Genomic DNA, 112704 nt, shown 5'->3' with positions numbered 1-112704 from the left:
TCGCCGGGCGCGACGAGGCGGACTTCTACGGGCACTACGCGAAGGCGATCGAGGAGCGCTTCCCCGGCCGCTGGATCGGCAAGGTCGTCGCGCAGGCGCTGCCCAAGGACGACGTCCAGCGCTTCAAGGACTACGGGGTGCAGATCTACCACCCCAACTTCGAGGTGTGGGACCGGCGGCTCTTCGAGCTGTACTGCCCCGGCAAGGAGCGCTACGTCGGCCGCGACGAGTGGCACAAGCGCATCCTGGACTCGGCCGAGATCTTCGGCGCGCGCAACGTCATCCCGAACTTCGTCGCCGGTGTCGAGATGGCCGAGCCCTTCGGCTTCACGACCGTGGACGAGGCGATCGCGTCGACGACCGAGGGCCTGCGCTTCTTCATGTCGCACGGGATCACGCCGCGCTTCACGACGTGGTGCCCCGAGCCCACCACGCCGCTCGGCAGGACGAACCCGGGCGGGGCGCCGCTGGAGTACCACATCCGGCTGCTCCAGGCGTACCGGGCGACGATGGAGGAGTACGGGCTCTCCTCGCCCCCCGGCTACGGCCCGGCGGGCGCGGGCAACGCCGTCTTCTCGGTCAGCTCCTTCATGGACAGCCTCGACCCGAACAGCTCGGTGGCGCCCAGCGTCGTGTGACGCCGCCGCTTCCCGTGACGGCCCGCGCGGGCCCCCGTACCACAGCCGCCACCGCCGGTACGGGGGCCGCGGCGTACCCGGAGGCGGATGCCGCCCCACGGGTGCGGCACGCGCGCCGTCCGCCGCGGCCCCGTCCTGCTCGCCGCGCGCGGCGCCGCCGCCCTCGTCCCCGGGCGCTGCGCCCGGGTCCGCTTCGTCCAGCGGCAGGCCGAACACGCCACGGCCAACAGCACCGTGCGCCTCCCCGACCGCACCGCACCCACCCCGCCGGTGAGAAGCGCGGGTCACTGTGCCGCCAGGACGCACCCGGTCGGCCCGACTCCACGATCAGCGAACGACGGCGGCGGCACGGCGGGCCCGGAGAAGCGGGTGCCGGCGGGGGCGGCCAAGGCCCGGCCGGGCGGCGCCCCTCCCCACCCCGGACCTGCACCCCGCCCGGACCTGCGCCTCTCCCCCGCCCCGGACCTGCACCCCGCCCGGACCTGCGCCTCTCCCCCGCCCCGGACCTGCACCCCGCCCGGACCTGCGCCTCTCCCCCGCCCCGGACCCGCAGCCCTCCCCCGCCCCGGACCTGCGAGGACTCCCCCGGCTGCCTACGATCGGCGTATGGAGAGCCCCCACGATCCCTACGTCCGGGTGCGCGGCGCGCGCGAGAACAATCTGCGGGACGTCGACGTCGACGTGCCCCGCGACGTCCTCGCCGTCTTCACCGGCGTCTCGGGCTCGGGGAAGTCCTCGCTCGCCTTCGGGACGATCTACGCCGAGGCCCAGCGCCGTTACTTCGAGTCCGTCGCCCCGTACGCCAGACGGCTCATCCACCAGGTCGGCGCCCCGCACGTCGGCGAGATCACCGGGCTCCCGCCCGCCGTCTCGCTCCAGCAGCGCCGCTCGGCGGGTTCCTCGCGCTCCTCGGTCGGCACCGTCACGACGCTCTCCAACCTGCTGCGGATGCTCTACTCGCGGGCGGGGACCTACCCCGAGGGCGCCGAGCGGCTCGACTCCGACTCCTTCTCGCCGAACACGGCCGTCGGGGCGTGCCCCTCGTGCCACGGCCTCGGGCGCGTGCACCGCACGACGGAGGAACTGCTCGTCCCCGACCCTTCGCTCTCGATCCGCGAGGGCGCGATCGCCGCCTGGCCGGGTGCCTGGCAGGGCAAGAACCTGCGGGACGTGCTCGACGCGCTCGGCTACGACGTGGACAGGCCCTGGCGGGAACTCGATCCGGCGGACCGCGAGTGGATTCTCTTCACGGACGAGACGCCCACCGTCACGGTCGAGCCCGTCCGCGAGGCGGGCCGCGTGCAGCGCCCGTACCAGGGCACGTACCAGAGCGCGCGACGTTACGTCCTGAAGACCTTCGCCGACTCCAAGAGCGACACGCTGCGCGCGAAGGCGGCGCGGTTCCTCGCGAGTGAGCCGTGCCCCGTCTGCCACGGGACGCGCCTCAAGCCGGAGGCCCTGGCCGTGACCTTCGCCGGGCGGACGATCGCCGAGACGGTCGGGCTGCCGCTCACCGCGCTCGCCGCGATGCTGCGCGACGCGGGCGGCGGGAACACGGCGCGCGTCCTCGTCGACGACCTGCTGCCGCGCGTCGAGACGGTCATCGACCTGGGGCTCGGCTACCTCTCGCTCGACCGCGAGACCCCGACGCTCTCGGCGGGCGAACTGCAACGCCTGCGCCTCGCCAGTCAGCTCCGCTCGGGGCTCTTCGGCGTCGTGTACGTGCTCGACGAGCCCTCGGCAGGACTGCACCCCGCCGACACGGAGGCGCTGCTCGACGTCCTGCACGGGCTCAAGCAGGCGGGCAACTCGGTCTTCGTCGTCGAGCACCACCTCACGGTCATGCGGCACGCCGACTGGCTCGTGGACGTCGGCCCCGGCGCGGGCGAGCACGGTGGCAAGGTGCTCCACAGCGGGCTCGTGGGCGGGCTCCAGGAGGTCGCCGAGTCGGTGACCAGGACCTACCTCTTCGGCGGTCCGCGCCCGCGCCAGGCGCCGCCGCGCGAGCCCAGCGGGTGGGTGCGCCTTCGCGGGGTGCGCAAGCACAACATCGACGGCGTGGACGTACGCGTCCCGCTCGGTGTGCTCACCGCGGTGACCGGGGTCTCGGGCTCGGGCAAGTCGACGCTCGTCCCCGACGTCCTCGCCGGCGCGCTCGACGCGCGGGCGCGCGGCGAGGACCCGGGCCCCGCCGCGCCGTACGAGGCGCTCGAAGGGGCGGAGGGCGTCCGGCGTGTCGTACGGGTCGATCAGCGCCCCATCGGGCGTACGCCGCGCTCCAACCTGGCCACGTACACGGGCCTGTTCGACACCGTGCGGAAGGTCTTCGCCGCGACGGACGAGGCGAGGGCACGCGGTTACGGCGCGGGGCGGTTCTCCTTCAACAACAGCGGCGGGCGCTGCGAGACGTGCCAGGGCGAGGGCTTCGTCTCGGTCGAACTCCTCTTCCTGCCGAGCACTTACGCGCCCTGCCCCGACTGCCACGGCGCGCGCTACAACCCGGACACACTCGCCGTCCACTACCGCGGCAAGAACATCGCCGACGTGCTCGGCCTGACGGTGGAGTCCGCAGGGGACTTCTTCGCCGACGTCCCCGCCGTCGCGCGCAGCCTGCGCACGCTCCTCGACGTCGGCCTCGGCTACCTGCGCCTCGGGCAGCCGGCCACCGAGCTGTCCGGCGGCGAGGCCCAGCGCATCAAGCTCGCGACGGAGTTGCAGCGCGTCCACCGCGGCCACACCGCGTACGTCCTCGACGAGCCCACGACGGGCCTCCATCCCGCCGACGTCGACGTGCTGCTCCGCCAGCTCAACCGCCTCGTCGACGCGGGCGACACGGTCGTGGTCGTCGAGCACGACATGGCCGTCGTCGCCTCGGCGGACTGGGTCGTCGACCTCGGCCCCGGCGGCGGCGACCTCGGCGGCCACATCGTGGCGCAGGGCCGCCCCGAGGACGTCGCGCAGGCGGAGGGCAGCAGGACGGCGGCGTATCTGCGCGAGGCGCTCGGGTGAGGACGCCGGGATTTGCCGTTGCGGCAAGACGGCTTGGCCCGGCGGGGAGGCCCGGCGAATGCTCGGGGGTGTCCGGCACACGCCCCCTCCGAAGGGAAACCCGATGACCACGACACCCGCGATACCCCGCCCCCAGCACCGCCTTCTCGACCTGCCCGGTGGCCGGGTGCACGTCGTCGAACAGGGGGAAGGGCCGCTCGTCCTGCTGCTGCACGGCTTCCCCGAGTCCTGGTACGCGTGGCGGCACCAGCTGCCCGCACTCGCCGCCGCCGGGTACCGGGCGGTCGCCGTGGACGCGCGCGGGTACGGGCGCTCGGCGCACCCCGGGGACACCGAGGCGTACCGGGCGCTCGCGCTGGTCGGCGAACTCGTCGCGCTCGTACGGGCCCTGGGCGAGGAGCGGGCCGTGCTCGCGGGGCACGACTGGGGAGCCACGCTCGCCGGGCAGGCCGGGCTGCTGCGGCCCGGGGTGTTCCCCGCGATCGCGCTGCTCGGCGTCCCGTACACCCCGCCGGGCGGCCCGCGGCCCTCGGAGGTCTTCGCGTCGATGGGCGGGGACGAGGAGTTCTACGTGCCGTTCCTCCAGCGTCCGGGCCTCGCCGAGGCCGAGATGGAGCGGGACGTACGGGGCTGGCTCGCCGGGTTCTACACGACCCTCTCGGGGCGGAGCGGCGCCGTGCCGCCTGGACCGTTCTTCGTGCCGCGCGGGCACGCGATGCGCGAGCGCTTCGTGAACGGGCCGCTGCCCTCGTGGCTGAGCGAGGACGCACTCGACTTCTACGCGGCCGAGTTCGAGCGTACGGGCGTCACCGGTGCCCTCGCGCGCTACCGCGTCATGGACCGCGACTGGGAGGACCTGGCGGCCTGGGAGGGCGAACCGCTGCGACAGCCCTCGCTCTTCCTCGCGGGCCGCGAGGACGCCTCGCTGTCCTGGCTCTCCGCGGCCGTGGACGCCTTCCCCCACACCCTCCCGGGCCTCCGCGGCACCCACCTCCTGGACGACTGCGGGCACTGGGTCCAGCAGGAGCGGCCCGACGAGGTCAACACGCTGCTCCTGGAATGGCTGGCCGGGCTGCCCTCGTGAGGGGGCGCCCCGGCAGTTCATGACCGCGCGTCGGGTACGAGGACGAGGCGGCCGGCGAGGCGGCGGTTCTCCATCCGCTCGTGCGCGGCGGCCGCCCGCGAGAAGGGGAGCGACTCGATCTCGGTGTCTCCCGCCCCCGCCGCGATCGCCGAGCGCGCGGCCTCCAGGGCCGGGCGGAGGGTCTCGGGGTGGCCCGGCAGGTAGGCGCCCGCGTTGAAACCCGCGATCGAGACGCAGCGCAGCCACAACTCGTTGTCGTCCACCTTGTGCTCCCAGTCGTTGCTCGCGTTCCCGCAGGCCAGGAGGCGGCTGCCGGGTGCCATGAAGTCGAGGCTCGCGGAGCGCAGCGCGCCGCCCACCGGGTCGATCACGATGTCGAAGTGCTGCCCGGCGAGGGCGTCGGCGAGCTTGCCGGAGTCCACCACCTCGTCGTACGGGAGGCCCCCGCGCCGGGCCGCGTCGAGCCTCCCGGCACGCACGGTGCCGACAACGCGCCCGGCACCGAGCCGCTTGGCCATCCCGGGGAAGGCCGCGGCGAAGCCACCGAGCGCGCCGTGCACGAGGACGCTGTCCCCCTCGCCCAGGTGGGCGACCCGGGTGAGCGCGACGTGCGCCATCGCCATATTGGGGAGCATCGCGACGGCCCGCGCCGCGTCGATCTCCCCGTCCTCCAGCGAGACGGTGTGCGCCGCGTCGCTCACGTACACCTCCGCGTAGCCGCCGGTGCCGCCGGTCGCCGACAGGGTGACGACCCGCTCCCCCACGGCGAAGCCGCTCACCCCCTCGCCCACCGCGCGCACCGTCCCCGCGACCTCCAGGCCGGGGACGAACGGCGGCCGCGGCATCCCGGGCGTGTCCTGGTAACGGCCCTCGCGCAGGAAGGCGTCGATGAGCCCGACGGCCGCGTGGCTCACGTCGATGGTCAGCTGCCCGAAGCCGGGCTCGGGGTCGGGCAGCTCGGTGACCGCGAGTACGGAGGGGGCACCGAACGCGGTGGCCTGGACGACCTTCATGGTGAGGCTCCTCGGGGGGGCGGCCCGCGGGGAAGGGGGCCGGAGATTTAACGCACCTCGTGATGCGCTAATTGCGACGCTAACACGCGGAGCCCTCTAGCGCATCACGAGGTGCGTTAATGCGATCGGGCGGCCGCTCGGCGTTAAGCTCGCCCCATGCAGCAACGAGCCCGGTCGACCGAGGACAAGGCACGCCGCTCGGCGGACCTCCTGGCCGCGGCCGAGGAGGAGGCCCGCGCGCGCGGCGGCGTCCGCTTCGTGACCCTCGCGGCCGTCACCGAACGCGCCGGGCTGCACCGCACCGGCGTGCGGAGGTACTTCGCGAGCAAGGAGGAGTTGCTCCTCGCGCTCGCCGAGGACGGCTGGCGGCGCTGGAGCGAGGCGGTCATCGCGCGTACGGGCGGGGCGGGCACCGCGCGCACGGCCGGCCGCGAAGGGCTCTCGCCCGAGGACGTCGCCGTACTGCTCGCCGACACACTCGCCGAACTGCCCGTCTTTTGCGACCTGCTGACCCATGTGACGCTGAGCCTCGAAGGCGACGTCACCAAGGAGCGAGCCCGCCGCTACAAGACGCGCGCCTTCGCCGCGCACGACACGCTCGTGGCGGCCCTCGCCGCGGCGAGCACCCTGACGGCCGCCCAGCTCGAAGCCCTGCTCGCCGCCTGCGTCACCGTCGCGGGCGGCCTGTGGCAGACCGCGCACCCGACTCCGAGCCTCGCCGCGCTCTACGCGGAGGTCCCGGAGTGGGGGCACTCGGCCCTGGACTTCACGCCCCGGCTCAGGCTCCTGCTGCGCTCGACGGCGCTGGGCCTCGTCACGACGCTCCCGGCCGGCAAAGACTGAACGCGGCGTGAACGACGGCGCGAGCCAGGCGCGGGCGAGGCCCGGGCCAGGCGTGAACCACGTCTGAACGGGCCGTCCCCCGTCCCCTCCGAGGCGCACCGCCCCCCGATGGCAAGCGTTTTCTGCCTGTCCGGTCCTGGCCATTGACCTCGCGGGGCCCATCACCTTTCATGACAGGGCCGCCGCCTTCTTCGCGCGCGCCGCTCACCCGGCGTGCCGTCAGCCCCTGCCCGAGGAGTCCCCCGGCATGCCCGCAGCGCCCTCGCTCACCGACTGGTTCCCGCCCGGCCTCGTCGATGAGCTGCTCCCCGCGCTCGGGGAGTGGAGTCCCGTGCCGCGGCCCGGCGAGGAGTGGCCGTTCGAGGCGGCGACGCGCGCCCGGGTGCTCGCTCAGGCGCGGGCCGCGCTCGGCGAGCCGTGGCCCGCGCTGCCCGCCTCGCTCTTCGCGCGGTTCGCGCGCGACGGGGACCGCGCCGCGTACCAGGCGCCGTGGGACGCGCGCCGGGCGCGGCTCGGTCGCGCGCTGCTCGCGCTCGCCGCGTCCGGCTTCTCCGACGAGTTCGCCGACGAGGTCATGGACGGCGTGTGGGCGCTGTGCGAGGAGACCTCCTGGGTGTGGCCCGCGCACGACTTCCGCGTCCTCGACGCGCGGCAGGGGCTGCTCCCCGACCCGGAGGCGCCGACACTCGACCTCGGCGCAGCGACGACCGCCGTGCTCCTCGCGCTCGCCGACGCGATCGCGGGGGACGCGCTCGACGCGCGCGATCCGCTGCCGCGGCGCAGGCTGCGCCGCGAGGTGTGGACGCGGGTGCTCGGCCCGTACCTGGAGCGCTCCGAGTGGGGCTGGTACGACGGTTCGACGGCGAAGCTCAACAACTGGAACCCGTGGATTCACTCCGATCTCCTGCTCGCCACCGCGCTCACGGTCGAGGACCCGGCGGCACGCTCCGCGCTCGTCAGCAGGATCGTGCGCGGACTCGACCACTACCTCGCGGCGCAGCCCGAGGACGGCGGCTGCGACGAGGGCCCGCACTATTGGTGGCGCGCGGGCGGCTCGCTCTTCGAGTGCCTGGAGCTGCTGACCTCGCTGCTCGGCACGGGCGAGGCGCTGTTCGCCGAGCCGCTGATCCGGGACACGGCGCGGTACCCGCTGCTCATGTGGGTCGGTGACGGCTGGTCGGTGAGCTTCGCCGACGGCCCCGCCCGGCTGCGCGAGGCGGCTCCCTCGGTCCTGCACCGCTACGGCAGGCGTACGGGGCAGCCCGCCGTGGCCGCGCACGCGCGGGCCCTGCGGGGCTCGGCCGATCCGGTCCTGCCCGAGGACGCCACACCGTACGACCTGCGGCGCGTCCTCGGCGCGCTGCTCGACCCGGAGTGGCGCGCTGCGGGCGAGGCGGCGTTCCCGCTCCCCGCTCAGGGCTGGCTGCCCGGCACGCAGGTGCTCGTGGCACGCGAGACGCAGGGAACGACGCACGGGCTGCTGCTCGCGGCGAAGGGCGGGCACAACGACGAGAGCCACAACCACAACGACGTCGGCTCCTTCCTCGTCGCCGTGGACGCGCGCCCGCTCCTCATTGACGTCGGCGTCGGCACGTACCGGCGCGAGACGTTCGGGCGGGAGCGGTACGGGATCTGGTCGATGACGAGCGCGTACCACAACGTGCCCGAGGTGAACGGGCACGGACAGCCGCCGGGCCGGGAGTTCGCCGCGCGCGAGGTACGCGCCGCTCTGGGCCCTGGGCGCGCCGCGCTGACGCTCGACCTCGCGGGCGCCTATCCGGCGGCCGCCGGGCTGCGGGCCTGGGAGCGGACCGCCGCGCTCGTACGGGGGGAGCGGGCGCGCGTCGAGATCAGGGACGCGTGGCGGCTCGACGCGGCGCCCGAGCGGCTCGTCCTGCGTCTGCTGCTCGGCGGCGAGGTAACCGTGACGGGCGCCGGGCGGGCACTCGTACGGCCCGCCGGGGGCGGGCGGGGGCTCGCGCTCGCGTGGGACGAGGCCGCCTTCGCCGCCGATGCCGAGACCGTCGTCCTGGACGACCCCGCCTTCACGCGGGTGTGGGGCGCGGCAGTGCACCGGCTCGTCCTGACCGCGCGGGCCCCGGCGGCCGAAGGGACGCACGTACTCACCGCGCGCCCTTCGGGCTGACCGGCCCCCACCCTGGCTGCTCCACCGAACCACTCGCACGTCCCCCACGAAAGCGAAGGAGTTCACCGTGAGATCAGCACAAGAAGGTGCCGTGCGCCACGTCCGTCCCCTCTCGCGCCGCGGCTTCCTGCTCGTCGGCGCGGGCGCCGCGGCCGGGGTGGCGTTCGGCGCGCGTCCTGCCGCCGCCGACGTGCCCGGCGAGTCGAACGGCGGCGTGCGGGTCATGCCGCTCGGCGACTCGCTCACCGACGGCTTCACGCCCTGCCCGGGCGGCTACCGGATCGGCCTGTGGCGCAGGCTCGCCGAGGCCGGGTACACCGTCGACTTCGTCGGCTCGCTCGCCAACGGGCCCGCCGAGCTGGGCGACCACGACCACGAGGGCCACTCGGGCTGGCGCATCGACCAGCTCGACGCGCGGCTCGACGGCTGGCTCGCCGCGACGACCCCGCGCACGGTGCTGCTCCTCATCGGCACCAACGACCTCAACCAGGACCACGACGTCGCGCACGCGCCCGCGCGGCTCTCCGCGCTCGTCGACCGGATACGGGGCCTGCTCCCCGACGCGGAGATCTTCGTGGCATCGGTGCCCCCGCAGAGCGACCCGACGCAGCAGGCCCGCGTCGTGGCGTACAACGCGGCGCTGCCCGCCGCGCTCGCGGGCAAGGACGCGGGGGTGCATCTCGTGCCGCTGTACGAGGCGCTGACCACGGCGGACCTCGCGGACGGCGTCCACCTCACCCCGGCGGGCTACGACAAGGCGGCGGGCGTGTGGTTCGATGCGCTGCGGGCGGTGCCGGGTGCGCTGGAGCCGGTGGCGGGGGCGCGAAAGCCGGTGGCGCGGGCGTAGCGCTCATGCGGACGCCCCGGGCCCCCCGTCAGGAGGGGGCACCCGGGGCGTACGGGCGGCCGCGAACGGCCAGGGCGGCTCGCGGCCGCCGCGCGGGGCTCAGCGCTTGCCGGCCTTGCGCTGGGCGCGCAGCCACTCGCGATTCATGTTCGTGATGGACATGAGCGGGATGCCCTTGGGGCAGGCGGTGGCGCACTCGCCCGTGAGCGTGCAGCCGCCGAAGCCCTCGGTGTCCATCTGGGCGACCATGTCGAGCACGCGGGACTCGCGCTCGGGGGCGCCCTGCGGCAGGACGTTGAGGTGGTTGATCTTCGCCGAGGTGAAGAGCATCGCGGAGCCGTTGGGGCAGGCCGCGACGCAGGCGCCGCAGCCGATGCACTCGGCGTGCTCGAAGGCGTAGTCCGCGTCGGGCTTGGGGACCGGCGTGGAGTGGGCCTCGGGCGCGGTGCCCGTCGCCGCGGAGATGTAGCCGCCGGACTGGATGATCCGGTCGAAGGCCGAGCGGTTCACCGCGAGGTCCTTGATGACCGGGAAGGCGGCCGCGCGCCACGGCTCGATGTCGATCGTGTCGCCGTCCTTGAAGGACCGCATGTGGAGCTGACAGGTCGTGGTGCGCTCGGGGCCGTGCGCGTCACCGTTGATGACGAGCGAGCAGGCCCCGCAGATGCCCTCGCGGCAGTCGTGGTCGAAAGCGACGGGGTCCTCGCCCTTGAGGGTGAGTTCCTCGTTGAGGGTGTCGAGCATTTCGAGGAAGGACATGTCCTCGGAGATGCTGTCCACCTCGTAGGTGACCATGCCGCCCGGGGCGTCTGCGTTCTTCTGGCGCCAAACGCGCAGGGTGAGCTTCATGCGTAGCTCCGCTGAGTGGGGTGGACGTACTCGAAGACCAGGTCTTCCTTGTGCAGGACGGGGGCCTCTCCGCTGCCGGTGTACTCCCAGGCGGCGGCGTAGGAGAACTCCTCGTCCTTGCGGGCGGCCTCGCCGTCCGGGGTCTGCGACTCGACGCGGAAGTGGCCGCCGCAGGACTCGGCGCGGTGCAGCGCGTCGAGGCACATGAGTTCGGCGAGTTCGAGGTAGTCCACGACGCGGTTGGCGCGTTCCAGGGACTGGTTGAACTCGGCGCCCTCGCCGGGGACCTTGATCCGCTTCCAGAACTCCTCGCGGATCTGGGGGATACGGGCCAGGGCCTTGCGCAGGCCCTCCTCGGTGCGCGCCATTCCGCAGTACTCCCACATCAGCTCGCCGATCTCGCGGTGGAAGCTGTCGGGGGTGCGGTCGCCGTCCACGGCGAGGAGGCGCTCCAGGCGGTCCGTGGTCTCCTTGACGGCCTCGACGGCCGCCGGGTGCTCGGCGGTGACCTCGGCCGGCTTGGGGTTCTTCGCGATGTAGTCGTTGATGGTGGCCGGGAGGACGAAGTAGCCGTCCGCGAGGCCCTGCATCAGCGCCGAGGCGCCGAGGCGGTTGGCGCCGTGGTCGGAGAAGTTCGCCTCGCCGATCGCGAAGAGGCCCGGGATGCTGGTCTGGAGGTCGTAACCGACCCACAGGCCGCCCATCGTGTAGTGCACGGCGGGGTAGATCCGCATCGGGACCTTGTAGGGGTCCTCGTCGGTGATCCGCTGGTACATGTCGAAGAGGTTGCCGTACTTGGCCTCGACGGCCTTGCGGCCCATGCGCTGGATCGCCTCGGCGAAGTCGAGGTAGACGCCCTGGCCGCCCGGGCCGACGCCGCGGCCCTCGTCGCACACGTTCTTCGCGGCGCGCGAGGCGATGTCGCGGGGCACGAGGTTGCCGAACGACGGGTAGATGCGCTCCAGGTAGTAGTCGCGCTCGTCCTCGGGGATCTCGTTGGGCGGACGCTTGTCGCCCTTGGCCTTGGGCACCCAGATGCGGCCGTCGTTGCGCAGCGACTCGCTCATGAGCGTGAGCTTGGACTGGTGGTCCCCGGTGCGCGGGATGCAGGTCGGGTGGATCTGCGTGAAGCAGGGGTTCGCGAAGTACGCGCCCTTGCGGTGCGCCCGCCAGATGGCGGTCGCGTTGGAGTTCATCGCGTTGGTCGAGAGGTAGAAGACGTTGCCGTACCCGCCCGAGGCGAGGACGACGGCGTCCGCGAAGTGCGTCTCGATCTCGCCGGTGATCAGGTCACGCGCGACGATGCCGCGGGCGCGCCCGTCCACCATGATCAGTTCGAGCATCTCGGTCCGCGCGTGCAGCTCGATGTTGCCCGCGGCGACCTGCCGCGAGAGCGCCTGGTAGGCGCCGAGGAGGAGCTGCTGGCCCGTCTGGCCGCGGGCGTAGAAGGTACGGGAGACCTGGACACCGCCGAAGGAGCGGTTGTCGAGCAGGCCGCCGTACTCGCGGGCGAAGGGGACGCCCTGCGCGACGCACTGGTCGATGATCTCGACGGAGATCTCGGCGAGACGGTGCACGTTCGACTCGCGGGCGCGGAAGTCGCCGCCCTTGACCGTGTCGTAGAAGAGGCGGTGCACGGAGTCGCCGTCGTTGCGGTAGTTCTTCGCTGCGTTGATACCGCCCTGGGCCGCGACCGAGTGGGCGCGGCGCGGGGAGTCCTGGAAGCAGAACTGGATGACGTGGTAGCCCTGCTCGGCGAGCGTGGCGCCCGCGGAACCGCCGGCGAGCCCTGTGCCGACGACGATGACGCGGTGCTTGCGGCGGTTGGCCGGGTTCACGAGCTTGGCGTGGAAGCGGTAGTCGCTCCAGCGCTCGGCGACGGGGCCCGTGGGGGCCGAGGCGTCGACGAGGGGTTCCTCGGCGGTCTCGTACTGGACGAAGTCAGTCATGTCAGTCCACCAATCCGGTCATGACGCCGACCGGGACGGCGATGAAGCCGAGCGTGATCACGACGGCGAGCACGTTCGCGAGGGTCTTGAGCACCAGGTCGCGGCTGCGGCTGCCGACACCGAGGGTCTGGGCCGCGCCGTAGAAGCCGTGCTGGATGTGCAGGCCGAGGGCGAGCATCGCGACGATGTAGATCACGTTGCCGTACCAGGTGGAGAAGGTGTCCACCACGTTGGCGTAGGGGTGACCGTTCTGGAAGCCGCCGCTGTGCACGGTGCCGGTGGTGAGGTCCAGGATGTGCCACACGATGAAGAGGGCGAGGACGATCCCGCCGTAGCGCATGGTGTGGGTCGCGTACGAGGCGCGGCGGCGCGGGTGCGCGTACTTGACGGGGCGGGCCTTCTGGTCGCGCCGGCTCAGCTGGTACGCGGAGACGGCGTGCGCCACGACGGCGACCACCAGGACGAAGCGGACGACCCAGAGCGTCCACTCGTAGTGCATGAAGGGTTCGCCGAGGGTCCGCAGCCAGTGCGCGTACTCGTCGAAGGTTCCCGGTCCGAAGAAGATCTTCAGGTTGCCGTACATGTGGACGATCAAGTACAGCAGCATGAGAAGGCCGGAGACGGCCATCACAGTCTTCTTGCCGACGGAGGAATCCCAGATCATTCGTGTCCTGGACGGCCGTCGGTCCGTCCCTGGTGCCAGAGCCATGTCAAGCAAGGTAGGGCCGAACGACCCAAGAGGTCCAAGAGATCACTGGCCTCATTTCCATAGTCCTGGCCTATCGTTGCACCATGCAGTTCCAGCAGCTCCAGTATTTCGTGGCCGTGGCGGAGACCCGGCACTTCACCCGCGCCGCCGAGATCGTGCACGTCGCACAGCCCTCGCTCTCGCAGCAGATCAAGGCGCTGGAGCGCGAGCTGGGGGCCGAACTCTTCAGCCGTGCAAGGGGAAACATCACGCTCACCGACGCGGGCGAGGCGCTGCTTCCGCTGGCCAGGCGCATCCTTGAGGACGCCGAGACCGCACACCACGAAGTGGGCGAAATCGCCCAGCTGCGCAGAGGGCGGGTACGGCTCGGGGCGACCCCCAGTCTGTGCACGGGACTGCTCCCCGACGTCCTGCGGACGTATCACGATCGTTATCCGGGCATCCAGCTCCTCATCGAGGAGGGCGGCTCGCACGACCTCGTACGGGAGCTGGCGCGCGGGGCGCTCGACCTCGCCCTCGTCGTCCTGCCGCTGCCGACCGCCTCGCCCGCGCTGGAGACGGTGGAGCTGCTCCACGAGGACCTCGTGGTCGTCTCGTCCCTGCTGCGGACCGCTCCCGGCTCGGGCAGCGGGCGCGGGCGCAGGGTCCGCATCAGCGATCTGCGCGAGGAACGTCTCGTGATGTTCCGGCACGGCTACGACCTGCGCGAGCTGACCGTCGCCGCGTGCCGCAACGAGGGCTTCGAACCGTCCTTCGCCGTCGAGGGCGGCGAGATGGACGCGGTGCTCGGCTTCGTCCGGGCAGGGCTCGGCGCCGCGGTCGTCCCGCGCATGGTCGCCGAACGCCCCGGCTCGGGCCTGCGCGTCACCCCCCTCGCCTCGCCGGGCCTCCACCGCACGATCGCCCTCGCCCACCGCAGCGACGTGGCTCCGCCGAGGGCGGCAAGGGAACTCCAGGAGATCCTGGTCCGCGAGGCGGCACGGTTGCAGACGGAGTAAGGGGGACTGCGGGGTACGGGCTGTGGGGGTACGGGCTGTGACGGTACGGGCTGCCGGGGGCTCGCAGGCGCGTGTACAAATCGCCGGGGCGGGACCTGCGGGCCGGGCCCGCCGGGCCGGAGCACCGGGCCGCCCGGCCGGGCAGGGGCGGCACGAGTGCGACGGACCAGGACGAGGCGGGTACGGACCCGCCGGACCGGAGCGGAGACAGGCGGCCCCCGGTGCCGGAGCGCGCCCGCCCTGGTGTCCGGCCCGGTCCACCCGTTCTCACGCACGGCGGTACGCCGCCCGCGAACGACGGTGGCGGCGGGGCCCTGACGACGGCGGCCCACCGGGCCGTCGACGGCTCACGGTTCCGACGAGAGGACCTTTCAGGCCGACTCCCCCGCGCCACCCCCACCAGGCCCGGCCTCACCCCGCCCCCGAGCACACGGCCGCCCCCGGACACAGCCGCTGCCCCACCCACCCGGACGACGAACGCGGCGCGCAGGGCGGCACGCCTCGCCGGGACACGCTTCCGCCCCGGCAGGGCGGCACGCCTCGCCGCGGGCAGGCACTTCCGCCTCGGCGGGGCGCCGCGCGGGCGGGTGCGGCGCCCGCGTACGGCGGGCTGTGGACGGGCGCGCGCCGCGCCCCGTCCCCGTCCCCGCCTCCGTCGGGTCTCAGCCGGTGACCGCGTCCACCAGGGCCAGCTCCCTGACCCTCGCGGCCGGGCCCGGGCGGGCGTAGTACCAGCCCTGGGCCGTGTCGCAGCCGAGTTCGCGGAGCTGGTCGGCCTGGGCGCTCGTCTCGACGCCCTCGACCGTGACGGCGAGATCGAGGCTGTGCGCGAGCGCGACGATGCCCTCGACGATCTTGAGGTCGACGGGATCGGCGGGGAACTGCTGCATCCCCTGCGTGAAGGCGCGGTCGAGTTTGAGGACGCTCACCGGGAGGCGGCGCAGGTTGGCGAGGTTCGAGTACCCGGTGCCGAAGTCGTCGAGCGCGATGTCGACGCCCATCTCGGCGAGCCGCCGCAGCGGTTTGAGGAGGGCGTCGTCGGCGCCGATGAGCGCGGACTCGGTGACCTCCAGGCACAGTGCCCCCGGCGGGAGCCCCGTGCGTTCGAGGATCTCGACGGTGTCGGCGACGAGGCGCGGGTGCTGGAGCTGGCACGGCGAGAGGTTGACGTTGACCCGCAGCGGCGCCGGGCCCCCGTGCTCCTCCTGCCAGAGCCTGGCCTGCCGCGCGGACTCGTCGAGCACCCAGCGGCCGAGCGGCACGATGAGCCCGGTGTGCTCGGCGAGCGGGATGAAGCGGTCGGGACTGATCGTGCCGTGCTGCGGGTGCGACCACCGCACGAGCGCCTCCGCGCCGTGCACCGTGCCGTCGCCGAGGTCCACGAGCGGCTGGTACTCGATGAAGAACTCGCCGCGCTCCAGCGCCGCAGGCAGCGAGGTCGTCAGCCCGTGCCGGGTGATGGCGCGCGCGTCGGCCTCGGGGTCGGCGATCTCGTAGCGGTTGCCGCCCGCCGCCTTGGCCCGGTACATCGTGATGTCGGCGCTGCGCAGCACCTCGGCGGGGCCGCGCTTGCCGCCCGCGGGGCCCTCCACGATGCCGATGCTGCCGCGCACGGTCAGTTCCCTGCCGTCCACGCGCACCGGCGTGGCCAGGGCCTGCATCATGCGCCCGGCCAGCTCGTGGACCTCCTCGCGGGCCCCTGGCCCGGTCGTGAGCGCGACGAACTCGTCGCCGCCGATACGCGCGACGATCTCGCCCGCGCCGCCCGCGCAGCCCTGGAGCCGGTCGGCGACCTCGACGAGGAGCCGGTCGCCCGCGTCGTGGCCGAGGCTGTCGTTGATCGTCTTGAAACCGTCGAGGTCCAGGTAGCAGAGACCGAAACGGTTGTCCTCGCCCGCCTGGAGCGCCTTGTCGAGGCGTTCGAAGAAGAGCGTGCGGTTGGGCAGCCCGGTGAGCGCGTCGTGCGTCGCCTCGTACCGCAGGCGGAGGTTGAGGAGGCGTCGTTCGGTGGTGTCCTCGAGAAGCGCGAGCTGGTAGAGCGGGCGGCCCTGGTCGTCACGCAGGAGCGAGACGGTGAGGTTGGTCCACAGGACGGTGCCGTCGTGGCGGTAGAAGGGCTTCTCCGCCTGGAAGTACTCACGCGTCCCCTTGACCAGCTCCTCGTACAGGCGCCAGACGGTCGGTGAGTCGTCGGGGTGCGCCCATTCGCGGACGTTGGAGCCGCGCAGCGAGCTGACGAGACCGCCGAACATCCCGGCGAGCGCGTCGTTCGCCTCGACGATGACGCCGTCCATGTCGGCGATGCTGATGCCGAGCGCCGCGCCTTCGAAGACGGCGCGGAAGCGCGCCTCGCTCACGTGCAGGGCCCGCTCCACGGCGGCGCGCGCGCCGAGCGCGGCACGCGAGATCGCCTCCTGCTCGCTGCGGGTGCGCTCGCGCAGTGCCCCGGCGAAACCGGCCGCCATCGCGTGCTGGATGCGGGCGCCGCGCGCGGCGAGGTCCTCGTGCGGCCCGTCGTCCCCGCAGTACAGGACGAGGTAGGCGTCGACGACGTCGAGGGTGCGGCTGAGCGTCTCCGGGTCGGTGCAGTGCGCGGCGACGAGTGCGGCGCCGATGCCGCGCGCCTCCTCGGCGTCGAAGACGCGGGCGTGCAGCGCGGCGCGCAGGCGGTGGGCGAGCGGCAGGAGCAGCGTCTCGAACTCGGGGCGGGTCAGTGAGGTCGCGGTGAGCGGGAAGAGGGCGCGGCTCCAGATGGTCGCGAACCTGCCGACGCGGTCGGCGGGCTCGTCCCTGGTCCCGCCCGTCCCGCTTGCCTCGCTCACGCCTTGCGCCCCACGCCCGCGTACCCGGAATTCGCGTACGGGTCCGGTTCCTCCCCGGCCGCCTGCTCGGGCCGCCACTCCGCCATCGGTACGAGGCCGGGGTCGACGAGTTCGGTGCCCGCGAAGAAGCGGCCGATCTCCTCGGCGGTGCGCATGATGAGCGGGTTGCGGATGTCGCGGTAGACGTCGACGGCGCCGCTCGCCTCCTGGCGCGAGGTGGGAATGTGCTCGTAGGCGGCGTGCGTGAGGATCAGCATGCTGCCCGGGGCGAGCGCGTCGAGGAGTTCGGCGACGGGGGCCGCCGGGTTCTCGCTGTCCTCGATGAAGTGGAGCACGGCGACGAGGAGGAGCGCGACGGGCCGCTCCAGGTCGATGAGTTCGCCGAAGGCGGGGGCGCCGAGGATCTCGGCGGGCTTGCGCAGGTCGGCGGCGATGACGCTGGCGAGCGGGTCGCCGTCGAGTACGGCCTCGCTGTGCGCCACGGCGACGGGGTCGTGGTCGACGTAGACGACGCGGGCTTCGGGGGCGAGGGCGCGGGCGACTTCGTGGACGCTGCCGAAGGTCGGGATGCCGGAGCCGATGTCGAGGAACTGCGTGACGCCTTCGGAGACGGCGTAGCGCACCGCGCGCCGCATGAAGGCACGATTCGCCTGCATGATCTTGGGGAGCCCCGGCAGGTGGGCCATCGCGCGCCGCGCCGCCTCGCGGTCGACCTCGAAGTTGTGCGAGCCGCCCAGGTAGTAGTCGTAGATCCGGGAGACGCTCGGAACCGTTATGTCGATTCCCTGCGGGGCCCAGGCGGGTCGCTCCATCGGTGCTCCAAGTCGCTGCGGGTGGGGGCCGGGGTGGCCGAAGCCGGTGCTGGGGTGCGGTGCTCGTTTCTCCGGGTGAGGCGCCCCGCTCGCGCGTGGTGTCCCGGGCTCCGGGGCTCTCGCGCGCGGGTGAGGTCGCCTGCGCAGAGGCTACTGATCAGGCGCCAGAAGAGCGAGCAAAAACGGAAAATGACCGTCCGTTCCCGGTCATCACCTGGGCGGCGGTGACACGGGCTGCCTTTCCCTCACCCCGCTGGCGGTCCGCCAGCACTTTACGTCGCCGGGGCCCCCGCCGAAAACGGGGTCGGCCGCGTGCGCCCACCCGAACTGCGGTCGAAGCAGGCCGACTTGGCGAAGGTGACGGACAAGTTTTCATATGGCGCGGCGAATTAGCGGCAATTCATCCGATTCGTCCTGGCCGGTGCGGGACGAAAACCGGCCGGAGCGCGACGGGGGCGCATTTTCGGGAAACTGAGCGTTCGCGTGCGCTTTCGTTCGCTTGCTCACGGAATTCGTCTGACTTTATCGCCGTGGAGGGAACGGTTTCCAGCGGGTTCGTGACGCTCACGGACGAAGCGTCCGCTTCCGCACACGTTACCGGCGGGTGTTTCACCCGTGCGCCGCACCCCGTGACCCGTCCGCCCGGCAGCGGGGGCGGAGCGCGGCGCGGCTCCCTAGCGTCGGGCCCGGTGCGGGTGTTCCTGCCCGCGCAGCGCCCGCGCCTGGGAGGCTCGTATGCGCCCGGTACGTACCGGCTCCGCCGTGCTCGTCGCTGTCACGGCTCTGGCCGGTTCCCTGCCCCCCGCGGCCTTCGCGGACGGGGCCCCTTCCCCGCTCACCGCCACCGTTCGCCCGTCGACGGTGATCCCTGGTGCCCAGGTCCGCGTGGCGGTACGGGGCTGCGCGGGCCCTACGACGGTCCGCTCGGCACTCTTCGCCCCGCGCACCCTCGCCCCCGGCGCCTCCGCCCTCGTGACGGTCTCCACCGGGGCCCGCCACGGCACCACGTACGACCTCACCTTCGACTGCGCCGACGGCCGCCAGCACCGCGCCCGCCTGAAGGTGGCGGAGGGGGGCGGCGAGATCTCCGAGACGTCGCGCCCGCGCGAGGAGACGCCGGAGGCCGGGGTGCGCCCCGGCAAGGAGGCCGGTACGGGGACGGGCGCGGCCCCCGCGCCTTCGCGCGTTCCGGAACGTGCCCCGGAACGCGCCCAGGACAAGGGGGTGCGTGCGGGAGCGGGCGGCGGTGTCTCGGGCACCTTCTCGACGGGCCACCTGGCGCTCGGCGCGCTGCTCGTGGCGGGCGTGCTGGCCTACGCGTACCGCAGGAGCAGGCCCTAGCGGGTGGAGCGGTCCCGTCCGCCACAGTGGTGCGGTGACCGACAGCGAGGACGCGCTCCTCCCGCAGGCGTGGGACGAGCCCTGGTACCCGGTCCGCACCCACCGATCCTCGCCTCGTTCCTCCCCGCCGCCCACGAGGACCTGGACGCCGTCCGCGACGTGGACGTCGAGGTGGTGCTGACCGCTGACGGCAGCCGCTGGAGCGCGTCGGTGTTCACGCTCGCCGAGGTGGCGCTGTCGATGGAGCGGTGGTCCCGGACGGGCGAGGCGCGGGCCGGCGCCTTCTTCTGGAGCGCCGGCGGCCTGATCGTCAGGGACCCCGGCGTCCGCGCCGTCACGCGGGTGCTCTCGGGCCTCCTGGACACGGGGACTTCGCGCTGATTCTCCAGCGGCTCGACAGCGGGAGCAGCGAGGGCGGCGGGAGCAGCGAGGGCGGCCGGAGCGATACGGAGGGCGAGGGCGCGCAGGAGCCCGCGTGAGACGGGCCGGTCCGGCGCGAGCCCACGGTCCCGGCAGGCGGTGGGCCCGCCCCGCTCACCGCGCCTGCGGTGCCGCCACTCCGCGCCGCGTCCGCAGTGCCGCCGCGCGGGCCGCACGGTCCTCGGCGCGGCGGCGGAGCCACAGGACGCCGCCGCCGAGTACCGCGGCGACGACGAGGCCGCCGCCGACCGCCATGTCGGCCGGGCTCGCACGGTGGGAGGACGCGCCGCCGACGCCGCCGTGGACCGCGCCGCGGAAGACCGTGAAGGCGGCGGGACGGGTCAACTGCCCGCCGGGGCAGCGGGCCGTCACGTCGAACCGCCCCGGCCGCGAACCGGGGCCGAGCGTGAGCGCCGCCGTCGCGCTGTCCCCGCCGTCGACCGGGCGCAGCCGGGTGGAAGGGAAGCCGGGCGAGTCGACGGTGCCGCCCCCGCAGGCCCGTACGACGACCGTGACCTTCCCGCCGAGCGGGACCGACGCGGGGGTCACCACGATCTCCTGCGGGCCGTCGCCGCCCTGCCCCGCCCAGGCGGGCGCACCGCCTCCGAGGGCGACGACGACGGCACAGCCTGCGGCCAGGGCGGCGGGGATGGTGCGCATGGAAGCCCTCCGGTGAAGCGGGCGCCCCGGGGTCCGTCCCCGGCGGTCGGTGGCGGCCCCCGCACCACGACCCTTCGTCGCGGCGCCCCCCGCCGCACCCGGGGGTACGCCGCCCCGGTGCACCTTTCGCCCCGTCGGTCCAGCGGGCGCGGCGCGGTGGATCGCCCTCGCGCCCGCGTACGTTCCCGGCCGCGCCACCCGTTCGCCCATCCCCCGTCGCCGCTCCCGTCCCCCGCGCCTAGCGTGCTGCCCGTACCGGGAGATCCCGGGCCCTGCCGCGGGAGGAGGAGCCGATGGAGGCGCAGGCCGGGCGGGGGAAAGTGCGGGGGCGGGCGCCCTGGGGCGTGCTCGCGCTCGTGCTGCTGACGGGGATCGCGCTGCTCAGGGACGGCTCGGGCGAGCACGTGAGCGCGCCGCCGCAGCCCGCGCGCGCGGCGGCGCCCGGGAGCGCCTCACCGGCCACGGGGAAGGCGCGGGGGCTCAGTTTCTCGCGGCCCCGGCGGGTGCGCGTGGCGGACATCCGGGTGAACGCGCCGGTGCGGCCCGTGGGGCTCGACGCGCAGGGCTGGGTGCAGGCGCCGCCGCCCGCCGAACGCAATCTCGTGGGCTGGTTCACCGGCAGCGTCTCGCCCGGGGAACGGGGTCCGGCCGTGCTCGTCGGGCACGTCGACAACGAGGAGGGCCCCGCGGTCTTCTACGGCCTCGGGGCGCTGCGCAAGGGGCGGCACATCGCGGTCGAGCGGGCGGACGGGCGGACGGTGCTCTTCGAGGTGTACGGGGTCGAGGTCTTCGCCCAGGACGACTTCCCCGGCGAGCGCGTGTACGGGGCAACGGCGGGCCCCGAGCTGCGGGTCATCACGTGCGGCGGGGCGTACCACAGGGGTACGGGGTACGACGGCAACGTCGTCGTCTTCGCACGGATGGTGGGCTCGGCCAAGTGAGCCGGGGGGCGCTCACCCCCGTGGCGCGTTCGCCCGCAACCGCGTCGCGATCGGACGCAGCAGCTCCCCCAGCGCGCGGACGCCCTCGGGCGGCAGGTGGTCGAGCACCTGGGCACGGATCTCGTCCATGTGTCCCGCCGCGGCTGCCAGGAAGACCCGGCGCCCCTCGCTCGTGAGCGAGACGTAGCGGTGCGCGCCGCGCCGTTCACGCGTGAGGAGGTCGCGTCCTTCCAGGCGGGTGACCGTGTGCGACAGGCGCGAGTAGGAGCCCGAGGTGATCTCGACCAGTTCGGTCATCGGGGCGGTGCGCCCGGGCGCGCGGTACAGCGTGAGCAGCACCGCGTAGTCGTAGTGCCCGAGCCCCGCGTCCCGCCGCAGCCGCTGGTCCATGACGGCGGGCAGGAGCTGCGCGACGAGGTGGAGTTGCGTCCACGCGTCCTCCTCATCGGCGCTGAGCACGGGCCTGTGGGCCATTCCGCTTCCCCTCCACGATTCGGCACTTGACCATTCAAGTAATCGCTCCCTACCGTAGCACTTGAACGCTCAAGTAGAGCGGCAGCACCGACCGGAAGAAGCACCACCCATGCCCCTCGCCACCCCCTCCCCCGTCGTCTCCGTCAAGCCCCTCACGCTGCCCGCCCCCGGCCGGGGCACCGCGCTGCGGATACGCGTCTCCGCGCCCGCGAGCGGCGAGCGGCTGCCCGTCGTGCTCTTCGCGCACGGCTTCGGCTCCTCGCTGGAGGGCTACGGGCCGCTCACCGACCACTGGGCGGCACACGGTTTCGTGGTGATCCAGCCGACCCACCTCGACGCGAAGGCGCTGGGCCTCGCGGCGGACGATCCGCGCCGCCCCCGGTTCTGGCGCTTCCGGGTCGAGGACATGCAGCGCGTCCTGGACCACCTCGGCGAGGTCGTGGCGGCGGTGCCGGGGCTCGCGGGGCGCGTCGACACCGGCCGGATCGCGGCGGCGGGGCACTCCTTCGGCGGCCAGACAGCGGGCGTGCTGCTCGGCCTGCGGGTGACCGACCCGGAGACGGGCGCGGCGGACGACCTGTCGGACCCGCGCGTCGCCGCGGGCGTGCTGCTCGCCACGGCGGGCAGCGGCGGCGCTGATCTCACGCCCTTCGCCACGACGCACCTGCCGTGGCTGCGCGGCCAGGACTTCTCGGCGCTGCGCCGCCCCGCGCTCGTCGTGGCGGGGGACGCGGACGACCTCCCGCTGTCGGTGCGGGGAGCGGAGTGGACGAAGGACCCCTACACGCTCAGCCCGGCACCGAAGAGCCTGCTCACGGTGCACGGCGGGGAGCACTCGCTGGGCGGGATTCCCGGCTACGGGTCCGCCGAGACCACCGACGCCGACCCGGAGCGGCTCGCCCTCGTCCAGGACGTCACCACGGCCTACCTGCACGACGTGCTCGGCACCGACGGCACGGCCTGGGAGAGGACGCGCGCGCGACTGGCGGGCGGGAGGCACCCGTCGGGGCGCCTGGACGTGAAGGAGCCGCCTACAGCAGCCGCGCGTCCGGCTGGACCAGGTCCCAGCCGGCGGTCCTGAGCCGGGGCAGGAGGTGCCGCAGCGCCGCGACGGTCTGGGCGCGGTCGCCGCCGCCGTCGTGGCACAGGACGACAGCGCCCGGGCGGGCCCCGGCGAGGACGCGGCGGGTGAGCGTGGCGGTGCCGGGGCGGGACCAGTCCTCGGTGTCGACGCTCCAGGCGAGCGGCTCCATGCCGTGCCTGGCCCCGAGCCTGTACACGGCGCGGTCCCACTCGCCGTAGGGGGCGCGGAACCAGGCGGGGTCGCGGCCCGTGGCCCGGCGGACGGTCTCGCTCGTGCGGGCGATCTGCTCCTCGACCGCCGCGTGCCCGAGCCCGGTGAGCCTGCGGTGGTCCCAGGTGTGGTTGCCGATGAGGTGGCCCGCGTCGGTGATGCGGCGAAGGAGCGCCGGGTGTTTCGCCGCCTCCCTGCCGCACACGAAGAACGTCGCGCGGACCCCGTGCTCGGCGAGCACGGCGAGCACCTCGGGGGTCCAGCGCGGGTCCGGGCCGTCGTCGAAGGTGAGCGCGAGCGCGTGCCCGGCGTGCGAGAGCCGCGAGAAGGGCGCGCCGCGGACCGGGGGCGCGGGAGCGGGGGCGGTGGAGGCCGGGCCGGGCGGGGCCGTACGAGGGCCGGGGGCGGGCTCGGGGGGCTTCGCGTCGTGCTCCTCGGGGGGCGGCAGTGCCCGGTGCGCGCGCGGCGAGGGGAGGCGGCGGGGCGGGGCGGTCGCCGCCCGGGAAGGCTCCGCGTCCGCCCCTCCCGCGCAGGCCGCGACGGGGGCGAGAGCGAGGAGCCCGGCCGTGCGCAGCAGCGCGCGGCGCGTGGGGGCGCCGGGGGCGGGATCCGTTTCGCGGCGGGGCGCGACTGTGCTTCGTACCGCAGGCATGGCCCGATCCCTCGCACTCCGGACACCTCGGGCACCGGCGCAACGCCGTCGCACGCCGCGGGGTACACCCGGCCGGACCAGCCCTGTGACCAGCCGGGGACAGGCACTAACCTCACTGCGTGACCGAACAGAAGCCATCCCAGTTCGAACGCGGCACCGACGGACCGAAAGTGATCGTGGTCGGCGTCGACGGTTCCGCTTCCTCCTTCCGCGCGGCGGCGTACGGAGGCGGACTGGCCAGGCGGCAGGGCGCGCTCCTCGCCTTCGTGTACGTGCAGCCGCTGCTCGCCGCCGGGGCGGCGATGGGCGCCCCCGTGGCCGAGACGACCGACGAGATCGCCGAGTCGCTCATGGAGGAACTCCGCCACGGCACGGAGATGTTCAAGGGCATCTTCGACCTGCGCTGGGAGTTCCACACCTTCCGCGGCGACCCCTACACGGGCCTCGTGACCGCGGCGGACGAGCTGAAGGCGGACGCGGTGGTGGTGGGCGCCTCCGAACAAGCGGGCCACCGCTTCGTGGGCTCGGTCGCCGTCCGCCTGGTGAAGACGGGCCGCTGGCCGGTGACGGTGGTCCCGTAGGCGCTTTCAGGTCCCACCGATCCCGCCCCGCCTCTTCCGCCCCCGCCACCCGCGACGGCATAGTGACGCCCCGTCGATCCGTCGTCGTCGCCGGGAGGATGATTCCGTGCCGGGTCTGTGGAGCACCCAGGGTGTCCTGCGCCGCAAGCCGATCGAGGGGATCGAGCAGCCGGAGGGCGGAGGCGGCGGGCTGAGCCGCAGCCTCGGCCTGTGGCAGCTCACCGCGATCGGGGTCGGCGGCATCATCGGCGCGGGCATCTTCACGCTCGCGGGGACGGTCGCACACGGCACGGCCGGGCCCGCCGTCCTGTTCTCGTTCCTCATCGCGGGCGTCGCGAGCGCGGCGGCGGCACTGAGCTACGCGGAGTTCGCGGGACTCATCCCGAAGGCGGGTTCGGCCTATACGTACGGGTACGCGGTGCTCGGCGAGCTGGTCGGCTGGTTCATCGGCTGGGACCTGCTCCTGGAGTACACCGCGATCGTCGCGGTGGTCGCGATCGGGATCTCGGGGTACTTCGGCTTCCTGCTCGACGACATGGGCGTCGAGCTGCCGAAGTGGATGCTGGGGGCGCCGGGGACCGGTGACGGGCACCGGGTCGACCTCTTCGCCGTGGTGCTGTGCCTGCTCATCGCGTACCTGCTCACGCTCGGCATCAAGAACGCGGCGCGCTTCGAGATGATCGTCGTGGTGCTCAAGGTGGTCGTGGTCCTCGTCGTGATCGGTGTGGGCGTCTTCCACATCTCGTCGGGGAACTACCACCCGTTCTTCCCGTTCGGCGTGAGCGGTACCTTCACCGGCGCCGCGACCGTCTTCTTCGCGGTCTTCGGCTACGACGCGATGTCCACCGCCGCCGAGGAGTCGAAGGACTCGCAGCGGCACATGCCGAAGGCGATCCTGTACTCGCTCGGGATCTCGATGGTGCTGTATGTGCTCGCCTGCCTCGTCCTGACGGGGATGCAGCACTACACGGACATCGACCCGGAGAGCGGCTTCTCCAGCGCGTTCAAGTCGGTCGGGCTCGGCGGGCTCGCCGACGTCATCGCCGTCGGCGCGATCATCGGCATCCTCACGGTGATGTTCACCTTCATGCTCGGCGTGACGCGTGTGTTCTTCTCGATGAGCCGCGACGGGCTGCTGCCCGCGTGGTTCGCGAAGACGCACCCGAAGCGGAAGGTCCCGACGCGGGTCACGTGGATCGCCGGGGTCGTCTCCGCGGTGATCGCGGGCATCCTGCCGATCGGCGAGGCGGCGGAACTCACGAACATCGGCATCCTGCTCGCGTTCGTCGTCGTGTGCGTCGCCGTCGTCGTGCTGCGCTACCGCAAGCCGGACCTGCCGCGCACCTTCCGCACCCCGTGGATGCCGGTCGTCCCCGCCATCGGGGTCGTCTTCTCGATCTGGCTCGTGACCTTCCTGCAATGGCAGACGTGGGTGCGTTTCGCCGTGTGGTTCGTCATCGGTCTCGTCGTGTACTTCGGCTACTCGTACCGGCGTTCGGCGCTGGCGCGGGAACACTCCGGGCGGTAACGGTACGGGCGGGGGCGCCGGGCGGCGCGGCGGTACGGGGCGCGGCGCCGCGATCCGCCCGAGGGCGCCCCCGCGCCCGTACCACCGCGCCCGCCGCCCGCCGCGCCCCGCCACCCCGCCCGGCGGGGACTCAGTGGCCCTCCACGAGCCCGTCCTTCGCCGCGCCCCTGCTGAGGACGACCTCACGCAGGCGGTCGCGGACGGCGGTCAGGTCGCGGCCCTTCGCGATCGCGTCGTTCACGTCGACGACGCGGTTGACCGCGAGGTCGTACCACTGCGGCAGGAACTCGGCCTTCGTGACCTCCCAGCGGGCGCCGGGCTTCGCGGGCGGGGTGAAGGTGAAGCGGCCGAGCGTGCCCTCGTTGCCACGCGGGTCGTGCACGTCGTCGTAGTTGATCATCCGGCCGGCGATCTGGTCGCCCATGCCGTAGATCACCCACGTGCCGTTGACCTTCTCGTACGCCTGCGGGACGTGCGCGTGCGTGCCGATGACGAGGTCGATGTCGGGGCGCTCGCCCGTGCGCGAGGCGGTGAGCGCCTGGGCGAGCTGGCGCTGCTGGGCGTCGGGGGCGGTCTGCCACTCGGTGCCCCAGTGCATGCTCACGACGACGATGTCGGCGCCCGCCTCGCGCGCGGCGCGGGCGTCCTGGACGACGCGGCCCTCGTCGATGAGCCGGACGGTCCAGGGCGCGTCCTTCGGCAGCGGGATGTCGTTCGTGCCGTACGTGTAGCTGAGCTGGGCGACCTTCGCCCCGCCCGCCGTGAGCCACGCGGGCCTGTGCGCCTCGGCTTCGCTGCGTCCGGTGCCCGCGTGCGCGATGCCCGCGCGGTCGAGTGCGCCGAGGGTGCGCGAGACGCCCGCTGCGCCGTCGTCGAGGCTGTGGTTCGACGCGGTCGAGCAGGAGTCGTAGCCGGTCGCCGCGAGGGCGGTGGCGACCTGGGGCGGCGAGACGAAGGCGGGGTAGCCGGTGTAGGGGCCGTCCTCGTCCCCGTACACCGTCTCCATGTGACAGATCGCCAGGTCGGCGCGCGAGACGACGGGGTTGACGCCCGAGAGCATCGGGCGGAAGTCGTAGCCCTTGCCGCCCGCGTCGGCGCGCGCCTGCTGGATGACGGAGTCGTGCGGGAGGACGTCGCCCGAGGCGAGGAGCGTGAAGGGGCGGCGCGCCGCGGACGGGGACGGCGAGGCGGACGAGGGGGCGGCCTGGGCGCCGCCCGCGCCGTGCGGGGACGGGGCGCCGGGCGAGCCGGTCAGCCCGGCGCAGGCGGTCGCCGTCGAGGCGAGACCGGCGAGCAGCAGGACGGCCCGCAGGCGGGTGGAGCCGGGTCGGGAGCGGACCGCGCGGGGGCGGGGGGTACGGGGCATGACGACCTCCGGGGGGCGACATACAAAGGTAAATATGACAAAACGACAAGACAGAGCCCCGTGTCGGTGCGCAAGCTCCCATTCCGGACGGCGCGCGAATGCGACCGCAACAGACCCGACCCCCCGGCGCACGCGCCCCCGTACGCGCCGCCCCCCGCTCCCCCGCCACCCCCTACGCGCTGTTGCCGACCGTTCGTCGCACCGCTCGTCGAGCGCTTCGACCGCCCGTCGCACAGCCACGTACGGCGTATGTGCGCCCGGCGGCGGACTGCGCTGGCATACGGCCATGACACCGCCGACGACGACGATGCCTGCCGCCCTTGCCGCCATCCCGCGCCAGCGCTCCCCGCGCCCCGCCGGAGCGCGCGACGCCGACAGGGAGCGGCCCCGCGAGGTCACGGGGGAACGCGAACTCGCCGAGTTGCAGCGGGCGCACGGCCCGGCGCTCTTCGCGCTCCTGCTCCGCCTGTGCGACGGGGACAGGCAGCGGGCCGAGGACCTCGCGCAGGAGACCTTCGTACGGGCCTGGCAGCACCCCGAGGCACTGCGCCGCGCCGACTACGCCTCGGTGCGGCCCTGGCTCTTCACCGTCGGGCGGCGGCTCGCGATCGACGCGCGCCGGGCCCGCAGGGCACGCCCCGCCGAGGTCGGTGAGGTACTGCTCGACCACGCGCCGCTCTGCGCCGACCACGCCGACCGCTCCGCCGCGGCGCTCGACGTGCGCGAGGCGCTGCGCGGGCTGAGCCGCGAGCACAGGGACGTCCTCGTCGAGGTGTACTTCAGGGGCGCGAGCGTCGCCGAGGCGGCGGCCACCCTCGGCATCCCCGCGGGCACCGTCAAATCACGCGCCTACTACGCGCTGCGCTCCCTGCGGGCGGTTCTGCCCGGATACACCCCTGCGGCGTATTGAAACCGGACACTGAGTCAAGTCTTCGCAAAGGGGCTTGCCGTGACCGCCCCTCGGGTAATCGGCTGTACTCGTCGATCTGAGGAGGACGTACGCGATGGGCAACGGGAGCGGGGAGACGGCCGGCACCGGCACACTCGTGGTTCCGATGGGCTGGCTGTACGCCGAGTACATCGCCGATGAGCTGCTGCGCAGCGGGGACCTGATGCCCCCGGACTCCTTCGAGTTCCGCGCGGGCCGCGAGGCGCTCGCGCTCACGGTCTACCTGGCGGACACCGAGGACGAGCTGAGCGGCATCCGGGTCATCACCCAGCTGGAGACCTGGCTCGCGCTCACCGCGCACGACCAGCCGTGGCAGGACTGGGTCGCCGAGCGGCTCGCCGAGGCCGCCGCGGCCCCCCGGGGGCCGCGCCGCCGCGCCGAACTGCGCCTCGCGCGCGGCGCCTGGCAGTGGCTCCACGAGACGGAGCTGCTCGCCCCCGACCTGGACGCGGTACCCGGCGGGGCCGCGGTGCCCGAGGAGGAGCGGCCGAAGGTGTGGACGGCGGCGTGGCGGCTCGGGCTGCCCCTCGGGCACCTGGCGATCCACCTGTTCTGAGCCCGCGACCGGGGCCGCACCCGCCGGGACGCCGCGGCCCCGGGTCCCCGGCGCTCAGGCCCGGTTCTGCATCGGGGTCGAGTGCACCCCCGGGTGGTACTTCGGCAGCCGGACCGTGATCCGCGTGCCCGCGCCCACGCCCGTCTCGATCACGAGGCCGTGGTCCTCGCCGAACACCTGCCGCAGCCGCTCGTCCACGTTGAGGAGACCGATCCCCGCCCCCGGGCCGCCCTCGCCGCGCAGGATGCGGCGCAACCGCTCGGGGTCCATGCCCACGCCGTCGTCCTCGATGACGACCTCCGCCTCCGCGCCCGCGTCCCGCGCCCCGATCGTGATGCGGCTGCGCGTCACCGCACCCTCCAGGCCGTGCTTGACGGCGTTCTCGACGAGCGGTTGCAGGCACAGGTACGGGAGCGAGACGGGCAGCACCTCGGGGGCGATCTGGAGCGTCACCGAGAGCCGGTCGCCGAAGCGGGCCCGGACCAGGGCGAGGTACTGGTCGATCGAGTGCAGCTCGTCGGCGAGCGTCGTGAAGTCGCCGTGGCTGCGGAACGAGTAACGGGCGAAATCCGCGAACTGGAGCAGCAGTTCGCGGGCCCGCTCGGGATCGGTCCGCACGAACGAGGCGATCGCCGCGAGCGAGTTGAAGAGGAAGTGCGGGGATATCTGGGCCCGCAGTGCCTTGATCTCGGCCTCGATCAGGCGCGTACGGGACTTGTCCAGCTCGGCGAGTTCGAGCTGCACCGAGACCCAGCGGGCCACTTCGTCGAGTGCGCGCGCGAGGACGGCGGACTCGCGCGGCGCGTACGTGACGAGGGCGCCGAGCACGCGGTCCTCGACCACGACGGGCGCGGCCACCGCCCAGCGGGACGTGCAGCCCGCTTCGGGCGCGCAGCCGCAGTCGAAGGCGGCGCTGCGCCCGTGCGCGAGCACCCCGCCCAGGCGCGCGGGCAGGTGCGCGGCGTGGTGCTCGCCGTGCCCGGCCCAGGCGAGCACACGGTCCTCGTCGGTGAGGCACAGGGCTTCGGTGCCGAGGAGCGTACGGAGCCTGCGCAGCGCCTTGCGCGCGCCCTCCTCGCCGAGGTCGGCGAGCCCGGCGCGCAGCGGGGGCGCGGCGAGCGAGGCGGTGTGCAGGGTCTCGAAGGTCGCGCGTTCGACGGGGGTCCCGAGGTCGCTGCGGCCCGCGGGGTGGGCGGTGCGGCGCCCCAGGAGGAAGCCTCCGGCGAGGAGGAAGGGGCACAGCGCGAGCAGCAGGGCGGTGGCGGTCACGGGCGCTCTCCCCGGGCGGTCACGGGCGTTCCCCGGGTGGTCCGGACGGTTCCTCCTCGGCGCGCAGCGCCTCGGGCAGGTGGAGGCGGGTCATCGTGGCGCCCGCGTGCGGCGGGAGGCTCTTCGGGGTCGCGAGCGAGACGAGGATCATCGCGAGGAAGCCGACGGGAACGCTCCAGACGGCGGGCCAGGCGAGGAGGGTGTGCAGCCATCCGGTGCGGACCAGCCCCGCGACGGTGAGCGCGACCGCGAGGAGCGCGCTGCCGCCGCCCGCGACGAGCCCGGCGAGGGCGCCCGGCGGGGTGAGACGGTGCCACCAGATACCGAGCACGAGCAGCGGGCAGAACGACGAGGCGGAGACGGCGAAGGCCATGCCGACCGCGTCGGCGACGGGCACCCCGGCGACGAGCAGCGAGCCCGCGAGCGGCACACCGACGGAGACCACGGCGGCGAGCCGGAAGTGGCGCAGTCCGCGCGGCGGCAGGACGTCCTGCGTGAGGACCCCGGTGACGGCCATCGTGAGCCCGGAAGCGGTGGAGAGGAACGCGGCGAAGGCGCCGCCCGCGACGAGCGCGCCGAGCAGGTCGCCGCCGAGGCCGCCGACGACACGGCCCGGGAGCAGCAGCACGGCGGCGTCGGCGTCCTGGGTGCGGCTCAGCTCCGGCGCGTAGTGGGTGCCGAGCCAGCCGTAGAGCGGCGGGAGGACGTAGAAGGCGCCGAGGAGGGCGAGGACGACGACGGTCGTGCGGCGCGCGGTGCGCCCGTCGGGGCTCGTGTAGAAGCGGACGACGACGTGCGGGAGGCCCATCGTGCCGAGGAACGTCGCGACGATGAGCCCGTACGTCGCGTAGAGCGGGTGGTCGGCGCGGCTCGTGGCGAGCGGCTGCCCCGAACCGGCCCCGCCGAGGTAGGTGCTCTCGGCGGGGAGCGCCGCGGGCACCGCCGGGTCGCCGTGCGCGGCGAGCAGGAGGAAGAAGGCGGGGACGAGGAGCGCGGTGAGTTTCAGCCAGTACTGGAAGGCCTGCACGAAGGTGATGCTGCGCATCCCGCCCGCCGCGACGGCGAGGACGACGACGGTCGCGACGAGCGCGCCGCCGAACCAGCGCGGCGCCCCCGTGAGGATCGCGAGCGTGAGCCCTGCGCCCTGGAGCTGGGGCAGCAGGTAGAGCCAGCCGACGCCCACGACGCAACCGCTCACGGCCCGCCGCACGGTGGCCGATTCGAGGCGGCCCTCGGCGAAGTCGGGGAGCGTGTACGCGCCCGAGCGGCGCAGGGGCGCCGCGACGAGCAGGAGCAGCACGAGGTACCCGGCGGTGTAGCCGACGGGGTACCAGAGCATGTCGGGGCCGTGCAGGAGGACGAGGCCGGCGATGCCGAGGAAGGACGCGGCGGAGAGGTACTCGCCGCTGATCGCGGCCGCGTTGAGCGCGGGGCCCACGGTGCGCGAGGCGACGTAGAAGTCGGATGTGGTGCGCGAGACACGCAGGCCGAAACCGCCGATGAGGACGGTCGCGAGAACGACGACGGCGACGGCGGGAATGGCGTACGCCTGGTTCACGCGGCACCGTGCCCGTCGTCGGCCGCGCGGGGAAGCGGCACGGGTCCGAGGGGCTCCTGCGGGTGCTCGGCGCCGCGTACGAGGCGGGCGAAGTCGCGTTCGTTGCGCTCGGCCCTGCGTACGTAGGCCCACGCGAGGGCGACGAGCACCGGGTAGCAGGCGAAGCCGAGGACCGCCCAGCTCGTGGCGGGGCTGCGCAGGGCGCCGAGGAAGAGCGGGAGCGTGACGACGGGCAGCGCGAGCACGGCGAGCGCGGCGAGGCCCGTGCGCAACTGGCTGCGCATGAGGGAACGCACGTAGGTGGCGCCGAGCGGGGTCTGCTCGTGGATCTCCAGTTGCGTGCGCCGCCCCGCGGGCCTGCGCACTGCCTTGCGGTCCCCCGTCACGACCTCACGGCGGGGAGCTTGCTCTGCGGGCACGGGCGGAGTGTAGGGGCCCGAGGGGCTCGCGGGAAAGTGGCGAGGTCGCTCAGGGTCCCGCGGGGGCTACGCGGGGTACGTGCTCCAGGTGTGTCCCGGCGAGGAGTTCGGCGTGCGTGATGCTGAAGTCGCCGTTGGGGAGCGGCTCTTCGTAGCGGCGGCCCACGACTCTCGTGGGCAGGAAGGCGCGCAGGGCGTGGCGCGTCGCGGGCGGGTGGGCGACGGGCGCGCCCCAGCCCTCGGGGGCCTCGTCGGTCGAGAACAGCACCCAGTGGTCGGTGGGCACGTGGGCGGTGAGGTCGGGGGCGCCGCCGGTGTGGCTGTCCAGGGCGGGGACCGTGAGGACGTCGGGGTCGAGCGGCTCGTACCAGAGCAGGAGCGGTTTCGCGGTGCGGGCCTCGGCGTTGTCGAAGCAGCAGATCGCGAAGGTGTGCGCCGGGAAGTGCTCGGCGTAGAAGGCGAGGAGTCCGGGGTCGAGTGCGGGGCGGCGGCGGGCGGGAACGCGGTGGAGCGCGGCGGGGACGTCGGTGGGGTCGGCGGCGAGGAGCACGGTGTAGACGTCGTGCTCGAAGACCTGCACGGAGCGCGGGGCTTCGAAGTCCATCCAGTCCATGCCCCCGGCGGCGGCGCGGCGCGGGCGCACGGCGTCGACCATGCGGCGCAGGATGCCGTCGTCGCCCGCGGTGCCGAGGAAGTGACCGGGGGTCAGCGCGCGGGCGGGCAGGTGCAGGATCATCGCGTTGGGCCCTTCCGCGTGGTTCTCGGCGGTGTTCTGGTAGCCGAGTACGTGGACGAGACCGTGGCGCTCGTGGCGCAGGCGCCCGCAGTAGAGGGTCGTGCCGGAGAAGGCGGCGGGTGCCGCAGATATGCACATGCGCGGCAGCGTACGCGGCACCGCGCCCCGGGTCAGCCTCCCGCGCGCTTCGCGCGGCCCCGCGCCCCCGGGTCAGCCTCCCGCGCGTTTGAGGAGCAGTTCGCGCAGGCGGCTCGCGTGGCGGCGCGAGACGGCGAGCACCGCCGTGCCGATGCGGACGCTCATGCCGCCGCCGTCGAGGCGCAGTTCCTCGACGCGGTGGAGGGCGACGAGGTGGCTGCGGTGGATGCGGACGAATCCGTGCGGCTGCCAGCGCTCTTCGAGCGTGGTGAGCGGGACGCGCACGAGGTGGCTGCCGTCGGCGGTGTGCAGGCGCGCGTAGTCGCCCTGGGCCTCGACGTACGCGATGTCGGCGACGGGCACGAGGCGCGTCACGCCGCCGAGTTCGACGGGGATGTGCGCGGCGGTCGTGGTGGCGGGGAGCGCGGGGCGCGGGGCGCGGGCCTCGACGCGTTCGGCGACACGGCGCACGGCCTCGGCGAGGCGGTCCCTGCGGACCGGTTTGAGGACGTAGTCGACGGCCTTGAGGTCGAAGGCGGTGACCGCGAAGTCCTCGTGCGCGGTGACGAAGACGACGAGCGGGGGCCGCGCGAACCCGGCGAGCAGCCGTGCGACGTCGAGCCCGGAGAGCCCGGCCATGCGGATGTCGAGGAAGAGCACGTCGACCGGATCGGCGCCGCCCCCGTCCTCCATCCCCTGCCCGAGCCTGCGCAGCGCCTCGGTCGCGTCGGTGGCGCCCTCGGCGCTCGTGACGCGCGGGTCGGCCCGCAGCAGGTAGAGCAGTTCCGCGAGCGCGGGTTCCTCGTCGTCGACGGCCAGTACGCGCAGCATGGCGCAGGAGTCTAGGCGGTACGGGCCCCGGGCGACCCTGGGGCGGAGCCACCTTCTGGCGTCAGCACGGCGATGGGCCCGTACGAGCGCGAGGTGGTGGCGTGCCGCCTCCTCACGGGAGGGCTCGCCGGGGACGCGTTTGCGCGCCGGGGACGCGGACCGTGAGGTCCACCGTCGCTTCGTCGCCCGGGCCGAGCCCGTGCGGGGCGCGGACCGCCTTCTTGAGGGGGAGGAGGTAGCCGCCTTCGCGCGGGATGAGGGAGGTCGTGAAGGCGGTGCCCGCGAGGCGGGCCTCGACGGGGACGCAGCCCCAGCCGTAGCTGGCGAAGGCGGCGGCCTCGCGGAGATCGTCGGCCTGGTCGTCGGGGAGCGGGAGGAAGAAGAAGGGCGCGGGGCCGCGCCACTCGATGACGCGGGCGGAGAAGGAGGCGTCCACGGGTACCCCTGTCGGTCGCTTGCCGGTCGCTTGCGGGCGGTCGGCCGCAGGGTACCCGGGGCTGCGACAGGGGCGGAGGCGCGGGAGCCGGGGAGGGCGGCGGGGGCGTGCGGGGGCGGGCGGGGGCGGGCTACTTGAGGAGGCGGGACAGGCGCCGGTCGGCGAGGGGTTTGCCGCCGGTCTGGCAGGTCGGGCAGTACTGGAGCGAGGAGTCGGCGAAGGAGACCTCGCGGATCGTGTCGCCGCAGACGGGGCAGGGCTCGCCCGTGCGGCCGTGCACGCGCAGGCCGCTCTTCTTCTCCGCCTTGAGGCGGCCCGCCGCGACGCCCCGCGAGCGGGCGACCGCCTCGGTGAGGGTCGTGCGCAGGGCCTCGTACAGGCGGCTCGTCTCCTCCTCGGTGAGGTGGCCCGCGCTCTTGAACGGGGACAGCTTCGCCGCGTGCAGGATCTCGTCGCTGTACGCGTTGCCGACCCCGGCGATGAGGCTCTGGTCGCGCAGGGCGCCCTTGAGCCGGCGGCGCTCGCCACGCAGCAGCCCGGCGAAGGCGGCACGGTCGAAGCCGGGGGCGAGCGGGTCGGGCCCGAGGCGGGCGATGCCGGGGACGGACCGCGGGTCGTCGACCACGTAAACCGCGAGGCGTTTCTGCGTACCGGCCTCGGTGAGGTCGAAGCCGGAGCCGTCGTCGAGGACGAGGCGCAGCGCGAGCGGGCCGCGTCCCGGCTTCGGCGGCGTGTCGGGGATCTTGTCCTGCCACCTGAGCCAGCCCGCGCGGGCGAGGTGCGTCACGAGGTGGGGGCCGCCGTTCGTGACGAGGTCGAGGAACTTCCCGTACCGCCGCACATCCGTGACCTCGTGCCCCACGAGGGCGCTCGGCGGCGGGTCGTAGGTCTTGAGCACGTTGACCGCGACGGGCAGGACGCGCGTGGGGGTGCGGCCGACGAGGTGGTCGTCGAGGAAGTCCCGCAGGGCCTCGACCTCGGGCAGTTCGGGCATGGCTCCCAGACTGCCTCCGCCGCGGCGCGAAAGCCAGCGCTCGGGCGGAGCCCCGCGTCACTCCTCGCCCGGCCTGCGCACCTCGAACTCGCACCACACGCACTTGCCCGCGCCCCGCGCCTCGACGCCCCACGCGTCCGCGAGCATGTCGACGAGCATGAGCCCGCGCCCCGACTGGCCCTCCGCGTCCGCCTGGCGCCGCCTCGGCAGCGCGCTCGACGAGTCCTCGACCTCGACCCGCAGGCGGCGCACGACCCCGGTGAGCACGCGGAGCGTGACGAGGGACGGGCCCTCCGTGTGGGTGAGCGCGTTGACGACGAGTTCGTCCGTGGCGAGTTCGATGTCATCCGCGCGGGCGCCCGCGCCCCAGGAGCGGACGGCGGAGCGGATCATGCGGCGCGCCTCGGCGAGGTCGCGCGGGTCGCCGGGCGAGACGTGCTGCTGGAGCCTGCCGCCGTAGAGCGGGGCGCCCGCGGTGGCGCGGCGGCGCAGGAGCAGCACGGCGACGTCGTCCTCGCCGCCGCGCCGCTCGACGCTCGTCGTGAGCAGGTCGGCGAGCAGCCGCAGGTCGCGCGGCCCGGTGCGCAGCCGTGTCGCGAGTGTCGCGAAGCCGTCGTCGAGGTCGTCCCCGGGGACTTCCACGAGCCCGTCGGTGCACAGGAGCAGGGTGGCGCCGGGGTCCAGCTCCAGGGTCGACACGGGGTAGTCGAGGGCGCCGAACTGCGAGGAGAGCCCGAGCGGGAGCCCGCCGGGCACGGGCACGCGGCGGGCCGAGCCGTCGGGGGCCATGAGGAAGGGGTCGAGGTGTCCGGCGCGTACGAGCTGGAGGACTCCCGTGCTGAGGTCGGCCTCGGCGTAGAGGCAGGTCGCGAAGCGGTCGGTGTCGAGTTCGTCGAGGAAGAGCGAGGTGCGGGCCATGACGGTCGCCGGGGGGTGGCCCTCGGCCGCGTAGGCGCGCAGCGCGATGCGGAGCTGGCCCATGACGGCCGCGGCGTGCGTGTCGTGGCCCTGGACGTCGCCGATGACGGCCCCGGTGCGCCCGCCGGGGAGCGGTACGAGGTCGTACCAGTCGCCGCCGACGTCGCGGCCCGCGCTCGCCGCGCGGTAGCGCACCGCGACCTCGGCGCCGCGGACCTCGGGGATGGTGCGCGGGAGCATCGCCTGCTGGAGGCCCTGGGCGAGGTCCTTCTCCTGCTCGTAGAGCATGGCGCGCTGGAGGCTCTGCGCGAGGCTGCTGCCGAGCGCGATGAGGACGTTGCGCTCCTCGGCGGTGAAGGCGTGGGCCTGCCGGTAGAAGAGGCCGAGCGAGCCGATCGGCTCGCCCTGCGCCACGAGCGGCAGGTACGCGGCCGAGGCGAGCCCGAGGTGGCTGATGCGGCTCCACAGCTCGGGGTAGGTGACGGCGAAGGTGTCGGCGTCCTCCAGGTAGACGGGGCGCAGGGTGCGCACGACGTCGCTCATGGGGTACGGCTCGTCGACGCGGGTCCAGCGGGTGCCGGGGACGAAGCCGCCGCTGGGGCCGTCGGCGACGAGCCGGATGCGGCCCTGTTCGAGGAGGCCGACGACGAGCGAGTCGGCGCCGAGACGCACGAGGCCGTCCTGTTCGCGCAGGACGTCGAGGACGTCCCCGACGGTGCGCGCGGCGGCGAGCGCCGCCGTGGTGCGCTCGACGACGCTCGTGCGACGGCGCAGTTCCGAGGCCTGCTCGCGGCGCGCGGTGGTGTCGCTCAGCTCCTGCGTCGCGTCGCGGACGATGCCGAAGACCCGACGAGCCCTGCCGTCGGCGTCGCGGCGGATGTAGCCCTGGGTGTGGGTCCAGCGCAGCGAGCCGTCCGCCTGGCGGATACGGAAGTACCCGGCGTAGGTCTCGTGGCCCGAGGTGATGGCGTCCTTGACCACGGCCGCCATCCGGTCGCGCTCGGCGCGGGGCATCTGCGCGGACGCGGTGGTGGCGAGGTCGTCGAAGCGCTCGGCGCGCAGTTCGAAGACGGCGAGTGCCTGCTGGTCCATGTGCATGCGGCCGCTGTCGAGGTCCCAGTCGAAGCTGCCCATGCGGTTCATGGCGAGGATCGGGTCGGGGTGGGCCGGCCAGTCCTCGGGACAGGCTGCGGCGCTGTCCGGCGTGCCGACCGGGGACGGCGCGCTCTCGCGGCGCGGCGCGGCCTCCGGGCGGGGGCCGGTGGTCGCGCCGTGTCGCATCGCTCCCGGTTCTGCCATGAAGCCCCCTAGGCCCTCGTCCGGCTCTCGCCGGGTGGTGCGCGTCCTCGCTGCGAGGACCCGCTCCCGAAAGGTAGGTTTTATACCATTTTGCTCCGTTGTGGCGCCCAAGAACAGCCCCGGCGCCGGATTCACGGGCCCTGCCGCGCGGCCCCCGCGCACCGGCGCGAGGCCCCTCGCGCGCCCTCCCCCGCCCTCACCCCCTCCGCCCCTGGCCGAGCCGCACGCTCCGCGCGGTCTCCTCGCCACCCTCCGTCGGGGTCTCGCCGGGGTCCGTGGAGGGGGCCACGGTCTCCCAGGGCCCGGAGGAATCGGGGCTCGGCTCCTCATCGGGCGGCTCGGTGGGGGGCGCGCTCGGCGGCGCGCTCGGCTCCCGTACCGCGTGGTCGTGGGTGCCGTCGTCGCCCACGGGCCGCTCCACCCAGCGGCCGCGCGCGGGGTCGGCGAGGGTGAGCACGGCGAGGGCGCGCGCCGCGGGCGCGACGGCGCGGACCTCGCCCGCCTCGTACCCCTTCCAGCGGGTGCCGCGCGGCGTCCCGAGGGTGCCGCCCGCCTGCCCGAGCGGGTTGCCGCAGGCGCAGCGCACCCGGGGCACGCCGTGCGCGTCGACGAGCACGGCGGTGCCGGACTGGAGGACGGCGCGGTACGTGGTGACCTCGCCCTTCGCGTAGCCGTGCGCCGTGACCAGGGTGTCGGCGCGCAGCACGACGGGGGTCAGGTCGTCGAGCCAGCGGCCGAGCCCGGCGGCGGGCGTCCCCGCCGCGCGGGCGAAGGCGGTGGCGCGCGGGCGGTCGGCCGTGAGGAGCCTGGACTGGGCGCGGACGTCACACCCGGTACGGGGCGGCAGGCCCGCGTAGAGCCCGGGGGTGTCCCCCGCGACCAGACGCGGCCTGTCGTCCTTGCCGCCCTCACCCTTCGGCAGTGGCTGCTCCGTCCGGGTGAGCGGGGTGGGTGCCGCGCGCGTCGCCGAGGCGGTGAAGGGGTCGGGCCCGCGCGCACCGGCGGACTCCAGGACGGGGCCGGTGACCGCCTCGGCACGCAGCCCCGCGGCGCCGCACCCGGCGGCCCCGAGGCCGAACAGGGCGAGCGCGCCGAAGGCGAGGACGGCGGGGGTCGTCCGGAGAGCTGTGCGCACGGTGTCCTCCCGGCTCGGGCGGCGCCCCCGGTGGGCACGACCGCTCGGACCCGGCACGGTCCGCGCGGGGCCGCTCCGGGTGCTGCGCCATTGTGTGCCGGGCGGGACGGAACGGCGCAAACGGGAGGAATCATCCCGCTCGGCCGGTCAGCCCCCGTACCCCGCGGCGCCCGCCTTCCGCTCCGCCGCCCAGTACGCGCCGTCCGGGTAGCGGTACGTCGCGAGCGAGTCGGGGCGCATCTCGGCGGAGAAGCCGGGGGTCTCGGGTGCGCGGTAGTGGGCGCGGTCGATGACGACGGGGGCGCGGAAGTGCGCGTGGAGGTGGTCCACGTACTCGATGGCGCGGTCCTCCGTGGTGCCCGAGAGCGCCACGTAGTCGAACATGGACAGGTGCTGGACGAGTTCGCACAGCCCCACTCCCCCGGCGTGCGGGCAGACGGGGACGCCGTGCTTGGCGGCGAGCAGGAGGATCGCGAGGTTCTCGTTGACGCCGCCTACGCGGGCCGCGTCGATCTGCACGACGTCGACGGCCCCGGCCTGGAGCAGCTGCTTGAAGACGACGCGGTTGGCGACGTGCTCGCCCGTCGCGACCCGGACCGGGGCGACGGCGCGGCGGATCGCGGCGTGGCCGAGCACGTCGTCGGGGCTCGTCGGCTCCTCGATCCAGTACGGCGCGTACGGCGCGAGCGCGCGTACCCAGGTCACGGCACGCTCGACGTCCCAGCGCTGGTTGGCGTCGAGCGCGAGCCGCACGTCGGGGCCGATCGCCGCGCGCGCGACGCGGCAGCGCCTGATGTCGTCGGCGAGGTCGGCGCCGACCTTGAGCTTGATCTGGCGGAAGCCGTCGGCGACGGCCTCGCGGGCGAGCCGTTCGAGTTTCGCGTCGTCGTAGCCGAGCCAGCCGGGCGAGGTGGTGTAGGCGGGGTAGCCCTCGGCGCGCAGGCGCGCGGTGCGCGCGGCGGCGCCCTCGCGCCCCCGGGTGAGGAGGGCGAGGGCCTCCGCGGGCGTGAGCGCGTCGCTGAGGTAGCGGAAGTCGACCTGGGAGACGAGCCAGGCGGGCTCGGCCTCGGCGAGCAGCCGCCACAGCGGCAGCCCGCGCCGCTTCGCCGCGAGGTCCCACACCGCGTTGAGCACCGCCCCGATCGCCATGTGCATCACGCCCTTCTCCGGCCCCAGCCACCGCAGTTGGCTGTCCCCGACGAGGTCGCCCGCGAGGCTCGCCGGGTCGGCGCACAGCGCGTCGACGGAGCGGCCGAGCACGTAGGGGCGCAGCGCGTCGATCGCCGCGACCTGCACCTCGTTGCCCCGCCCGATGGTGAAGGCGAAGCCGTGCCCCTCGTGTCCGTCGTCCGCGTCGGTGCGCAGCACGACGTAGGCGGCGGAGTAGTCGGGGTCCGGGTTCATCGCGTCGGAGCCGTCCAGCTCGCGGGAGGTGGGGAAGCGGACGTCGAGCGTGTCGACGGCGGTGACGCGGGCGGGCGTAGCGGTCACGGGTGACCTCTCTCGGTCGGGGCGACGGGGCACGTACCGGAGCACACCGGCACCTGCGCACGGCAGGACCGGCGGGGGCCGCGGCTTGGGGCGGGCGGGAGCCGCGGGGCGAGCGCCGCGGGACGGGCGGGCCCGGCGGCGGGGGCGCGGCTCAGTCCTGCGCGCGCCCGGTCGTCACCCGGGCCAGGATCAGCGCGACGAGGATGATGCCGCCGTAGATCGCCTGGGTCCACGGGGCGGGGACCTGGGCGAGGGTCAGGAGGTTCTGCACGACGCCGAGGAGCAGGACCCCGGTGAGCGCGCCGAACATCGTGCCCTTGCCGCCGTCGAGGCTGATGCCGCCGATGACGGCGGCGGCGAACACGGTGAAGATCATGTTCTGGCCCTGGTTGGCGTTGATCGCGCCGACGTACCCCGTCTGCATGAGCCCGCCGAGCGCGGCGAGCAGCCCGGCGACGACGAACACGCCGAGCATGACGCGCTCGACCCGCACCCCGGCCGCGCGTGCCGCCTCGGGGTTGCCGCCGATCGCGTAGAGCGCGCGCCCGACGCGGTGGTACGTGAGGAAGAGCCCCGCGAGCGCGAAGCAGACGGCGGCCACCCACACCGAGAGCGGGACGCGCAGCAGCGTCGTGGTGGAGAGCGTGTAGAAGGCGTCGGGCATCCCGAAGAGCGTCTTGCCGTCCGTGGAGCCGACGAGGAGCCCGCGCAGGACGATGAGCATCGCGAGCGTGACGATGAAGGCGTTGAGCTTGAGCCTGACGACGAGGAAGCCGTTGAACGCGCCGATGAGTGCCCCGGCGACGAGGACGGCGAGGAGCGCGAGCCAGGTGGGCACCTCGGTGCCGAAACCGGCGGCGCTCGCCGGGAGGACGAGCATCGCGCCGACCGCGGGGGCCATCCCGACGACCGATTCGAGCGAGAGGTCGAACTTCCCCGTGATGAGGACGAGGGACTCGGCGAGGACGACGAGCGCGAGCGCGGCCGAGGCGCCGAGCACGGAGATGAGGTTCGCCTCGGTGAGGAAGGCGTCGTTGAGTACGGCGCCGAGCACGAGGAGCAGCACCAGGGCGGGCACGAGGGCGAGTTCGCGCGCGCGGCGCAGGAGCACGGAACGCGTTCCCGGCGGGCCGGCCGTCTTCGCGCGGGTCTCGGTGGGCATGGTGGTCTGGGTCACGGCCTCTTCCCTTCGGGTGAGTTCTGCGGGGGTACGGGGTTGACGGGGCGCGGTGCGGAGGGCGGCCCCGCGTCCGCCTCGGCCCCGTCATCGGTGCCGGAGACCCCCTCGATGGCGGCGATGAGCCGGTGGTCGTGCCAGCCGGCGGGGAAGGCGGCGGTGACCCGGCCGTGGAAGAGGACGAGGACGCGGTCGCAGCGGCGCAGGTCGTCGAGTTCGTCGGAGACGACGAGCACGGCGGTGCCGTCCTCGCGCGCCGAGTCGACCCGGGCGAGCAGCGACTCCTTGGAGCGCACGTCCACGCCCGCCGTCGGGTTGACGAGGACGAGGACCTTCGGGTCCGAGGCGAGCGCGCGGGCCATGACGACCTTCTGGGCGTTGCCCCCCGACAGGCCGGAGACGGGCTGGCCCGGGCCCTCGGTGCGGATGCCGAGCCGGTCGATGAGCGCGGTGGCGAGGGCGCGTTTGCGCGCGGGCGGCACGAACCCGTACCGCCCGAGCCTGTCCAGCACGCCGAGTGTCGCGTTGTCGCCGACCGTCATCCCGAAGACGAGACCCTGTTCATGCCGGTCGCGCGGGACGCAGCCGACGCCCGCGCGCAGCGTCGCGGCGACGTCGCCGAAGGGCAGCGGGCGCCCGAGCACGGTGGCGCGCCCCGCGCGCGGTGTGCGCAGCCCCGCGAGGGTCTCGGCGAGCTGGATCTTGCCGCTGCCGCTGCTTCCCGCGAGCCCGACCACCTCGCCCTCGCGCACGGTCAGCGACACGTCCGTGTAACCCTCGCCCGTGAGCCCGGCGACGTCGAGGACGAGGGGTGCCGCTTCGGGTACGGCGTGGCGCGGGGTGTACGTGGTGGTGGTGACGGCCTCGCCCGCCATCGCCTCGACGAGCGCAGCGCGCGGGAGTGCGGCGACCGGGGCGGTGGTGATCCAGCGCGCGTCGCGCAGCACCGTGACGGTCTGGCACACCTCGTACACCTCCTGGAGGTGGTGCGAGATGAACAGGAAGGTGATGCCCGCTTCCTGCAAGGCCCGCATGCGCGTGAAGAGGCGGTCGATCTCGCGGCTGTCGAGCTGGGCCGTGGGCTCGTCCAGGACGATGAAGCGGGCCCCGATGCTCAGCGCGCGGGCGATCTCGACCATCTGCCTGTCCTCGACCCGCAGGTCCCCCGTCCTGGCACCCGGGTCGACGCGCACGTCCCAGTGGCCGAGCAGTTCGGTGGCCTCGGCGCGCAGGCGGCGCCAGGAGATGAGGCCGCCGCGCCCGGTGGGCTGACGGTGCAGGAAGAGGTTCTCGGCGACGGTGAGGTCGGGGACGACGGTCGGTTTCTGGTAGACGCAGGCGACCTTGGCGCGCCAGGCCGTGCGGTCGGCGAGTGCGGGCGCGGGGGCTCCGTCGAAGCGGATGTCACCGCTGTCGGGCGCCTGGAGCCCGGTGAGGAGCGAGACGAGCGTGGACTTGCCCGCTCCGTTGCGGCCGACGAGGGCGTGCGATTCACCGGCGCGGACGGTGAGGCGCCCGTCGGCGAGCGCCACGGTCGCGCCGTACCGCTTGCTGACGGCTCGGGCCTCGGCGAGGGGCGGCGGGTCCTGCGGGCTGGCGGGGTCGGCGGGGCTGGCGGGGCTGGCGGGGCTGGTCATTTGACGGTGTTCCCCCACAGCTTCGGGTCGTCGACGTTCTCCTTCGTGACGAGCGGCGCGGGAAGCTGGTCCTCCAGGTTCCCCGAGGGGGTCTTGACGATGGTCGAGTCGTGGTCGGTGGGCCCGGGCGCGAAGGTCTTCCCGGCCATCGCGGCCTTGATGTAGTACATGCCGTACTTGGCGTAGGTGTCGGCGGGCTGCGAGACGGTCGCGTCGATGTCGCCGCGGCGGATGGCGTCGAACTCCTGCGGGATGCCGTCGTTGGAGATGATCGCGACGTGGCGCTTGTCCCCGGCGGGGAACAGGAGCTTCTTCGACTTCAGGGTCTGGAGGGCCGGGGCGAGGTAGACGCCGCCCGCCTGGAGGTAGATGCCCTTGATGTCGGGATGCGCGCCGAGCAGCGTGTCGAGCTTCGCGGCCGCCGTGTCGGACTCCCACTTGGCGGGGATCTCCAGGACCTTGAGGTCCGGGTACTTCTTCTTGGCGCAGTCACGGAAGGCGGTCGAGCGGTCGCGCCCGTTGACCGAGGCGAGGTCGCCCATGATCTGCACGACCTTGCCCTTCTTGACCTTCTCGCCGAGGTAGTCGCACGCCTTCTCGCCGTACGCGACGTTGTCGGCGCGCACGACCATCGCGACCTTGCCCTTCTCGGGGGCGACGTCCACGGCGACGACGGGCACGTTCTTGCGCTCGGCCTGCTGGAGCCCCGCGGCGATGGCCGCGCTGTCGAGCGGGGCGACGACGATGCCCTTGACGCCCTGGTTGAGCTGGTTGTTCATATCGGTGATCTGCTGCGCGGGGTCGCTGTTGGAGTTGACGGTCTTGAGCGCGTCGACGCCTTCGCTCTTCGCCATCTTCGGCACGTAGTCGTTGTACGACTGCCAGAAGGGCGAGGTGAGGAGCGGCAGGATGACGCCGACCTTGCCGTCCTTCCCGCCCGCGCCGCCCTTGCCGGGTGCGGCGCCCGGGCTGTCGGTGCTGCCGCAGGCGGCGAGGAGGAGGGCCGCGCAGGCGAGCGCGCCGACGGCCCCGGCCCTGCGCCGGACCACCCTGCTCGCGCGCCCCTGGCGGGCTCCCCGTGTACTGCTTCGCGCTGTGCTGCCGGCCATGCTCGTGACTCCTCGTCGTGCGGGTGTCGGGTGCGTGGGCGGGGGCGGTGGCTGGCGCGTCCCCGGCGGTGCCCGCACGGGTGGCCCGTACGGCGGCCGGAAAAGCCCGGCCGCTGCGATAGTGATCCGACCACTTGGCATGCACAAGCCCCTGTGCGCGGGTTTCTGCGCTTCAACTCGACTATTGGTCGGATCACTTGCCGGTACGGGGGCGGGGGGACCGGGTTAGACTCGCTGCCCGAACAGGCGGAAGGGGAACGGCGTGCCGGAGGCGGAGGAGCCGCGCGGGGACGGGGATGCGGGGCGCGGCGTGACGGTGACCCAGCGGGCCATCGAGCAGGTCAAGGCGATGATCGCCGAGGACAGGCTGCACCCGGGGGAACGGCTGCCGAACGAGCGGGACCTGGCGGCGCGGCTCGGTATCTCGCGCAGCTCGATGCGCGAGGCCATCCGGGCGCTGACGGTGATGGGCGTCCTGGAGGCGCGGCACGGTTCGGGGGTGTACGTGACCCACCTGCGGGCCGGTGACCTCCTGGAGACCTTCGGCGTGGTGGCCGGGCTCTCGCGCGGCCCGCAGCTCCTCGAACTCCTGGAGGTGCGGCGGGTCCTGGAGTCGACGGCGACGGCGCTCGCGGCGGCCCGTATCGACGCGGCGGGGCTCGCCGAGGTGGCGGCCGAGCTGGCCGCGATGCACGCGACCGAGGACCCCGAGGTGATCCTCGCCCACGACCTCGCCTTCCACCGGGCGATCGCGCGCGCCGCGGGGAACGCCTCGCTCGCCGCGATCCTGGAGGGCCTCTCCTCGCGCACCTTCAGGGCCCGCGTGTGGCGCGGCCTCCAGGAGGAGGGCGCCTTCGCCCGTACGAGGGACGAACACGCCCGCATCCACCGGGCCTTGCTCGCCCACGACCCGGAGGCCGCCCGCGCGGCCGCTGCGGCACACGTGGGAGCGGTGGAGGACTGGCTCGCCGGGCACCTGGCACGGCAGGAGGCGACGGAGGGCGGGGGCGGGACCGGCGGGTGAGACGGGGCGCGGGGGCACGTCCACCGCGTGGGCCCCACCCGGCGGCTGGTGCGCTCGGGACCGGACGGGCCCGAGCGGCCCCGCCCCCGCGCCGTCGTCACGAGCCCGCCGGCGCGGAGCCGTCCCCGGATGGCCGACGACGGCGTGACCGAGCGGGGGTGCGACGGCTGAGGTGCGGGAGGCACGCGGGCCGCGGCGGGTGCGCACCCCGGCCGCGCACCCGCGTCCCGCACGCTGAGGGCGCGCCCCCGTCACGCACCCTCGTCACACACGCCGGGCGCGCACCCCCGTCGCGCACCCCGGCCGCACGGCCCCCGCGCACACCCCCGTCACGCACCCGCCTCGGCCGTGCCCGGCGCTCAGCCCAGCCACCACACCGTGGTGTCGGGGGCCAGCACGACGTTGCCCGCCGCGTCCGCGACCGGAAGCGTGTCCCCGCTGCTCAGCAGGGCCTCTCCGGGGCTCGCGAGGGTGACGGGCGCGCTCCCCGTGTGGGCGGTCACGACGACGGGCCGCCCTCCGGCGCTCTCGCGGCGCAGTGCGAGCACGCCCTCGGGGGCGTCGAGCCAGGTCACCTCGGTGCCCGCGCCGAGTGCGGGCTGCGCGCGGCGCTGGGCGAGCGCGGCCCGGTAGAACTCCAGCGTGGAACCGTCCACGCCGGTCTGCGCCTCGACACTCAGTCCACCCCACTCGGCAGGCTGCGGCAGCCAGCTCCCGCCGGAGCCGAATCCGTACGAACTCCCCTCGCGCGTCCAGGGGAGGGGCACCCTGCACCCGTCGCGGAAACCGTCCTGGCCCGCCGCGCGGAAGTACGAGGGGTCCTGGCGCACCTCGTCGGGGAGGTCCACGACGTCGGGCAGGCCCAGTTCCTCGCCCTGGTAGAGGTAGGCGGAGCCCGGCAGCCCGAGCATGAGGAGGGTCGCGGCACGCGCGCGGCGCAGACCGAGCGCAGGGTCCCCCGGGGTGCGGAGCTGGGTGCCGAGCCCGGGCGGGTTGCCGAAGCGGGTGGTGTGCCGTGTGACGTCGTGGTTGGAGAGCACCCAGGTGGCGGGGGCCCCGACCGGGCGCATCGCGGCGAGGGTGCGGTCGATGACCTCGCGCAGTGCGGGGGCCGACCAATCGGTGCTGAGGTACTGGAAGTTGAATGCCTGGTGGAGTTCGTCGGGCCGTACGTAGTGGGCGGTGCGCTCGACGGTCGGGGTCCACGCCTCGGCGACGAAGACGCGGGCGCCGTCGTACTCGTCGAGTACGCGCCGCCACGAGCGGTAGATCTCGTGCACGCCCTCCTGGTCGAAGTACGGCGTCGACTCGTTGCCGAGGAGCTTGACCTGCCCCGCACCGCCGACGTCGGGCAGCCCGGGCGCCTTGACGAGCCCGTGCGCCACGTCGATGCGGAAGCCGTCGACGCCCATGTCGAGCCAGAAGCGGAGGACGGAGCGGAACTCGTCGTGCACCGCGGGGTGTTCCCAGTTGAAGTCGGGCTGCTCAGGGGCGAAGAGGTGCAGGTACCACTCGCCGTCGGCGGTACGGGTCCAGGCGGGTCCGCCGAAGACGGACTCCCAGTCGTTGGGCGGGAGTTCGCCGCTCTCACCGCGCCCGGGACGGAAGTGGTAGCGCTCGCGCGACGGCGAGCCGGGGCCCTCGGCGAGGGCGCGCTTGAACCACTCGTGCTGGTCGGACGAGTGGTTGGGCACGAGGTCGACGATGACGCGAAGGCCGAGCGCGTGCGCCTCGCGCAGCAGCCCGTCCGCGTCGTGCAGATCGCCGAACATCGGGTCCACGGCCCGGTAGTCGGCGACGTCGTAGCCCGCGTCGGCCTGCGGCGAGGCGTAGAAGGGGCTCAGCCACACGGCGTCGACGCCGAGGTCGCGCAGGTGCGGAAGGCGGGCCCGGATTCCGGCGAGGTCGCCCATGCCGTCACCGTTCGCGTCGGCGAAACTGCGCGGGTAGACCTGGTAGATGACCGCCTCGCGCCACCAGTCGGCGCCGGACGCCCGGACGGCGGGCCCGGCCTGGGCGGGGAGCACCGCGGGGACGACCGCGGGGACGGCGGTGGGGGCGGCGGAGTCGGCGTGGTGCTGGCTCATGGGGTCCTTGCTGGTGACGTGGACGTACGGGTGGTGCGTCGTGCGGCAGGTACGCGTGAGGTACGGGAGCGGGCGTGCCGGGCCGTTCAGCCCTTCGCCGCGCCGGCCGTGAGCCCCGTGACGAGGTGGCGCTGCACGAGGTAGAAGAAGAGCGTGACGGGCACCGCGATGAGCACGGCGGTCGCCGCCATGAAGTTCCACTGGGCGTCGTGTTCGCTGACGAAGGTCTGGAGGCCGACGGCGAAGGTGTACTTCTCGTCGTCGAGGAGGAAGGTCGAAGCGAAGGCGACCTCGGCCCACGCGGTGATGAAGGTGTAGAAGGCGGCGACGGCGAGCCCGGGCCTGGCGAGCGGCAGGATGAGCCGCCAGAAGGTGCCGAAGGGGCTGAGTCCGTCGATGCGCCCGGCCTCGTCGATCTCGAAGGGGATCGTGTCGAAGTAGCCCTTGAGCAGCCAGGCGCTGTACGGGATGGCGGTCGTGCAGTTGAGCAGGATCACGCCGAAGTAGCTGTCGATGAGGCCGAGTTCGGAGAAGATCTCGTACATCGGCACGATGAGCACGGCGATCGGGAACGCCTGCGTGAGCAACAGCACCCACATGAGGGAGCGTTGGCCGGGGAAGCGCATGCGCGAGACGGCATAGCCGGTGGTCGCGGCGAAGGCGACGCCGAGCAGTGTGGTGCCGAGCGAGACGATGAGGGTGGACTGGAGCCAGTCCCAGAACTTGGTGTGCTCCAGGACGTACGAGTAGTTGGAGAAGGTGAGGTGGCCGAAGATGCGGCCGGGGTGGAGGTAGTCGTCCTTCTCGGGCCCGAGCGAGAGGAAGGCGAGCCAGACGACGGGCACGAGCGCGACGAGGCTCGCGAGGACGAGGACGGCGTGGGTGAGGACGGTGGCGAGTGGGCTCCGTTCGCCCCTGCGGCGGACGCGCGTGGGGCGGGCGGTGGTGCGCGCCGGGCGCGCGGCGACGGGCGCGGCGGGCAGCGTGGTGGACTCGGTGCTCATGGCGTGGCTCCTGTCGGCCGGGTCAGAGGGTGGACTGCTCGTCGCGGTTCAGCCACCTGCGGTAGAAGGTGGTGAAGACGACGAGGATCGACAGGAGCAGGACGCCGTACGTGGCCGACTGGGCGAAGTCGCGCGGCTGTTGGCCGAAGCCGAGGCGGTAGGCCCAGGTCACGAGGATCTGGGCGTCGGGGGCGCTGGTGCCGCCGAAGAGCAGGAAGATGATGGCGAACTGGTTGAAGGTCCAGATGACGCCGAGCAGGACGACGGTGGCGCTCACCGGGCGCAGGCCCGGCAGGGTGACGTGCCGGAAGCGCTGCCAGGTGCTCGCGCCGTCCATCTCGGCGGCCTCGTAGAGGTTCGCGTCGATCGACTGGAGGCCGCCGAGCAGCGAGACCATCATGAACGGTACGCCGCACCACGTGTTGACGAGGATCGCGGCGACGCGCTGCCAGGAGGTGTCCTCCAGCCAGGCGGGCTGCGGCAGGTGGAGGTGGCCCAGGACGGTGTTGATGAGCCCGCCGTCGGCGAGCATGATCCGCCAGGAGAAGACGGTGACGAAGGCGGGCACCGCCCACGGCAGGATGAGCAGCATGCGGTAGACGACCCGGCCGCGGAGCTTCTGGTTGAGCAGGAGCGCGAGGCCGAGGCCGATTCCGTAGTGGAGCGCGACGCAGGCGACGGTCCAGCCGACCGTCCACAGGAAGTGCGACCAGAAGCGCTCGTAGGCGGTCGGGCCCCAGAGGATGTCGGCGTAGTTGTGCAGGCCGATGAACTCGTAGGTCGCTTCGATGTGGTTGACGCCGATGGTGCGGGCCGAGTTGAGGCTTGTGGCGTCGGTGAGGGTGAGGTAGAAGCCGCGCGCCAGGGGGTACGCGACGAGGACGCCGAGCACGATGACCACCGGGGCGATCATCGCGTACGCGTACCAGTGCTTCTGGCTGCCGCGGCGCAGGCGGGCGAGGGGGCCTGTCCTGCGGCCCGGGGTCCGCTGCTGCCGCGGGGGCGCGGTCTCGGTGTCGACGGCGACGGTCATGGCGGCCCTTCTGGGGCGGGGATGGTGTACGGGGGAAGGCGCGGGTGCTGTGCCGGGGAGGGCGCAGCGGGTGCCGGGGGCACGGGCGCAGGACGGGGGCAGGTGCGGGGGCAGGTGCGGGGGGGAGGTGCGGGGGGGGAGGTGCGGGGGGCAGGTGCGGGGCAGCCTGTCAGGTGGCCGGCCCCGCACCCGCTTCGGTCAGCTCTTGAAGTCGGGGAGGAGCTTCCGCATCGCGTCCCCGGCCTTGCGGAGGCCGTCGTCCAGCGATTCCTTCCCGCTCGCGATACGCGGCAGTTCGGTGTCCATCGGGCCCCACAGGGAGCTGTACTCGGGCAGTTCGGGGCGTGGCCGGGCGGCGTCGAGGACCTGCTGGAAGCCCGCGGTGCCCGGGTCGGCCTTGACCGCGTCGGTGTAGGCGTCCTGGCGGGTGGGCAGGGTGCCGTTCTTCAGCGCGATCTGCTCCTGCGTCTTCGCCGATGTCATGAACTTGACGAAGGTGAAGGCGGCCTTCTGGTGGGCCTGGTCGGCGCCCGCGTAGACCGAGAGGTTGTGCCCGCCGGTCGGGGCCCCCGCCTTGCCTGCCGAACCGGCCGGGACGACGGCGACGCCCAGGTTCTTCTTGTCCTTGAAGGCGCTGCCCTTGTAGTAGTTGGTCACCTCCCAGGGGCCCTGGAGGGTGGCCGCGACCTTGCCGTTCGCGAAGGCGTCCTGGATGTGGGCGTAGCTGTCGGCGGTGATGTCGGCCTTGTGCAGGCCCTTGCCGGAGAAGAGGCCCTGCCACTCCTTGAGGCCCTTGACCGCAGCGGGGCTCTCGATCGTGAGCTTCTTCGCCTTCGCGTCGACCGTGTCGGTGCCCTCGCCGAAGAGGTAGGGCTGCGCGTAGTACCCGGCCGTCGATCCCCAGTAACCGTCCACGCCCGTCGTGGACTTGATCGTCGCCGCGTCCTTCTTGAGCTGCGCCCAGGTCGTGGGCGCCTCCTCGATGCCCGCGTCGGCGAAGAGCTTCTTGTTGTAGACGAGGGCGAGCGTGTCGGTGACGAGCGGCACGCCGTAGGTCTTGCCCTCGTACTGGGCCTGCTGGAGCAGGTTGGGCTGGAAGGAGTCCTGCTCGGCGAGCGCGTCGGTGCCGTCGAGCGGCGCGAGGTAGCCCTTCTTCGCGAAGGCGGGGGTCCAGCCGACCTCGGCGCGCAGGATGTCGGGCGCGCCCTTGGCGCCCGCGGCGGTGTCGAACTTGTTCTGCGCCTGGTCGAAGGGCACGTCGACGTACTTGACCTTGATGTCCTTGTGCGACTTCTCGAACTGCTTCACCAGCGCCTTGTAGGTGGGGGCCTCGTTGGTGGCGTTGGAGGTGTCCCACCAGGTGAGGGTGACCGGTCCGGCGCCCGAGGCACCGTCGTCGCCGTCGTCCCCGCCGCAGGCCGTCGCCGCGAGGGCGAGCGAGGCGAGCAGTGCGGTGGCCGCTATGCCACGCCGCATGAGTACTCCTTGAGGGTGTGTGAGCCCGTGTCGGCGGATGCCCGCCGCCGGCCGCACCATCGCGACGGCCGGGCGAACGAGAAAGTAACAGCGCCGAAGCCGTTGCGAAAGACCTTGCAGCAAGAATCTGCAAGAAACCCTCGCGCCGCCCTGAACGTCAGTTCACCACCTCCACCTGCGGCGTACATGCGTGGAGCAGCCCCGGGCGACGATCGCTTGCAAGGCTTGTGCAAGAATCCTCAGGCCCTTGTCAGTCCGCGCCCGAACGGGAATCATCGGAGGGGCCGTCAGGGACCCGTGACCTGGGCAGCGCCGTACATCGAGGCAGACCCAGTCGAGGGGACCCCATGACACAGCAGTACGGGCGCAAGCCCGCGGCATCCCGTCGCGCCGGCGCGCGCCCGGAGCCCCAGGGCACGGCCCGCCTCGCCGATCTCGCGGCGCAGGCCGGCGTGAGCGAGGCGACGGTGAGCCGGGTGCTCAACGGGAAGCCGGGCGTGGCCGACGCGACCCGGCAGGCGGTGCTCGCCGCGCTCGACGTGCTCGGCTACGAGCGTCCTGTACGGCTGCGGCGGCGCAGCGAGGGACTCGTCGGGCTCATCACGCCCGAGTTGGAGAACCCGATCTTCCCCGCCCTCGCGCAGGTCATCGGCCAGGCCCTGACACGGCAGGGCTACACGCCGGTGCTCGCGACGCAGACGCCCGGCGGTTCCACGGAGGACGAGCTGACCGAGATGCTCGTGGACCGGGGCGTGGCCGGGATCATCTTCGTCTCGGGGCTGCACGCCGACACCACGGCGGACACGGGACGCTACGAGCGGCTGCGCGCGCAGGGCGTCCCCTTCGTCCTGGTGGACGGCTACTCCCCCAAGGTCCGCGCCGTCTTCGTCTCCCCGGACGACCGGGCGGCGATGCGTCTGGCGGTGACGCACCTGCGGGCCCTGGGGCACCGCGAGATCGGGCTCGCACTGGGCCCGGAGCGCTTCGTGCCCGTACAGCGCAAGGTGGAGGGGTTCACGGCGGCGCTGCACGAGGAGTTCGGCCTCGGGGCCGCCGAGGTGCGCGGCCGGTACGTGGAGCACTCGCTGTTCACGCTCGAAGGGGGCCAGGCGGCCGCCACGGCCCTCCTGGAACGCGGCTGCACGGCGCTCGTGTGCGCGAGCGACATGATGGCGCTCGGCGCGATCCGCGCGGCCCGCGCCCGCGGCCTCGCCGTCCCTTCGGAGGTCTCCGTCGTCGGCTTCGACGACTCCCCGCTCATCGCCTTCACCGACCCGCCCCTGACCACGGTCCGCAAACCCGTCCCCGCGATGGGCCAGGCGGCGGTCCGCGTCCTCCTGGAGGAGATCGGCGGCACCCCGGCCCCGCCGAGCGAGTTCGTCTTCATGCCGGAACTGGTGGTCCGGGGCTCGACGGCAGCGCACAGGATGGAGTGAGCGACTCCGGCGTGTGAGGAGCGGGGTCAGGGGCGGAGCCGGGGCCGGGCGCGGAGGCGGGGGCGGAGGTTGGGGCGGAGGCGGGGCGGAGCCCCGAAAGGCCCCGCCCCGGATCACCGCTCTCCTTCGCTCAGGCCCGCCGCAGGCGAAGCGTCACCAGCTGGAACGGCCGCAGCGCAACCTTCAGCTCCCCGTCGGCGGCGACGACTTCCGCCTCCGGCTCGGAGAGGGTCCGCTCCAGCAGGTCGGTGACCAGCACCTCGGCCACCTCGAAGCCGGGCCGGAGCGAGGCGGCCACGCGCCCGCCACGCGCCTCGTGGAACCGCACCACCACGTCGCCGCTGCCGTCATCGGCGAGCTTGACCGCCGTGACGACGACGGAGTCCTGGCCCACGGTGACGAGCGGCGCGATCTCCGCGGCCGCACCGCGCACCACGCGGCGCGGCAGGTTGACCCGCCACCCCTCGCGCACGGCGTCCTCGATCGTGGCACCGGCCACGAGACCGTGCCGGAAGCGGTGCACGCCCTGGTCGGTCTCCGGGTCGGGGAAACGCGGGGCGCGCAGCAGCGAGGCGCGGACCGTGGTGGTGGTCCCGCCGTCCTCGCGTACCGTACGGCTCACATCGTGCCCGTACGTCGAGTCGTTGACGACGGCGACGCCGAAGCCGGGCTCGTCGAGGTGCACGAAGCGGTGGTTGCACGCCTCGAACTTCGCCGTCTCCCACGTCGTGTTGGTGTGCGTGGGCCGGTAGAAGTGCCCGAACTGGGTCTCGCTCGCGTACCGTTCGGCGTGCACGTCGAGCGGGAAGGCGAGCTTGAGGAACTTCTCCGTCTCGTGCCAGTCCACCTCGGTGGCGATGTCGAGCCGCTCGGCGCCCTCGGCGAGGCTCAGCGTCTGCACGACGCGCGAGTCCCCGAAGGCCCGTACGATCCGCACCCCTTCGGGCGCTGCCGTCAGTTCTTCGGCGTCCGTGAGGTCCGTGACGGTGTTGCGGTAGAAGGAGTCGACGTCCCAGGCGTCCCACTGGTTGGGGAAGTCGGTGTGGAGCTGGAGCAGGTTGGCCGCCTGCCCCGGGGCCACGGCCTCGCGGCCCGAGTCGTGCCGCAGCAGCGAGACGACGAGGCCGCGCGCGTCGATCTCGGCCCGGACGATCCCGTTGTCGAGGACGAATCCGCCGCCGGTGCGGACGACGGGGGCGACGGCGGCGGGGGCGGGCGCGGTCCCCGCGGCACCTGCGGCGATTCCCGCGTCGGCGTGCGGCGCGGCGTTGAAGCGCACCTCGGTCTCACCCTCACCGGCGAGCGCCCGCTGCGCGGCGCCGATGATCTCGTTCAGTTCCTCGGCGAGCCGTGCGTAGGTGCGCTCCGCCTCGCGGTGCACCCAGGCGATCGACGAGCCCGGCAGGATGTCGTGGAACTGGTGGAGCAGGAGCGTCTTCCACAGCCGGTCGAGTCGCTCGTACGGGTAAGGGAAGCCCGCGCGCACGGCCGCGGTCGCCGACCACAACTCGGCCTCGCGCAGCAGGTGCTCGCCGCGCCGGTTGCCCTGCTTGGTCTTCGCCTGGCTGGTGAGCGTGGCGCGGTGCAGCTCCAGGTACAGCTCACCGACCCACACGGGCGGCTCGGGGTACTCGGCCTCGGCCTTCGCGAAGAAGGCGGAAGGCGTCTCCCACTCGACGCGCGCGGGGCCCTCGGTGTTCTTGAGGCGGGCCGCCTTCGCGACCATCTCGCGGGTCGTGCCGCCGCCGCCGTCGCCGAAACCGGTCGGGGCCAGGGAGTGCGTGGCGCGGCCCTTCTCCTTGAAGTTGCGCGCCGCGTGCCCGAGCTGACTGCCGAGCATCTCGCAGTTGTAGGAGTCGACGGGCGGGAAGTGCGTGAAGATCCTGGTGCCGTCGATGCCCTCCCAGCGGAAGGTGTGGTGCGGGAAGTTGTTGACCTTGCTCCAGGAGATCTTCTGCGTGAGGAGGTACTTGGAGCCCGCCGCCTTGATGATCTGCGGGAGCCCGGCGGCGAAGCCGAAGGTGTCCGGGAGCCACGCCTCCTCGTTGTCGACGCCGAACTCGTCCAGGAAGAAGCGCTTGCCGTGGACGAACTGGCGGGCCATCGCCTCGGAGCCCGGCATGTTGGTGTCGGACTCGACCCACATGCCGCCGGCAGGAACGAAGCGTCCTTCGGCGACGGCCTTGACGACCTTGTCCCACACCTCGGGGCGGTGCTCCTTGAGCCAGGCCCACTGCTGGGCCTGCGACATCGCGAAGACGAACTCGGGGGCCTCGTCGATGAGCGAGACCATGTTGGAGCTGGTACGCGCGACCTTGCGGACCGTCTCGCGCAGCGGCCACAGCCAGGCGGAGTCGATGTGCGCGTGGCCCACGGCGCTGATCCGGTGCGCGGAGGCCTGGGCGGGAACGGCGAGCGCGGGCGCGAGGAGTGCGCGCGCGGCGGCCGCCGTGCCCGCGATGTCCTGGAGGTCGAGGGCGTCGAGCGCGCCGTCGATCGTGCGCAGGATCTCCCAGCGGCGGGCGGCGTCGGCCGGGAGTTCCGGCATCATCTCGCCGAGGACTTCCAGGTCCATGACCAGCTGGAAAACGTTGTCGTCGAAAACGGCCAGATCCATCCGGCCGAGTACGTACTGCGGGGCACTGCCTGCCGTCGCCGGGTCGCCCATGTCCGTGGGCTCGAAGGGACGGTCACCCTGGATGAGCGGGTTCGAAGCGGCTTCGATGCGGAAGTCGATCTCCTCACCGCCCCTCGCGGGGTCCCCGACGCGCACATAGCGGTTGCGCGGGTGGATGCCCTTGACCGGGGTGCCCTCGGGGGTGTGGACGAGTCCCTCGCACTGGAAGCCGGGGGTGTGCCGGCTGAAGCCGAGGTCGAGTACGGCCTCGACGGTGCGGCCGGCCCACGCGGCGGGCACGGTGCCGGTGACCTTGAACCAGCTGGTGCCCCACGGCGGGCCCCAGGGGGTGCCGGGGGTGAGGGGTTCGTAGGGGGCCGCCAAGCCCTCCGCGACAGGGACGGGCTCACCGGGAGCCGTCCAGATCGCCACGTCCAGGGGGACCGTCTCGGCGTACACCGCCGGGCGGATGCGTTCTTCCAGCACACGCGCGAGGCGTGCCTCGACCAGGGCCCGGTCGTCATGCATGGGCGAAGCTCCGTAGGAAGGAGAGGTGATCAGGAGTGGCGGCCCGGTCAGTCTATGTCCGTCCCACCTCGGCGTTCATGGCCCGGGTGTCCCTTCGGCCATTCCCCGGCGCCGGGGAACGCCGAGGCCCCCGCCGCCCCTGGAGGGGTGGCGGGGGCCTCGGCCGACCGTGCGGAAGGGGCGGTCAGCCCACGCAGATCGGCCCACGTAGATCGGCCGACGTCGGTCAGCCCACGTCGGTCAGTCCACGCTGGGCAGGATGTGCGGCTCGGCGAGGTCGTCCTCGTACCCGGCGAGGCGGATGGGCGCCGAGCGGGCCCACACCTCCAGCGAGCCGATCTCCTGGTGCCGGCGGCGGGGCGGGGAACTCGTCCCCTGGCTCCGCTGCTCCGTGTGCTTCGTCTCCTGTGTCACCGCGCACTCCTCATGTGTCGGGTAACCCCCGGTACGGCACCGGGCCGCTCCGTGTCACCGGGACCGGGCACCGGGCCGCCGCCGGAATTCGCGTCTGGGGCGGTACGGGCGCGGTGGCGCCGGTGGTTCGTACGGAGCGGGGCGAGGTGCGCCCGTCGTCCGGGGACGGACGCCGGGGTGAGGGTGTCCACCCGCGACTGCTGTCCGTTGCAACAGCCTAACCACATGAGCGCGGGTGCGCTCGATGGCGCGGAAATCGGCACCCCGTGCCTCGGTGGAACCGCCGCGATTCAGCCATCCGGATCAGGCCGCACCCGTCCCGGTGGCCCCGCGTGTCACCGCCGGGGACGCCCCTTCACCAGCGCGAGACCCCGTAGTCCTTGAGGAAGACGCCGTACAGGTCCTCGCCCTCCTCGCCGCGCACGATCGGGTCGTAGACGCGGGCCGCGCCGTCGATGAGGTCGAGCGGGGCGTGGAATCCGGCCTCGGCGAGGCGCATCTTGTCCGGGTGCGGGCGCTCGTCGGTGATCCAGCCGGTGTCGACGGCGGTCATGAGGATGCGGTCCTGCTCGAACATCTCCTGCGCGCTGGTGCGGGTGAGCATGTTGAGCGCGGCCTTCGCCATGTTGGTGTGCGGGTGCCCGGCGCCCTTGTAGCCGCGCGCGAACACGCCCTCCATCGCGGAGACGTTGACGATGTACGTACGACGGGCCGCGCTCGCCGCCATCGCGGGGCGCAGCCTGCTGATGAGGAGGAAGGGCGCGGTGGAGTTGCAGAGCTGCACTTCGAGCAGCTCGACCGGGTCGACGGTCTCGACCGTCTGCACCCAGCTGTTGCTGTCGTGCAGGTCGGGGACGAGGCCCCCGGCGTCGATCGCGGTGCCCGCGGCGATACGGGCAGGGCTCGCCGAGCCGCTCACGAGCGCGAGGTCGGTGACCTCGCGGGCGCTGAGCCCGTCACCGACGCGCGGGCCGGGCAGGGCCGCGACGGCCCCGGAGCCGAAGGTGCCGATGATCTCGGTGGCGGGCAGTTCGCCGCGCGGCGGCTCGGCCGACTCGGCGGCGAGGAGTTCGCGGTAGGCACCGGGAGAGCGGCGCACGGTCTGGGCCGCGTTGTTGATGAGGATGTCGAGCGGTCCCGCCGCGCTCACCGAGTCGGCGAGGGCGAGCACCTGGGCGGGGTCGCGGAGGTCGATGCCGACGATCTTGAGGCGGTGCATCCACTCCGCGCTGTCGTCCATCGCCGCGAAGCGGCGCACGGCGTCCTGCGGGAAGCGGGTCGTGATCGTGGTGTGCGCGCCGTCGCGCAGCAGGCGCAGGGCGATGTACATGCCGATCTTGGCGCGGCCCCCGGTGAGCAGGGCGCGCTTGCCGCCGAGGTCGGCGCGGGCCTCGCGGCGGGCGCGGTTCTCCTCGGCGCAGCTCGGGCAGAGCTGGTGGTAGAAGGCGTCGACCTCGGTGTACCTGGCCTTGCACACGTAGCAGGAGCGGGGCCGCTTGAGTATCCCGGCGACGCGGCCCTCGGAGCGCGAGCTGGGCAGGGCGCCGCGCGTCTCGTCGTCGATGCGCTCGGCGGAGCCGGTCGCCGTGGCCTCGGTCACGCTGCGGTCGTGCGCTGTCTTGGCGGCGCGGCGCTCCTGACGGCGGCGCTGCTTCACGGTGCGGTAGATCCCCGCGGTGGCGCGGCGGACCGTGACGGCGTCGGGGTGGTCGACGTCGAGCTGGTCGAGTTCGGCGAGGACGTCGAGGCAGATGGCGAGCCGTTCGGGGTCGATCCCCGGTCCGTGGGCGGGCTCGGGGGTCTCGGGCGCGGACTCGTCGCTCGGGAGGGTGGGCACCGTCATCGCTGTTTCCTTGTGGTCCTGAAGGCCGCACGCCACCGGCGTGGCCCCCTGTGCGCTCCGGCGCGCACCACGGCGCGGGACCGGGGCGGCGGGACCTGTCCGGACCTTCCCGTCATCGCCCGGAGGGCGGCTTCGCGGCGGCCGGTGCGCACTCTCGGCGTGCCGGCCGGAAGTCCTCGTACTGGACCGTACCCGGGCTTTCGGCCGGTGCGGCGGGAGTGCGTGCCAGGCGTCGCGAAGCGGACGGGAATGTGGCGGCAGGCCCCGAAGGGGAGCGGGGCAGCTCCCGAGGGTACGTGGCGCCCCGAGCACGCGACAAACCGCCCGCCCCGCGGCCGGGTCCCGCACCCGCCCCGCGCGCGCCCGCGCGGCTCAGTCCGGTGGGGCGCGGCGGCTGAGCTGCCGTTCCAGGCTGCGCGTGAGGTGGGCGGACATCGCGGCGGCGGCGCGGGCCGGGTCGCGGCGGAGTACGGCGCGGACGAGGCGGTCGTGTTCGGCGAGCGTGGGTCTCCTGGCTCCGGGGATGCCGCTGAGCCGGAAGATGTGCAGGTGGGTGTGGAGCCTGGCGACCGCATCGGCCAGCAGGGGGCGGCGCGAGGCGCTCGCGAGGGTGTCGTGGAAGCGCTGGTCGAACGCGGCGAACTCGCGGTAGTCGGCGTAGCGGTCGCCCGACTCGGGGCGCTCGCGCATCCGCTCGGCGAGGTCGGCGAGCAGTGTCCGCTCGCTCTCGTCGGCGTGGACGGCGGCGAGCGCCGCGGCGCGGCATTCGAGGAGTTCCCGCATCTCGAACAGCTCCCGCAGCCCCTCGGGCCCGAGCAGAGCGGTGGCCCGGTACCCGGCCTGGGCCCGTTTCACGACGAGCCCGTCCGCTTCGAGGCGGGCGAGCGCCTCGCGTACGGGCGTGGGCGAGACGGCGAGGTCCCTGGCCAGTGCCTCGATGCCGACGCGGGCTCCCGGGGCGATCTCGTGGTCCATGATCCGCGCCTTGACGGCCTCGTAGACGCTGTCGGCGAGAGCCTGCCGGGGCGGGGGCTTCACCACGGTGCGGGGATGCCGTAGACGCGGCGGGCGTTGCCCGCGAGCACGGCGGCGCGCTCGGCGGGGGTGAGGCCGTCGAGGAGGTGGCGCGTGGTCAGCAGGGTCCGGGTGTACGGGGCGACGAGCGTGCACACGGGCCAGTCGGAGCCGAGCAGCACCCGTTCCGGGCCGAAGGTGTCGAGCACGTGCGCGCTCCAGGGCCGCAGGGCCTCGGGGTGCGCGCGTGCGGGGCCCGCCTCGGTGAGCAGTCCGGAGAGCTTGCAGCTGACGTGCGGGAGCGCGGCGAGTTCCGCGAGGTGGGTGGCCCAGGGTTCGCGGGCGCCGCGCGCGAGGGGCGGCTTGCCCGCGTGGTCGAGGACGAAGGGCACATCGGGCAGGGCCCTGGCCGTCTCGACGGCGGCGGGCAGTTCGCGGGGTGTGACGAGGAGTTCGTACACGAGCCCGGCCGCCCCGACGGCCCGCAGGCCGCGCCGCACCTCGGGCAGGCACAGCCAGCGCGGGTCCGCTTCGTCCTGCGCCTGGTGCCGCAGCCCGCGCAGGCAGGCGCCCCCGGGCAGCTCGCGCAGCGCGGCGACGCGCTCGGCGGCGTCGGGCGCGGTGAGGTCGGTCCAGCCGACGACGGCGCCGACGGGCCCGGGTCCCGCGGCGAGCGCGAGCAGTTCGGCGGTCTCGTCCTCGCGCGAGACGGTCTGCACCACGACCGTGGTGTTCACCCCGGCGGCCCGCGCCTGCGGCTCCAGCTCGGCGAGCGTGAAGTCCCGCAGGAGCGGGGCGAGTTCTGGCCCTTTGATCCACGGTTGCGGGCGTGCGGAGAGTTCCCACACGTGGTGGTGGGCGTCGACGATGTCAGCGGTCACTGCGAGTGCCTCCCGAAAGGGCCTGTCGGGGGAACGGGGACGGTGCACGGACGGGGCGGGCCGTCGCCGGCGCGGAGCCCGCGCGAGCGGCGCGCGCCGGGGCCGGGCGCCCCGGTCCCCTGCGGCGGGCGCCGTGCCGCTCCCCCGCCCTGTCGGGCCCCCTCGTCACTCCTCCCCCACCGCCGCTTCCGGCAGCAGCCCCTCCTCCGCGAGGTCCCGCCACAGGGCCGCGGGGACGGGGGTCGTGAAGGCGCGGGTGTTCTCATGGACCTCGTCAGGGGTGCGCATTCCGGCCAGCACCGTGCGGACGGCCGGGTGGGCGGCCGTGTGGGCGAGGGCGGCGACGGGGAGCGGGACGCCGTGGCGGGCGCAGACGGCGGCGATACGGCGGGCGCGGGCGAGGAGCGGGCCGGGCGCCGCCTCGTAGTCGTAGCGGGCGCCGGGTGCGCCGGGGTCGGCGAGGAGGCCGCTGTTGAAGGCTCCGGCGGCGATGACGTCGACGCCGCGCGCGAGGCACAGCGGGAGGAGTGCGCGCGCGGCTCCCGCGTCGAGGAGGGTGTGCCGCCCGGCGACGAGGACGACGTCGACATCGGTCTCGCGCACGAAACGGGCGGGCAGCGCGGTCTCGTTCATGCCGACGCCGATCGACGACACGACACCCTCGGCGCGCAGCCGCTCCAGCGCCGGGTAGGCCTCGTCGAGCGCCTGGCGCGCGTACCCCTCGGGGTCGTGGATCAGGACCACGTCGACCCTGTCGAGGCCGAGCCGCTCCAGGCTCTCGGTGAGCGAGCGCCGCACCCCGTCCGCGCTGTAGTCCCGTACCCGCTCGCGCGCGGGCGTCCCGTGGAAGCCGTCCACGCCCTGGACATCGGCGGCGGGACCCGCGTAAGGGACGAGGCGGCGGCCCACCTTGGTGGACAGGACGTACGAGGCGCGCGGCCGTCCGGCGAGGAAGCGGCCGAGGCGCTCCTCGGAGAGGCCGACGCCGTAGTGGGGCGCGGTGTCGAAGTAGCGGATGCCCGCGTCCCAGGCGGCGGCAAGGGTGCGCAGCGCCGCCTCCTCGTCGAGCGGCGCGTAGAGCCCGGCGACGGGCGCGGCACCGAAGCCGAGGCGCGTGACGGGGAGCCGGGCGCGCCCGAGCGGCGCGGTGGGGATCACCGGTGCGCCGGTCGTCGATGCGCCGGTCGCCGGCCCGCCGGTCGCCGGTTCGCGGGTCGTCGGCCCGCCGGTCGCCGGTTCGCGGGTCGTCGGTTCGCGGGTCACCGCGCGGGCCGCAGGCGCAGCGCGTCCATGCCGCCGTCCACCGCGAGCGCCGTGCCCGTCGTGGCCCCGCTCGCCGGGCTCGCGAGGTAGGCGATCGCGCCGGCCACCTCGTCCGCGGTGACGAGCCGCCCGGTCGGCTGCCGGGCGCTGAGCGCGGCCCGCTCGGCCTCGGGGTCGGGGGCGGAGTCGAGGAGACGCCCCACCCAGGGCGTGTCCACGGTGCCGGGCGTCACGCAGTTGACGCGGACGCCCTCGCGGAGGTGGTCCGCCGCCATCGCGCGGGTGAGGGCGAGCACCGCGCCCTTGCTCGCGCTGTAGAGGGCGCGCTGCGGGAGCCCCGCGGTCGCGGCGATGGAGCAGGTGTTGACGACGGCGGCGTGCCGTGAGGCGCGCAGCAGGGGCAGCGCGGCGGCCGTGACACGGGCGATGCCGACGACGTTGACGTCGAGCACGTGGTGCCACTCGTCCTCGTCGTTGTCGGCGACGGTGCCCTGCGCGCCGATGCCCGCGTTGTTGACGAGCACGTCGAGGTGCCCGTACCGCTCGCGCAAGGCGGTGAAGGCGCCCCGTACCGAGGTCGCGTCGGTGACGTCGCAGCGCAGCCCCGTGAGCGGCGCGGGCACGTCGTCGGGCTTCAGGTCGAGTACGGCGACCTCGGCGCCCCGGGCGGCGAGCGCGCGCGCCGTGGCGAGCCCTATCCCCGATGCCCCGCCGGTCACCGCGGCGACCAGTCCGGTGAACTCCCCCGCCTTTGTGCTGACTTCCGGCATGGGACCGTGCTCCTCACGTACGCGCGACCGTGCTCCGACGCCCGGAACCTATAGGAAACGGCGTGCGCCGTGAACCCTTCGCGCGACCTCCGCACGCTTCGTCCGCCGCCGTCCTCGCGTCCGCCGCGCGCCCTCAGGCCCGCTCCCCCACCCGCGCTCCCTTCCCCAGCGCGACGACCCCGCCCGGCGAGATGGTGTACAACGCGGCGTCCCTGTCCGGGTTCACGCCGATCGTGGCGCCCGGCGGGACCTCGATGTTCTTGTCCAGGACGGCGCCGCGCACCACCGCGCCGCGCCCGACGCGCACCCCCGCGTGCAGCACCGAGCCCTGTACGACGGCGCCCGGCTCGATGACGACCCCGGGCGAGAGCACGGAGCCTGTGACCTGGCCGCGGATGACGCAGCCGGGGCTGACGACGGACTCGCCCGCGAAGCCGCCCGCGCAGAACTTCGCCGGCGGGAGGGCGTCGTTGTAGGTGTAGACGGGCCACTCGCGGTTGTCGAGGCTGAAGGCCGGGCGGTCCTTGACGAGGTCCATGTGGGCCTCGTAGTAGGCGTCGAGGGTGCCGACGTCGCGCCAGTAGCCGTGCTCGTAGGGGGTCTCGCCGGGGACGCGGTTGTCGTCGAAGTCGTAGAGCTGGGCCTCGCCGCGGGCGGTGAGCAGCGGGAGGATCGAGCCGCCCATGTCGTGTGCCGAACCGGGGTCGGCCGCGTCCTGGTGGAGGGCGTCGATCAGGACCTTGGTGCTGAAGAGGTAGTTGCCCATCGAGGCGTGGACGTGCTCCGGGTCGCCCGGCAGCCCCGGCGGGTCGGCGGGCTTCTCCAGGAAGGAGGTGATGTGCCGGGCGTCGGGGCGCGGGACGATCACGCCGAAGGCGGAGGACTCGGCGCGCGGCACCTTCAGACCCGCGACGGTCACTCCCGCGCCGCCTTCGACGTGTGCCTGGAGCATCTGGCGCGGGTCCATGCGGTAGACGTGGTCGGCGCCGAACACCGCGACGTAGTCGGGCTGTTCGTCGTGGACGAGGTTGAGGGACTGGAGGATCGCGTCGGCGCTGCCGAGGTACCAGCGCGGGCCGAGCCGCTGCTGCGCGGGGACGGGCGTGACGTAGTTGCCGAGCAGGCTCGACATGCGCCACGTCGTGGTGACGTGCCGGTCGAGCGAGTGGGATTTGTACTGGGTCAGGACACAGATCCGCAGGATGTCGGCGTTGACGAGATTCGACAGGACGAAGTCCACGAGCCGGTACGTGCCGCCGAAGGTGACCGCGGGTTTCGCGCGGTCGGCGGTGAGCGGCATGAGCCGCTTGCCCTCCCCGCCCGCCAGAACGATCCCCAGAACCGAAGGTCCGCCACGCATGACGCCCCCCTCCCGGCGGCTCCGTCGCCGCCGTGCCGTCCCGCCGACCGGCGGGTGCGATGACTCGTGTGGTGCGGGTGGTGCGGGTGCTCTCCTGGTGCGAGTACTGCGCGTGGTGCATGTCGTACGAGTGGTGCCGGTGGTGCGAGTGGTGCCGGTGGTGCGAGTGGTGCGTGTCGTACGGGTGCTCAGGCGCCGCGCGCCAGGACGTGTGCGTACACCTCGACCGTGCGCCGTGCGATGCGGTCCCAGCCGAAGTCGCGGACGGCGAGGCCCCGTCCCGCCGCGCCCATGAGCGCCGCCGTTCCCGGGTCGGTGACGAGGCCGTTGAGCGCCCGCGCGAGGCCGCGCTCGAAGGCGGCCGGGTCCTCGGGCTCGTACGGGACGAGCACCCCGGTCTCGCCGTCGCGCACCACCTCCGGGATGCCGCCGACGGCCGAGGCGACGACGGCGGTGCCGCAGGCCATCGCCTCCAGGTTGACGATGCCGAGCGGTTCGTAGACCGAGGGACAGACGAAGACGCGGGCGTGGCTGAGCAGTTGGACGAGTTCGGGGCGCGGCAGCATCTCGGGTATCCAGTGCACCCCGTCCCGCGCGGCGCGCAGTTCGCCGACGAGGGCGCGGAACTCGGCGTCGAGTTCCGGGGTGTCGGGGGCTCCGGCGCAGAGCACGAGCTGGGCGGCGGGGTCGAGGGAGCGGGCGGCCCGCAGGAGGTGCGGGACACCCTTCTGACGGGTGACGCGGCCGACGAAGAGGACGTACGGGCGGTGCGGATCGATCCCGAGGCGGTCGAGCGCGGAGGTGCCGGGGACGGCGCGGTAGAGATCGGTGTCGATGCCGTTGTGGACGACGTGGACGCGCCCGGGATCGAGGTCCGGGTAGCAGCGGAGCAGGTCGGCGCGCATGCCGTGCGAGACGGCGATCACGGCGTCCGCGCTCTCGACGGCGGTGCGTTCGGCCCAGGAGGAGAGCGCGTAGCCGCCGCCGAGCTGCTCGGCCTTCCAGGGGCGCAGGGGTTCGAGCGAGTGCGCGGTGAGGACGTGCGGGATGCCGTACTGGAGCTGGGCGAGGCGTCCGGCGAGCGCGGTGTACCAGGTGTGCGAGTGGACGAGGTCGCGGTCCGCGAGGCGGGCGGTCATGGCGAGCCCCGTGGAGAAGGCACGCAGCGCCTCGCCTGCCGATTCGGGCAGCGGGCCCGCGCGGTGCCGTACGACTCCGGGGCGCGCGTCGGCGTCCGGGGCGTCCCAGGAGTGCACGACGAGGTCGGTCAGGTCCCGCAGCCCGCGGGCGAGGAATTCGACGTGGACCCCCGCGCCGCCGTAGACGTGCGGCGGGTACTCCCTGGTCAGCAGCCCTACGCGCATACGTCCCCCGTCCGCGTCGTCCCTGACGTCCCTGCGGCCCCTTCCATGCTCGCCCACCGGCGCTGCCGGTGGAAGACCGCGTCTCCGCGGACGGGCCCGGACGTCTCCTCGTCCCCCGGATGCCCCCGCACGGCCCGTTCACCCGTGCGGAGGTCCTGCGGGGCCCCACACGTGCTCCGCGCACGCCGTGCGGGGGTCGTGCGAGAGGCGTACGGGATGTCGTCGTCGTACGGGAGGCGTACGTCCCAGGGGGCGCGCGACGTCCCGCGAGCGCCCGTCCTGCGCCGGACACGCCCCCGTGTGTACTCCCACAGCAGTACGTCGATGCAGGTGCCGTGGGATGACGACGGGATGCCGGTCGGCGGGGAAGAGTGGACCGTATGAGTGCCGACCGACCCCCGCCGCGCCGGAGTGCTTCATGAGCGACGTCCCGCTGTCCGTGCTCTTCGCGCTGGTGTCCGCCGTCGCCTACGCGGCCGGGGCCATCGTCCAGGAGCGGGTGGCGGTCCAGCAGGGGCCCGAGGGGTACGCGCCGTGGCGCCGCCCCGCGTGGTGGGGCGCGGTGGCGCTCAACGGGCTGGGCGCGCTGCTCCATGTCGGGGCGCTCGCCTTCGGGCCGCTGAGTCTCGTTCAGCCGCTCGGCGCGCTGACCATCGTCTTCGCGCTGCCGATGGCGGCGCTCCTCGTGCGGCAGCGGGCGAGCGCGGCGGCCTGGCGCGGGGCGCTGCTCGCCGCGGCCGGGCTCGCGGGGCTGCTCGCCCTCACGGGGAGCGGCGGCGAGCGGGTCCCCCGGGGGTCCGCGCTCGGTGTGCTCGGCCTCGTGACGCTCGGTACGGTGCTCGCGCTGCTGCTCGTGGCGCGCGGGGTGCACCATCACCCGGCGGCGCGCGGCGGCTTCGTCGCCGCGGCGGCCGGGGTGGCCTTCGGGATGGCCTCGGTCTACACGAAGACGGTCACCGACCGGATCGCGCACGAGAGTCCCCTGGAGATGCTGCCGCTGCTCGGGGCGGTGAGCGTGCTCGCGTGCGCGGGCATGCTCCTGTCGCAGGCGAGCTACCGGGGAGCCGGCCTCACGGCCCCCCTCGCGACCCAGACGGTGGTCAACCCGGTGACGGCCGCGGCGGTGGGCTTCGCCCTCTTCGGCGAGCACATGAGATTCGGTGTCCTCGGCGAGGTGGGAGCGGCGGCGGCGGGCGTCGTGGCGGCGTTCGGCCTCGTCCGGCTGACCGTGGGCAGAGCGGCCCCGCCACCGGCACCCGAGCCACCGTCGGCGGTCACGGAGTCGAGCCCGTCGGGGGCCTGAGGAATACCGCCCAGCGGAACACCGCCCAGGCCCGACCGCCTGCGAGGTCTTGGCCCTCACTCGCGGCCCGGTACGTCCCTGGCGCGCGCTCGCCGCCGGGCCGAGCGGCCCGAGCCCGTACGGGCCGGTCCGGGGCTCTCGGCCCGGCGGCTGCCCCGGTCAGATGCGGACGCCTCCCGCTCGCAGGTACGCCAGGGGGTCGATGTCGGAGCCGAAGCCAGGACCCGTGCGGACCTCGAAGTGCAGGTGCGGGCCCGTCACGTTGCCCGTGGCGCCCGAGCGGGCGATGCGCTGCCCCTCCGCCACATGCTGGCCCGCGCGGACGTTGAGCGCGGAGAGGTGCGCGTACTGGCTGTAGCGGCCGTCCGCGTGGTGGATGACGACCTGGTAGCCGTAGGACCCGCCCCAGCCCGCCGAGACCACCGTGCCCGCGCCGATCGCCTTGACGGTGGTGCCGGTGGGGACCGGGAAGTCGACGCCCGTGTGGTACCCCTTCGACCAGGAGGAACCGGCCGCCCTGTACTGCGTCCCCGTGCCCGCCGAGACGGGCGCGACGAGCTTGTGTCCCGTGCTCGCGGCCTTCTGAGGAGCGGCCGCCTTCTCCGTCTTCCTGGGCTCGGCCGTCTTGGGCGCGGCCTTCTTCGGCTCGGCCTTCTTCGGCTCGGCCTTCTTCGGCGCGGCCTTCTTCTCCGGCGCCCGCTCGGCCGTACGAGGGCCCGGCTTCCCGGAGAGCGCGAGGTGCTGGCCCGGGCGGATCAGGTCGGGATCGGCACCCACCGTGCCCCGGTTCAGCGCGTACAGCTGTTCCCAGCCGCCCTCGACGTGCCGCTCGGCCGCGATGCCCGAGAGGCTGTCGCCCGGGACGACGGTGTACAGCTGAGCCGTGCCCGCGCGGGACTGCGGGGTCTTCTCGGGGCCGTGGCTCGCGGGCGGCTTGCGGGTCGTCAGCCGCTCGGTCCTGGCGGCGGCCTTCTCCTTCGGCCGCGCCTTCGGGGCCGCCTCGGGCTCCGCCCCCGGGGCCGCCTCGGTCCGCGTCCCCGGGGCCGCCTTGGGCTTCGCCTGCGCGCTCGCCGGCGTCACGGCGGGGGCAGGGCCGCCGCGCGCGAGCCCGGCGCGCGGGCCGCACGTGGGCCAGGCATTGGGCCCCTGGCTCTTGAGCACCTTCTCAGCGACGGTGATCTGCTCGGCCCGCGTCGCCTGGTCCGCGCGGGCCGCGTACGCGCTGCCGCCGAACGCCTTCCACGTGCTGGTGGTGAACTGGAGACCGCCGTAGAAGCCGTTCCCCGTGTTGATGTCCCAGTCGCCGCCGGACTCGCAGCGCGCGACCTTGTCCCAGGTCTGTTCGGTGGCGGCGCTCGCGCCACCGGCGGCGACGAGCGGCAGGGCGAGTCCCGCACCGCCCGCCGTGACGGTCAGCGAGGCGCGCTGGATGCGGGGCGGCTGGGGGCGCCGGTGACGGCCACGTAACGCCATGAGGACTCCCTCGTACGACGGCAGCTCCGCAAAGTTAAGGGGCGTACACCCTGCGCGACAAGCGGTTCGTGACAAATCGCAGCTCAGGACGGTCCTCGGCACGGACAGGCGGCGGCCTCTCACCCCCCGGCGGGGGCCGCTCACGACCGGCGGCGCCCCCTTCCGCAGGAGATTCCGCCGTGACCCGGACATACTTACGTGCGAATCGGTGTTGTGACGCCTGACACCGGCGGCTACGCCGGGCAGTGACAAGGAGTGACACACATGAGCGCTTCCGCTCAGATCGGCGTGACCGGCCTCGCGGTCATGGGCCGCAACCTGGCCCGCAATTTCGCGCGTCACGGTTACACCGTCGCCCTGCACAACCGCACCGCGGCGAAGACCCGTGCTCTCGTCGAGGAGTTCGGCGACGAGGGCTCCTTCGTGCCCACCGAGAGCGCCGAGGAGTTCGTCGCGGCCCTGGAGCGGCCGCGAAGGCTCGTCGTCATGGTCAAGGCGGGTGAGGCGACGGACGCCGTGATCGACGAGTTCGCCCCGCTCCTCGAAGAGGGCGACATGATCGTCGACGGGGGCAACGCCCACTTCGCCGACACGCGCCGCCGCGAGCGCAAGCTGCGCGAACGCGGCATCCACTTCGTGGGCACCGGCATCTCGGGCGGCGAGGAGGGCGCGCTCAACGGGCCGAGCATCATGCCCGGCGGCTCGAAGGAGTCGTACAAGGCGCTCGGGCCGATGCTGGAGAAGATCGCGGCGAAGGCCGAGGACGGCGCGCCCTGCGTGACGCACATCGGTCCCGACGGTGCCGGGCACTTCGTCAAGATGGTGCACAACGGCATCGAGTACGCCGACATGCAGCTCATCGGGGAGGCGTACCAGCTGCTCCGCGACGTCGCCGGGTACTCGCCCGCGCGCATCGCCGACGTCTTCCGCACGTGGAACACGGGCCGCCTCGACTCGTACCTCATCGAGATCACCGCCGAGGTCCTCAAGCACACCGACCCGAAGACCGGGAAACCCTTCGTGGACGTCGTGGCGGACGCGGCGGAGCAGAAGGGGACGGGGCGCTGGACGGTACAGATCGCGCTCGACCTCGGGGTGCCCGTCTCGGGGATCGCCGAGGCGGTCTTCGCGCGCAGTCTCTCCGGGCACACGGCGCTGCGCGAGGCGTCCGGGCACCTGAGCGGGCCGACGCCGAAGCCGCTGGAGGAGGCGGAGGCGGCGCGCTTCGCGGACCAGGTGGAGCAGGCGCTCTACGCCTCGAAGATCGTCTCGTACACGCAGGGCTTCCACGAGATCGCCGCGGGCAGCGCCGAGTACGGCTGGGACATCGACCTCGGCGCGGTCGCGTCGATCTGGCGCGCGGGCTGCATCATCCGCGCCGCGTTCCTCGACCGCATCACGGCCGCGTACGCGAAGCAGGCCGAGCTGCCGAGCCTGCTCTCGGACCCGCAGTTCGCGAGCGAGGTCGAGGGGGCGCAGGGCGACTGGCGTGACGTCGTCCAGACGGCGGTACGGCAGGGCGTCGCGACGCCGGGCTTCGCCACGGCGCTCGCGTACTACGACGCCCTGCGCGCCCCGCGCCTGCCCGCCGCGCTGACGCAGGCGCAGCGCGACTACTTCGGCGCGCACACGTACCAGCGTGTGGACCGGGACGGCACGTTCCACACGCTGTGGGGCGGGGACCGCACGGAGGTGGAGTCCTGAGCGGGGGCCGGTGAACGGCAGCCGCCGGGTACAGCGGCGGGGCGGCCACCCGGGTGGGGGCCGCCCCTCCGCCGTGGGGCCGGAGGGGCGGGGCCCGGCGGCGGGGCGCCGGCTCGCCCCGCAATCCCGGCCTCGCGGTTACACCGGTCCCGGCTGAGGCTCTGGGTCGGGGCCCGGCGAGGGCGGTACGGGGGACGGGGCCGGGCCGGGGAGCGGCGGCTGGGGCAGGGGGTCCGGGACGCCGGGGCCCGGGGGCGGGGTCGGCCTGGGCGGTACGGGCTCGGGCGTGGGCGAGGGGCCGGGACCGGGGGGCGGCGTCGGGCGCGGCGGTTCGGGGTCCGGCACGGGGTCCGGCGGGACGGGGGTGGGGCCCGGCGTGGGCGCGGGCGGCATGGGATCGGGCGGGCTCGTGAGCCCGGGGCCCGTACCCGGGAAGCTGCCCGGAGTGGTGACGGTCATGAGGGGTCTCCTTCCGGCCTGTGACGACTGCGGCTTTCGGAGTCCTCCCCCGCCTACCCACCCGCGTCGCGGCCACGCGGGCCCCCTGATCCGGATGGCCCAGCGGAAACGGCACAGCAGAAACGGCACAGCGGAGAGGGCACAGCGGGAAACGGCCCGGTGGGAAACGGCGCAGCGGGAAACGGCCGGCAGGAAACGCAAGGCTACGGCCGACCGCCCGGCGCGGCCTACGCCTCTTCGGTGAGCAGCTCCGCGAGGCGGCTCACGAACAAGGTGAGCCGGTCGAGGCGCGGTCCCTCGCGGGCGACGCGGAAGCCGTTCCTGCGCCCCCAGTACGCGGCCTGGACGGCGTGGAACTGGGCCCACCGCGCGACACGCCGGCGGTCGAGTCCGGCGTTCTCGGCGAAGACGTCCAGGACGCGGTGGACCGCCTTGCGCAGGTCGTCCGCCTCCAGGAGGGTCAGGGCGCGGGACTTGAGCAGGGTGCCGCCGTCGTACGCGGGATCGCCCTCGTACCCCTTGGGGTCGACGGCGAGCCAGGGTTCCCGGTCGGCCCGCAGGATGTTCCGGGCGTGCAGGTCGCCGTGGACAAGGGTGTGCGGCTGGTCCGGGCCCAGCTCCCGAAGGCTCGTCACGGCGGCCTCCCGTACGCGGCGGGGCAGCGCATCCGGCAGCTCCGCCGCGTCCCTGCGCAGCTCCTCCGCCCAGTCCGCCGCCCGCTCGGACAGCCGGGGCAGCCCGGGCGGCGCGGGTACGGCCAGCCGGCGGTTCAGCCGCCCGGCGACCGCCACCACCTCGTCCCCTTCGGCGGCCTCCGCCAGGGTCGTGGACCGTGCGCGCTCCAGGAGCATCGCGAAGTGCGCGTCGTCGCGCTCGTGCAGCAGGACGGCGCCCCGGCCGCCCCACGCGACGAACGCGTCCGGCTCGTGGACGTTGCCGGGATGCGGAAACGACACCTTCAGCACGGCGCGCTCCCCGCCCCGCCGCCGTACCGGCACGACGAGGCCCACTCCCCCGTGCAGGACCGCGCCGTCCGGCGCGCACTCCCAGCGCTCCAGCAACCCGGCCACGAGAGCGGGCAGCGCGGTGAGCCACGCCCGTCCGGCCTCGCCCTCGCGCCCTGTGGTGCCCCGCGCGAACTCCTCCGGAACCACGATCATCCGGGCACCCTACGCGGCTACCCCACCCCCACCTCCCGCGCGCTCCCCTCGTCCCCCTCCCTCACGCGCGCCTCGTGCAGTGCCGCGTACCGGCCGTCGCGCGCGAGGAGTTCGTCATGCGTACCGCGTTCCGTGATGCGGCCGTTCTCGACGACGAGGATGAGGTCGGCGGCGCGGATCGTGCTCAGGCGGTGGGCGATGACCAGGGCCGTGCGGTCCGCGAGGGCTTCGGCGAGCGCTTCGCGAACGGCTGCCTCGGAGGAGTTGTCGAGGTGCGCGGTCGCCTCGTCGAGGATGACGACGCGCTGGCCAGCGAGGAGCAGCCGGGCGAGCGTGAGACGTTGGCGTTCGCCGCCCGAGAGGCGGTAGCCGCGCTCGCCGACGACGGTGTCGAGGCCGTCGGGCAGGCGGGCGACGAGGCTGTCGATACGGGCGCGGCGCAACGCCTCCCACACCTCGGGCTCGCTCGCCGCGGGGCGCGCGATGAGGAGGTTGGCGCGGACCGTGTCGTGGAAGAGGTGGCCGTCCTGCGTGACCATGCCGACAGTGGCCCGCAACGAGGCGGCGCTCAGGTCCCGCACGTCGATGCCCCCGACCCGCACGGCGCCCGCGTCGGCGTCGTACAGGCGCGGCAGGAGCTGCGCGAGTGTGGACTTGCCCGCGCCCGAGGGACCGACGAGGGCGACGGTCTGCCCCGGTTCGGCGCGGAAGCTGACGCCGTGCAGGACCTCCTCGCCGCCCCGGTCGTCGAGCGTCGCGACCTCTTCGAGCGAGGCGAGCGAGACGGCGTCGGCTGCCGGATAGGCGAAGCGGACGCCCTCGAAGGCGATGCCGACGGGGCCATCGGGGACGTCCCGCGCGCCGGGCTGCTCCCGTACGAGCGGGACGAGATCGAGGACCTCGAAGACCCGCTCGAAGCTCACGAGCGCGCCCATGATCTCGACGCGGGCCCCGGCGAGCGCGGTGAGCGGCGTGTAGAGGCGCGTGAGGAGGAGGGCGAGCGAGACGACGGTGCCCGTGTCGAGGCTCCCGGCGAGCGCGAGGGAGCCGCCGAGCCCGTAGACGAGCGCGAGGGCGAGCGCCGAGACCAGGGTGAGGAGGGTCAGGAAGACGGTCTGCGTCATCGCGACGCGGACGCCGATGTCGCGGACGCGGGCCGCGCGGGCGGCGAACTCGGCGGACTCGGCGCGCGGGTCCCCGTACAGCTTGACGAGCGTCGCGCCGGGCGCGGAGAAGCGCTCCGTCATGCGGGAGCCCATCGCGGCGTTGTGCTCGGCGGCCTCGCGGCTCAGCGCGGCCATGCGGCGGCCCGTACGGCGCGCGGGGACGACGAAGACGGGCAGCAGGACGAGGGCGAGGAGGGTGATGCGCCAGGAGAGGGCGAGCATGACGGCGAGGGTCAGCAGGAGCGTGACGAGGTTCGTCGCGATCCCGGAGAGAGTGCTGCTGAAGGCGCGCTGGGCCCCGATGACGTCGTTGTTGAGGCGGCTGACGAGGGCTCCGGTGCGGGTCCGGGTGAAGAAGGCGACGGGCAGTTTCTGGACGTGGTCGAAGACGGCGGTGCGCAGGTCGAGGATGAGTCCTTCGCCGATCGTGGCGGAGAGGCGGCGGCCGAGGAGGGTCAGCGCGGCTTCGGCGAGCGCGGCGAGGGCGATGAGCCCGGCGAGGACCATGACGCGGGTACGCGTGCCGCCGGAGCCGATCGTGTCGACGACGTCGCCCGCGAGGAGCGGGGTCGCGACGGTGAGGACGGCGGCGGCGACGCCGGTGAGCAGGTAGGCGAGCAGCGCGCGGCGGCGGGGGCGCGCGAAGGCGGCGATGCGGCGCAGGGTCGCACGGGCGAGGGGGCGGGCTTCCTGTTCCTGGCGGAATGCCTGGAGCTGGGACCAGGCGGTCATGTCGAGGCTCATGCACCGGACGCTAGAAGCTCAAGCATTGTTGAGGTCAAGCGTCCCCGTGGAGTTCCCGTGCGCCCCGGGGGCCGGTCCCCTACGGGCGCCCCTCAGTCCCCCGCCCTCGTCCCCGTCCGCCCCGAGGAGACCCCGTAGTACTGGAGGTCCTGCACCTCCGGCTTCGCCTCGACGGGGTACTCGGTGCGCACGGAGGCGGTGCGGGTGCCGTCGCGCCAGATCTCGCCGGTCGCCGAGCCCGTACGGAGCGGGACGACGAGGGGGTGGACGCCCGTGTTGAGGCGCTTCTCCTTCGTGGCGCCGTCCTGGAGGACACGGACGGCGGCGGGGGCGCTGAGGAAGGCGAGCGCTTCGACGGTGTCGCGGGCGGGGGCCGAGTTGCCGCGCAGCTTCATGGTCTTCGCCGCACCCTGGGCGGGTGGCGTGGCAGCGAACTGGGTGCGTGAGGTGACGTACACCGTGTCGCGGACGATCTTCGGCCAGCTCCCGGTCTTGAAGCGGGTCAGGTAGTACGAGGAGAGGTCGAGGTAGGTGTAGCCGTTGTGGAGCGAGGGCGCGAACTGGGTGCCTTCGCTGTAGTCGTTCCACGTCGTGAGCTGGACCCAGTCGGCGCCCGCGTCGATGGCGGCCCGCCAGCTCGCGCGCAGCGTCTCCGTGTTGCCCGCCTCGTCGTAGACGCCCTGGTTGGGGCGGGCGTCCTGGACCGAGACGGGCTGCATCCACAGCTTGCCGAGGTCCTTGGCGCGCGCGACGTCGACCGCGGCCCCGCCCTGCGCCGTGTAACTGCGGTTGCCCCACTCGCTGAAGCCCTCGCTGAGCGGCGCGAAGCGCGCGGCGTTCGCGGGGAAGTCCAGGAAGACGGGGAGGAGCGCGGCGTCGGTGCCGTGCCGCGTACGGAGGGTGTCGAGTACCTGGCGCCACCAGCCGGGGTCCTTCGCCTCGGCCTTGAAGGGGGAGACGACGAGGCGGCCGTCGGGGAAGTGCCCGGCGGCGGGGGATGCGGCGAGTTCGGCGAGGCGGGCGGCGAGGGTGCCGGGGTCGGTGCCGGCGAGGGCGACCATGTCCGGCATGAGGACGACGCGGAACCCGGGGTCGACGGCGTGGGCCGCCGTCATGAGGAGCTTGACCCGGTCCCAGTGGGGTCCGGAGAGCGAGAGCAGGTCGACGGTGAATCCGTCGAGCCCGGCGTCGCGCGCCGTGCGCACCTCGCGCTCCAGGTTGGCGCGCTGCCAGTCGCCCTTGCCGGGGGCGACGGGGCGCGGGCGATCGCGCAGGAGACCGCCGTACGCGGCGTGCTTGCCGCTCTCGCCCTCGGGCCGCAGGTAGTTGCGGGCGTAGTAGTCGGCGCCGGGGGCCTGGTTGTCGAGCGAGAGCGGGTAGGGCGTGAAGTAGTGGGCGTAGACCTTCTTGCCGCTCGCGTGCAGGGCCTTGACGGCGGGGAGGTCGAAGGGCAGCGCGTCGGCGGTGGGGCGGACGGGCTCCGGGAGCGGTGAGGCGGCGGCGTCCGGGGGCAGGGGGCGTGCGGCCGCGGGCTGTTGGCCGTCGTCCTTGCCGCCGAGGGCGAGCCCGGTACCGGCGACGAGACCGAGCAGGGCGAGCCCGAGCAGGACGGCGAGCGGCAGCCGCAGGCGGCGTACCCGCGGGATGCGGCGGTGCGGCGGCAGCGGCACGGCTGTCCCCCTCGGTCACGGGCGCCCGCGGTGGGGGGCGGCGCCGCTGGTGGTGGTACGGGCGCCAGTAGTACAGCGGATCGCGCGCCATCCCACAACAAGAGGCCGAAAGTCGGCCACTCGTGTCACTTCCGGCCAAAGGCGATCAAGCTCGCCCGCCGTGTGCCCCCCTTCACAGCTCGGGCATACTGGGGGCACTTCGTTCGCTTCACGAACACCCGCGCGAACAGAGACCGGCAGGCCCCGCCGCCACCCCCGCAACGCCGGGTTAACCACGGGTCACCGGAAGCGGACTTTCCTGTAAACGGAGGTACACACGGCCCTTTGCGTGGCTTAGTGTTCTCCCTTGCCACACTTGTTCGCCGTTCGGGGATTCGGCCGATGGGTCGTGGTTCGTCAACACGTGCCGGGGGGGTACATGTGGCATGTCCAGTCGCCTGAGACCAGTGCGTCCGCTGTCAGCCGGCTGCCCAGGGGGCTGCCTCCTGGCAGCAAGCCGCGCTGGTACCAGCCGGTGGCGCTCTTCGTCGACCTCGCGGGGACGGCCGTACCGGTCGCTCTGCTGTTCCGTCACCACGGCCAGCCGCACCCGCTGATCAGCGCCGCCGTCGCCGCGCTCGCCTGGCTGCTCGTGCAGGCGTTCCGGCAGCGGTACGCGCGCCGCGCGATCGGTGAGTCGCGCGGGGCGCTCCCCGTCCTGCACGACTGGCTCATCCTGCTCGGCGTCCTCGCCTTCGTCTACGTGGCGGCCGACCTCCACCACGGCCAGCTCGTGAGCCTCGGCGCGCTCGTGCCCGCCCTGGTGCTCACGCTCACGTGCCGCAAGCTGACCTTCCGCCACCTCGCCAAGACGCGCAGGGCCGCGCAGGGCGTCGTACGGGTCCTCCTGCTCGGCGAGCCGTCCGCCGTGGAATCGGTGGCCGGGCACCTCGCGGGGCACACCAACCACCCGTACGTCGTCGTCGGCGTCGTGGCGCTCGGCTCGGCACCGCTCGACGCGGGCCTCAGGCTCGCGGCCAGGCTGCCCGACGAGGCGGAGACCACGCCGGGCGCCGACACGACGCTCGTGCTCGCCGCGTCCGCCGAACTCCGCGTCGACCTCGTCCTCGTCGCCGCCGGGCGTGTCATGTCCGGGGCACGGTTGCGGCAGCTCTCGTGGGGCCTGCATGACGCGGGCCTCGAACTCGCCGTCGCGCCGGGGCTCGTCGAGGTCGCGCCGAAGCGCGTCGAGACGACGTCGGCGGCCGGGATGGCCCTGCTGCGCATCGCGCCACCGGTGCGGCGCGGGATGCAGCCGGTGCTCAAGACGGTCCTCGACCGCGTACTCGCCGTGCTCGGCATCGCGGTCGTCTCGCCGCTCCTGCTCGGGATCGCGCTCGCCGTCAAGCTCACCTCGCGCGGACCGGTCTTCTACCGCAGCGAGCGCGTCGGGCAGAACGGTGTGCCGTTCATGATGTGGAAGTTCCGCTCCATGAAGGTCGGCGCCGACAAGATGAAGGCCGCGCTGGCGAGCGAGAACGAGAACGACGGCGCCATGTTCAAGATGCGCAGGGACCCCCGCGTCACGCGCGTGGGCCGCCTCCTGCGCAGGACCTCGCTCGACGAACTGCCCCAGCTGCTCAACGTCGTGAGCGGGCAGATGTCCCTCGTCGGGCCGCGCCCGCCGCTGCCCGACGAGGTCGCCACGTACTCCGAGACCGAGCGCCGCCGCCTCGCGGTGCGCCCCGGGATGACGGGGCTCTGGCAGATCAGCGGGCGCTCCGACCTGTCCTGGGACGAGACGGTCGCGCTCGACCTGAGCTACGTCGACAACTGGTCCTTCACGAGCGACGTGGACGTCATGGCCCGCACGCTCCGCGCCGTCGTCGACGGACGCGGTGCGTACTGACCCGGGGCGGGCCGCCGGGAGACCGACCCCCGGCGCGCCACGCCCCGTACGCGCCGTCTCAGAGCGTGGCGCGCCACGCCTCGTACGTACCCGCGATGCCCTCGCGCAGGCCGATGCGCGGCTTCCAGCCGAGCGAGGCGAGCCGCGAGATGTCGAGCAGCTTGCGCGGGGTGCCGTCCGGCTTGCTCGTGTCCCAGGCGACGCGGCCCTCGTAGCCGACGACGTCGCGGACCGTCTCGGCCAGCTCGCGGATCGTCAGGTCCTCGCCGCAGCCGACGTTGACGGGCTCGGCGCCGTCGTAGGAGCGCAGGAGCAGCGCGCAGGCGGCGGCGAGGTCGTCGACGTGCAGGAACTCGCGGCGCGGGCTGCCCGAGCCCCACAGCACGACCTCCTCGCGACCCTCGGCCTTCGCCTCGTGGAAACGGCGCACGAGGGCGGGCAGGACGTGCGAGGTCTCCAGGTCGAAGTTGTCGCCCGGCCCGTAGAGGTTCGTCGGCATCGCCGAGATGTAGGCGGCGCCGTACTGGCTGCGGTAGGACTGCACCTGCGTGATGCCGGCGATCTTCGCGAGCGCGTACGCCTGGTTCGTGGGCTCCAGGGGGCCTGTCAGGAGCGCGTCCTCAGGGATGGGCTGCGGCGCGTGCTTGGGGTAGATGCACGAGGAGCCGAGGAAGAGCAGGCGCCCGACCCCGGCCGCGTGCGCGCCCGCGATGACCGAGAGCTGGATCTGGAGGTTCTCCTCCAGGAACTGCACGGGGTACGTCGAGTTCGCCATGATCCCGCCGACCTTGGCGGCCGCGAGGACGACGGCGTCGGGGCGCGTCTCCTTGAGGTACGCGGCCGTCGCCGCGGCGTCGCGCAGGTCGAGTGCGGTACGGGTCCTGGTGAGCACCTCGTGGCCGTCGGCGCCGAGCCTGCGGGCGACGGCGGAGCCCACGAGGCCGCGGTGCCCGGCGACGAATATGCGGGCCCGCTCGGGCAGGAGCTGCGATTGCGTCATGGACCGGATCATGCCAGGACGAGCGACGCCGTGGGCAGCCGGGCGGGATTTTTCCGTGCGGACCGTCACAGAACACAACAGAACCAGCACAGCCACAGCAGATGTCAGAACCACCAAGGCGGCCCCTCCGGCCGGCCGGTTCAGGAGGGGAACCACCCATGAGCAAGACCGCGCTGATCACCGGCATCACCGGGCAGGACGGCTCGTACCTGGCGGAGCTGCTGCTCGCCAAGGGCTACGAGGTGCACGGGCTGCTGCGCCGCTCGTCGAGCTTCAACACCGAGCGCATCGACCACATCTACCAGGGCCCGCAGGAGGATGACCGCCGTCTCGTGCTCCACCACGCCGACCTCAGCGACGGGGTCGCGCTCGTGAACCTGCTGCGCGGGATACGCCCCGACGAGGTCTACAACCTCGGCGCCCAGTCGCACGTGCGTGTCTCCTTCGACGCCCCGCTGTACACGGGCGACGTCACGGGGCTCGGCGCGCTGCGGCTCCTGGAGGCGATCCGCGCCTCGGGCGTGGACACCCGCATCTACCAGGCCAGTTCCTCGGAGATGTTCGGGGCCACGCCGCCCCCGCAGAACGAGGGGACGCCCTTCCACCCGCGCAGCCCCTACGGCGCCGCCAAGGTCTTCGCCTACTGGGCGACGGTCAACTACCGCGAGGCGTACGACATGTTCGCGGTCAACGGCATCCTCTTCAACCACGAGTCCCCGCGCCGCGGCGAGACCTTCGTGACCCGCAAGATCACCCGGGCCGTGGCCCGGATCAAGGCCGGGCTCCAGGAGCACCTGTACCTCGGCAACCTGGACGCGGTGCGGGACTGGGGCTACGCGCCCGAGTACGTCGAGGCCATGTGGCGGATGCTCCAGCACGACGAGCCCACCGACTACGTCGTGGCCACCGGGGTGCCCGCGACGGTCCGTCAGTTCACCGAGACGGCCTTCGCACACGCCGGGCTCGACTGGAACGCGCACGTGCGCTACGACGCGAAGTACGAGCGCCCGAGCGAGGTCGACGCGCTCATCGGCGACGCGAGCAAGGCGCGCGAACTGCTCGGCTGGAAGCCCACGGTGCTCGTCGAGGAACTGGCCCGGATCATGGTCGACGCCGATGTGCGCCAGGTCGGGGACCAGCTCGCGGGCGCGACGGTGCGCATCGACCGCTGAGGCACCGGCGGGCGCCCGGCGTACACCACAGGCCGTACACCGGGCGCCCGCGACGCGGCGGAGGCCCCTGGGACAACCGCTTTCCCGCAGGCACTCGCGCTTGTTTCATACCAATCAGGTCAAGGAAGCCCCATGAGTCGGCACCCCGCGCTCATGTGACCGGGTATCTCCTGCGAAGATACGACCACTTCGGCCAGAGCAGGCCGCTCGCCGGGCCCAACGCCTTGGGGGATAGATGCAAAGATCCAAGGGGCTCTCCGCTGCCCTTGTCCTCTCCGCTTCCGTCATGGGGCTGGGGGCGCTCGCCGCCCCCCAGGCCGCCGCGCTCACCGCGCCGGTCGCCTTCACCGCGGACGACCTGCCGACCTGGCAGACCAACGGCATCGTCTGGGCGCTCGCCCAGTCCGGTGACACGGTCTTCGTCGGCGGTACGTTCTCGCAGGTGCGCCCGCCCGACGGACAGGCGGGGACACCGAAGAGCGCGGTCAACTTCGCCGCGATGGACGCGGCGACGGGCGCGCCCATCGACTGCGACCTGTCCTTCACCGTGTCGAGCGGCACTGCCACGGTCCGCGCGATGGCGGTCTCCGAGGACGGCAAGACGCTCTACGTCGGCGGATACTTCGGCGCGGTCAACGGCGTCCCCGTGAGCAGCCTCGCCGCGATCGACGTCGCGACGTGCAAGCCGAAGACGGACTTCAAGGCGAGCTTCCCCGCGACCGTCCGGGCCCTCGCGGTCTCCGGGAACACGGTGTACGCGGGCGGCGACTTCACCACCGTGGGCGGCCAGCCCCACAAGCGCTTCGGCGCCGTGGACGCCACCACGGGCGCGGTGCTGCCCTGGCAGGCCGACGCCGACCAGCCGGGCCGGGCCATCGCGGTCACGCCCGACCACCAGCACGTCCTGCTCGGCGGGGACTTCTTCACCGTCAACGGCGCGGACTCGCACGCGCTCGGCGTGGTCGACGCGAAGACCGGCGCCAACGTCAAGACCTACCCGGGCAACTTCGTGCCGCAGAACTCGGTCGTGAAGTCGATCGCGACGGACGGCACCGGGTTCTACACGGGCAACGAGGGCACGGGCGGCGGCGTCTTCGACGGCCGGATCGCCGTCGACCTCGACACCTACGCGCAGCGCTGGCGCGACACGTGCCTCGGCGCCACGCAGTCGGTGCTCCCGTACGAGGGCGTGCTTTACAGCGCCTCGCACGCGCACGACTGCTCCAGCGTCGACGAGTTCCCCGACGGCCGCCGCCACCACCTGCTCGCGCAGCCCGTGGACGACGTGCACAAGCTCGGCTGGATGCCGGACACCAACGACGGCCTCGGCGAGGGCATCGGCCCGCGCGCGATGTCCATATCCGGCACGGGCGCGACGAAGTACCTGTGGGTCGGAGGCGAGTTCACCACCGTCAACGGCAGTGCCGCGCAGGGCCTGACCCGCTTCGCGACGGGGCCGGACACCGGGGCGCCCGGGGCGCCGCAGGCGAGCGCGGCGAGCGTCGAGCCCGGCGCGGTGCAGGTGCGGTGGCGCACGGCGCTCGATCTCGACGACAGCCGCCTGACGTACAAGGTGTACCGCAACGGTTCGGCGACGCCGATCCACACGATGACGGGCGACTCGCTGGAGTGGTCGCGTCCTCAGCTCTCCTTCACGGACACCACGGCGAAGGCGGGCGAGACCTACACCTACCGGGTCACCGCGACGGACGCCGCGGGGAACACGAGCGCGCAGTCGAACGCGGTCACCGTGACCGTGCCCGAGAGCACGCAGGCGTACCCGAAGGCGGTGCTCGACGACGGCGCCTCGATGTACTGGCGCTACGACGAGACGAGCGGCCCCTTCGTCGGCGACCTCTCCGCGGGCGACCTGCACGGCCTCGGCCGCAACACGCCGTCGACGGGCTCCGCCGCCGGCGTCCTGAACGACTCGAAGGCCCTGAGCCTCAACGGGACGAACCAGCAGGTCAACACCGACCGCAGGACGACCGTCAAGGGCGCCTACACGCTGGAGACGTGGTTCAAGACGACCACGACGCAGGGCGGGAAGCTGCTCGGCTTCGGTGACCAGACGGGCACCAGGGGCAGCGGCAACTACGACAAGCACCTGTACATGACCAACGCGGGCAAGGTCGTCTTCGGTGCCCACCCGGGCATGCCGAAGACGGTCGCGTCGAGTGCGGGCCTCAACGACGGCAAGTGGCACCACGCCGTCGCCACGCAGGACGCCTCCGGCATGAAGCTGTACGTGGACGGCAAGCTCCAGTCGAGCAACGACGTCACGGGCAACCAGGCGTACTCCGGGTACTGGCACGTCGGCGGCGACAACGTCAGCGGCTGGCCCGAGGCCCCCTCCAGCCAGTTCTTCAACGGCCAGATCGACGAGACGGCCGTCTACGACAAGGCGCTGACGCCCGAGCAGGTCAACACCCACTACCAGCTCGCGACCAACCCGGCGCCGGCCGACACCATCGTCAAGGTGACGGCGAGCGAGGACACCTACGCCAACGCCGGTGCGCCCAGCACCAACTACGGCTCGTCCAGCTCGCTCGCCGTGCGCGGCACCTCCGCGTACGAGAGCTACCTGCGCTTCACGCTGCCGAAGGCGCCCGCGGGGACCGTCCTCAAGAGCGCGCGGCTCGCGGTGAAGACGTCCACGCAGGCGGGTGCGGGCACCGAGGACGACCTGCGCATCCAGCCGGTCACGGGTGACTGGACGGAGGACGGGGTCACGTACAAGAACCGTCCCGCGCTCGGGAACACGACGCTCGGCACGCTGAGCGGCGCGACCGAGGGCTCGACCGTGTACTCGGCGCTGCTCGACACGAGCGCGATGAAGGCGGCGCTCGGCGGCGAGTACAGCATGGCGATGACGAGCGAGGGCACCGACCCGCTGTGGCTGTGGTCGAGCGAGGCGGCGGCGGGGGCCCAGACCCCGCAGCTCGTCCTCACGTTCGGCGCGCCGTAAACCGGGGCTGTGTCGCACGCGCGGGGCCGGACACCTTCAGGGGTCCGGCCCCGTCCCGTACCGACCACGTCCCCGCCCGTGTTCCTCCCGTACAGGAGTAGTTCCATGCGCACCACCACTCGCCGGCCCCTCGCGGGCGCGCTCGTGCTCGGCACGGCGCTGCTCGCGCTGAGCGCTTGCGGTTCCTCGGACGACGGGGACAAGGACGACGCGGCGGCGGGGCGGCCCCTGGCGCCGTCCTCGGCCGCCGCCTCGCCGAGCCCCTCGGGGTCCAAGGCCCCGGCCCGCAACGAGGCCGTGAAGGAGACGAAGCCGAGCGGGCCCGTCGAATCGGACGACAAGCTCGAGCCGGCGACGGGCTCCTTCACGAAGAAGGAGAAGAAGTTCCTCAGCGGCCGGGTGCCCGAGAACATGGACCCCGCCGCGGTGCTCCAGACCGGGCAGGAGGCCTGCGACCGGCTGAAGCTGACCGCCTCGCACGACAAGGACGCCGCCGTCGGCGCGCTCATCACGGGCGAGATCCCCGACGCGGTCGCCGCCATCGGGCAGCTCTGCCCGGATCAGCAGCCGCTCCTGGACCGGGCCAGGCAGGGCTTCACCGAGGGGACGAAGAAGAACCCGTCCCCCGGCACGTACCGCGCGCTCACCGCCGACGCGAGCACGTGCACGTGGCAGGCGCTCGGCGCGGGCGGCAGGACCCTCGCCTCGGGCCCGCCGCAGGGCACGAATCCCGAGAAGGTCACGGTGGACGTCCCCGCGGGCACCGAGAAGTTCGTCTCGCAGGGGTGCTACGCCTGGCTGCCCGCCTGAGAGAGCCGCACGGGTACGGGGACGGGGCGGCCACTTCGCGCGCGTGGCCGCCCCGTCCCCGTACCGCGTCCTACAGGCCCTCGTACACCGTCAGGAGCCGGGCCACGACCGCGTCCATCGCGAAGGTCCCGCCCGCGAGGGCGTGCGCGGCCCGGGAGGCCTCGGCGTGGTGGGCGGGGTCGAGGAGGTCGCCGATCGCCGGGGCCAGTCCCTCGGCCGTTGTGACGACGCGGCCCGCGCCCGTGCGGGCGATGTCCTTGGCGAGGCCGTTCGACGTCGTGACGACGGCGGGGGTGCCGACCGAGAGCGCTTCGAGCACGGACATCGGGAAGGGCTCGTCGACGGCCGGGAGGACGTAGACGGTCGCCTCGCGCAGCGTACGGAGCATGTCCTCGCCGCTCAGCGGGCCGGGGAGCGCGACCTTGTCGCGCAGCCCGAGCCTGTCCACGAGGGCGCGGACGGGGGCGAGTTCGCCCTCGTCGGGGCCCGCGACGGTGAAGCGGGCGGCAGGGTGGGACGCCAGGATCTCCGGGATCGCTGCGACGAAGTCCGCCGGGCGTTTGCGGGCCTGGAGGCGGGCCGCGTACACGAGGTGCGGCGCTCCGCCGTCCCACGGGGTGCGCGGCTCCTGCGCCGGGACGCCGTTGACGAGCCGTACGGCCTGCGCGAGCGGCGGGGCGCCGACGACGGCGTCGAGACCGGCGCGTTCGTGCTCCGTCAGGTAGAGCACGGCGCCCGCGCCGCGCAGCAGGCGGCGCACGGCGAGCGCGTCGAGCACCTTCGCGAGCGCCTTGCCGCTCGGGTCGACCATGCCGTGCGTCTGGAGCACGAGCGGGCGCCCTGCGCGCAGCGCGGCGAGCGCGACGGGGAGGGTCACGAGGTCGCGCGCGAGGTGCACGTGGACGACGTCGGCCTCGCGCACGAGGCGGCGCGCGGAGCCGAGCAGGGCGGGCGAGGTGATGCCGCTGAAGCCGAGCGGGGCGAGCCTGCGGGCCTGGTAGAGGCGCGCGGGCACCCCCTCGACGTCCGTGGGCAGCGCGCTGTCGAACCCGTCGCCGAGCGCGAGCAGACCCGCCTCGTGACCGCGCTCCCTGAGCCCCTTGGCGAGGTTGAGCGCGACGCGCACCGGACCGCCGAAGGCGTGCGTCGGGCTGTGCAGCGTGACGGCGTGCAGGACTCTCATACGGGCTCCGGTACGGGCCTGCGGCTGCCGTCGACGGCGTGCAGGGTCAGGGCGGGCAGGTCGCGCGTGAGCACCGTGCCCGCGGCGACGACGGACTGGGCACCGACGGTGACGCCCGCGAGGACCGTGGCGCGAGTGGCGATCCAGGCGCCGTCCTCGACCGTGACCGGGGCGTTGCGGTAGCGGAAGTCGGCCTTGCGGTGGTCGTGGCTGCCCGTGCAGATCATGGCCTCCTGCGAGACGCAGACGTGGGCGCCGATCCTGATGGGCTCCAGGTTGAGCAGGAAGGCGCCCTCGCCTATCCAGGTGTGGTCGCCTATCTCCAGCTTCCACGGCCACAGGACGCGCACCCGGTGCCGGATGAGCACGCCCTCGCCGATCTTCGCGCCGAAGGCGCGCAGGAGCATGGTGCGGACCCTGGCCGGGGTGAACCACGCCATGAAGACCGTGTTCATGACGGCGAACCACAGGGCCTGGACGAGTTTCCCGCGTCCCTTGTCGTAACCGGCCAGCGTGAAGGCCGGGAGATTGCGCATGTGTGTAACCCCCACCGGCGCCTCCCCTGGCGCCCTCGGTGCTCAGCCTAATGGTTGACTCAAGGTGACCGAGGGGCGTCGGTACACTGCCGCGGGGGATCTCTTCCGGTTGTCGTACCGGGCGAGTGGCGCGGACCGGGGACCACCGGCCGTGGTCGGGGCACGAGTTGGGGCGGGGGTCGCTGGATGGCGACAGGCACGGAGCAGGCCGGGGCGCGCGTGGAGAAGAGGCCACTGCCCCTCGCGGGCCCGGTGGACGCGGAGTGGGGGAAGCCGACCTCGCCGCGCACCCTGCTCTCGCGCGCGCTCTCGGTGCCCCTGGTGCTCGGGCTCGCGGTGTTCTTCCCGCTGTGGGTGTGCGCGCAGCGCGGCGCCGGGGTCAGGGACGCGGTCTACTGGCTGCAACTCGCGCTGACCGTCTACTCCGGGGCACGGCTGGCCGCGATGATCCTCACCAGCAAGCGGAAGCTGCTCCAGGGTTCCTTCTGGCTGTTCGTCTACATGGCGATGGGCGTGGCCCCGCTCGCGCAGGTCGTCCTGGGACAGACCCCGACCGTCGTGGTGGGCGCGCGCGGGGACCTCGTCGAGGCGACGGCGCTCATCCTCGCCGGGTGCATCGCCTTCGACCTCGGCGCCCTCCTCGGCCGTACGCGCCCCGAGCGGCCTGGCCGGAACGAGAACGCGCTGCGGCTCGTGCACCGCAGGCGCCTGTACGCGCTCGTGGCCTTCTCCTTCGTGGCGAGCGCGCTGTTCGTGCAGAAGCTGGGCGGTCCCGCGGTCTTCTTCAGCAGCCGTCAGGAGATCATCGCGGGGATCGAGGACGCGGGGCTCTCGCAGGACGGCTCGCAGGCGGGGCAGGCGATCCTGCGCGGCCTCGGCACCGTGCCCGCGCTGCTGGCGCTGCTCATCTACACGCGCTGGGTCGTGACCTCGAAGCGGGCCAGGCGCTCCCCGGTGATCCTCGCGACGTGGCTCGCGCTCGCGCTCCTGAACTGCGTCGTGAACAACCCGATATCGAACCCGCGCTACTGGTTCCTGACGGTGATGTTCTCGCTGCTCTTCACGGTCTTCCCGCGCAGCGCCGCGATGTACCGCTCGGCGCTGAGCCTCGGGGTCGTCGTGGCGCTCGTCGTCTTCCCCTTCGCCGACCGCTTCCGGTACGACGAGAAGAACTACAAGCCGATGCAGACGACGTCGATCCTGGAGCCGCTCGCGCTCAAGGACTACGACCAGACGGCGATGTTCTCCAACACCATCACGTACGTGCACTCGGGCGAGGGCCACACCTTCGGCCTCCAGCTGCTCGGGGACGTGTTCTTCGCGGTGCCGCGCTCGGTATGGGACAGCAAGCCGAAGGACACGGGCGTCATCGTCGGCGAGTGGATGGACAACAAGAACACCAATCTGTCCTCGCCCGTGTGGGCCGAGCTGTGGATCGACTTCGGCCCGCTCGGCGTCTTCGGCGGCCTCCTCGGCGTCGGCTTCCTCGCGGCGCGCGTCGACACGCGCTACGCGCGCAGGGCGGTGCGCCGCACCCCCTCGGGGGCGCTCGTCTCCGTCCTCGTCCCGCTTGTCGCGGGGTACTCCTTCATCCTGCTGCGCGGCCCCCTGCTCCAGGCGACGGGCCGGGTGGCGATCGCGGCGTTGTGCGTGGCGCTCATCTCGACGCGGAGCAGGAACGGGCGGGCGTGGATGAAGTAGCCGGGCCCCGGGCGGCGCGGGCCCGGAAGTCCCGCCCCGCGGCGGGCCGGGCCCGGCCACGGCTTCAGCCGGCGTACCCGGCCCCCAGGAGTGCGCGGTAGCGCGCGGCGTGGGCGGTGAGCCTCTCCTCCGAGAGCGTGCGGGCGCCGTGCAGCACCAGCGGCTCGGCGAGACGCATCCCGGTGAGGCGGGCGGTCGCCTCGATGGGCGCGAGGAGCTGGGCCATCGAGAAGCGGGAGGTGGGGGCGACGTCGGCGTAGGACTCCGCGGGGCCGCCGGTGGAGGTGACCAGCTGGAGGGTCTTGCCGCGCAGGGCGTGGCCCTGGCTCCCGAAGGCGAAGCCGTGGGCGAGCACCTGGTCGATCCATGCCTTGAGCAGGGCGGGGACGGAGTACCAGTGCCAGGGGAACTGCCACACGATCCGTTCGTGCGCGCGCAGCAGCCGCTGCTCGTGCGCGAGGTCGAAGTGCCCCTCGCGGCAGGCCGGGGCCAGCTCGTGGAGAGTGAGGCGGGGGAGGTCGCGCACGGCCTCGGTCAGGCGGGCGGTGACGCGCGAGGAGGCCAGGTCGGGGTGGGCGACGAGGACCAGGGTGCGCGGCGCCCGCGGGGCGGACGGGGCCGTGGGGAGGGGACTTGGACGGTGCACGGGCGTGAGCCTCCGGATGTGACGGATCGTTCCGCCCCGGAGTTTGTGACGGATCGATCCGTCTGTCAAACTGGGCTCCGGCCCGCCCCGCCTCACCCGTCGAAGGAGCGCAGCATGGCCCGCAAGACAGCGGAGGAGAACCGCCGCCACATCCTGTCGGTGGCGAGCGGCCTGTACTACGCGCGCGGCATCCGCGCCGTCGGAATGGACCTCGTGGTCAAGGAGAGCGGGGTCGGCAACGCCACCGTCTACCGCCAGTTCCCCACCAAGAACGCGCTCGCCGGGGCCTATACGCAGGAGCGTGCCGACGCGTGGTTCGCCCGGATGCGCGAGAGCGCCGGGCGGGCCGGGGACGCGCGCGGGCAACTCCTCGCGATCTTCGCCGGCGTGGTCGACGAGATCACGGCGCCCGGCTTCCGCGGCTGCCCCATGCACAACGCGCACACGGAGTTCCCCGACCCCGACCACCCCGCGCACCAGGTGGCGGTGACGCACGAGCGGCGGGTACGGGACTGGATGCGGGACCTGGCCGGCGAGGCCGGTGCCGCCGATCCCGGGCGGCTCGCCGATGAACTGGTCCTCGTCCTCAACGGGGTCTACGCGACCGCCGCCACGCTCGGGCCCGAGGGGCCCGCGCGGCACACCCTGGACTTCGTCGACCGCCTCGTCCGGGCGGCCTGCGAGGCACCGGGACGCGCCTGACCCCAGGCCCCGCGGGCGGGTTCCGCCTCAGGCCGCCGCCGGTTCCTGCCTGTCGTCCGGGTCCGGGGCGGCCGCGGGCGGGTGCTCGGGCAGCCTCCGTACGCGGTTCCAGGCGCCGACCGCCTTGAGCGCGGAGCCGAGCGCGAGTCCCCAGGCGGCGCCCTGGACGCCCGCGAGGGCGTAGCCGCCGAGCATGAAGGCGACGGAGAGGAGCGAGAAGACGACCTGGAGGGAGAGGGTCGCGCGGGGGCTCAGCACGCGCAGCGTGACGAGCGCGCAGGTGCCGAGCGCCATGACGGCGTACTGGCCGCCCGTCGCGGGCAGGAGCTTCGCGGTCGCCTCCCACGTGGCACCGAGGAGGTGCTTGCCCGCGCTCGCGGGGAGCGCGTACAGGAGGAGTGCCCAGCCGAGCGCGACGCCCCCGAGTACGACGCCGAGCAGCGCGGCGGCACGGGCGGTCGCGCGGCGGCCGCCGAAGCGCCCGAGGATCGGCGGGCCGAAGGCGTTGACGGAGTTGAAGAGGACGTTGAGCGGCCCGAAGAGGGTCGTCGCGCCGCGCAGCGCGCCGACGGCGAGCGGGTTCGCGAAGAGGCCGAGGCCGAGGACCGCGAGCTGGCTGGAGGCGTTGCCGACGGCGAATTCGACGACGAAGCGCCGCCCGAGGTGCCCGCGGCCCAGGTAGGTGGAGAGGCGGGCGCGGGTGCCGCGCACGTAAGGGCGCAGGAGCGCGAGCGCGAGGAGCAGCGCAGGGAGCGCGGACAGGCCCCAGGCAAGCACCATGCGCGCGGGGCTCGTGTGGTGCGGCTGGAGGGCGAGCGCGGGCACGACGCACACGAGGCGCAGCGTGTCCGCGGCGAGCGCGCGGTGCGGGACGCGCAGCGCGGAGAAGGAGTAGCGCAGGCCGTCCTGGAGCAGCGCGAGCGGCAGCACGGCGCCGAGCGCGGCGAAGGCCGTGCCCGAGGTGCCGCCGACGGCCGCGCCGCCCGCCACGAGCAGGGCTCCGGCGAGCAGCGAGGCGAGCGCCGTGAAGGCCGTCGCGGAGCGGCAGGCCGCGGCGAGGGCGCGCGCGCCGCCCTTCTCCAGGACGACGACCTGCCCGACGTACGACATGTTGAGGCCGAGCAGCACCGTGAAGGTCACGTAGACCATCGAGAAGGCGGCGAAGCCCGCGGCCGTCGAGACGCGGGCCACGATCACCAGGACCAGGATGTTGGTCAGGCTGGACGCGGCCTGGTCGAGTACGGAGGCGGCGACCGTGGCCGAGCGTCTCATCTCTTGTCGCCCGTCCGCAGGTCCTCGGGCCGCAGCTGGCGCAGCGTCACGGTCTCGGTGCCGTCGCCGAGCCGCTGGTCGGCGAGGGGCGCGGGACGCGGGGCCGGGGGCGGCAGTTCGCTGCCCGCCGCGCGGTGCCCGCTGCCCTTCGCCGCGCCCTTCTGCTTGGCCGCGTGACCGCCTTCGTCGTGCGTGACCGCGCCGAGGACCGTACCGCCGGCACCGACGATCAGCTCGCGGATGCGGACGAGTTCGGTGCGGTGCACGCTGCGCAGGTCGCAGACGATGACGACGCCGTCGACGCGGTCGACGAGCGCGAGCGCGTCGGCGTAGGAGAGGACGGGCGGGGCGAGCACGACGACGGTCGAACCGTTCTCGTCGGCGTCCTCGATGAGCCGGGTGGAGCGGCTCGACGTGAGCGCGCGGGCCACGTTGCGCACCCGCTGGCCCGGGACGAGGTCGAAGGAACCGGCCTCGCCCGCGTCGACGGTGAGCGGGCGGGTACCGGGCCAGCCGTTGTCGTCCGTGTCGGACGGCAGGCTCCAGCCGGGGCGGCCCGCGGTCGTGTGCAGGCGCGCGGAGAGCCCGGGGGCGCGCAGGTCGGCCTCGACGAGGAGGACGTCCTTGCCGGTCTCGGCGAAGGAGGCGGCGAGGTTGGTGGCGACCGAGGTCGCCGCCTGGGCGCTCGCGTCGCGGGCCGCGACGACGAGGAGGCGGCGGCGGTCGGCGAAGCGCGCGTCGTAGGCGAGCCGGAAGGCGATCGAGCGGTACTCCTCGGCGGTGCGCGAGCCGGTCTGGTCGACGGCGAGGAGGCCCTTGGCCGCGCCGCGCGGGAGCGAGCCGAGCACGGGGGCGCGCACGGCACGGGCGACGTCGCCGGTGGAGCGCGGCGAGGGGTCGAAGACGAGCCGTACCCAGGCGGCGAGGAGACCGAAGGCGATGCCGAAGGCGCCCCCGAGCGCGAGGGATATGACGAGCCCGAGGCCGTCCGAGCTGGTCGGCGGGGTGGCCTCCTGGGTGAGGGAACCCGCGGCCATGTCGAGGCCCATGAGCGTGTCGCGCTGGTTCTGGAGGGTGCTGATACGGCTCTTGAGGTTGACGTTCGCGGTCTGCTGGGCGTCGTAGGCGGAGGTGCCCTTCGTCATCGTCTCCAGCTGCTGCGCCAGCTCGTTCTGCTGCTTGCCGAGCGGGTCGATCTGCTTCTTGAGCCGGGCGACCATGCTGTCGCGCAGGTCGGACCACTTCTGCTCGCTCGCCGTCAGGTACGCGTCGGCGAGCGCGTTGGCGCCGCGTGCGGCCTCCTCGGGCGAGCCCGCGGTGTACGTGAAGCGCAGTGTGAGGCTCTGCGGGGGCGTGGTGACCTGGAGCCCCTTCTTCAGGGTGCGCGCCGAGGGGCCGTTCTTGAGCTTCTTCGCCGCGATCTGGGCGACGTTGGTGGAGAGCGCCGTCTGGCGCTCGGTGTTCATGTTGACGCTCTTGTCGGGCGCGGCGGAGTTGTCGAAGGGGTTGGTGGTGGGGGTGCGGACGACGATGTCGCTGTTGGCCGCGTACGAGTCGGCCGAGGTGATGCCGAGGTAGGCACCGCCGATCAGGCCGATCCCGATGCCCCCGCCGATCAGCCAGCGGTAGCGCAGCAGCTGCCGGAACTGGTCACGCAGCAGTTCCGGTTCGTCCCCCGCCGGACTGACGTGCGAGTCGGTCATGTGCGCCAAACCCCCAGAGCCTCTTCAATGAGTGCGTCGATGCGGGCGAGTCCCGCCGCGCGCGTCAGATGGGCCGCGACGTGGCGCGGTCCCGCTTCCCCCAGTGCCCGGGCCTGCGCCGGGTCGTCGGCGAGTCTACGCACTTCCTTGAGCAGCGCGTCGGGGTCCTCGGGGGCGACGAGGACGCCCGCGCCCGAGCGCAGCACCTCCTGCGCGGTGCCGCCCTCGGCGGCGACCGAGGCGAGCACGGGGCGCGCGGCGGCGAAGTAGGAGGTGAGCTTCGAAGGAACGCTCATGTCGAGCACGGAGGCGCGCTGCGTGACGGCGAGGACGTCGGCCGCGGCGAGGACGTCCATGAAGTCGGCGTCGTCGGCGGGCGGCAGGAAGTGCAGATTGGGCACGCCGCGGGCGAGTTCCCCGAGGTGGGCGCGCTGGTTGCCGTCGCCCATGAGCACGAAGCGTACGGCCGGGTCGCGGCGCGCGGACTCGACGAGGACGTCGAGGCCCTGTTTGAGGCCCATGTTCCCCGAGTGCACGACGACGGTCTCGCCGGGCGCCCAGCCGAGCCGCGCGCGGGTCGCCTCGCGGTCGCCCGTGGGGCTCGTGACGTGGGACCAGTTGGGCACGAGGCGGATGCGCTCGGGGGCGACGCCGAGTGCTTCGACCTTGGCGCGGAAGGTCTCGTGGATGATGCCGACGAGGGTCGCGCGGCGCAGCGCGAAGGACTCGGCGCGCGCGGCGAGTTTCGCCGCGCGGTCGCCGCCGCTGATGCCGCTCTGCGCGGCGGCGGCGCCCATGAGGTCCTGGACGACGGGGATGTACGGGACCTTCCAGCGGTGCGCGAGGCGCGCGGCGAGCACGCCGCCGGCGAGGCTCGGCATCTGCGCGTGCACCGCGTCGGGGCGTGGCATCCGGGGCGGAGCGACGGCGCCGTGCAGGAGGATCGAGCCCTCGAACAGGGCGCGGCGCACGGCGGTCTGGCGGGGCGGCACGGTGTGCCTGCGGCGGTGCACGGTGACTCCGGCGCGCCGCTCGGTGCGCCGCCAGGCCCCGGCGTACTCGGGGTCGAGGCTCCACGAGGGGTAGTGCGGCATCCCGGCGAGTACGTGGGTCTCGTGGCCCGCCTCGGCCCAGTGCTCGGCGATCTGTGTCGCGTACGGGCCGATCCCGGCGTGCTCGGGCGCGTAGTTGGTGGAGACCATCAGCAGGGTGCGACGCCCCGTTATGTCCCCGATCTGATCATTTGCGCTCACGCAGCGCTCCCCTTCCCCCAGCATTTCGCTGCAATCCCCCGGGCGTTCGCGCAGGTACAGACCCTTTCGGTCCTCCAGGCGAAGCTTTCCTAGCCTAAACGTTCACTCACGTCGACGTGAACGCGCACGCTATCGTCGGAGCCGCACCGCACGAACGGTGCGAACGAGACCAGGGGGGTTTCATTCATGGCGGAGCACAGACCGTATCGAGTCGGTTATGCCCCGGGTGCGTACGATCTTTTCCATATCGGACACCTCAACATCCTTCGGCACGCGAAGAGTCACTGCGACTACCTCGTCGCGGGCGTCGTCTCGGACGAGATGGTCGAAGGCGCCAAGGGCCGCCGCCCGATGATCCCGCTGGTGGAGCGGCTGGAGATCGTGCGCAGCGTCAAGTACGTCGACGCCGCCTTCGTGGAGACCGTGCCGGACAAGGTGGAGACCTGGAAGCAGGTCCGCTTCGACGTGCTCTTCAAGGGCGACGACTGGCGCGGCACGCCGAAGGGGGACAAGCTGGAGCGCGATTTCGCCGCGGTCGGCGTGGACATCGTGTACTTCCCGTACACCGTCCACACGTCCAGCACGCAACTGCGGCGCGCGCTGGACGTGCTCACCGGGGACGAGCGGCCCGCCGGGCCGCTCAGCGCCGAACTGCGCTGAGTTCCCTGAACCACTTGACGAGGAACGCGAGCAGGAACAGGACGGCGGCGAGCGCGAGGGCCGCGTAGGCCCAGCGGAAGCCGCTGCCCGCGCCGAGGAAGAGGAAGACCAGGCAGAAGATGCCGTGGTCGACGGGGAGCAGCGCGATCGCCCGCAGCGTCGAGGGGGCCGCGGCGGGCGTCCCCGGCGCGGGGCGCGGGGTGAGCTTCTCGGTGAGCAGCCCGCCGAAGAAGGTGACGACGGCGGCGAACTGGAAGACGAGCGGGAGCAGCAGCCAGGTGTCCTCACCGTCGATGCCGTACGCGTCGGGGTGGCGGTAGAAGGAGATGAGCACCGCCGCGTGCAGGGCGGTGATCTTCGCGCAGTCCACGACGTGGTCGAGCCACTCCCCCGCCGCGCTGCCGCCGCCGCGCAGCCGGGCGAGCTGGCCGTCCGCCGAGTCGAAGGCGAAACCGATCGCGAGGCCCAGCCACACGAGGACGCCGAGGCCCACGGACGGGGTGCCGATCGCGAGGCCGACCACGGCGGCGAAGCTGAAGAGCGCGCTGATCACCGTCACCTGGTTCGGTGTCAGGCGCAGTGCGTAGGCACAGGCGGCGAGGACGCGGCCCGCCGGGCGGTTGGCGAAGCGGGAGTAGAGCGAGACGCCTTTTGAGGACTTCTGCGCGGTTCTCAGCTCGCGGAGCGCGGTGTTGATCGTTCCCATGTGGCCCCCCCGGGTCATTTTTCGTTCATGTGCCGGTCAATGATGGCAGGCGGCCCGCGCGGCCCTGCGGCCGGTACGCCTGGTCAGGCCCCTCCGGCCCCTCGGCGCGGCACGGCCAGTACGGTACGGCCCCTCAGCACGCCACGGGCGCTCAGTGGACCGGCAGGCGACGGCGCCAGTCCAGCGGTGTCACCTCGATCGCCCGCGCCGGGCTGCCGTCCCAGGCGGTGCCAAGACCCGCGGCGGTGAGCGCGGCCACCACCTCGCGCCCGATCGCGGCCGTCGTCCGCTCCTCGTCGTCGAACCCGCCGAAGTAGAGCCGCAGCGTGCCCTCGGTCACGGCGCCGTCCGTGCACTGCTGGTGGAAGAACACGAAGCCCCGCGCCCCTCCCGGCCCGGCCTCCGCACCGATCTCGCGCATGCCGCAGGAGCGGCAGCAGGTGAAGTCCTCGCGGGCGACGACACCTGCCGCGTCGAGCGCGGCGAAGGCACGCGCGAGGCGTTCGGGGTCGGTCTCGCCGCGCCACGCGGCCTGTTCGGCGAGCCGGTCGCGCCACAGCCGGTCGACGAGGGCACGGGCCTGCGCCTGCGTCACCGGGCGACGGTCGTCGGTGACGAGGTACTCCTCGGCGAGTTCGGCGAGGGCGGCGCGGTCGCGGTAGCCGCCGTGCAGCGCGACGCGGACGGCCGCCTCCAGCGCGGCACGGTCCTCGGGGCTCAGGGCGGGCGGAGGTGGTTCCTCGGGCGGTGCCCCGAGGTCGAGGGGACTCCACGTCAGCGCGGCGTCCCAGCCGGGGGTGCGGCGGGCCCAGCCGGTGAGGGCGGTGACGACCGCCTCGGGATCGTCGGTGTGCGCCTGGAAGTGCCGCCCGGCGGAGCCGTCCCGGTACTCCACCTGGTAGGGCCCCTCCCCCTCGTGCCACACCTGGGCGTAGAAGTCCGCCTCGTCCGGCAGCCGTTCGAGCACGAGGAACCGGTCCTTGCGCCCCCCGACGCGCCGCACCACCTCGGCAAGCCTCTCCGCGGAGGCCCGCTCGTAGCGCTCACCGGGCTCCGTCTCGATCACGATCGCAAGCATGTACGGGACTGTCGCACGCACCACTGACAACCGGGGGCCCACGACGGATTCACCCCGGCACACCCCGCCCCGCCTCGCCCCCTCTCACTCGCCCCGCTCCCGCTCACTGCGCCCCGCGCCCCGCCCGCTCACTGCGCCCCGCCCTCTCACTGCGCCCCGCGCCCCGCCCTCTCACTGCGCCCCGCGCGCCGCCCACGCCTCCCACAACCGCGCGTACGTGCCTTCCGCCGCGAGGAGTTCGGCGTGCGTGCCCTCCTCCACGATGCGGCCCGCCTCCATCACGGCGACCCGGTCGGCGAGCGCCGCCTGTCCCAGGCGGTGGGCGACGACGAGCGCCGTACGGCCCCGGGTCACCTCCTCGGCGGCCTTCTCCAGGCCCCGCGCCCCCTCGCTGCCCGCCTCCGCCGCCGCCTCGTCGAGCACGACGACCGGCGGATCGGCGAGGACCAGGCGGGCGAGGGCGAGTTGCTGCGCCTGGAGCGGCGTGAGCGCCAGGCCGCCCGCACCGACGACGGTCGCGAGCCCTTCGGGCAGCGCGCGGGCCCAGCCGTCCGCGCCGACGGCGGCGAGCGCGGCGGTGAGGGCGGGCTCGGGCGCCCCGGGCCCGGCGAGGAGGAGGTTCTGCGCGAGGGTCCCCGCGAAGACGTGCGTGTCCTGGTCGACGAGGAGGACACGCGGTCCCTCGCCCGCCTCGGCCCGTACGGTGACGGTCCCCCCAGTGGGCGCGTGGACCCCGGCGACGATACGGGCGAGCGTGCTCTTGCCCGCGCCGCTCGCCCCGACGAGCGTGACGTGTTCGCCGGGCGCGAGCCGCAGGTCGACACCGTGCAGGACGGGGTGTCCCGGGCGGTAGTCGTGCCGGATGCCGAGGGCGGACACGGCGTAGGGGGAGGGCCCGGCGGAGGCGGACGGCTCGGCGGAGGCGGACGGCTCGGCGGAGGCGGACGGCTCGGCGGAGGCGGACGGCTCGGCTCGTACCTCCGCGGACTCCGGCGCCGAAGACGGAGGGAGGGGGTCGCGCGGCACGAGGTCGCGCACGTGCTCGCGCGGTACGAGGTCGCGCACGTGCTCGCGCGGTACGAGGTCGGCGACGCCCACGAGCCGGGCGAGTCCCGCCGCCGCCTCCTGCGCGGTGGCGGCGAGCGCGAGCAGGACGTTCACCGGGTCGAAGAGCCGCACGAAGAGCAGCGCCGCCGCCGTCGCCTCGCCCACGCGCGCGGAGCCGTCCCTGACGAGGACGTAGCCGACGACGAGGAGGAGCGCGAGGCCGGTGAACTCGGCGACGTTGAGGCGCCCGTAGAAGCGGGAGCGGAGGGTGGTCGCGCGCTGGGCGTAGGCGACGGCGTGCGCGGAGCGCTCCTCGATGCGGCGGGTGTGGCGGGCGCCGAGCCGGAAGGCCCGTACCGTCGCCGCGCCCGAGACCGATTCGAGTATCTGCCGCGTGCGCTCGCCGCCGACCTCGCGCTGACGGGCGTACAGCGGGGTCGAGTGGCGCAGGTACCAGCGCAGCGTCGCGGCCTGGATCGGTACGGCCGCGAGCCCCGCGAGGGCGAAGCGCCAGTCGAGCGCGGTGAGCCCGACGAGGGTCGCCGCGAGCGTGAGCGCGGAGCCCGCGAGCCCCGGTACGACGTCGCGCACGGCGCGCGCCACGAGCGCGGCGTCGTCGCCGATGCGCGCGGCGATGTCGCCCGTGCCCGCCTCCTCGACCCGCTGCGCGGGCAGCGCGAGGGCGCGGGCCACGACCCGCTCCCGCAGCCGCGCGAGCGCCCCTTCCCCGACGCGGGCCACGAGCCCGGCCCCTGTCGCCGTCAGCAGGGCCTGGAGGAGCGCGGCCCCGAGCAGGACGAGCGCGGCCCCGACGACGGCGGTGCTCTCCCCTCCCTCGCGCACGGTGTCGACGATCCTCCCCAGGGCGAAGGGCCCGGCGAGCCCGGCCGCCGCCTCGCCCGCGAACACGGCGACGGCCGCGAACCCCCTCACCCGGTGCGGGCGCGTCAATTCCCGTACCGCGCCCCAGGTCCGCCGCGACGTCGCGGTGGGCAGCGGCGCACGCGCGCCGTCCCGTGGCGGCGGGACGTGCTTCCCGCCCCTTCCGCGTACGGGTGGCTCCCCACCGGAGGCGACCGCCCGCGGCCGCCGCTCGACGGGCCCGGAGCCTTTCGCCCGCTTCGGCCCCACGAAGCTCCCCGCAGGCCCGCCCGCCTCGCCCGGCTGCCCCGGCCCCCGCGACGGAGTCCCGCCGCTCGTCCCCGCGGGCATCCCGTCGGTCGTGCTCATGCGTGGACCACATCCCCGTAGAAGGCGTCGGTGGCGAGGAGTGCGGAGTGCGGGGCGCTCGCGGTCACGCGGCCCTCGTGGAGCACCGCGGCGCGGTCGCAGGCGGCGAGGAGTGCGGGGGACGAGGTGAGGATCAGGGTCGTGCGGCCCGCGCGCAGGGTGCGGATGCCGCGTGCGATACGGGTCTGGGTGACCGCGTCGACCGCCGTCGTCGGGTCGTGCAGGACGAGCACGGGCGGTGCCGCGCGCAGCGCGCGGGCGAGGGCGAGGCGCTGGCGCTGGCCCCCGGAGAGGAAGGCGCCCCGTTCACCGACCCGGGTCGCCGTGCCCTCCGGGAGGGCGTCCACGAGGTCGTCGGCTGCCGCCGCGCGGAGCGCCGCCGCGTCCCCCGGCCCGTCCTCCCGCTCGTCGTCCCCCGAGCGGAGGTTGTCGAGCACCGTGCCGTCGAAGAGGTGGGCCTGGTGCGGGGCGACGAGAACGGCGGTACGGGCCTCGGCGCGGTCGAGCGCGCCGAGGCGCACGCCGTCCAGGCGTATCGCTCCGTGCGCGGGGGCGAGGTCGCCCGTGAGGCAGGCGAGGAGTTCGGCCGCGGCGACCGGGTCGGGGACGACGAGCCCGAGGTGTTCGCCGGGCGCGAGGCTCAGGTCGACGCCGCGCAGCACGTCGTGCGCGAGCCCCCGTACCGTCAGCTCGCCGCGAACGGGCGCGCCCTCGGGCAGCTTTGCGGTTCCTGGCGGCGGCGGGGGCGCGTCGACGAGGGCGGCGACGCGGCGCGCGCTCGCGCGGGCGCGGGCGAGCGCGGGACCGAGTTCCAGGAGGCCCTGGATCGGGGCCAGGAGGAACTGGCAGAGCCCCACGCAGGCGATGAGGTCCCCGAGACCCAGGTCCCCGCTCAGTGCGAGGCGCCCTGCGACGAGGGCGACGGCGGCGACGAGGACCCCGGCGAGCAGCGTGCCCGCGCCGTCGAGCACCGCCTCGGTGCGCGCGGCGGCGACGGTCGCGCGCAGGCTCGCGCGGTTGACGCCCTCGTAGTGGCGCAGCGCGGTGCGCTCGGCGCGCAGGCCCTTGAGGACGCGCAGTCCGCTCACGTAGTCGACGGCGGTCGCCGCGGCACGCGCCGCCGCGGCCTGCTCGGTGGCGCCCCTGCGCTCCAGCGGGCGCCCCGCGCGGTTCATGAGGAGGAGCACGGCGGGCGTGCCGGCGAGGACGAGCAGGCCGAGCGGTACGGACATGCGCAGCAGGAGCGCGGCGCCGAGCCCGACGGCGGTGAGGTTGCCCGTCGTCGTGCCGAGCCGGCTCGTGAACTGCCCCACCACCTGCGTGTCGGAGCCCGTCACGGTGAGCAGGTCGCCCGGGAGCCGGTCGCTGCCCGCCGCGTCGTCGTGGGCGAGGAGGCGCCCCGCGAGGCGGACCCGCAGGTGGTGCGCGGAGTGCTCGCGCGCGGTGGTGGAGAGGCGGGAACCGAAGCGGTAGCACAGCGAGAGGAAGAGGAAGTCGGCGGCGAGCAGCGCGAGACAGCCCAGGAGCGCGCCCGTCGCCCCGCCGTCCACGGCCCGGTCCACGACGATCCCGACGACGACGGGCACGAGCGCCTCGCCCGCCTGGTGCCCGGCGAGCAGCACGAGCGAGCCGAGCAGCGGGCCCCGTACGGAACGGACGGCCGCCGCGAGTACGGCACCGGGACCGCGCGCGGGCGGGACCCCTGGCGGGGCGTCGGGGGCGGGGGACTTCACTGGCATCACCTTCGGGGGCATGGTCTGCGGGTCCGGCGAGCGGGAGGCGGTTCCTGGCCTCCCGCCTCAGGTTAGGGCTGGCTGAGTTTGACGGGTGTGCGATACGGTGACGCGCCATGTCGCCGAACAGACAATCCGGCTCCGGAGCCGCGGGCGCGGACCAGGGGGATTCACGGGGCGCGCTGCGCGTCATGAACTTCGAGATGCCGGGTGGCCGCCGCTTCGACCGGCACGAGCACTCCGCGCACCAGCTCGCCTGGGCGGCGGCGGGGACCCTCACGGTGGACATCGGCGCGCACTCCTGGGTGCTGCCGCCGACGCTCGCGCTGTGGATACCCGCGGGCACCCCGCACACGACGAGCGCGACGCGCCCCGCGCTCATGCGGAGTGTCTACCTCGCGCCCCGGCACTCCCCCGTGCGCTGGCCCGGCCCGACCGTCGTCGCCGTGGGCCCGCTGCTGCGCGAACTCATCACGCACCTCGCCGGCACCCCGCTCGAACCCGGCCCGCGCGCCCGCGCGGAGGCACTCCTCCCCGATCTGCTGCGGCCCGTCGACGTGACGACGATCGAGGTCCCGATGCCGCGGGACGAACGCGCCCTGCGCGTCGCCGAGGCGCTCGTCGCACACCCGGCCGACCCGCGCTCGCTCGACGAGTGGGGGCGGCTCGTCGGCGCGAGCGCACGCACCCTGGCGCGGCTCTTCAGCGCGGAGACCGGCCTGTCCTTCGGACGCTGGCGCACCAGGGCCCGGCTGCGCGCGGGGCTTGAGCACATGGCGGTCAACCGGCCGCTGACGGCGGTCGCGCACCGCGTCGGCTACACCTCGCCCAGTTCGTTCGTCGCGGCCTTCCGGCACGAGACGGGCCGCACGCCCGGGGCCTATTTCTCGGCGGCCCAGGGTGGCAGGGACGACGGCGCCTGAGGCGGTACGTCACAGCTTCCGCAGCGCCTTGTCGAAGTCGTCGAGCGCGGCGATCGCGTCGCGCATCCCGCCGGGCAGGAAGAAGACGCTGCCGAAGAGCTTGCCGGCCTGGGCCGCAGCGAGCTTCGTGAAGGCGGGCTGCGCGAAGAGCTTGGGGCCGAGGTTGGCGGGCTTCCCGTCGTTGGTCGTGTAGTAGAAGACCGCGTCGGCGTCGCCGAGCTTGTTCGCGATCAGCTCGTACGAGACGGCCTGCTGCACGTCGAGCCGCCTGCTCGCCGCGGAGAAGACCGCCCCCGCGTCGGCGAGGATGGCGCCGATCGGCGAGCCGTGCCCGTACAGCCACCACTGGCCCTCGTCGAAACCGCCCTGGAGCAGCGCCCAGTGGGTCGCCGCGAGCGCCTTGGCGTGTTCCTCGCGGATGGCGGCCGCCTTCGTGCCGTACTCCTTCTTGAGCGCGTCGAGCTTGCCGTGCTCGCCGAGCACGTCGGCGGTCTGCTCGGCCATGTCGCGCCAGGGGTTCTTCGACTTCGTGAAGGGCAGCAGGACGGTCGGGGCGAGGGCGCTGAGCTGCTTGTACGGGAGGTTGGTCTGCGCGTCGATGCCGATGATGAGGTCGGGCGCGAGAGCCGCGACCTTCTCGACCCGGATCTCGCCGCCGACACCGTCGGAGACCTTCGGCACGGCGCGCCAGCGCGTGAGATCACGCGCGGGAACGTACTCCTCACCCGCGTCGAAGACCCCGGCAGGGGTGAGGTCCATGTCGAACATCGCCGACATGGGGAAGTCGTTGATCGCCACGACCCGCCGGGGGTGCGCGGGGACCTTCACCTTGCCCTTGGCGGTGTCGACGGTGCGGGTCCCCGCGGTGTCCGGGGAGCCCGCGCTGTCCGGGGAGCCCGCGCCCTTCTTCCCCCCGTCGTCCGAATCGCTGGAGCAGGCGGCGAGGCCGGCCGCCGCGAGGACCCCGGCGGCCGAGGCGAGGACGCGCCGTCGGGACGGTGTGGAAGCGAGAGGGCGGGACATGTGCACTCCAAGGCGACTTAGGTTTGCCTAACTTCGGCGAGCCTAACCAGCCGCACACATCCCCGCGGACCACTCGGACACGTCGTACCGCCACCCGGTCAGCACCGGCGGAGGGGGAGACCCGGCGCCGCGAGGGCGCCCGCCGCCAACCACCCTTGCCCACGCGCGCGGTAACGAGGCGACAGGTGGCGCGCCCCGGACAGGACCGCCCGCCCCGCATGTCCGTTCATCGACATCTCATGACCGTGAACGATCAGACAGACGAGATATTCGCCCGCATTCATGCGCTTTCCAACCGAAATAAGGCGCTCAAATATGAGGTTAGCCTTCCCTTATTTCGGAGGAGTCGTCCATGTCCAGTCCCCGTACGGCCGCGGGGCCACCACCCGCCGCCGTCACCGCACCCGCCGCCCGCACCGCACCCGCCGCCGCGCCCTCACGGAGCCGCAAAGGCGGCGCCCTCGGCGCCGGTCTCGTGCTCGCGCTCGCCGTCCTCGTGCTCGCGGTGCTCGCGAGCCTCGCGATCGGCGCCAAGTCCGTCCCGCTGGACACCGTGTGGAACACCGTCCTGCACCACGACCCGTCCGACGACGACCAGACCGTCGTCACCTCGCTGCGCCTGCCACGCACCGTCGTGGGGCTCCTCGCGGGGGCCGCGCTCGGACTCGCGGGGACCCTCATGCAGGGCCTGACCCGCAATCCGCTCGCCGACCCCGGGCTGCTCGGCGTCAACGCGGGCGCCTCCTTCGCCGTCGTGCTCGCGATCGGGGTACTCGGGGTCACGTCCTTCACCGGGTACGTGTGGTTCGGCTTCGCCGGCGCGGCACTCGCCGCGCTCGTCGTGCACCTCGTCGGCTCCTTCGGCGGGCAGGGCGCGACGCCCGTCAAACTCGCGCTCGCCGGGGCGGCGGTGAGCGCAGGGCTCCTGAGCTTCACGCGCGCCATCCTGCTCGGCGACACGAAGACCTTCGACCAGTTCCGCTTCTGGGAGGTCGGCTCGCTCGCCGGGCGCGGGCTCGGCATCGCCGCGCAGGCCGGCCCCTTCCTCGCGGTCGGCGCGGTGTGCGCGCTCCTGTCGGGCCGGATGCTCAACACACTCGGCCTCGGCGACGACGCGGCGCGCGGCCTCGGCCAGAACCCGGCGCTCGCGCGCGTCTTCTGCTCGGCGTCGGTCGTGCTCCTGTGCGGCGCGGCGACCGCGCTCGCCGGACCGCTCGGCTTCATCGGGCTCACGGTGCCGCACGCGGTACGGGCCTTCACCGGGCCCGACCACCGCTGGGTCCTCCCGTACGCGATGGTCCTCGCGCCCGCGCTGCTGCTCGTCGCCGACGTGGTCGGCCGCGTCGTGGCCCGGCCGGGCGAGATCGAGGTCGGCATCGTGACCGCCGTCATCGGCGCCCCCGTCTTCATCGCCCTCGTCCGCAAGAGCAGGCTGGCGGAACTGTGACCGAGGACCCCACCGCCGTCCCCGGCGCCGCGCACGCGAGCGCCACGGCCCTCCGCCGGGCCCCCGGCACCACCACCGGCTCCCCCGTCCCGGCCCGCCCCGCCCCCTTGCCCGTCACGCCCGACACCCTCCGCGCCCTGCGCCGCGTGCGCCGCGGCACCCTGCCGCGGCTCCTCGCCGTGACCGGGACGCTCACCGCGCTGCTGCTCGTGCTCACCTGCCTCGCGCTGAGCACCGGGGACTTCACCGTGCCGCTCGCGCAGGTACCGCGCGCGCTGGCCGGGCAGGGCGACGCCGCCTCCGCGTTCATCGTCCAGCACGTACGGCTGCCGCGCCTCGCCACCGCGCTCGCCGCCGGCGCCGCCTTCGGCATGTCGGGAGCCGTCTTCCAGAGCCTCGTGCGCAATCCGCTCGCGAGCCCCGACGTCATCGGCATCACCTCGGGCGCGAGCACGGGCGCCGTCCTCGCGATCGTCGTGTTCCACGTCGGCGGCGCCTCCGTCTCGCTCGCCGCCGTCGTCGGCGCGGTGCTCACGGCCGTCGTGATGTACGCGCTGTCCTGGCGGCGGGGCGTGAGCGGGTACCGCCTCGTGCTCGTCGGCATCGGCATCTCGGCCGTGCTCGGCAGCGTCATCTCGTACCTGACGACGCGCGCGGAGATCCACACCGCGCAGGAGGCGATGCTGTGGCTCACCGGGAGCCTCGGCGGCGCCGACTGGGACACGGCACGCCCCCTGCTGCTCTGCCTGATCCCGCTGCTCCCGCTCACGGTCGCGCTCGCCGCGCGCGTCCTGCCCGCGCTCGCGCTCGGCGATGACACGGCGGCGGGCCTCGGGCTGCGCGTCGAGGCGGGACGGCTGTGGCTCGTGCTCGCCGCCGTCGGCCTCGCCGCCGTCGCGACAGCGGCGACAGGCCCCGTCACCTTCGTCGCCTTCCTCGCCGGGCCGCTCGCCCGCCGCCTGAGCGGGCGCGGCGGCCCCGTGCTCGGCACGGCGGCGCTGTGCGGGGCGAGCCTCCTGCTCGGCTGCGACCTGCTCGCCCAGCACCTGCCCGGCGGGAGCGGCTACCCCGTCGGCGTCGTCACCGGCGCCGTCGGCGCCCCCTGTCTCCTGTGGCTCCTGGCCCGCGCGGGCCGCGTGGGCCACGGGGGCCGAACACGATGAGGACCACACCCATGCCCCGTACCCCCGCCCCGGCCGCCCTCACCACGGGCGCCCCCGCGAGCCCCGCCACCCCGCCCAGCACCCTGGAAGCGCGCGCCCTGCACCTCGGGTACGCGCAGCGCGGTGTCGTCACCGGGGTGAGCACCGCGGTGCCCACCGGCAGGGTCACCATGATCGTGGGGCCCAACGCCTGCGGGAAATCCACCCTGTTGCGCGGGCTCGCGCGGCTCCTGAGCCCCACGGCCGGTGAAGTCCTGCTCGACGGCAAGGACATCCGCTCCGTCCCCTCGCGCGAGGTCGCCGCGCGGCTCGGCATCCTGCCGCAGTCCCCCGTCGCCCCCGACGGCATCCGCGTGCTCGACCTCGTGGGCCGCGGCCGCTACCCGCACCAGGGACTCTTCCGGCGCTGGAGCGCCGAGGACGACACCGCCGTCGCCGAGGCACTCGCGGCGACCGACACGCTCGACCTCGCCGACCGGCCCGTCGACGAACTCTCCGGCGGCCAGCGCCAGCGCGTGTGGATCGCGGTCGCGCTCGCGCAGCGCACCGGCATCCTGCTCCTCGACGAACCGACGACCTACCTCGACCTGCCGCACCAGGTCGACGTGCTCGACCTGGTCACCGACCTCAACCGCGAGCGCGGCACGACGGTCGTCGCCGTCCTGCACGACCTCAACCTCGCCTGCCGCTACGGGGACCACCTCATCGCCCTGCGCGAGGGCCGTGTCGTGGCCGAGGGCGCGCCCGCCGAGGTCGTCACCGAGGACCTGGTGCGCGAGGTCTTCGCGATGGACTGCCGCGTCGTGCCCGACCCCGTGTCCGGCACACCCCTCGTCCTCCCGATAGGGCGTCACTTCAGCCGGGCGGAGTGAACCCGCCCGGCAAACCAGCCTCCTTTACCACAATCACCCCATCCGTGAAAGGGATTCGGCAGTAAACACCCCCATCGGGCGCTATGCCCGTACAGCACCCCATCAGCCCCGCTTCGGCATGGTTAGCATGACCCGCACGCGGCCCCGATCCGCGTCTCGTACGTCCCCGTACTCCCCTCCCCCACCGTCGAGACCGAGGGAACCGCGGAATGCCAGTGACCGCTCACCGACCGCGCCGCGCGGGCCGCCCCGGGCGCCTGCCCCGGGCCGCTCCGCCCCTGCTCCTGCTCGCCCTCACGGCCGTCGGCGCCGTGGCCGTGACCACCGCCGCACCCCCGGCGGCCCAGGTCTGGACGGGGACGACAGCAGGGGTCTGCTGGCTGCTCCTCGTCCTCGCCGGCATCTGGTCGGCCCTGCTCGTCCGGGTGCACAGGCGCCGTGCCGAGCGTGCCGAACAGGCCCGTACCGAGGCCCGCGAGGCGCTCTCCGGGCACTCCGCCGAGATCGCCAGGCTCGTCCGCGTCCTCCTGCCCGACCTCGGCGCGCGGCTCGCCGACGGCGAGGACCCGACGCGCGCGCTCGACTCCCTCTCGCTGCCCTCCGATCCCTCGCTGCGCGCGGCCCTGCACTCCGTCGCGACCGCGCTCGGCTCCGCGCACATGGCGGCGCGCGACGCCCGCGCGCTGGGCGTCGAGGCCGCGCGGCGCGCCGAGCGCCTCGACAGGGACATCGAGACCTTCGCGCACGAGACGGTGCCCCCCGTCGTCGCCCGCTTCGCCGAACTGCGCAACCACGGCGACGCGCTGCACCGCGTCCCACTCCCCGAGGACGAGCGGCTGCGCGCCGCGCTCGACGAGTTCGCGTGGTCCGCGCACTACGGGATGCGCCGCGCCAAAGTCGCCTACGGCATGGTCAGGCACAGCCTCACCCGCGTTCAGGCCCGCAACGCGACAGTCCTGCACCGCCTCCAGGACATGCAGTTCCGGTACGGCCAGGAGGCATTCAAGGACCTCTTCTTCCTCGACGAGACCGCCTCGCGGCTCGCCCTCGCCGCCGACCGCATCGCGTGGATGGTCGGTGGCCGCGGCAGCCGGATCTGGACCCGGCCCATCGTCATGTACCGCATCCTGCGCGGCGCGATCGGCAAGATCGAGGCCTACCGCAGGGTCGTGCTGCACTGCGACTGCGAACTGTCGATCGTCGGCCGCTCCGCCGAGGCGATCATGCACCTCCTCGCCGAACTCATCGACAACTCCACGCAGTTCTCGCCGCCCACCGCCGAGGTGCACGTCTACGCCGAGGAGCGCCCCGCCGGCATCGTCGTGACGATCGAGGACAGCGGCATGAAGATCCCCTGGGCGATGCGCGAATACGTCGAGGACTGCCTCGCGGGCAAGGTCCTCGATCTCGCGGACTTCAAGAACCACCACTACGGCTTCAACGTCGTCGGGATGATCGCCCACCGCTTCGAGATCGAGGTGAGTATCCGGCCCTCCTCACGCGGCGGTACGGGCTTCGTCGTCCTGCTCCCCTCCGTGCACATCGCCGAGCGCAACCCCCAGCACCCCGCACTCGTCGTCGAGCAGAAACTCCCCGAGATCACCGCTCCCGTCGCCCCGCCGCTCGACCGCGACCTCCCGCACGAGGAGGCCCTGGCCAAGCACAGGGAGTGGGTCAAGGCCCACAAGGAGGAGCGCGCACGGGCCGCCGCCGAGGCGGGCACCCCGCTCCCGCCGCCCGAACCCCCGTCCGAGCTGGAGCGCCTGACGGCCCCCTGGATCGGCAGGCCCGCACCCGGCCAGGCCGAGGACAGGCGCGGCGAGGGGGAGCCGTCCGCGAGGAAGAAGCGTGCTCCGTACGTCCCCGAGGGCGCCGACCCGTACGACAGCGAACCGCCCACCGCCTACGAAGAGGTGACGGGAAGGGACCCGTACCGCGACGGACCGGACCCGGAAGCGTCCGGGGCAGCGGCGACGCGGGAGGCACCGGCGAGCGGGGCGCACGGGACGGACGCGAACGGCAGCGCGAGCGACCCGTACGGCACGAGGACGGACACGTACGGCACAGGGACGGGGCCCGGTGGTACGGGGCCCGAGCCGCGTCCCGCCGGGTCCGGGCACCCCGCCCCCGCGGCCCCCTTGCCCGCCGGCCCCGCCCAGGACACCCCGTCCGCCTCCGCCCCGCCGCCGCTCCCCACCCGCGGCCCCGGAACGCACGGACCGCTCCCCGCGCCGCGCCACCAGGCCCCCGCGCCCGGCTCGGCCCCGTACACGCAGGAACCGCCCGACGCACCCGACAGCGAGGACCCGGTGCCCGGATTCATGGAGCGCGAACGCTTCCGCGCCGACCCGGACGGGGCGCGGGCGCGCTTCTTCGGCGACGACAGCGGCGAGTTGTTCTTCGACCCCTTGCAGGGCCTCGGGCCGCTCGTCTCCACAGAGAACGGCCTCCCCGTCCGCCCGCCGGGCCGGACGATGGCCGCCGTGGACCAGATGATCGCCGAACTCCTCGCCGGGGAGACCCCCTCGGCGGCTCCGCAGCAGGACGTGGGACGCAGCTTCGGCGGCTTCGACCGCGCGATGCGCGCGGGCCGCGCCGCCCGCGAGGCGGAGGCGACCGGGCGGACGGCGACCGGCACCACCACCGCACCGGACCCGGCCGCACCACCGGGCCACTCCCCCGCCGAGGGCCCGCACGGCACCCGGTCCCCCGAGCCCACCCCGCCCCCCACCACCCGGCCGGAGCGCGAAACCCCCTGAGCCCCGGCAGGGCCGCCCCGAGTTCCCCCCGCCCCGCCCTCGGCCGCCCCCGTGGCGGCCGAGGACCGGCGCACGTGATTGGAGACAAGGGCAGCTGTCCGTGCCCCCGCCCGGACACCGCCCGCGCACACCATGCCCACCACCGACAACAGCCTCGACTGGCTCCTCGAAAAACTCCTGGACCACACCCCGGGAACCCGCCACGCCCTCGTCCTCTCACGCGATGGCCTCAAACTCTGCTGGACCCCCGACCTCCCCCTCGACCAGGCCGACCAGCTCGCCGCGATCTGTTCGGGCATCCAGGCGCTCGCGCAGGGCGCCTCGGTCGAGTTCGGTGACCGCCGCGGCGGTGTGCGGCACTCCATGACCGCGTACTACGGCGGACAGCTGTTCATCGTGGACGCGGGCGACGGCGCGCACCTCGCGGTGGTCGCCGAGGAGAACGCCGACCCCGAGTACGTGGGACAGGAGATGAGCCACCTGGTCGGCGCGATCGGCGCCCACCTGCGCGCCGAACCGCGCAGCCCCGCACCGAACGCCGGTACCCCGTGACGCCACGCGGTCCGGCCGACGTGGGCGAACCCGACCGGATCTTCCTCGTCACCGGCGGCAGGACCGCGCCCGGCTCGCGCGTCTTCGACCTCGTCACCCTGGTCGTGCGCGAGACGGACCGGGCGCGGGACCTCGGCCCCGAGCACCAGCGCGTCCTGGACCTGTGCCAGCACCCGGTGGCCGTCGTCGAACTCTCCGCCGAACTGGGACTCCCCGTGGTGGTGACGCGCATTCTGCTGGAGGACCTGCTCGCCGCCGGGCACATCCGCGTCCGCTCCCCGCGCCCCGCCGCCCGCGCGGCGGGGACGACGGGGCCGGACACCGCCGTACTCGAAGAGGTGCTCCATGCGCTGCGCAGACTCTGAATCCGTCACCCCCACGACCCCCGCGGGGCCCACCACCGCGTCCGCCCCCGCGGTTCCTCCCTCCGACGCCGTGCCCGCCCAGGCCACCGCGCCCCCGGGCCCGCGCACTCCCCTGCCCGCGACCGCCGAGCAGGGCGTGAAGATCGTCGTCGTCGGCGGCTTCGCCGTCGGCAAGACGACGATGGTGCGCGCGGTGAGCGAGATCCGCCCGCTGAGCACCGAGGAGATCATGACGGAGGCCGGTGAGGGCGTCGACGACCTCGCCGGTGTCGAGTCGAAGACCACCACGACGGTCGCCTTCGACTTCGGCCGCATCACGCTCAACGAACGCACGGTGCTGTACCTCTTCGGCGCCCCCGGACAGGAGCGCTTCTGGTTCCTGTGGGACCAGCTCTTCGCCGGGAGCCTCGGCGCCGTCGTCCTCGTCGACACCCGCAAGGTCGCCGACTCCTGGTACGCCGTCGACCGCCTCGAAGCCCACCACACGCCCTTCGTCGTCGCCGTCAACCGTTTCGAGAACGACCCGCGGCGCTACGGCCTCGCGGAGATCCGCGCCGCGCTCAACCTCTCCGCGCACGTCCCCGTCCTGGACTGCGACGCGCGCGAACGCGCCTCCTGCAAGGAGGTCCTGCTGACCCTCGTCGACCACCTCTACCACCGCGCCCTCGCGCAGGAGGCAGGCGTATGAAGAACCCGCTCTTCCCGCCCCCTTCGGACGACTACGGCCCGGAACCGCTGCGCCCCTGGGACCACCGGCCCAAGAAGTCGTCGGCGCCCGCGCTGCGCGTCCCCACCGCCTCGGGCGGCCCGCCGCCGGCCTGCCCCGCGCACGGGGACCGCTGGGAGGACGAGCCGGTACGGCTGTCGTCCCTCGACTCGGACAGGCCGCCCGCCGAGCTGTACCGCGAACTGCGCTCGCGTTTCGGGCCCGTGGCCCCCGTGCTCCTCGACGACGACATTCCCGCCTGGCTCGCCCTCGGCTACCCGGAGGTCGCCTATGTGACGAGCCACGACGAGGAGTTCGGGCGCGACTCGCGGCGCTGGCATCAGTGGGAGAACATCCCGGGCGACTGGCCGCTCCTCGCCTACGCGGGCTATCAGCCCTCGGTGTTCTTCGCCGAGGGCGAGGAGCACAGGCGCCGCGCGGGCGCGCTCACGCGCGCGCTGGAGGCGATGGACATGTACGACGTCTCGCTCGTGTGCGAGTCGGTCGGGCGGCGGCTCATCGACCGTTTCGTCGACGACGGCGAGGTGGAGCTGCTTGAGGCGTACGTGCACGCGCTCCCCGTGCGCGTGATGATCGAGCTGTGCGGGATGCCCGCGGGTGAGGAGATCACCGAGAACCTCGCCGAGGACCTGCGCATCACGCTCGACGCCGAGCGGGGCGAGAACCCGGTGGGTGCCTACCGGCGGGTCGCCGAGCAACTGGGGGCGCTCGTGGCCTCGCGCCGGGCCCAGCCGGAGCGTGACCTGACCTCGTACCTCGTCACGGACCGCGCCGCGCTGACGGACGCCGAGGCGGTGCACGACCTCACGGTGCTCATCCTGGCGGGTCAGCAGCCCACGGCGAACTGGATCTGCAACGCGCTGCGTCTCCTCCTGCTCGACGACCGCTTCGCGGACAAGGTCGCGGGCGGCCGCGTCGGGGTCCCCGAGGCCCTCACCGAGACGCTGTGGCTCGACACTCCCGTGCAGAACTTCCTGGGCCGCTGGGCGACCCGCGACACGGAGCTGGGCGGCCGCCCGGTCAAACAGGGGGACTGCGTGCTGCTGGGCCTCGCGGCGGCGAACACCGATCCCGAGCTGTGGCCGCACGGCGGCATGGGCGAGGGCAGCACGGCGCACCTGTCGTTCAGCATGGGCGAGCACCGCTGCCCGCACCCGTCGCCGCAGATGGCCCGCGTCATCGCGCGTACCGCGATCGACACGCTCCTCGCCCGGCTGCCCGATCTCGCCGTCGCCGTGGAGGCCGAGGAGCTGCGCTGGCGGCGCTCGCTGTGGAAGCGGGGCCTGGAGGAGCTGCCGGTGGTGTTCTCGGCCGGCGGGGTACGGGAGTGGACGGACCGCGGCGCGGGGCGGCCACGCTCCCGTGAGACCGGCCTCCTGCGGGACTGACCCCGGCGGGGCGCCCTGCGAGACTGCTCCCATGACCACGTCTGCCAGCACCCCGCCCCTGCCCGAGCGGGTCGAGCGCCTGCTCGCCACCGAGGGCCCCCTGCCGATCGTCGCCGCGGGCGACCCCGTCCTGCGCGCGCCCGCGGCGCCGTACGAGGGCCAGCTGCCCGACGCGCTGCTCGCCCGTCTGCTCGCGGCGATGCGGCGCACGATGCGCGAGGCCCCCGGTGTCGGGCTCGCAGCGCCGCAGATCGGGGTGCCCCTGCGGCTCGCGGTCGTGGAAGACCCCGCGACGGTGCCCGAGGAGGTGCGCCGCGCGCGCGAGCGCGAGCCGCTCCCGTACCGCGTGCTCGTCAACCCGGTGTACGAGGGCGTCGGCGAGCGGCGCGCGGTCTTCTACGAGGGCTGTCTGAGCGTGCCCGGCTGGCAGGCCGTCGTGGCGCGCCACGCGGTGGTGCGGCTGCGCGCCGAGGACGAGCACGGCACGAAGCTCGACGAGGAGGTGCGGGGCTGGGCCGCGCGGATCGTGCAGCACGAGACGGACCACCTCGCGGGAACGCTGTACGTGGACCGGGCGCTCCCGCGCTCGCTCACGTCGAACGAGAACCTGCTGCGGTACTGGAACGAGCCCACGCCCGAACGGGCCTCCGTGGAACTGGGGTTCGCGCGCGACTGACGCGGCCTCACTCGTTCGGGGGAACTCCGCCGGGTGCGGGTCCCGTGCGGCGGGCGCGGGGGCGCGGCCCGGCTAGCTTGCGGCGGGTCACCACCCGCGCCGATTGGTCCGCGCGGGGCCCGTACAGCCCGGAGGTACCCCTTCGTGACCGCCAAGCCGCTCGCGCTGCTGCTCGCCGCGCTCACCACCGCAGCGCTCGCCACCGCCCCCGCCCAGGCCGCGAAGCCGGCCAAGGCCGCCGCCGCCCAAGCGGCCCCGTGCACGGGCGAGTTCCACGGTGACGCGCGACTCGGCCCGCGTCACCTGCCGGGGCCGCGCGAGGAGCCGGTGGGCCCGCTCCTGAAGGGCTGGAAGCGCACCGGCGGGCTGGGGGAGCGCGCCTTCCTGAAGGAGTACTGGGAGGGCGACGCGACGAGCGGGAGCTGGAAGTACCCGCCGAACGACGGCTTCGCGGAGACGAACGGCGCGCCCGACCGCACACCGACGCGGCTGCGGCGCGGGGAGCGCCTGGACCGGTTCGGCTCGGTGTACGGGGCCTTCCTCGCGCCCGCGGGCGACGCCTACGCGCAGCGCGCGCTGCCGCCGCAGAACCTCGGCACCCGTGAGGAGAGCGCGCCGTGCGGCTACCACGTGTACGAGGTGACGAAGCGGTTCACGGTGTGGCAGGGGCGGATCGCTCCGTGGTTCGGGCAGCCGGGCGGCGGGCAGCAGATCAAGCTGGACCCGGCGCTGCTCAACCCGGGTGAGGGCGAGGGCCTCAATGTGAAGTGGCTGCTCGACCACGGCTATCTGCGTGCCCTCGTCGGCTGAGGACGAGGGCGCGCGGGCGGCGCTCGCCGTCGCCCTGCGCGCGGCGGGCCTGCCCCCGTCCGTCTACTGGATCGAAGGCGTCCACCAACCGGCCCCGCTCCCGCCCGACTTCCTCTACCTGCGCCGCACACCCCGCGGCACGGCACGGTGGGAGACGGGCGGCTACGAGCGGGGCCGCTGGACCCCGTACGCGCACCACGCCGACGAGCGGGCGGCGTGCGCGCACCTGCGTCACCTGCTCCTGGGCTGAGGCGCGCGGTTCAGGCGGTGGCGCGCCCGTACAGCACGAGTCCCCAGGCCGCGCAGGCGAAGGAGCCGGTCGCCGCGAGGGCGCGGACGATGTTCCAGGCCACCCAGGAGGACTCGAAGCGCTCGCGGGCGGCGGCGAGCGCTTCGGCGGCCTGGGGGAGATCGCCTTCGGCGAGGCGGTCGTTGAGCGGGACGTTGATCCTGCCCGTGACGGTGAGGACGACGAGGTACAGGGCGAGCGCGGCGAGCACCCACCAGAAGACGCGGTGCTCGTCGCTGCTCCTGGCTCCCAGCGCCGCGAGAGCCAGGAGGAGGAGCGTTCCGGCGAACGGCGTGAGGAACCAGCCGTTGAGGATGGCCTTGTTGATGTTCCGCATGGACTCGACGAAGGTGCGGTCACCGCTCCTGCCGAGTCCTGGCATGACGGCATAGGCGAAGGCGGCGAAGAGGCCCGCCATGAGGCCGATGGCCAGGACAGCCAGGAACAGGGACACGCCCGTCGTCGTCTTCATGCTTCCCCCGTGTGCGGCGATTTTTCACCAAGTCCCCTGCTTTACAGGGGGCTTGGAAGCTATCGCTTGGCACGGGTGCCGTCAAAGCCCTTCCGCCGCCGTCTCCCTGCCGCCGCCGGCCCCTGTTCCGCCGCCGTCTCCCTTCCGCCGTGGTCAGCGGCGCTCCGCGTCCCGGGCCTGGAGGCCGCGGGCGAGGCGGGGGCCGAGCCAGCGCTTGAGGCGGCGGAGGGCTTCGAGGCGTTCGGCGGCGCGGTCGACGCGGTAGTAGAGCTGGGGCGGGACGTAGGGCAGGAGCGGGGAGTGGCGCTGGCCGAGGAGGGCGAACATCCGCTCCGGCGGGAGGTCGATGTAGCGGGGCAGGTTCTCGTACCAGTGGGCGCTGTGGCGTGCGGCGCTCTGGACGGAGAGGAGTTCCCTGCGGCGGCGTCGTTCGTACGTGGCGAAGGCGGCCTCGCGCGGGCCGCCCTCGCCGAGCGCTCCGGCGAGGGCCATCGCGTCTTCGAGGGCGAGCGTCGTCCCCGCACCGATGGAGTAGTGGGTGGTGTGGGCCGCGTCGCCGAGGAGGACGAGGTTGCCGTGGTGCCAGCGGCGGGTGGTGAGGGTGCGGAAGGGGCGCCAGTCGGGGGCGGGGTGTGTGGCGTCCTGGCCCAGGAGCGGGGCTCCGTCGAGGAGACCGGCGAAGAGGTCTTCGAGGGTGCGGAGTTGGGCGTCCTCCTTGGCGGCGTGGAGCCCGAGCCCGCGCCAGGTGGCGGGGGCGCACTCGATGACGCAGGTGCTGCCCTCGGGCCCGTACCCGTAGGCGTAGCACCAGATCCAGCCGTGCGGCGTGTCGACGAAGGCGAAGCTGAAGCTCGTGAAGACCTTGGGGGTGCCGAGCCACACGTAGACGTTGCGGCCTTCGGTGAGGCGGGGGCCGAAGTGGTGGGCGTGGTGGCGGCGCAGGGTGCTGCCGACGCCGTCGGCGGCGACGAGGAGGTCGGCGGCCGGGGGTGCGGCGGGATCGATGGCGCTGCCGTGGCGCACGTCCACGCCGAGGTCGCGGGCGCGGGCGGTGAGCAGGGCGAGGAGGCGGTGGCGGCCGATGCCGTAGCCCTGGTCGCCGTGGTGCTCGGTGATCTCCTCGCGGATGCGGGCGCGCCCGTTCTTCCAGGGGAGCGAGGCGGAGTGGAGCGCGTGGGCGCTGGGTTCGTCGTGGGCGCGGAGCCGGTCGAGGAGTTCTTCCCAGTAGGTGACGCCCCAGCCGTAGGTGGAGCCCGCGGGGTTGCGTTCGTGCACGGTGATCTCGTGCGCGGGGTCCTGGAGTTTCATCAGGATCGAGAAGTACAGCCCGCCGGGGCCGCCTCCGGCACAGACGATCTTCACGTGCGCTCCCGCTCTGTCGCTTGTGTGGGGCCGACGGTGACGTATCCGTCGGAATCGGCAGGAAGGTAGCAGGGGGTGCGGGGGCCGGCGGGCGCGACAGGGGGGCCGCGAGCCGGGTCCACTCCCCCGGTCGGCATCGCTTCCCCGCAAGTTACTCACCAGTTAACATGTGGGCGCCCTCCCGGCCGCAGCCGGCCATCCCGCTGGAAGGAACACGTCATGCCCGAACTGACCCGTGACGGGGACGTCTTCGTCCTGCGCCTGGACGCGGACGGCGAGAACCTGTTCCACCCGGACTGGCTGGGCGCCGTGGAGCGGGCGCTCGACGAGGCCGAAGCGGCCGGGGGGCCGTGCGCGCTGGTGACGGCGGGCACGGGCAAGTACTGGTCGAACGGGCTCGATCTCGCCTGGCTCATGGCGCACGGGGACCAGTACGCGGCGTATCTCGACCGGGTGCACGCCCTCCTGGCCCGTACCCTCGCCTCGCGCGTCGTGACGGTCGCGGCGCTCACGGGGCACACCTTCGCCGCGGGCGCGATGTGGGCGCTGGCCCACGACGTGCGCGTGATGCGCGCGGACCGGGGCTGGTTCTGCCTCCCCGAGGTCGACCTGGGCCTCCCCTTCCAGCCGGGCATGACGGCGCTCATCCGCTCCCGGCTGACCCCGGCGACGGCGCACGAGGCGATGACGACGGGCCGCCGCTACCCCGCCCCGGAGGCCCTGACGGCCGGTCTGGTGGACGCCGTGGCGGACGCGGACCAGGTCGTCGCCGAGGCCATGACCCGCGCCCGCGCTCTCGCCCCGAAGGCGGTGCCGGTCCGCGCCGAGATCAAGGAGGGCCTGTACGCGGAGGCCCTTTCCGCCCTGCGCACGGCGACGAAGGCGTAACGCCTCCACGTCCGGCGGCGGCGCTTCCGCCGCAGGTCGCCCCGCCCCGGCCGGAACGAGCCCGGGCGGGCGGCGTCCGGAGCCGTCCCGCCCGGGTCAGCAGGAGTCTTCGAGCCAGTCGCCGGGGACGAGTGCGCGGAAGGCCCGGAGTGCCTCCGGGGTACGGGCCCTCGCCAGGAGGGCGGCGCCGCCGTCGTCGCGGAGCAGGACGTCGCCCGCGAGATACCAGCGCGTGAGCCCGCCGTGCGGGTAGTCGGGGAAGGGGAGACGAGTCGCGTG

General features: G+C 73.9%; 94 protein-coding genes (2 of these 94 cut by a window edge). 39 read left to right on the top strand and 55 right to left on the bottom strand.

The features are described 5' to 3' along the window. The 3 genes from ACQYWQ_RS28440 to ACQYWQ_RS28430 form a co-directional block, all read left to right on the top strand. Positions 1–638, top strand: the 3' portion of a protein-coding gene (locus tag ACQYWQ_RS28440) for a radical SAM protein (RefSeq protein WP_431038635.1). It extends 691 nt beyond the left edge of the window; only the last 638 of its 1329 coding nucleotides appear in the window; its start codon lies off the left edge, out of view; the stop codon is at positions 636–638. A gap of 606 nt (positions 639–1244) precedes the next feature. Further along, on the top strand, positions 1245–3647 hold the full coding sequence (uvrA, locus tag ACQYWQ_RS28435) for an excinuclease ABC subunit UvrA (RefSeq protein ID WP_431038633.1): 2403 nt from the start codon (positions 1245–1247) through the stop codon (positions 3645–3647). A gap of 103 nt (positions 3648–3750) precedes the next feature. Further along, the gene (locus ACQYWQ_RS28430) at positions 3751–4731 is read left to right on the top strand and encodes an alpha/beta fold hydrolase (RefSeq protein WP_431038632.1); all 981 of its coding nucleotides are present in this window, start codon (positions 3751–3753) and stop codon (positions 4729–4731) included. Positions 4732–4748: 17 nt separating this feature from the next. Here ACQYWQ_RS28430 and ACQYWQ_RS28425 read toward each other — a convergent pair whose 3' ends face one another. Beyond that, the gene (locus ACQYWQ_RS28425) at positions 4749–5744 is read right to left on the bottom strand and encodes a quinone oxidoreductase family protein (protein ID WP_431038631.1); all 996 of its coding nucleotides are present in this window, start codon (positions 5742–5744) and stop codon (positions 4749–4751) included. A gap of 156 nt (positions 5745–5900) precedes the next feature. On the opposite strand from ACQYWQ_RS28425, the gene ACQYWQ_RS28420 reads away from it, so the two are divergent. The 3 genes from ACQYWQ_RS28420 (at position 5901) to ACQYWQ_RS28410 (ending at position 9580) form a co-directional block, all read left to right on the top strand. Beyond that, positions 5901–6587 (top strand): TetR family transcriptional regulator, encoded by a 687-nt coding sequence (locus ACQYWQ_RS28420; protein ID WP_431038629.1) that lies wholly within the window; start codon positions 5901–5903, stop codon positions 6585–6587. Between the two features lie 247 nt (positions 6588–6834). Further along, a complete protein-coding gene (locus ACQYWQ_RS28415) occupies positions 6835–8733 on the top strand; it encodes a heparinase II/III domain-containing protein (protein WP_431038627.1) in 1899 nt (632 codons plus the stop codon). Positions 8734–8800: 67 nt separating this feature from the next. Then, entirely contained in the window at positions 8801–9580 is a 780-nt protein-coding gene (locus tag ACQYWQ_RS28410; RefSeq protein ID WP_431038625.1) for an SGNH/GDSL hydrolase family protein, read from the top strand. A 99-nt stretch (positions 9581–9679) separates the two neighbouring features. Here ACQYWQ_RS28410 and ACQYWQ_RS28405 read toward each other — a convergent pair whose 3' ends face one another. Genes ACQYWQ_RS28405 through ACQYWQ_RS28395 form a run of 3 tightly spaced genes read right to left on the bottom strand, consistent with a single transcriptional unit; the run spans position 9680 to position 13087 of the window. Further along, positions 9680–10429, bottom strand: a complete 750-nt coding sequence (locus ACQYWQ_RS28405; RefSeq protein WP_431038623.1) for a succinate dehydrogenase/fumarate reductase iron-sulfur subunit — start codon at positions 10427–10429, stop codon at positions 9680–9682. Beyond that, on the bottom strand, positions 10426–12378 hold the full coding sequence (locus tag ACQYWQ_RS28400; protein ID WP_431038622.1) for a fumarate reductase/succinate dehydrogenase flavoprotein subunit: 1953 nt from the start codon (positions 12376–12378) through the stop codon (positions 10426–10428). The genes ACQYWQ_RS28405 and ACQYWQ_RS28400 overlap by 4 nt, the downstream gene beginning before the upstream one ends. 1 nt (position 12379) lies before the next feature. Further along, positions 12380–13087 carry a succinate dehydrogenase gene (locus tag ACQYWQ_RS28395; protein WP_431038620.1) on the bottom strand — a complete coding sequence of 236 codons (708 nt, stop codon included), beginning with the start codon at positions 13085–13087 and terminating at the stop codon, positions 12380–12382. Between the two features lie 83 nt (positions 13088–13170). On the opposite strand from ACQYWQ_RS28395, the gene ACQYWQ_RS28390 reads away from it, so the two are divergent. Then, positions 13171–14085 (top strand): LysR family transcriptional regulator, encoded by a 915-nt coding sequence (locus ACQYWQ_RS28390; protein ID WP_431038618.1) that lies wholly within the window; start codon positions 13171–13173, stop codon positions 14083–14085. A 662-nt stretch (positions 14086–14747) separates the two neighbouring features. Here ACQYWQ_RS28390 and ACQYWQ_RS28385 read toward each other — a convergent pair. Both ACQYWQ_RS28385 and ACQYWQ_RS28380 read right to left on the bottom strand, forming a co-directional pair. After that, complete coding sequence (locus ACQYWQ_RS28385; RefSeq protein WP_431038616.1) at positions 14748–16907, bottom strand: putative bifunctional diguanylate cyclase/phosphodiesterase; 2160 nt, start codon at positions 16905–16907, stop codon at positions 14748–14750. Then, positions 16904–17719, bottom strand: a complete 816-nt coding sequence (locus ACQYWQ_RS28380) for an SAM-dependent methyltransferase (protein WP_431038614.1) — start codon at positions 17717–17719, stop codon at positions 16904–16906. Before ACQYWQ_RS28380 ends, ACQYWQ_RS28385 begins: the two co-directional genes overlap by 4 nt. A 735-nt stretch (positions 17720–18454) precedes the next feature. Here ACQYWQ_RS28380 and ACQYWQ_RS28375 point away from each other — a divergent pair. Together ACQYWQ_RS28375 and ACQYWQ_RS28370 are read left to right on the top strand one after the other, a co-directional pair. Beyond that, entirely contained in the window at positions 18455–19060 is a 606-nt protein-coding gene (locus tag ACQYWQ_RS28375) for a hypothetical protein (protein WP_431038612.1), read from the top strand. Between the two features lie 69 nt (positions 19061–19129). After that, positions 19130–19441, top strand: coding sequence for a hypothetical protein (locus ACQYWQ_RS28370; RefSeq protein WP_431038610.1), 312 nt, complete (start codon positions 19130–19132; stop codon positions 19439–19441). A 153-nt stretch (positions 19442–19594) separates the two neighbouring features. On the opposite strand, the gene ACQYWQ_RS28365 is transcribed toward ACQYWQ_RS28370, so the two are convergent. Further along, entirely contained in the window at positions 19595–20140 is a 546-nt protein-coding gene (locus ACQYWQ_RS28365) for a hypothetical protein (RefSeq protein WP_431038608.1), read from the bottom strand. A 293-nt stretch (positions 20141–20433) separates the two neighbouring features. Between ACQYWQ_RS28365 and ACQYWQ_RS28360 the strand changes: the two genes are divergently transcribed. Then, positions 20434–21081 (top strand): class F sortase, encoded by a 648-nt coding sequence (locus ACQYWQ_RS28360; RefSeq protein WP_431038606.1) that lies wholly within the window; start codon positions 20434–20436, stop codon positions 21079–21081. 12 nt (positions 21082–21093) lie between these two features. On the opposite strand, the gene ACQYWQ_RS28355 is transcribed toward ACQYWQ_RS28360, so the two are convergent. Continuing rightward, positions 21094–21555 carry a MarR family winged helix-turn-helix transcriptional regulator gene (locus tag ACQYWQ_RS28355; RefSeq protein ID WP_431038604.1) on the bottom strand — a complete coding sequence of 154 codons (462 nt, stop codon included), beginning with the start codon at positions 21553–21555 and terminating at the stop codon, positions 21094–21096. Between the two features lie 109 nt (positions 21556–21664). On the opposite strand from ACQYWQ_RS28355, the gene ACQYWQ_RS28350 reads away from it, so the two are divergent. Further along, positions 21665–22636 (top strand): alpha/beta hydrolase family protein, encoded by a 972-nt coding sequence (locus ACQYWQ_RS28350; protein ID WP_431038602.1) that lies wholly within the window; start codon positions 21665–21667, stop codon positions 22634–22636. Here the strand turns inward: ACQYWQ_RS28350 and ACQYWQ_RS28345 are convergent. Then, positions 22587–23501: a polysaccharide deacetylase family protein gene (locus tag ACQYWQ_RS28345; protein ID WP_431038600.1), complete on the bottom strand. Its 915-nt coding sequence runs from the start codon at positions 23499–23501 to the stop codon at positions 22587–22589. The two genes, ACQYWQ_RS28350 and ACQYWQ_RS28345, sit on opposite strands and share 50 nt — an antisense overlap. A gap of 119 nt (positions 23502–23620) precedes the next feature. On the opposite strand from ACQYWQ_RS28345, the gene ACQYWQ_RS28340 reads away from it, so the two are divergent. Further along, positions 23621–24082, top strand: coding sequence for a universal stress protein (locus ACQYWQ_RS28340; RefSeq protein WP_431038598.1), 462 nt, complete (start codon positions 23621–23623; stop codon positions 24080–24082). A gap of 106 nt (positions 24083–24188) precedes the next feature. Continuing rightward, positions 24189–25610 (top strand): amino acid permease, encoded by a 1422-nt coding sequence (locus ACQYWQ_RS28335; RefSeq protein ID WP_431038597.1) that lies wholly within the window; start codon positions 24189–24191, stop codon positions 25608–25610. A gap of 130 nt (positions 25611–25740) precedes the next feature. Here the strand turns inward: ACQYWQ_RS28335 and ACQYWQ_RS28330 are convergent, their stop codons facing one another. After that, positions 25741–26976 carry a CapA family protein gene (locus ACQYWQ_RS28330; RefSeq protein ID WP_431038596.1) on the bottom strand — a complete coding sequence of 412 codons (1236 nt, stop codon included), beginning with the start codon at positions 26974–26976 and terminating at the stop codon, positions 25741–25743. 286 nt (positions 26977–27262) lie between these two features. Between ACQYWQ_RS28330 and ACQYWQ_RS28325 the strand changes: the two genes are divergently transcribed. Together ACQYWQ_RS28325 and ACQYWQ_RS28320 are read left to right on the top strand one after the other, a co-directional pair. After that, positions 27263–27886: a sigma-70 family RNA polymerase sigma factor gene (locus ACQYWQ_RS28325; RefSeq protein WP_431038594.1), complete on the top strand. Its 624-nt coding sequence runs from the start codon at positions 27263–27265 to the stop codon at positions 27884–27886. 94 nt (positions 27887–27980) lie between these two features. Beyond that, complete coding sequence (locus ACQYWQ_RS28320) at positions 27981–28481, top strand: hypothetical protein (RefSeq protein WP_431038593.1); 501 nt, start codon at positions 27981–27983, stop codon at positions 28479–28481. A 54-nt stretch (positions 28482–28535) separates the two neighbouring features. On the opposite strand, the gene ACQYWQ_RS28315 is transcribed toward ACQYWQ_RS28320, so the two are convergent. The 13 genes from ACQYWQ_RS28315 to ACQYWQ_RS28255 form a co-directional block, all read right to left on the bottom strand. Further along, complete coding sequence (locus ACQYWQ_RS28315; RefSeq protein ID WP_431038591.1) at positions 28536–29750, bottom strand: histidine kinase; 1215 nt, start codon at positions 29748–29750, stop codon at positions 28536–28538. 19 nt (positions 29751–29769) lie between these two features. Beyond that, complete coding sequence (locus ACQYWQ_RS28310; protein WP_431038589.1) at positions 29770–31308, bottom strand: cation acetate symporter; 1539 nt, start codon at positions 31306–31308, stop codon at positions 29770–29772. Continuing rightward, entirely contained in the window at positions 31305–31694 is a 390-nt protein-coding gene (locus ACQYWQ_RS28305; protein ID WP_431039388.1) for a hypothetical protein, read from the bottom strand. The genes ACQYWQ_RS28310 and ACQYWQ_RS28305 overlap by 4 nt, the downstream gene beginning before the upstream one ends. Positions 31695–31776: 82 nt before the next feature. Then, positions 31777–32601: a hypothetical protein gene (locus ACQYWQ_RS28300; RefSeq protein WP_431038588.1), complete on the bottom strand. Its 825-nt coding sequence runs from the start codon at positions 32599–32601 to the stop codon at positions 31777–31779. Positions 32602–32673: 72 nt separating this feature from the next. After that, entirely contained in the window at positions 32674–33432 is a 759-nt protein-coding gene (locus tag ACQYWQ_RS28295; protein WP_431038586.1) for a LytR/AlgR family response regulator transcription factor, read from the bottom strand. A 112-nt stretch (positions 33433–33544) separates the two neighbouring features. After that, the gene (locus ACQYWQ_RS28290; RefSeq protein ID WP_431038585.1) at positions 33545–33868 is read right to left on the bottom strand and encodes a DUF1905 domain-containing protein; all 324 of its coding nucleotides are present in this window, start codon (positions 33866–33868) and stop codon (positions 33545–33547) included. 130 nt (positions 33869–33998) lie between these two features. Beyond that, positions 33999–34862: an Fpg/Nei family DNA glycosylase gene (locus ACQYWQ_RS28285; protein WP_431038583.1), complete on the bottom strand. Its 864-nt coding sequence runs from the start codon at positions 34860–34862 to the stop codon at positions 33999–34001. 57 nt (positions 34863–34919) lie between these two features. Then, positions 34920–37061: a SpoIIE family protein phosphatase gene (locus ACQYWQ_RS28280; protein ID WP_431039387.1), complete on the bottom strand. Its 2142-nt coding sequence runs from the start codon at positions 37059–37061 to the stop codon at positions 34920–34922. Between the two features lie 214 nt (positions 37062–37275). Further along, positions 37276–38214, bottom strand: a complete 939-nt coding sequence (locus ACQYWQ_RS28275) for a DUF6777 domain-containing protein (RefSeq protein ID WP_431038581.1) — start codon at positions 38212–38214, stop codon at positions 37276–37278. 147 nt (positions 38215–38361) lie between these two features. Further along, a complete protein-coding gene (locus ACQYWQ_RS28270) occupies positions 38362–39705 on the bottom strand; it encodes an enolase C-terminal domain-like protein (protein ID WP_431038579.1) in 1344 nt (447 codons plus the stop codon). 151 nt (positions 39706–39856) lie between these two features. Continuing rightward, complete coding sequence (locus ACQYWQ_RS28265; protein ID WP_431039386.1) at positions 39857–40867, bottom strand: ABC transporter permease; 1011 nt, start codon at positions 40865–40867, stop codon at positions 39857–39859. Positions 40868–40878: 11 nt separating this feature from the next. Continuing rightward, entirely contained in the window at positions 40879–42519 is a 1641-nt protein-coding gene (locus ACQYWQ_RS28260) for a sugar ABC transporter ATP-binding protein (RefSeq protein ID WP_431038577.1), read from the bottom strand. Further along, entirely contained in the window at positions 42516–43628 is a 1113-nt protein-coding gene (locus ACQYWQ_RS28255; RefSeq protein WP_431038576.1) for a sugar ABC transporter substrate-binding protein, read from the bottom strand. Before ACQYWQ_RS28255 ends, ACQYWQ_RS28260 begins: the two co-directional genes overlap by 4 nt. Before the next feature lie 262 nt (positions 43629–43890). Here ACQYWQ_RS28255 and ACQYWQ_RS28250 point away from each other — a divergent pair, with 262 nt between their 5' ends. Continuing rightward, positions 43891–44652, top strand: a complete 762-nt coding sequence (locus ACQYWQ_RS28250) for a FadR/GntR family transcriptional regulator (protein ID WP_431038575.1) — start codon at positions 43891–43893, stop codon at positions 44650–44652. Positions 44653–45011: 359 nt separating this feature from the next. Here ACQYWQ_RS28250 and ACQYWQ_RS28245 read toward each other — a convergent pair whose 3' ends face one another. The 4 genes from ACQYWQ_RS28245 to ACQYWQ_RS28230 form a co-directional block, all read right to left on the bottom strand. After that, positions 45012–46739, bottom strand: coding sequence for a glycoside hydrolase family 13 protein (locus ACQYWQ_RS28245; protein WP_431038573.1), 1728 nt, complete (start codon positions 46737–46739; stop codon positions 45012–45014). Between the two features lie 86 nt (positions 46740–46825). Continuing rightward, a complete protein-coding gene (locus ACQYWQ_RS28240) occupies positions 46826–47743 on the bottom strand; it encodes a sugar ABC transporter permease (RefSeq protein ID WP_431038572.1) in 918 nt (305 codons plus the stop codon). A 22-nt stretch (positions 47744–47765) separates the two neighbouring features. Beyond that, positions 47766–48776: a carbohydrate ABC transporter permease gene (locus tag ACQYWQ_RS28235; RefSeq protein WP_431038570.1), complete on the bottom strand. Its 1011-nt coding sequence runs from the start codon at positions 48774–48776 to the stop codon at positions 47766–47768. Positions 48777–48974: 198 nt separating this feature from the next. Then, entirely contained in the window at positions 48975–50252 is a 1278-nt protein-coding gene (locus ACQYWQ_RS28230) for an extracellular solute-binding protein (protein WP_431038568.1), read from the bottom strand. 347 nt (positions 50253–50599) lie between these two features. Between ACQYWQ_RS28230 and ACQYWQ_RS28225 the strand changes: the two genes are divergently transcribed. Further along, positions 50600–51688, top strand: a complete 1089-nt coding sequence (locus tag ACQYWQ_RS28225; RefSeq protein WP_431038567.1) for a LacI family DNA-binding transcriptional regulator — start codon at positions 50600–50602, stop codon at positions 51686–51688. Between the two features lie 130 nt (positions 51689–51818). Here ACQYWQ_RS28225 and ACQYWQ_RS28220 read toward each other — a convergent pair whose 3' ends face one another. The 9 genes from ACQYWQ_RS28220 to glgA form a co-directional block, all read right to left on the bottom strand. Continuing rightward, positions 51819–54833, bottom strand: a complete 3015-nt coding sequence (locus ACQYWQ_RS28220; protein ID WP_431038566.1) for an alpha-mannosidase — start codon at positions 54831–54833, stop codon at positions 51819–51821. Between the two features lie 240 nt (positions 54834–55073). Next, the gene (locus ACQYWQ_RS28215; protein WP_009070428.1) at positions 55074–55247 is read right to left on the bottom strand and encodes a hypothetical protein; all 174 of its coding nucleotides are present in this window, start codon (positions 55245–55247) and stop codon (positions 55074–55076) included. A 355-nt stretch (positions 55248–55602) separates the two neighbouring features. Then, entirely contained in the window at positions 55603–57090 is a 1488-nt protein-coding gene (locus tag ACQYWQ_RS28210) for an SDR family NAD(P)-dependent oxidoreductase (RefSeq protein ID WP_431038565.1), read from the bottom strand. 372 nt (positions 57091–57462) lie between these two features. Then, a complete protein-coding gene (locus tag ACQYWQ_RS28205) occupies positions 57463–58131 on the bottom strand; it encodes a GntR family transcriptional regulator (RefSeq protein WP_431038564.1) in 669 nt (222 codons plus the stop codon). Continuing rightward, the gene (locus ACQYWQ_RS28200) at positions 58125–58985 is read right to left on the bottom strand and encodes an amidohydrolase family protein (protein WP_431038562.1); all 861 of its coding nucleotides are present in this window, start codon (positions 58983–58985) and stop codon (positions 58125–58127) included. Before ACQYWQ_RS28200 ends, ACQYWQ_RS28205 begins: the two co-directional genes overlap by 7 nt. Before the next feature lie 165 nt (positions 58986–59150). Next, positions 59151–60143 (bottom strand): aldo/keto reductase, encoded by a 993-nt coding sequence (locus tag ACQYWQ_RS28195; protein ID WP_431039385.1) that lies wholly within the window; start codon positions 60141–60143, stop codon positions 59151–59153. A gap of 101 nt (positions 60144–60244) precedes the next feature. Further along, positions 60245–61018 (bottom strand): SDR family NAD(P)-dependent oxidoreductase, encoded by a 774-nt coding sequence (locus tag ACQYWQ_RS28190; RefSeq protein ID WP_431038560.1) that lies wholly within the window; start codon positions 61016–61018, stop codon positions 60245–60247. Positions 61019–61151: 133 nt separating this feature from the next. Beyond that, complete coding sequence (locus ACQYWQ_RS28185; RefSeq protein WP_431038558.1) at positions 61152–62378, bottom strand: glucose-1-phosphate adenylyltransferase; 1227 nt, start codon at positions 62376–62378, stop codon at positions 61152–61154. Between the two features lie 188 nt (positions 62379–62566). Continuing rightward, positions 62567–63742 carry a glycogen synthase gene (gene glgA, locus ACQYWQ_RS28180; RefSeq protein WP_431038556.1) on the bottom strand — a complete coding sequence of 392 codons (1176 nt, stop codon included), beginning with the start codon at positions 63740–63742 and terminating at the stop codon, positions 62567–62569. 418 nt (positions 63743–64160) lie between these two features. Between glgA and ACQYWQ_RS28175 the strand changes: the two genes are divergently transcribed. Then, complete coding sequence (locus ACQYWQ_RS28175; RefSeq protein WP_431038554.1) at positions 64161–65045, top strand: DMT family transporter; 885 nt, start codon at positions 64161–64163, stop codon at positions 65043–65045. Positions 65046–65204: 159 nt separating this feature from the next. Here ACQYWQ_RS28175 and ACQYWQ_RS28170 read toward each other — a convergent pair whose 3' ends face one another. Continuing rightward, positions 65205–66518: a transglycosylase family protein gene (locus ACQYWQ_RS28170; protein WP_431038552.1), complete on the bottom strand. Its 1314-nt coding sequence runs from the start codon at positions 66516–66518 to the stop codon at positions 65205–65207. 264 nt (positions 66519–66782) lie between these two features. On the opposite strand from ACQYWQ_RS28170, the gene gndA reads away from it, so the two are divergent. Further along, positions 66783–68222 carry an NADP-dependent phosphogluconate dehydrogenase gene (gene gndA, locus ACQYWQ_RS28165; RefSeq protein ID WP_431038551.1) on the top strand — a complete coding sequence of 480 codons (1440 nt, stop codon included), beginning with the start codon at positions 66783–66785 and terminating at the stop codon, positions 68220–68222. Positions 68223–68908: 686 nt separating this feature from the next. On the opposite strand, the gene ACQYWQ_RS28160 is transcribed toward gndA, so the two are convergent. From ACQYWQ_RS28160 to ACQYWQ_RS28150, 3 genes are all read right to left on the bottom strand, one after another. Further along, the gene (locus ACQYWQ_RS28160; protein ID WP_431038550.1) at positions 68909–69841 is read right to left on the bottom strand and encodes an aminoglycoside phosphotransferase family protein; all 933 of its coding nucleotides are present in this window, start codon (positions 69839–69841) and stop codon (positions 68909–68911) included. A 17-nt stretch (positions 69842–69858) separates the two neighbouring features. Next, positions 69859–71751, bottom strand: a complete 1893-nt coding sequence (locus tag ACQYWQ_RS28155) for an ABC transporter ATP-binding protein (protein ID WP_431038549.1) — start codon at positions 71749–71751, stop codon at positions 69859–69861. A 92-nt stretch (positions 71752–71843) separates the two neighbouring features. Further along, positions 71844–73421, bottom strand: coding sequence for a glycoside hydrolase family 71 protein (locus ACQYWQ_RS28150; RefSeq protein ID WP_431038547.1), 1578 nt, complete (start codon positions 73419–73421; stop codon positions 71844–71846). A 418-nt stretch (positions 73422–73839) separates the two neighbouring features. Here ACQYWQ_RS28150 and ACQYWQ_RS28145 point away from each other — a divergent pair, with 418 nt between their 5' ends. After that, positions 73840–75309, top strand: coding sequence for a sugar transferase (locus ACQYWQ_RS28145; RefSeq protein WP_431038545.1), 1470 nt, complete (start codon positions 73840–73842; stop codon positions 75307–75309). A gap of 58 nt (positions 75310–75367) precedes the next feature. On the opposite strand, the gene ACQYWQ_RS28140 is transcribed toward ACQYWQ_RS28145, so the two are convergent. Next, positions 75368–76309: a GDP-L-fucose synthase family protein gene (locus tag ACQYWQ_RS28140; RefSeq protein ID WP_431038544.1), complete on the bottom strand. Its 942-nt coding sequence runs from the start codon at positions 76307–76309 to the stop codon at positions 75368–75370. Between the two features lie 158 nt (positions 76310–76467). On the opposite strand from ACQYWQ_RS28140, the gene gmd reads away from it, so the two are divergent. The 3 genes from gmd (at position 76468) to ACQYWQ_RS28125 (ending at position 81259) form a co-directional block, all read left to right on the top strand. Continuing rightward, the gene (gene gmd / locus ACQYWQ_RS28135; RefSeq protein ID WP_431038542.1) at positions 76468–77481 is read left to right on the top strand and encodes a GDP-mannose 4,6-dehydratase; all 1014 of its coding nucleotides are present in this window, start codon (positions 76468–76470) and stop codon (positions 77479–77481) included. A gap of 235 nt (positions 77482–77716) precedes the next feature. Further along, positions 77717–80449, top strand: a complete 2733-nt coding sequence (locus tag ACQYWQ_RS28130; protein WP_431038540.1) for a DUF7594 domain-containing protein — start codon at positions 77717–77719, stop codon at positions 80447–80449. Positions 80450–80554: 105 nt separating this feature from the next. Next, a complete protein-coding gene (locus tag ACQYWQ_RS28125; RefSeq protein WP_431038538.1) occupies positions 80555–81259 on the top strand; it encodes a hypothetical protein in 705 nt (234 codons plus the stop codon). Between the two features lie 70 nt (positions 81260–81329). On the opposite strand, the gene ACQYWQ_RS28120 is transcribed toward ACQYWQ_RS28125, so the two are convergent. Next, positions 81330–82442: a glycosyltransferase gene (locus tag ACQYWQ_RS28120; protein ID WP_431038536.1), complete on the bottom strand. Its 1113-nt coding sequence runs from the start codon at positions 82440–82442 to the stop codon at positions 81330–81332. Then, on the bottom strand, positions 82439–82978 hold the full coding sequence (locus ACQYWQ_RS28115; RefSeq protein ID WP_431038534.1) for a WcaF family extracellular polysaccharide biosynthesis acetyltransferase: 540 nt from the start codon (positions 82976–82978) through the stop codon (positions 82439–82441). The genes ACQYWQ_RS28120 and ACQYWQ_RS28115 overlap by 4 nt, the downstream gene beginning before the upstream one ends. A 186-nt stretch (positions 82979–83164) precedes the next feature. On the opposite strand from ACQYWQ_RS28115, the gene ACQYWQ_RS28110 reads away from it, so the two are divergent. Beyond that, positions 83165–84679, top strand: coding sequence for a hypothetical protein (locus ACQYWQ_RS28110; RefSeq protein ID WP_431038532.1), 1515 nt, complete (start codon positions 83165–83167; stop codon positions 84677–84679). Between the two features lie 64 nt (positions 84680–84743). On the opposite strand, the gene ACQYWQ_RS28105 is transcribed toward ACQYWQ_RS28110, so the two are convergent. Beyond that, positions 84744–85325, bottom strand: a complete 582-nt coding sequence (locus tag ACQYWQ_RS28105; protein ID WP_431038530.1) for an NAD(P)H-dependent oxidoreductase — start codon at positions 85323–85325, stop codon at positions 84744–84746. 114 nt (positions 85326–85439) lie between these two features. Between ACQYWQ_RS28105 and ACQYWQ_RS28100 the strand changes: the two genes are divergently transcribed. Further along, positions 85440–86027, top strand: coding sequence for a TetR/AcrR family transcriptional regulator (locus ACQYWQ_RS28100; protein ID WP_431038529.1), 588 nt, complete (start codon positions 85440–85442; stop codon positions 86025–86027). A 27-nt stretch (positions 86028–86054) separates the two neighbouring features. Here ACQYWQ_RS28100 and ACQYWQ_RS28095 read toward each other — a convergent pair whose 3' ends face one another. From ACQYWQ_RS28095 to ACQYWQ_RS28085, 3 genes are read right to left on the bottom strand one after another with little or no spacing between them, the layout of a single operon-like run. Beyond that, on the bottom strand, positions 86055–87299 hold the full coding sequence (locus ACQYWQ_RS28095; protein ID WP_431038528.1) for a hypothetical protein: 1245 nt from the start codon (positions 87297–87299) through the stop codon (positions 86055–86057). Then, positions 87296–89002 (bottom strand): lipopolysaccharide biosynthesis protein, encoded by a 1707-nt coding sequence (locus ACQYWQ_RS28090; RefSeq protein ID WP_431038526.1) that lies wholly within the window; start codon positions 89000–89002, stop codon positions 87296–87298. The genes ACQYWQ_RS28095 and ACQYWQ_RS28090 overlap by 4 nt, the downstream gene beginning before the upstream one ends. Further along, on the bottom strand, positions 88999–90204 hold the full coding sequence (locus ACQYWQ_RS28085) for a glycosyltransferase family 4 protein (RefSeq protein ID WP_431039384.1): 1206 nt from the start codon (positions 90202–90204) through the stop codon (positions 88999–89001). Before ACQYWQ_RS28085 ends, ACQYWQ_RS28090 begins: the two co-directional genes overlap by 4 nt. 237 nt (positions 90205–90441) lie before the next feature. On the opposite strand from ACQYWQ_RS28085, the gene ACQYWQ_RS28080 reads away from it, so the two are divergent. Next, positions 90442–90915, top strand: a complete 474-nt coding sequence (locus ACQYWQ_RS28080; protein ID WP_431038525.1) for an adenylyltransferase/cytidyltransferase family protein — start codon at positions 90442–90444, stop codon at positions 90913–90915. Here the strand turns inward: ACQYWQ_RS28080 and ACQYWQ_RS28075 are convergent. The 4 genes from ACQYWQ_RS28075 to ACQYWQ_RS28060 form a co-directional block, all read right to left on the bottom strand. Next, positions 90896–91621 (bottom strand): CDP-alcohol phosphatidyltransferase family protein, encoded by a 726-nt coding sequence (locus ACQYWQ_RS28075; protein ID WP_431038523.1) that lies wholly within the window; start codon positions 91619–91621, stop codon positions 90896–90898. The two genes, ACQYWQ_RS28080 and ACQYWQ_RS28075, sit on opposite strands and share 20 nt — an antisense overlap. A gap of 151 nt (positions 91622–91772) precedes the next feature. Continuing rightward, complete coding sequence (locus ACQYWQ_RS28070; RefSeq protein ID WP_431038522.1) at positions 91773–92699, bottom strand: DUF6891 domain-containing protein; 927 nt, start codon at positions 92697–92699, stop codon at positions 91773–91775. Between the two features lie 171 nt (positions 92700–92870). Then, on the bottom strand, positions 92871–94976 hold the full coding sequence (locus ACQYWQ_RS28065) for an ABC transporter ATP-binding protein (protein ID WP_431038521.1): 2106 nt from the start codon (positions 94974–94976) through the stop codon (positions 92871–92873). Then, positions 94973–96715 carry an ABC transporter transmembrane domain-containing protein gene (locus tag ACQYWQ_RS28060; RefSeq protein ID WP_431038520.1) on the bottom strand — a complete coding sequence of 581 codons (1743 nt, stop codon included), beginning with the start codon at positions 96713–96715 and terminating at the stop codon, positions 94973–94975. The genes ACQYWQ_RS28065 and ACQYWQ_RS28060 overlap by 4 nt, the downstream gene beginning before the upstream one ends. 110 nt (positions 96716–96825) lie before the next feature. Here ACQYWQ_RS28060 and ACQYWQ_RS28055 point away from each other — a divergent pair, with 110 nt between their 5' ends. Then, positions 96826–97632 carry an AraC family transcriptional regulator gene (locus tag ACQYWQ_RS28055; RefSeq protein WP_431038519.1) on the top strand — a complete coding sequence of 269 codons (807 nt, stop codon included), beginning with the start codon at positions 96826–96828 and terminating at the stop codon, positions 97630–97632. A gap of 9 nt (positions 97633–97641) precedes the next feature. Here ACQYWQ_RS28055 and ACQYWQ_RS28050 read toward each other — a convergent pair whose 3' ends face one another. Then, positions 97642–98655 carry an ABC transporter substrate-binding protein gene (locus ACQYWQ_RS28050; RefSeq protein WP_431038516.1) on the bottom strand — a complete coding sequence of 338 codons (1014 nt, stop codon included), beginning with the start codon at positions 98653–98655 and terminating at the stop codon, positions 97642–97644. Between the two features lie 352 nt (positions 98656–99007). Here ACQYWQ_RS28050 and ACQYWQ_RS28045 point away from each other — a divergent pair, with 352 nt between their 5' ends. From ACQYWQ_RS28045 to ACQYWQ_RS27995, 11 genes are all read left to right on the top strand, one after another. Further along, positions 99008–100102: a FecCD family ABC transporter permease gene (locus ACQYWQ_RS28045; RefSeq protein ID WP_431038514.1), complete on the top strand. Its 1095-nt coding sequence runs from the start codon at positions 99008–99010 to the stop codon at positions 100100–100102. Between the two features lie 107 nt (positions 100103–100209). Further along, positions 100210–101265: a FecCD family ABC transporter permease gene (locus ACQYWQ_RS28040; RefSeq protein WP_431039383.1), complete on the top strand. Its 1056-nt coding sequence runs from the start codon at positions 100210–100212 to the stop codon at positions 101263–101265. An 11-nt stretch (positions 101266–101276) separates the two neighbouring features. Continuing rightward, a complete protein-coding gene (locus ACQYWQ_RS28035) occupies positions 101277–102137 on the top strand; it encodes an ABC transporter ATP-binding protein (protein ID WP_431038513.1) in 861 nt (286 codons plus the stop codon). A 209-nt stretch (positions 102138–102346) separates the two neighbouring features. Then, entirely contained in the window at positions 102347–104896 is a 2550-nt protein-coding gene (locus ACQYWQ_RS28030) for an ATP-binding protein (protein ID WP_431038511.1), read from the top strand. Positions 104897–105028: 132 nt separating this feature from the next. Then, entirely contained in the window at positions 105029–105448 is a 420-nt protein-coding gene (locus tag ACQYWQ_RS28025) for a roadblock/LC7 domain-containing protein (protein WP_007819547.1), read from the top strand. Then, positions 105445–105813: a DUF742 domain-containing protein gene (locus ACQYWQ_RS28020; protein ID WP_164283995.1), complete on the top strand. Its 369-nt coding sequence runs from the start codon at positions 105445–105447 to the stop codon at positions 105811–105813. Before ACQYWQ_RS28025 ends, ACQYWQ_RS28020 begins: the two co-directional genes overlap by 4 nt. Beyond that, positions 105794–106501 (top strand): GTP-binding protein, encoded by a 708-nt coding sequence (locus ACQYWQ_RS28015; RefSeq protein WP_431038508.1) that lies wholly within the window; start codon positions 105794–105796, stop codon positions 106499–106501. The genes ACQYWQ_RS28020 and ACQYWQ_RS28015 overlap by 20 nt, the downstream gene beginning before the upstream one ends. A 251-nt stretch (positions 106502–106752) precedes the next feature. Then, positions 106753–107928: a cytochrome P450 gene (locus ACQYWQ_RS28010; protein ID WP_431039382.1), complete on the top strand. Its 1176-nt coding sequence runs from the start codon at positions 106753–106755 to the stop codon at positions 107926–107928. Between the two features lie 31 nt (positions 107929–107959). After that, positions 107960–108604, top strand: coding sequence for a peptide deformylase (locus ACQYWQ_RS28005; protein ID WP_431038506.1), 645 nt, complete (start codon positions 107960–107962; stop codon positions 108602–108604). A gap of 144 nt (positions 108605–108748) precedes the next feature. Next, positions 108749–109414 (top strand): TNT domain-containing protein, encoded by a 666-nt coding sequence (locus ACQYWQ_RS28000; protein ID WP_431038504.1) that lies wholly within the window; start codon positions 108749–108751, stop codon positions 109412–109414. Next, positions 109398–109664 carry a hypothetical protein gene (locus tag ACQYWQ_RS27995; RefSeq protein ID WP_431038502.1) on the top strand — a complete coding sequence of 89 codons (267 nt, stop codon included), beginning with the start codon at positions 109398–109400 and terminating at the stop codon, positions 109662–109664. The genes ACQYWQ_RS28000 and ACQYWQ_RS27995 overlap by 17 nt, the downstream gene beginning before the upstream one ends. A gap of 10 nt (positions 109665–109674) precedes the next feature. On the opposite strand, the gene ACQYWQ_RS27990 is transcribed toward ACQYWQ_RS27995, so the two are convergent. Further along, positions 109675–110175, bottom strand: a complete 501-nt coding sequence (locus ACQYWQ_RS27990) for a DUF1772 domain-containing protein (RefSeq protein WP_431038500.1) — start codon at positions 110173–110175, stop codon at positions 109675–109677. Positions 110176–110328: 153 nt separating this feature from the next. Then, positions 110329–111537: an FAD-dependent monooxygenase gene (locus tag ACQYWQ_RS27985; RefSeq protein ID WP_431038498.1), complete on the bottom strand. Its 1209-nt coding sequence runs from the start codon at positions 111535–111537 to the stop codon at positions 110329–110331. Between the two features lie 219 nt (positions 111538–111756). On the opposite strand from ACQYWQ_RS27985, the gene ACQYWQ_RS27980 reads away from it, so the two are divergent. Beyond that, on the top strand, positions 111757–112425 hold the full coding sequence (locus ACQYWQ_RS27980; protein ID WP_431038496.1) for an enoyl-CoA hydratase-related protein: 669 nt from the start codon (positions 111757–111759) through the stop codon (positions 112423–112425). Positions 112426–112521: 96 nt separating this feature from the next. On the opposite strand, the gene ACQYWQ_RS27975 is transcribed toward ACQYWQ_RS27980, so the two are convergent. Further along, positions 112522–112704, bottom strand: the final stretch of a protein-coding gene (locus ACQYWQ_RS27975) for an SMI1/KNR4 family protein (RefSeq protein WP_431038494.1). It continues 531 nt past the right edge of the window; 183 of the gene's 714 nt are visible here — the last part of the coding sequence; its start codon lies beyond the right edge, outside the window; it ends in the stop codon at positions 112522–112524.

Origin of the sequence: Streptomyces sp. P6-2-1 (assembly GCF_050613165.1) — a bacterium.
GTDB lineage: Bacteria > Actinomycetota > Actinomycetes > Streptomycetales > Streptomycetaceae > Streptomyces.
This window is presented reverse-complemented; position numbering and strand designations above follow the sequence as displayed.

Bases quoted from the DNA above. Each gene is read 5' to 3' on its own strand.
- ACQYWQ_RS28395 (WP_431038620.1), bottom strand. From the start codon at position 13,087: ATGGCTCTGGCACCAGGGACGGACCGACGGCCGTCCAGGACACGAATG.
- gndA (WP_431038551.1), top strand. From the start codon at position 66,783: ATGAGCGCTTCCGCTCAGATCGGCGTGACCGGCCTCGCGGTCATGGGC.
- ACQYWQ_RS28190 (WP_431038560.1), bottom strand. From the start codon at position 61,018: ATGCCGGAAGTCAGCACAAAGGCGGGGGAGTTCACCGGACTGGTCGCC.
- ACQYWQ_RS28420 (WP_431038629.1), top strand. From the start codon at position 5,901: ATGCAGCAACGAGCCCGGTCGACCGAGGACAAGGCACGCCGCTCGGCG.
- ACQYWQ_RS28245 (WP_431038573.1), bottom strand. From the start codon at position 46,739: ATGAGCCAGCACCACGCCGACTCCGCCGCCCCCACCGCCGTCCCCGCG.
- ACQYWQ_RS28045 (WP_431038514.1), top strand. From the start codon at position 99,008: ATGTCCAGTCCCCGTACGGCCGCGGGGCCACCACCCGCCGCCGTCACC.
- ACQYWQ_RS28050 (WP_431038516.1), bottom strand. From the start codon at position 98,655: ATGTCCCGCCCTCTCGCTTCCACACCGTCCCGACGGCGCGTCCTCGCC.
- ACQYWQ_RS28125 (WP_431038538.1), top strand. From the start codon at position 80,555: ATGCGCACCACCACTCGCCGGCCCCTCGCGGGCGCGCTCGTGCTCGGC.
- ACQYWQ_RS28355 (WP_431038604.1), bottom strand. From the start codon at position 21,555: ATGGCCCACAGGCCCGTGCTCAGCGCCGATGAGGAGGACGCGTGGACG.
- ACQYWQ_RS28380 (WP_431038614.1), bottom strand. From the start codon at position 17,719: ATGGAGCGACCCGCCTGGGCCCCGCAGGGAATCGACATAACGGTTCCG.
- ACQYWQ_RS28235 (WP_431038570.1), bottom strand. From the start codon at position 48,776: ATGACCGTCGCCGTCGACACCGAGACCGCGCCCCCGCGGCAGCAGCGG.
- ACQYWQ_RS28140 (WP_431038544.1), bottom strand. From the start codon at position 76,309: ATGACGCAATCGCAGCTCCTGCCCGAGCGGGCCCGCATATTCGTCGCC.
- ACQYWQ_RS28090 (WP_431038526.1), bottom strand. From the start codon at position 89,002: ATGACCGACTCGCACGTCAGTCCGGCGGGGGACGAACCGGAACTGCTG.
- ACQYWQ_RS27980 (WP_431038496.1), top strand. From the start codon at position 111,757: ATGCCCGAACTGACCCGTGACGGGGACGTCTTCGTCCTGCGCCTGGAC.
- ACQYWQ_RS28415 (WP_431038627.1), top strand. From the start codon at position 6,835: ATGCCCGCAGCGCCCTCGCTCACCGACTGGTTCCCGCCCGGCCTCGTC.
- ACQYWQ_RS28330 (WP_431038596.1), bottom strand. From the start codon at position 26,976: ATGCCCCGTACCCCCCGCCCCCGCGCGGTCCGCTCCCGACCCGGCTCC.
- ACQYWQ_RS28015 (WP_431038508.1), top strand. From the start codon at position 105,794: ATGCGCTGCGCAGACTCTGAATCCGTCACCCCCACGACCCCCGCGGGG.
- ACQYWQ_RS28320 (WP_431038593.1), top strand. From the start codon at position 27,981: ATGGGCAACGGGAGCGGGGAGACGGCCGGCACCGGCACACTCGTGGTT.
- ACQYWQ_RS28260 (WP_431038577.1), bottom strand. From the start codon at position 42,519: ATGACCAGCCCCGCCAGCCCCGCCAGCCCCGCCGACCCCGCCAGCCCG.
- ACQYWQ_RS28055 (WP_431038519.1), top strand. From the start codon at position 96,826: ATGTCGCCGAACAGACAATCCGGCTCCGGAGCCGCGGGCGCGGACCAG.
- ACQYWQ_RS28025 (WP_007819547.1), top strand. From the start codon at position 105,029: ATGCCCACCACCGACAACAGCCTCGACTGGCTCCTCGAAAAACTCCTG.
- ACQYWQ_RS28240 (WP_431038572.1), bottom strand. From the start codon at position 47,743: ATGAGCACCGAGTCCACCACGCTGCCCGCCGCGCCCGTCGCCGCGCGC.
- ACQYWQ_RS28110 (WP_431038532.1), top strand. From the start codon at position 83,165: ATGGCGACAGGCACGGAGCAGGCCGGGGCGCGCGTGGAGAAGAGGCCA.
- ACQYWQ_RS28035 (WP_431038513.1), top strand. From the start codon at position 101,277: ATGCCCCGTACCCCCGCCCCGGCCGCCCTCACCACGGGCGCCCCCGCG.
- ACQYWQ_RS28430 (WP_431038632.1), top strand. From the start codon at position 3,751: ATGACCACGACACCCGCGATACCCCGCCCCCAGCACCGCCTTCTCGAC.
- ACQYWQ_RS28065 (WP_431038521.1), bottom strand. From the start codon at position 94,976: ATGAGCACGACCGACGGGATGCCCGCGGGGACGAGCGGCGGGACTCCG.
- ACQYWQ_RS28285 (WP_431038583.1), bottom strand. From the start codon at position 34,862: ATGCCCGAACTGCCCGAGGTCGAGGCCCTGCGGGACTTCCTCGACGAC.
- uvrA (WP_431038633.1), top strand. From the start codon at position 1,245: ATGGAGAGCCCCCACGATCCCTACGTCCGGGTGCGCGGCGCGCGCGAG.
- ACQYWQ_RS28350 (WP_431038602.1), top strand. From the start codon at position 21,665: ATGCCCCTCGCCACCCCCTCCCCCGTCGTCTCCGTCAAGCCCCTCACG.
- ACQYWQ_RS28345 (WP_431038600.1), bottom strand. From the start codon at position 23,501: ATGCCTGCGGTACGAAGCACAGTCGCGCCCCGCCGCGAAACGGATCCC.
- gmd (WP_431038542.1), top strand. From the start codon at position 76,468: ATGAGCAAGACCGCGCTGATCACCGGCATCACCGGGCAGGACGGCTCG.
- ACQYWQ_RS28130 (WP_431038540.1), top strand. From the start codon at position 77,717: ATGCAAAGATCCAAGGGGCTCTCCGCTGCCCTTGTCCTCTCCGCTTCC.
- ACQYWQ_RS28210 (WP_431038565.1), bottom strand. From the start codon at position 57,090: ATGACGGTGCCCACCCTCCCGAGCGACGAGTCCGCGCCCGAGACCCCC.
- ACQYWQ_RS28405 (WP_431038623.1), bottom strand. From the start codon at position 10,429: ATGAAGCTCACCCTGCGCGTTTGGCGCCAGAAGAACGCAGACGCCCCG.
- ACQYWQ_RS28280 (WP_431039387.1), bottom strand. From the start codon at position 37,061: ATGCGACACGGCGCGACCACCGGCCCCCGCCCGGAGGCCGCGCCGCGC.
- ACQYWQ_RS28155 (WP_431038549.1), bottom strand. From the start codon at position 71,751: ATGAGCCTCGACATGACCGCCTGGTCCCAGCTCCAGGCATTCCGCCAG.
- ACQYWQ_RS28085 (WP_431039384.1), bottom strand. From the start codon at position 90,204: ATGGTCTCCACCAACTACGCGCCCGAGCACGCCGGGATCGGCCCGTAC.
- glgA (WP_431038556.1), bottom strand. From the start codon at position 63,742: ATGCGCGTAGGGCTGCTGACCAGGGAGTACCCGCCGCACGTCTACGGC.
- ACQYWQ_RS28230 (WP_431038568.1), bottom strand. From the start codon at position 50,252: ATGCGGCGTGGCATAGCGGCCACCGCACTGCTCGCCTCGCTCGCCCTC.
- ACQYWQ_RS28175 (WP_431038554.1), top strand. From the start codon at position 64,161: ATGAGCGACGTCCCGCTGTCCGTGCTCTTCGCGCTGGTGTCCGCCGTC.
- ACQYWQ_RS28170 (WP_431038552.1), bottom strand. From the start codon at position 66,518: ATGGCGTTACGTGGCCGTCACCGGCGCCCCCAGCCGCCCCGCATCCAG.
- ACQYWQ_RS28115 (WP_431038534.1), bottom strand. From the start codon at position 82,978: ATGCGCAATCTCCCGGCCTTCACGCTGGCCGGTTACGACAAGGGACGC.
- ACQYWQ_RS28400 (WP_431038622.1), bottom strand. From the start codon at position 12,378: ATGACTGACTTCGTCCAGTACGAGACCGCCGAGGAACCCCTCGTCGAC.
- ACQYWQ_RS28265 (WP_431039386.1), bottom strand. From the start codon at position 40,867: ATGCCCACCGAGACCCGCGCGAAGACGGCCGGCCCGCCGGGAACGCGT.
- ACQYWQ_RS28145 (WP_431038545.1), top strand. From the start codon at position 73,840: ATGTGGCATGTCCAGTCGCCTGAGACCAGTGCGTCCGCTGTCAGCCGG.
- ACQYWQ_RS28100 (WP_431038529.1), top strand. From the start codon at position 85,440: ATGGCCCGCAAGACAGCGGAGGAGAACCGCCGCCACATCCTGTCGGTG.
- ACQYWQ_RS28095 (WP_431038528.1), bottom strand. From the start codon at position 87,299: ATGAGACGCTCGGCCACGGTCGCCGCCTCCGTACTCGACCAGGCCGCG.
- ACQYWQ_RS28075 (WP_431038523.1), bottom strand. From the start codon at position 91,621: ATGGGAACGATCAACACCGCGCTCCGCGAGCTGAGAACCGCGCAGAAG.
- ACQYWQ_RS28160 (WP_431038550.1), bottom strand. From the start codon at position 69,841: ATGATCGTGGTTCCGGAGGAGTTCGCGCGGGGCACCACAGGGCGCGAG.
- ACQYWQ_RS27990 (WP_431038500.1), bottom strand. From the start codon at position 110,175: ATGAAGACGACGACGGGCGTGTCCCTGTTCCTGGCTGTCCTGGCCATC.
- ACQYWQ_RS28365 (WP_431038608.1), bottom strand. From the start codon at position 20,140: ATGCGCACCATCCCCGCCGCCCTGGCCGCAGGCTGTGCCGTCGTCGTC.
- ACQYWQ_RS28375 (WP_431038612.1), top strand. From the start codon at position 18,455: ATGCGCCCGGTACGTACCGGCTCCGCCGTGCTCGTCGCTGTCACGGCT.
- ACQYWQ_RS28225 (WP_431038567.1), top strand. From the start codon at position 50,600: ATGACACAGCAGTACGGGCGCAAGCCCGCGGCATCCCGTCGCGCCGGC.
- ACQYWQ_RS28360 (WP_431038606.1), top strand. From the start codon at position 20,434: ATGGAGGCGCAGGCCGGGCGGGGGAAAGTGCGGGGGCGGGCGCCCTGG.
- ACQYWQ_RS28120 (WP_431038536.1), bottom strand. From the start codon at position 82,442: ATGAGAGTCCTGCACGCCGTCACGCTGCACAGCCCGACGCACGCCTTC.
- ACQYWQ_RS28295 (WP_431038586.1), bottom strand. From the start codon at position 33,432: ATGCTGCGCGTACTGGCCGTCGACGACGAGGAACCCGCGCTCGCGGAA.
- ACQYWQ_RS28425 (WP_431038631.1), bottom strand. From the start codon at position 5,744: ATGAAGGTCGTCCAGGCCACCGCGTTCGGTGCCCCCTCCGTACTCGCG.
- ACQYWQ_RS28390 (WP_431038618.1), top strand. From the start codon at position 13,171: ATGCAGTTCCAGCAGCTCCAGTATTTCGTGGCCGTGGCGGAGACCCGG.
- ACQYWQ_RS28060 (WP_431038520.1), bottom strand. From the start codon at position 96,715: ATGCCAGTGAAGTCCCCCGCCCCCGACGCCCCGCCAGGGGTCCCGCCC.
- ACQYWQ_RS28300 (WP_431038588.1), bottom strand. From the start codon at position 32,601: ATGTGCATATCTGCGGCACCCGCCGCCTTCTCCGGCACGACCCTCTAC.
- ACQYWQ_RS28070 (WP_431038522.1), bottom strand. From the start codon at position 92,699: ATGCTTGCGATCGTGATCGAGACGGAGCCCGGTGAGCGCTACGAGCGG.
- ACQYWQ_RS28185 (WP_431038558.1), bottom strand. From the start codon at position 62,378: ATGCGTGGCGGACCTTCGGTTCTGGGGATCGTTCTGGCGGGCGGGGAG.
- ACQYWQ_RS28325 (WP_431038594.1), top strand. From the start codon at position 27,263: ATGACACCGCCGACGACGACGATGCCTGCCGCCCTTGCCGCCATCCCG.
- ACQYWQ_RS28080 (WP_431038525.1), top strand. From the start codon at position 90,442: ATGGCGGAGCACAGACCGTATCGAGTCGGTTATGCCCCGGGTGCGTAC.
- ACQYWQ_RS28030 (WP_431038511.1), top strand. From the start codon at position 102,347: ATGCCAGTGACCGCTCACCGACCGCGCCGCGCGGGCCGCCCCGGGCGC.
- ACQYWQ_RS28255 (WP_431038576.1), bottom strand. From the start codon at position 43,628: ATGGCCGGCAGCACAGCGCGAAGCAGTACACGGGGAGCCCGCCAGGGG.
- ACQYWQ_RS28005 (WP_431038506.1), top strand. From the start codon at position 107,960: ATGACCACGTCTGCCAGCACCCCGCCCCTGCCCGAGCGGGTCGAGCGC.
- ACQYWQ_RS28220 (WP_431038566.1), bottom strand. From the start codon at position 54,833: ATGCATGACGACCGGGCCCTGGTCGAGGCACGCCTCGCGCGTGTGCTG.